123 protein-coding genes are annotated in these 108950 nt (G+C 64.2%); 94 read left to right on the top strand and 29 right to left on the bottom strand.

The annotated features are described in order from the left end of the window. The first annotated feature begins 171 nt into the window (after window positions 1–171). From rplC to IC614_RS06875, 23 genes are all read left to right on the top strand, one after another. Window positions 172–927, top strand: a complete 756-nt coding sequence (rplC, locus tag IC614_RS06985) for a 50S ribosomal protein L3 (protein ID WP_200970645.1) — start codon at window positions 172–174, stop codon at window positions 925–927. Window positions 928–930: 3 nt separating this feature from the next. Further along, window positions 931–1557, top strand: coding sequence for a 50S ribosomal protein L4 (gene rplD / locus IC614_RS06980; RefSeq protein ID WP_200970644.1), 627 nt, complete (start codon window positions 931–933; stop codon window positions 1555–1557). Further along, window positions 1550–1864 (top strand): 50S ribosomal protein L23, encoded by a 315-nt coding sequence (locus tag IC614_RS06975; RefSeq protein WP_200970643.1) that lies wholly within the window; start codon window positions 1550–1552, stop codon window positions 1862–1864. The genes rplD and IC614_RS06975 overlap by 8 nt, the downstream gene beginning before the upstream one ends. 10 nt (window positions 1865–1874) lie before the next feature. After that, entirely contained in the window at window positions 1875–2711 is an 837-nt protein-coding gene (gene rplB / locus IC614_RS06970) for a 50S ribosomal protein L2 (RefSeq protein WP_200970642.1), read from the top strand. A 2-nt stretch (window positions 2712–2713) separates the two neighbouring features. Further along, window positions 2714–2989 (top strand): 30S ribosomal protein S19, encoded by a 276-nt coding sequence (gene rpsS, locus IC614_RS06965; RefSeq protein WP_106638741.1) that lies wholly within the window; start codon window positions 2714–2716, stop codon window positions 2987–2989. A 3-nt stretch (window positions 2990–2992) separates the two neighbouring features. Further along, window positions 2993–3373 carry a 50S ribosomal protein L22 gene (gene rplV, locus IC614_RS06960; RefSeq protein WP_200970641.1) on the top strand — a complete coding sequence of 127 codons (381 nt, stop codon included), beginning with the start codon at window positions 2993–2995 and terminating at the stop codon, window positions 3371–3373. Between the two features lies 1 nt (window position 3374). Further along, window positions 3375–4082: a 30S ribosomal protein S3 gene (gene rpsC / locus IC614_RS06955; RefSeq protein ID WP_200970640.1), complete on the top strand. Its 708-nt coding sequence runs from the start codon at window positions 3375–3377 to the stop codon at window positions 4080–4082. Window positions 4083–4094: 12 nt separating this feature from the next. Then, window positions 4095–4526, top strand: a complete 432-nt coding sequence (gene rplP / locus IC614_RS06950) for a 50S ribosomal protein L16 (RefSeq protein WP_200970639.1) — start codon at window positions 4095–4097, stop codon at window positions 4524–4526. Window positions 4527–4529: 3 nt separating this feature from the next. Continuing rightward, a complete protein-coding gene (gene rpmC, locus IC614_RS06945) occupies window positions 4530–4736 on the top strand; it encodes a 50S ribosomal protein L29 (RefSeq protein ID WP_200970638.1) in 207 nt (68 codons plus the stop codon). Between the two features lie 9 nt (window positions 4737–4745). Then, window positions 4746–5012, top strand: a complete 267-nt coding sequence (gene rpsQ, locus IC614_RS06940) for a 30S ribosomal protein S17 (protein WP_106638746.1) — start codon at window positions 4746–4748, stop codon at window positions 5010–5012. 61 nt (window positions 5013–5073) lie between these two features. After that, window positions 5074–5442: a 50S ribosomal protein L14 gene (gene rplN, locus IC614_RS06935; protein WP_106638747.1), complete on the top strand. Its 369-nt coding sequence runs from the start codon at window positions 5074–5076 to the stop codon at window positions 5440–5442. Between the two features lie 4 nt (window positions 5443–5446). After that, the gene (rplX, locus tag IC614_RS06930; protein ID WP_200970637.1) at window positions 5447–5767 is read left to right on the top strand and encodes a 50S ribosomal protein L24; all 321 of its coding nucleotides are present in this window, start codon (window positions 5447–5449) and stop codon (window positions 5765–5767) included. After that, window positions 5760–6341, top strand: a complete 582-nt coding sequence (rplE, locus tag IC614_RS06925; RefSeq protein ID WP_200970636.1) for a 50S ribosomal protein L5 — start codon at window positions 5760–5762, stop codon at window positions 6339–6341. Before rplX ends, rplE begins: the two co-directional genes overlap by 8 nt. 35 nt (window positions 6342–6376) lie before the next feature. Then, on the top strand, window positions 6377–6682 hold the full coding sequence (rpsN, locus tag IC614_RS06920; protein ID WP_200970635.1) for a 30S ribosomal protein S14: 306 nt from the start codon (window positions 6377–6379) through the stop codon (window positions 6680–6682). A gap of 10 nt (window positions 6683–6692) precedes the next feature. Next, the gene (gene rpsH / locus IC614_RS06915; protein WP_200970634.1) at window positions 6693–7088 is read left to right on the top strand and encodes a 30S ribosomal protein S8; all 396 of its coding nucleotides are present in this window, start codon (window positions 6693–6695) and stop codon (window positions 7086–7088) included. Next, entirely contained in the window at window positions 7088–7621 is a 534-nt protein-coding gene (gene rplF, locus IC614_RS06910) for a 50S ribosomal protein L6 (protein WP_200970633.1), read from the top strand. The genes rpsH and rplF overlap by 1 nt, the downstream gene beginning before the upstream one ends. 3 nt (window positions 7622–7624) lie before the next feature. Next, window positions 7625–7978 carry a 50S ribosomal protein L18 gene (gene rplR / locus IC614_RS06905; RefSeq protein WP_200970632.1) on the top strand — a complete coding sequence of 118 codons (354 nt, stop codon included), beginning with the start codon at window positions 7625–7627 and terminating at the stop codon, window positions 7976–7978. 3 nt (window positions 7979–7981) lie between these two features. After that, window positions 7982–8710, top strand: coding sequence for a 30S ribosomal protein S5 (rpsE, locus tag IC614_RS06900; RefSeq protein WP_226372594.1), 729 nt, complete (start codon window positions 7982–7984; stop codon window positions 8708–8710). Between the two features lie 5 nt (window positions 8711–8715). Further along, on the top strand, window positions 8716–8892 hold the full coding sequence (gene rpmD / locus IC614_RS06895; protein ID WP_200970631.1) for a 50S ribosomal protein L30: 177 nt from the start codon (window positions 8716–8718) through the stop codon (window positions 8890–8892). A 111-nt stretch (window positions 8893–9003) separates the two neighbouring features. Continuing rightward, window positions 9004–9534 carry a 50S ribosomal protein L15 gene (gene rplO, locus IC614_RS06890; protein ID WP_200970630.1) on the top strand — a complete coding sequence of 177 codons (531 nt, stop codon included), beginning with the start codon at window positions 9004–9006 and terminating at the stop codon, window positions 9532–9534. Window positions 9535–9647: 113 nt separating this feature from the next. After that, on the top strand, window positions 9648–11015 hold the full coding sequence (gene secY / locus IC614_RS06885) for a preprotein translocase subunit SecY (RefSeq protein WP_200970629.1): 1368 nt from the start codon (window positions 9648–9650) through the stop codon (window positions 11013–11015). 32 nt (window positions 11016–11047) lie between these two features. Continuing rightward, window positions 11048–11701: an adenylate kinase gene (locus IC614_RS06880; RefSeq protein ID WP_200970628.1), complete on the top strand. Its 654-nt coding sequence runs from the start codon at window positions 11048–11050 to the stop codon at window positions 11699–11701. A 244-nt stretch (window positions 11702–11945) separates the two neighbouring features. Beyond that, window positions 11946–12215, top strand: a complete 270-nt coding sequence (locus IC614_RS06875; protein WP_200970627.1) for a hypothetical protein — start codon at window positions 11946–11948, stop codon at window positions 12213–12215. Window positions 12216–12231: 16 nt separating this feature from the next. Here IC614_RS06875 and IC614_RS06870 read toward each other — a convergent pair whose 3' ends face one another. Beyond that, window positions 12232–12735 carry a DUF6438 domain-containing protein gene (locus tag IC614_RS06870; protein ID WP_200970626.1) on the bottom strand — a complete coding sequence of 168 codons (504 nt, stop codon included), beginning with the start codon at window positions 12733–12735 and terminating at the stop codon, window positions 12232–12234. A gap of 40 nt (window positions 12736–12775) precedes the next feature. Beyond that, on the bottom strand, window positions 12776–13630 hold the full coding sequence (locus IC614_RS06865; protein WP_200970625.1) for a TraB/GumN family protein: 855 nt from the start codon (window positions 13628–13630) through the stop codon (window positions 12776–12778). Between the two features lie 259 nt (window positions 13631–13889). On the opposite strand from IC614_RS06865, the gene rpsM reads away from it, so the two are divergent. From rpsM to rplQ, 4 genes are all read left to right on the top strand, one after another. Continuing rightward, window positions 13890–14258 (top strand): 30S ribosomal protein S13, encoded by a 369-nt coding sequence (gene rpsM / locus IC614_RS06860; protein ID WP_200970624.1) that lies wholly within the window; start codon window positions 13890–13892, stop codon window positions 14256–14258. 81 nt (window positions 14259–14339) lie between these two features. Further along, on the top strand, window positions 14340–14729 hold the full coding sequence (gene rpsK / locus IC614_RS06855; RefSeq protein WP_019831586.1) for a 30S ribosomal protein S11: 390 nt from the start codon (window positions 14340–14342) through the stop codon (window positions 14727–14729). Between the two features lie 121 nt (window positions 14730–14850). Continuing rightward, a complete protein-coding gene (locus IC614_RS06850; protein WP_200970623.1) occupies window positions 14851–15909 on the top strand; it encodes a DNA-directed RNA polymerase subunit alpha in 1059 nt (352 codons plus the stop codon). Between the two features lie 156 nt (window positions 15910–16065). Next, window positions 16066–16491 carry a 50S ribosomal protein L17 gene (rplQ, locus tag IC614_RS06845; RefSeq protein WP_200970622.1) on the top strand — a complete coding sequence of 142 codons (426 nt, stop codon included), beginning with the start codon at window positions 16066–16068 and terminating at the stop codon, window positions 16489–16491. 61 nt (window positions 16492–16552) lie between these two features. Here rplQ and IC614_RS06840 read toward each other — a convergent pair whose 3' ends face one another. After that, window positions 16553–16999, bottom strand: coding sequence for a glycine zipper 2TM domain-containing protein (locus tag IC614_RS06840; RefSeq protein ID WP_200970621.1), 447 nt, complete (start codon window positions 16997–16999; stop codon window positions 16553–16555). A 221-nt stretch (window positions 17000–17220) separates the two neighbouring features. Here IC614_RS06840 and IC614_RS06835 point away from each other — a divergent pair, with 221 nt between their 5' ends. The 12 genes from IC614_RS06835 to IC614_RS06780 all read left to right on the top strand — a co-directional run bounded on the left by IC614_RS06835 (window position 17221) and on the right by IC614_RS06780 (window position 30100). Further along, a complete protein-coding gene (locus IC614_RS06835; RefSeq protein ID WP_200970620.1) occupies window positions 17221–19377 on the top strand; it encodes a prolyl oligopeptidase family serine peptidase in 2157 nt (718 codons plus the stop codon). Window positions 19378–19467: 90 nt separating this feature from the next. Continuing rightward, complete coding sequence (locus IC614_RS06830; protein WP_200970619.1) at window positions 19468–21612, top strand: prolyl oligopeptidase family serine peptidase; 2145 nt, start codon at window positions 19468–19470, stop codon at window positions 21610–21612. Between the two features lie 125 nt (window positions 21613–21737). Next, entirely contained in the window at window positions 21738–22199 is a 462-nt protein-coding gene (locus tag IC614_RS06825; protein ID WP_207791097.1) for a hypothetical protein, read from the top strand. Between the two features lie 77 nt (window positions 22200–22276). Next, a complete protein-coding gene (gene guaA, locus IC614_RS06820) occupies window positions 22277–23848 on the top strand; it encodes a glutamine-hydrolyzing GMP synthase (RefSeq protein ID WP_200970617.1) in 1572 nt (523 codons plus the stop codon). Between the two features lie 9 nt (window positions 23849–23857). Continuing rightward, on the top strand, window positions 23858–24283 hold the full coding sequence (locus IC614_RS06815) for a GNAT family N-acetyltransferase (protein WP_200970616.1): 426 nt from the start codon (window positions 23858–23860) through the stop codon (window positions 24281–24283). Between the two features lies 1 nt (window position 24284). Continuing rightward, window positions 24285–24632 (top strand): ArsC family reductase, encoded by a 348-nt coding sequence (locus IC614_RS06810; protein ID WP_200970615.1) that lies wholly within the window; start codon window positions 24285–24287, stop codon window positions 24630–24632. Between the two features lie 282 nt (window positions 24633–24914). Further along, entirely contained in the window at window positions 24915–25772 is an 858-nt protein-coding gene (gene panB / locus IC614_RS06805) for a 3-methyl-2-oxobutanoate hydroxymethyltransferase (protein ID WP_200970613.1), read from the top strand. A 133-nt stretch (window positions 25773–25905) separates the two neighbouring features. Then, entirely contained in the window at window positions 25906–26628 is a 723-nt protein-coding gene (locus IC614_RS06800; protein ID WP_200970612.1) for a tetratricopeptide repeat protein, read from the top strand. Beyond that, complete coding sequence (locus IC614_RS06795) at window positions 26625–27974, top strand: outer membrane protein assembly factor BamB family protein (protein ID WP_200970611.1); 1350 nt, start codon at window positions 26625–26627, stop codon at window positions 27972–27974. Before IC614_RS06800 ends, IC614_RS06795 begins: the two co-directional genes overlap by 4 nt. A 54-nt stretch (window positions 27975–28028) precedes the next feature. Continuing rightward, entirely contained in the window at window positions 28029–29396 is a 1368-nt protein-coding gene (gene der, locus IC614_RS06790) for a ribosome biogenesis GTPase Der (protein ID WP_200970610.1), read from the top strand. Next, window positions 29393–29617 carry a sulfurtransferase TusA family protein gene (locus tag IC614_RS06785; protein ID WP_264175493.1) on the top strand — a complete coding sequence of 75 codons (225 nt, stop codon included), beginning with the start codon at window positions 29393–29395 and terminating at the stop codon, window positions 29615–29617. Before der ends, IC614_RS06785 begins: the two co-directional genes overlap by 4 nt. 54 nt (window positions 29618–29671) lie before the next feature. Then, a complete protein-coding gene (locus IC614_RS06780; protein ID WP_226372592.1) occupies window positions 29672–30100 on the top strand; it encodes an Hpt domain-containing protein in 429 nt (142 codons plus the stop codon). Here IC614_RS06780 and IC614_RS06775 read toward each other — a convergent pair. The 4 genes from IC614_RS06775 to IC614_RS06760 all read right to left on the bottom strand — a co-directional run bounded on the left by IC614_RS06775 (window position 30097) and on the right by IC614_RS06760 (window position 33586). Then, the gene (locus IC614_RS06775) at window positions 30097–31347 is read right to left on the bottom strand and encodes a DUF418 domain-containing protein (RefSeq protein ID WP_200970609.1); all 1251 of its coding nucleotides are present in this window, start codon (window positions 31345–31347) and stop codon (window positions 30097–30099) included. The two genes, IC614_RS06780 and IC614_RS06775, sit on opposite strands and share 4 nt — an antisense overlap. Window positions 31348–31408: 61 nt before the next feature. Next, on the bottom strand, window positions 31409–32659 hold the full coding sequence (locus IC614_RS06770) for a DUF418 domain-containing protein (RefSeq protein ID WP_200970608.1): 1251 nt from the start codon (window positions 32657–32659) through the stop codon (window positions 31409–31411). A gap of 70 nt (window positions 32660–32729) precedes the next feature. Further along, on the bottom strand, window positions 32730–33209 hold the full coding sequence (gene bfr / locus IC614_RS06765; protein ID WP_200970607.1) for a bacterioferritin: 480 nt from the start codon (window positions 33207–33209) through the stop codon (window positions 32730–32732). A gap of 206 nt (window positions 33210–33415) precedes the next feature. Next, window positions 33416–33586 (bottom strand): (2Fe-2S)-binding protein, encoded by a 171-nt coding sequence (locus IC614_RS06760; RefSeq protein WP_200970606.1) that lies wholly within the window; start codon window positions 33584–33586, stop codon window positions 33416–33418. A gap of 111 nt (window positions 33587–33697) precedes the next feature. Between IC614_RS06760 and IC614_RS06755 the strand changes: the two genes are divergently transcribed. Next, the gene (locus tag IC614_RS06755) at window positions 33698–33901 is read left to right on the top strand and encodes a DUF1059 domain-containing protein (RefSeq protein ID WP_200970605.1); all 204 of its coding nucleotides are present in this window, start codon (window positions 33698–33700) and stop codon (window positions 33899–33901) included. On the opposite strand, the gene IC614_RS06750 is transcribed toward IC614_RS06755, so the two are convergent. Beyond that, entirely contained in the window at window positions 33898–34302 is a 405-nt protein-coding gene (locus IC614_RS06750; protein WP_200970604.1) for a hypothetical protein, read from the bottom strand. The two genes, IC614_RS06755 and IC614_RS06750, sit on opposite strands and share 4 nt — an antisense overlap. Continuing rightward, entirely contained in the window at window positions 34299–36485 is a 2187-nt protein-coding gene (gene purL, locus IC614_RS06745; RefSeq protein WP_200970603.1) for a phosphoribosylformylglycinamidine synthase subunit PurL, read from the bottom strand. Before purL ends, IC614_RS06750 begins: the two co-directional genes overlap by 4 nt. 227 nt (window positions 36486–36712) lie before the next feature. Here purL and IC614_RS06740 point away from each other — a divergent pair, with 227 nt between their 5' ends. Further along, window positions 36713–37183, top strand: coding sequence for a VOC family protein (locus IC614_RS06740; RefSeq protein WP_200970602.1), 471 nt, complete (start codon window positions 36713–36715; stop codon window positions 37181–37183). Window positions 37184–37215: 32 nt separating this feature from the next. Next, window positions 37216–37617 (top strand): DUF1761 domain-containing protein, encoded by a 402-nt coding sequence (locus IC614_RS06735; protein WP_200970601.1) that lies wholly within the window; start codon window positions 37216–37218, stop codon window positions 37615–37617. A gap of 60 nt (window positions 37618–37677) precedes the next feature. On the opposite strand, the gene IC614_RS06730 is transcribed toward IC614_RS06735, so the two are convergent. Continuing rightward, window positions 37678–38061 carry a hypothetical protein gene (locus IC614_RS06730; protein ID WP_200970600.1) on the bottom strand — a complete coding sequence of 128 codons (384 nt, stop codon included), beginning with the start codon at window positions 38059–38061 and terminating at the stop codon, window positions 37678–37680. A gap of 116 nt (window positions 38062–38177) precedes the next feature. On the opposite strand from IC614_RS06730, the gene IC614_RS06725 reads away from it, so the two are divergent. The 20 genes from IC614_RS06725 to IC614_RS06630 all read left to right on the top strand — a co-directional run bounded on the left by IC614_RS06725 (window position 38178) and on the right by IC614_RS06630 (window position 61290). Next, a complete protein-coding gene (locus IC614_RS06725; RefSeq protein ID WP_200970598.1) occupies window positions 38178–38459 on the top strand; it encodes a hypothetical protein in 282 nt (93 codons plus the stop codon). Window positions 38460–38471: 12 nt separating this feature from the next. Then, complete coding sequence (locus tag IC614_RS06720; protein WP_200970597.1) at window positions 38472–39746, top strand: Gldg family protein; 1275 nt, start codon at window positions 38472–38474, stop codon at window positions 39744–39746. 281 nt (window positions 39747–40027) lie between these two features. Continuing rightward, window positions 40028–40510, top strand: coding sequence for a division/cell wall cluster transcriptional repressor MraZ (locus IC614_RS06715; protein WP_200970596.1), 483 nt, complete (start codon window positions 40028–40030; stop codon window positions 40508–40510). After that, complete coding sequence (rsmH, locus tag IC614_RS06710; protein ID WP_200970595.1) at window positions 40507–41460, top strand: 16S rRNA (cytosine(1402)-N(4))-methyltransferase RsmH; 954 nt, start codon at window positions 40507–40509, stop codon at window positions 41458–41460. The genes IC614_RS06715 and rsmH overlap by 4 nt, the downstream gene beginning before the upstream one ends. Further along, window positions 41457–42149, top strand: a complete 693-nt coding sequence (locus IC614_RS06705) for a hypothetical protein (protein WP_200970594.1) — start codon at window positions 41457–41459, stop codon at window positions 42147–42149. The genes rsmH and IC614_RS06705 overlap by 4 nt, the downstream gene beginning before the upstream one ends. Continuing rightward, window positions 42146–43837, top strand: a complete 1692-nt coding sequence (locus IC614_RS06700) for a peptidoglycan D,D-transpeptidase FtsI family protein (protein WP_226372591.1) — start codon at window positions 42146–42148, stop codon at window positions 43835–43837. Before IC614_RS06705 ends, IC614_RS06700 begins: the two co-directional genes overlap by 4 nt. A 3-nt stretch (window positions 43838–43840) precedes the next feature. Then, a complete protein-coding gene (locus IC614_RS06695) occupies window positions 43841–45256 on the top strand; it encodes a UDP-N-acetylmuramoyl-L-alanyl-D-glutamate--2,6-diaminopimelate ligase (protein WP_200970593.1) in 1416 nt (471 codons plus the stop codon). Between the two features lie 46 nt (window positions 45257–45302). Further along, complete coding sequence (locus tag IC614_RS06690; protein ID WP_200970592.1) at window positions 45303–46676, top strand: UDP-N-acetylmuramoyl-tripeptide--D-alanyl-D-alanine ligase; 1374 nt, start codon at window positions 45303–45305, stop codon at window positions 46674–46676. Next, entirely contained in the window at window positions 46676–47746 is a 1071-nt protein-coding gene (mraY, locus tag IC614_RS06685; protein WP_200970591.1) for a phospho-N-acetylmuramoyl-pentapeptide-transferase, read from the top strand. Before IC614_RS06690 ends, mraY begins: the two co-directional genes overlap by 1 nt. Continuing rightward, window positions 47743–49122, top strand: a complete 1380-nt coding sequence (murD, locus tag IC614_RS06680; RefSeq protein ID WP_200970590.1) for a UDP-N-acetylmuramoyl-L-alanine--D-glutamate ligase — start codon at window positions 47743–47745, stop codon at window positions 49120–49122. The genes mraY and murD overlap by 4 nt, the downstream gene beginning before the upstream one ends. Beyond that, window positions 49122–50309, top strand: coding sequence for a peptidoglycan glycosyltransferase FtsW (locus tag IC614_RS06675; RefSeq protein ID WP_200970589.1), 1188 nt, complete (start codon window positions 49122–49124; stop codon window positions 50307–50309). The genes murD and IC614_RS06675 overlap by 1 nt, the downstream gene beginning before the upstream one ends. Beyond that, entirely contained in the window at window positions 50306–51463 is a 1158-nt protein-coding gene (murG, locus tag IC614_RS06670; RefSeq protein ID WP_200970588.1) for an undecaprenyldiphospho-muramoylpentapeptide beta-N-acetylglucosaminyltransferase, read from the top strand. Before IC614_RS06675 ends, murG begins: the two co-directional genes overlap by 4 nt. After that, on the top strand, window positions 51460–52872 hold the full coding sequence (gene murC, locus IC614_RS06665) for a UDP-N-acetylmuramate--L-alanine ligase (protein WP_200970587.1): 1413 nt from the start codon (window positions 51460–51462) through the stop codon (window positions 52870–52872). The genes murG and murC overlap by 4 nt, the downstream gene beginning before the upstream one ends. Continuing rightward, window positions 52869–53762: a UDP-N-acetylmuramate dehydrogenase gene (murB, locus tag IC614_RS06660; RefSeq protein ID WP_200970586.1), complete on the top strand. Its 894-nt coding sequence runs from the start codon at window positions 52869–52871 to the stop codon at window positions 53760–53762. The genes murC and murB overlap by 4 nt, the downstream gene beginning before the upstream one ends. A gap of 1 nt (window position 53763) precedes the next feature. Then, on the top strand, window positions 53764–54681 hold the full coding sequence (locus IC614_RS06655) for a D-alanine--D-alanine ligase (RefSeq protein WP_200970585.1): 918 nt from the start codon (window positions 53764–53766) through the stop codon (window positions 54679–54681). Beyond that, entirely contained in the window at window positions 54678–55616 is a 939-nt protein-coding gene (locus IC614_RS06650) for a cell division protein FtsQ/DivIB (RefSeq protein WP_200970584.1), read from the top strand. The genes IC614_RS06655 and IC614_RS06650 overlap by 4 nt, the downstream gene beginning before the upstream one ends. A gap of 12 nt (window positions 55617–55628) precedes the next feature. After that, the gene (ftsA, locus tag IC614_RS06645) at window positions 55629–56888 is read left to right on the top strand and encodes a cell division protein FtsA (protein WP_226372590.1); all 1260 of its coding nucleotides are present in this window, start codon (window positions 55629–55631) and stop codon (window positions 56886–56888) included. Between the two features lie 152 nt (window positions 56889–57040). Further along, the gene (gene ftsZ, locus IC614_RS06640) at window positions 57041–58459 is read left to right on the top strand and encodes a cell division protein FtsZ (RefSeq protein WP_200970582.1); all 1419 of its coding nucleotides are present in this window, start codon (window positions 57041–57043) and stop codon (window positions 58457–58459) included. Window positions 58460–58648: 189 nt separating this feature from the next. Beyond that, entirely contained in the window at window positions 58649–60130 is a 1482-nt protein-coding gene (locus IC614_RS06635; protein WP_200970581.1) for a tetratricopeptide repeat protein, read from the top strand. Next, entirely contained in the window at window positions 60127–61290 is a 1164-nt protein-coding gene (locus IC614_RS06630; RefSeq protein WP_200973137.1) for a deoxyguanosinetriphosphate triphosphohydrolase, read from the top strand. The genes IC614_RS06635 and IC614_RS06630 overlap by 4 nt, the downstream gene beginning before the upstream one ends. On the opposite strand, the gene IC614_RS06625 is transcribed toward IC614_RS06630, so the two are convergent. Together IC614_RS06625 and IC614_RS06620 are read right to left on the bottom strand one after the other, a co-directional pair. Next, window positions 61287–62585, bottom strand: a complete 1299-nt coding sequence (locus IC614_RS06625; RefSeq protein WP_200970580.1) for a type II toxin-antitoxin system HipA family toxin — start codon at window positions 62583–62585, stop codon at window positions 61287–61289. The two genes, IC614_RS06630 and IC614_RS06625, sit on opposite strands and share 4 nt — an antisense overlap. Then, entirely contained in the window at window positions 62585–62944 is a 360-nt protein-coding gene (locus IC614_RS06620) for a helix-turn-helix domain-containing protein (protein ID WP_226372763.1), read from the bottom strand. The genes IC614_RS06625 and IC614_RS06620 overlap by 1 nt, the downstream gene beginning before the upstream one ends. A gap of 90 nt (window positions 62945–63034) precedes the next feature. Here IC614_RS06620 and argS point away from each other — a divergent pair, with 90 nt between their 5' ends. The 9 genes from argS to IC614_RS12395 all read left to right on the top strand — a co-directional run bounded on the left by argS (window position 63035) and on the right by IC614_RS12395 (window position 71010). Continuing rightward, on the top strand, window positions 63035–64765 hold the full coding sequence (gene argS / locus IC614_RS06615) for an arginine--tRNA ligase (RefSeq protein WP_200973136.1): 1731 nt from the start codon (window positions 63035–63037) through the stop codon (window positions 64763–64765). Continuing rightward, the gene (locus IC614_RS06610; RefSeq protein ID WP_200970578.1) at window positions 64765–65394 is read left to right on the top strand and encodes an SPOR domain-containing protein; all 630 of its coding nucleotides are present in this window, start codon (window positions 64765–64767) and stop codon (window positions 65392–65394) included. Before argS ends, IC614_RS06610 begins: the two co-directional genes overlap by 1 nt. Window positions 65395–65396: 2 nt before the next feature. Beyond that, complete coding sequence (nagZ, locus tag IC614_RS06605) at window positions 65397–66404, top strand: beta-N-acetylhexosaminidase (protein ID WP_200970577.1); 1008 nt, start codon at window positions 65397–65399, stop codon at window positions 66402–66404. Between the two features lie 149 nt (window positions 66405–66553). Next, on the top strand, window positions 66554–67306 hold the full coding sequence (locus tag IC614_RS06600; RefSeq protein WP_200973135.1) for a segregation and condensation protein A: 753 nt from the start codon (window positions 66554–66556) through the stop codon (window positions 67304–67306). Beyond that, a complete protein-coding gene (gene scpB / locus IC614_RS06595; RefSeq protein WP_200970576.1) occupies window positions 67303–67884 on the top strand; it encodes an SMC-Scp complex subunit ScpB in 582 nt (193 codons plus the stop codon). The genes IC614_RS06600 and scpB overlap by 4 nt, the downstream gene beginning before the upstream one ends. A gap of 48 nt (window positions 67885–67932) precedes the next feature. Further along, window positions 67933–68172 carry a twin-arginine translocase TatA/TatE family subunit gene (locus tag IC614_RS06590; RefSeq protein ID WP_200970575.1) on the top strand — a complete coding sequence of 80 codons (240 nt, stop codon included), beginning with the start codon at window positions 67933–67935 and terminating at the stop codon, window positions 68170–68172. A gap of 23 nt (window positions 68173–68195) precedes the next feature. Beyond that, window positions 68196–68522, top strand: a complete 327-nt coding sequence (tatB, locus tag IC614_RS06585) for a Sec-independent protein translocase protein TatB (RefSeq protein WP_200970574.1) — start codon at window positions 68196–68198, stop codon at window positions 68520–68522. After that, entirely contained in the window at window positions 68519–69292 is a 774-nt protein-coding gene (gene tatC / locus IC614_RS06580; protein WP_200970573.1) for a twin-arginine translocase subunit TatC, read from the top strand. Before tatB ends, tatC begins: the two co-directional genes overlap by 4 nt. Further along, window positions 69292–71010 (top strand): hypothetical protein, encoded by a 1719-nt coding sequence (locus IC614_RS12395; protein ID WP_200970572.1) that lies wholly within the window; start codon window positions 69292–69294, stop codon window positions 71008–71010. The genes tatC and IC614_RS12395 overlap by 1 nt, the downstream gene beginning before the upstream one ends. A 55-nt stretch (window positions 71011–71065) precedes the next feature. On the opposite strand, the gene IC614_RS06570 is transcribed toward IC614_RS12395, so the two are convergent. Next, complete coding sequence (locus IC614_RS06570; protein ID WP_200970571.1) at window positions 71066–71194, bottom strand: entericidin A/B family lipoprotein; 129 nt, start codon at window positions 71192–71194, stop codon at window positions 71066–71068. A 337-nt stretch (window positions 71195–71531) separates the two neighbouring features. Between IC614_RS06570 and IC614_RS06565 the strand changes: the two genes are divergently transcribed. Continuing rightward, window positions 71532–71786 (top strand): hypothetical protein, encoded by a 255-nt coding sequence (locus tag IC614_RS06565; RefSeq protein WP_200970570.1) that lies wholly within the window; start codon window positions 71532–71534, stop codon window positions 71784–71786. A 12-nt stretch (window positions 71787–71798) separates the two neighbouring features. On the opposite strand, the gene IC614_RS06560 is transcribed toward IC614_RS06565, so the two are convergent. Both IC614_RS06560 and IC614_RS06555 read right to left on the bottom strand, forming a co-directional pair. After that, window positions 71799–73358 (bottom strand): sensor histidine kinase, encoded by a 1560-nt coding sequence (locus IC614_RS06560; RefSeq protein WP_207791096.1) that lies wholly within the window; start codon window positions 73356–73358, stop codon window positions 71799–71801. A 39-nt stretch (window positions 73359–73397) separates the two neighbouring features. Further along, window positions 73398–73598: a NepR family anti-sigma factor gene (locus IC614_RS06555; protein ID WP_226372589.1), complete on the bottom strand. Its 201-nt coding sequence runs from the start codon at window positions 73596–73598 to the stop codon at window positions 73398–73400. A gap of 288 nt (window positions 73599–73886) precedes the next feature. On the opposite strand from IC614_RS06555, the gene IC614_RS06550 reads away from it, so the two are divergent. The 3 genes from IC614_RS06550 (at window position 73887) to IC614_RS06540 (ending at window position 75623) form a co-directional block, all read left to right on the top strand. Continuing rightward, window positions 73887–74684 carry a response regulator gene (locus IC614_RS06550; protein WP_200970568.1) on the top strand — a complete coding sequence of 266 codons (798 nt, stop codon included), beginning with the start codon at window positions 73887–73889 and terminating at the stop codon, window positions 74682–74684. Window positions 74685–74755: 71 nt separating this feature from the next. Continuing rightward, entirely contained in the window at window positions 74756–74893 is a 138-nt protein-coding gene (locus tag IC614_RS06545) for a hypothetical protein (protein ID WP_200970567.1), read from the top strand. Between the two features lie 82 nt (window positions 74894–74975). Beyond that, window positions 74976–75623, top strand: a complete 648-nt coding sequence (locus IC614_RS06540) for a sigma-70 family RNA polymerase sigma factor (RefSeq protein ID WP_404829115.1) — start codon at window positions 74976–74978, stop codon at window positions 75621–75623. A gap of 105 nt (window positions 75624–75728) precedes the next feature. Here the strand turns inward: IC614_RS06540 and IC614_RS06535 are convergent, their stop codons facing one another. Continuing rightward, complete coding sequence (locus IC614_RS06535) at window positions 75729–75908, bottom strand: hypothetical protein (RefSeq protein WP_200970566.1); 180 nt, start codon at window positions 75906–75908, stop codon at window positions 75729–75731. A gap of 74 nt (window positions 75909–75982) precedes the next feature. Here IC614_RS06535 and IC614_RS06530 point away from each other — a divergent pair, with 74 nt between their 5' ends. Together IC614_RS06530 and bcp are read left to right on the top strand one after the other, a co-directional pair. After that, the gene (locus tag IC614_RS06530; protein WP_200970565.1) at window positions 75983–78697 is read left to right on the top strand and encodes a bifunctional [glutamine synthetase] adenylyltransferase/[glutamine synthetase]-adenylyl-L-tyrosine phosphorylase; all 2715 of its coding nucleotides are present in this window, start codon (window positions 75983–75985) and stop codon (window positions 78695–78697) included. Continuing rightward, window positions 78697–79161, top strand: coding sequence for a thioredoxin-dependent thiol peroxidase (gene bcp / locus IC614_RS06525; RefSeq protein ID WP_200970564.1), 465 nt, complete (start codon window positions 78697–78699; stop codon window positions 79159–79161). Before IC614_RS06530 ends, bcp begins: the two co-directional genes overlap by 1 nt. Before the next feature lie 25 nt (window positions 79162–79186). Here the strand turns inward: bcp and IC614_RS06520 are convergent, their stop codons facing one another. Next, complete coding sequence (locus IC614_RS06520; protein WP_200970563.1) at window positions 79187–79936, bottom strand: enoyl-CoA hydratase-related protein; 750 nt, start codon at window positions 79934–79936, stop codon at window positions 79187–79189. 93 nt (window positions 79937–80029) lie between these two features. Here IC614_RS06520 and IC614_RS06515 point away from each other — a divergent pair, with 93 nt between their 5' ends. From IC614_RS06515 to modA, 4 genes are all read left to right on the top strand, one after another. Then, a complete protein-coding gene (locus tag IC614_RS06515) occupies window positions 80030–81010 on the top strand; it encodes an MBL fold metallo-hydrolase (RefSeq protein ID WP_200970562.1) in 981 nt (326 codons plus the stop codon). After that, window positions 81007–81849 (top strand): ferritin-like domain-containing protein, encoded by an 843-nt coding sequence (locus IC614_RS06510; protein ID WP_200970561.1) that lies wholly within the window; start codon window positions 81007–81009, stop codon window positions 81847–81849. The genes IC614_RS06515 and IC614_RS06510 overlap by 4 nt, the downstream gene beginning before the upstream one ends. A gap of 100 nt (window positions 81850–81949) precedes the next feature. Then, entirely contained in the window at window positions 81950–82858 is a 909-nt protein-coding gene (locus tag IC614_RS06505; protein WP_200970560.1) for a M23 family metallopeptidase, read from the top strand. Window positions 82859–82986: 128 nt separating this feature from the next. Then, on the top strand, window positions 82987–83766 hold the full coding sequence (gene modA / locus IC614_RS06500) for a molybdate ABC transporter substrate-binding protein (RefSeq protein WP_207791095.1): 780 nt from the start codon (window positions 82987–82989) through the stop codon (window positions 83764–83766). A gap of 27 nt (window positions 83767–83793) precedes the next feature. Here modA and purC read toward each other — a convergent pair whose 3' ends face one another. Then, on the bottom strand, window positions 83794–84570 hold the full coding sequence (purC, locus tag IC614_RS06495; RefSeq protein WP_200970558.1) for a phosphoribosylaminoimidazolesuccinocarboxamide synthase: 777 nt from the start codon (window positions 84568–84570) through the stop codon (window positions 83794–83796). 233 nt (window positions 84571–84803) lie between these two features. Between purC and parC the strand changes: the two genes are divergently transcribed. Continuing rightward, entirely contained in the window at window positions 84804–87050 is a 2247-nt protein-coding gene (parC, locus tag IC614_RS06490; RefSeq protein ID WP_200970557.1) for a DNA topoisomerase IV subunit A, read from the top strand. Between the two features lie 57 nt (window positions 87051–87107). Next, entirely contained in the window at window positions 87108–88889 is a 1782-nt protein-coding gene (locus tag IC614_RS06485; RefSeq protein ID WP_200970556.1) for a putative bifunctional diguanylate cyclase/phosphodiesterase, read from the top strand. On the opposite strand, the gene IC614_RS06480 is transcribed toward IC614_RS06485, so the two are convergent. Genes IC614_RS06480 through IC614_RS06470 form a run of 3 tightly spaced genes read right to left on the bottom strand, consistent with a single transcriptional unit; the run spans window position 88856 to window position 91235 of the window. Next, window positions 88856–90070 (bottom strand): CCA tRNA nucleotidyltransferase, encoded by a 1215-nt coding sequence (locus IC614_RS06480; protein ID WP_200970555.1) that lies wholly within the window; start codon window positions 90068–90070, stop codon window positions 88856–88858. The two genes, IC614_RS06485 and IC614_RS06480, sit on opposite strands and share 34 nt — an antisense overlap. Further along, window positions 90067–90672, bottom strand: a complete 606-nt coding sequence (locus IC614_RS06475; RefSeq protein ID WP_200970554.1) for a CoA pyrophosphatase — start codon at window positions 90670–90672, stop codon at window positions 90067–90069. The genes IC614_RS06480 and IC614_RS06475 overlap by 4 nt, the downstream gene beginning before the upstream one ends. Beyond that, a complete protein-coding gene (locus IC614_RS06470) occupies window positions 90669–91235 on the bottom strand; it encodes a DUF1285 domain-containing protein (protein WP_200970553.1) in 567 nt (188 codons plus the stop codon). Before IC614_RS06470 ends, IC614_RS06475 begins: the two co-directional genes overlap by 4 nt. Before the next feature lie 92 nt (window positions 91236–91327). Here IC614_RS06470 and IC614_RS06465 point away from each other — a divergent pair, with 92 nt between their 5' ends. Together IC614_RS06465 and IC614_RS06460 are read left to right on the top strand one after the other, a co-directional pair. Beyond that, window positions 91328–92089: an SDR family NAD(P)-dependent oxidoreductase gene (locus IC614_RS06465; protein ID WP_200970552.1), complete on the top strand. Its 762-nt coding sequence runs from the start codon at window positions 91328–91330 to the stop codon at window positions 92087–92089. Continuing rightward, window positions 92086–92484, top strand: coding sequence for a dihydroneopterin aldolase (locus tag IC614_RS06460; RefSeq protein ID WP_200970551.1), 399 nt, complete (start codon window positions 92086–92088; stop codon window positions 92482–92484). Before IC614_RS06465 ends, IC614_RS06460 begins: the two co-directional genes overlap by 4 nt. Here the strand turns inward: IC614_RS06460 and IC614_RS06455 are convergent. After that, complete coding sequence (locus IC614_RS06455) at window positions 92481–93320, bottom strand: hypothetical protein (RefSeq protein ID WP_226372587.1); 840 nt, start codon at window positions 93318–93320, stop codon at window positions 92481–92483. The genes IC614_RS06460 and IC614_RS06455 overlap by 4 nt on opposite strands. A 246-nt stretch (window positions 93321–93566) precedes the next feature. Between IC614_RS06455 and IC614_RS06450 the strand changes: the two genes are divergently transcribed. The 6 genes from IC614_RS06450 (at window position 93567) to IC614_RS06425 (ending at window position 97090) form a co-directional block, all read left to right on the top strand. Beyond that, on the top strand, window positions 93567–94244 hold the full coding sequence (locus tag IC614_RS06450) for an energy transducer TonB (RefSeq protein ID WP_200970550.1): 678 nt from the start codon (window positions 93567–93569) through the stop codon (window positions 94242–94244). Between the two features lie 39 nt (window positions 94245–94283). Further along, window positions 94284–95039 carry a MotA/TolQ/ExbB proton channel family protein gene (locus IC614_RS06445; protein ID WP_200970549.1) on the top strand — a complete coding sequence of 252 codons (756 nt, stop codon included), beginning with the start codon at window positions 94284–94286 and terminating at the stop codon, window positions 95037–95039. Window positions 95040–95144: 105 nt separating this feature from the next. Further along, window positions 95145–95621: an ExbD/TolR family protein gene (locus tag IC614_RS06440; protein ID WP_200970548.1), complete on the top strand. Its 477-nt coding sequence runs from the start codon at window positions 95145–95147 to the stop codon at window positions 95619–95621. A 22-nt stretch (window positions 95622–95643) separates the two neighbouring features. Further along, complete coding sequence (locus IC614_RS06435) at window positions 95644–96069, top strand: ExbD/TolR family protein (RefSeq protein WP_200970547.1); 426 nt, start codon at window positions 95644–95646, stop codon at window positions 96067–96069. A gap of 182 nt (window positions 96070–96251) precedes the next feature. Further along, window positions 96252–96593 (top strand): hypothetical protein, encoded by a 342-nt coding sequence (locus IC614_RS06430; protein ID WP_200970546.1) that lies wholly within the window; start codon window positions 96252–96254, stop codon window positions 96591–96593. Window positions 96594–96601: 8 nt separating this feature from the next. Next, window positions 96602–97090: a hypothetical protein gene (locus IC614_RS06425; RefSeq protein WP_200970545.1), complete on the top strand. Its 489-nt coding sequence runs from the start codon at window positions 96602–96604 to the stop codon at window positions 97088–97090. 46 nt (window positions 97091–97136) lie between these two features. On the opposite strand, the gene IC614_RS06420 is transcribed toward IC614_RS06425, so the two are convergent. Beyond that, window positions 97137–98906 carry an ABC transporter transmembrane domain-containing protein gene (locus tag IC614_RS06420; RefSeq protein ID WP_200970544.1) on the bottom strand — a complete coding sequence of 590 codons (1770 nt, stop codon included), beginning with the start codon at window positions 98904–98906 and terminating at the stop codon, window positions 97137–97139. Window positions 98907–99163: 257 nt separating this feature from the next. Between IC614_RS06420 and IC614_RS06415 the strand changes: the two genes are divergently transcribed. Together IC614_RS06415 and IC614_RS06410 are read left to right on the top strand one after the other, a co-directional pair. After that, window positions 99164–100384 carry a polyhydroxyalkanoate depolymerase gene (locus IC614_RS06415; protein WP_200970543.1) on the top strand — a complete coding sequence of 407 codons (1221 nt, stop codon included), beginning with the start codon at window positions 99164–99166 and terminating at the stop codon, window positions 100382–100384. A 72-nt stretch (window positions 100385–100456) separates the two neighbouring features. Continuing rightward, window positions 100457–100870 carry a hypothetical protein gene (locus IC614_RS06410; RefSeq protein ID WP_200970542.1) on the top strand — a complete coding sequence of 138 codons (414 nt, stop codon included), beginning with the start codon at window positions 100457–100459 and terminating at the stop codon, window positions 100868–100870. Window positions 100871–100955: 85 nt separating this feature from the next. Here the strand turns inward: IC614_RS06410 and IC614_RS06405 are convergent, their stop codons facing one another. The 3 genes from IC614_RS06405 to IC614_RS06395 all read right to left on the bottom strand — a co-directional run bounded on the left by IC614_RS06405 (window position 100956) and on the right by IC614_RS06395 (window position 103283). Then, window positions 100956–101330: a YkvA family protein gene (locus IC614_RS06405; RefSeq protein WP_200970541.1), complete on the bottom strand. Its 375-nt coding sequence runs from the start codon at window positions 101328–101330 to the stop codon at window positions 100956–100958. Between the two features lie 207 nt (window positions 101331–101537). Further along, entirely contained in the window at window positions 101538–102716 is a 1179-nt protein-coding gene (locus tag IC614_RS06400; RefSeq protein WP_200970540.1) for an acetyl-CoA C-acyltransferase, read from the bottom strand. 111 nt (window positions 102717–102827) lie between these two features. Then, window positions 102828–103283 (bottom strand): MaoC family dehydratase, encoded by a 456-nt coding sequence (locus IC614_RS06395; RefSeq protein WP_200970539.1) that lies wholly within the window; start codon window positions 103281–103283, stop codon window positions 102828–102830. Window positions 103284–103365: 82 nt separating this feature from the next. Between IC614_RS06395 and putA the strand changes: the two genes are divergently transcribed. Next, complete coding sequence (gene putA / locus IC614_RS06390) at window positions 103366–106398, top strand: bifunctional proline dehydrogenase/L-glutamate gamma-semialdehyde dehydrogenase PutA (RefSeq protein WP_200970538.1); 3033 nt, start codon at window positions 103366–103368, stop codon at window positions 106396–106398. Here putA and IC614_RS06385 read toward each other — a convergent pair. The 3 genes from IC614_RS06385 to IC614_RS06375 are packed head-to-tail and all read right to left on the bottom strand — an operon-like array spanning window position 106372 to window position 108931. Beyond that, the gene (locus IC614_RS06385) at window positions 106372–107553 is read right to left on the bottom strand and encodes a mechanosensitive ion channel family protein (RefSeq protein ID WP_200970537.1); all 1182 of its coding nucleotides are present in this window, start codon (window positions 107551–107553) and stop codon (window positions 106372–106374) included. The genes putA and IC614_RS06385 overlap by 27 nt on opposite strands. Beyond that, window positions 107553–108560, bottom strand: a complete 1008-nt coding sequence (locus IC614_RS06380) for a DNA topoisomerase IB (RefSeq protein WP_200973131.1) — start codon at window positions 108558–108560, stop codon at window positions 107553–107555. Before IC614_RS06380 ends, IC614_RS06385 begins: the two co-directional genes overlap by 1 nt. 44 nt (window positions 108561–108604) lie before the next feature. Continuing rightward, entirely contained in the window at window positions 108605–108931 is a 327-nt protein-coding gene (locus IC614_RS06375) for a hypothetical protein (protein ID WP_200970536.1), read from the bottom strand. Between the last annotated feature and the right edge of the window lie 19 nt (window positions 108932–108950).

Genomic DNA, 108950 nt, shown 5'->3' with positions numbered 1-108950 from the left:
ACTGGCTTTAGGCAGGAAAATGGTTCGGGATACCGCACGGCATCGCCGTGGTCTGCGTCCCCCGCTTTTCTCGCTTGTCGAGGAAATAGCCCAAGGCGGGGCATGCATCATTTGTTGGGCTGGCACGCCCCTGAAGATCGCTTCGGGGGCCTCTGTATAAGGAGTATGGTCATGCGTACCGGCGTGATCGCGAAGAAAATGGGGATGACCCGCTTGTTCCAGGAAGACGGCCGCCACGTGCCCGTCACTGTCCTGGCGCTTGAAAATGTTCAGGTCGTCGCCCGCCGCGAGGCGGATCGTGACGGCTATGTCGCCGTTCAGCTCGGCGCGGGTTCGGCCAAGGCCAAGAACCTGACGAAGCCGGAGCGTGGCCATTTCGGCAAGGCCGAAGTGGAGCCGAAGGCGCAGCTCGCCGAATTCCGCGTCGCCGAGGATGCTCTCCTCGACGTCGGCGCCGAAATCGCGGCGGACCATTATGCCGTCGGCCAGCTGGTCGACATTCAGGGCGTGACCCAGGGTAAGGGTTTCGCCGGCGCCATGAAGCGTTGGGGCTTCGGCGGTTTGCGCGCCACCCACGGCGTGTCCGTCTCCCACCGTTCGCACGGTTCGACCGGTAACCGCCAGGATCCGGGCCGCGTCTTCAAGAACAAGAAGATGGCTGGTCACATGGGCGCCCGCAACCGCACCCAGCAGAACCTCGAAGTCGTCCGCACGGACGTCGAGCGCGGCCTCATCTTCGTCAAGGGCTCGGTGCCCGGCTCGAAGGGCGGCTGGCTCCTCGTCAAGGACGCCGTGAAGGTCGCACGCCACGCGGATGCGCCGTATCCGGCCGGCATTCGCCAGGCTGCCAACAGCAACAACGCTCCCGCGAACACCCCGGCCGAGGCCGAGGCTCCCGTGGAAGCCACCGAAGGCCAGGAAGGCTAAACGATGAAGGTCAAGGTTCAGACCCTCGACGCCCAGGGCAAAGGCGACATCGAGCTCAACGACGCGATTTTCGGCGTTGAGCCCCGTGCCGACATCCTGCACCGCGTCGTCACCTGGCAGCTCGAAAAGCGCCGCGGCACCGCCCGCGCCGCCCGCGAGCGCTCGGATGTCGCTCGTACCGGCAAGAAGTTCGGCCGTCAGAAGGGCGGCGGTACGGCACGTCACGGCGATCGCCGTGCCCCGATCTTCATCGGCGGCGGCAAGGCCCATGGCCCCCGCGTCCGCGACTTCAATCCGTCGCTCAATAAGAAGATCCGTGCGCTCGGCCTGAAGATGGCCCTGTCGTCCAAGGCCCGCGACGGCAAGCTGGTCGTCATGGAAAACCTGGACGTCAAGGAATCCAAGACCAAGGCGCTCAAGGATCAGCTCGGCAAATTGGGCTTCGGCAAGACCGCCCTCGTCATCGACGGCGACGCGCTGAACGTCGGTTTCGCCCTCGCTTCGTCCAACCTCCGCGAGATCAACCTTCTCCCGGCGGTCGGCGCGAACGTCTACGACATTCTCAAGGCCGAAACGCTGGTGCTGACCCGCGCCGCGGTTGAAAAGCTGGAGGCGCGCTTCAATGGCTAAGCAGCAGAAGACGGGTGTCGACATCAAGCATTATGATGTCGTTCTCGCTCCCCACATCACCGAAAAGACGACTCTGCTTTCGGAGCAGAACGCAGTCGTCTTCAAGGTTGCGAACGATGCCACCAAGCCGCAGATCAAGGCGGCGGTCGAGGCTCTGTTCAGCGTCAAGGTGCTGGGCGTGAACACCATCACCCAAAAGGGCAAGACGAAGAAGTGGAAGGGCCGTCCCTACACCAAGTCTGACATGAAGAAGGCGATCGTGACGCTGGCCGACGGCCAGTCCATCGACGTCACCACCGGAATCTGAGGCGCGGACGATGGCACTCAAGCATTATAATCCGACCACCTCGTCACAGCGCGGCCTGATCCTCGTCGACAAGTCGTCGCTGTGGAAGGGCAAGCCTGTGAAGGCGCTGACCGAAGGCAAGCGCAAGACGGGCGGACGCAACAACAAGGGTCATGTGACCTCGCGCGGCATTGCGGGCGGTCACAAGCAGAAGTACCGCTATATCGACTTCAAGCGTCGCAAGTGGGACCAGCCGGCCACCGTCGAGCGCCTGGAATATGACCCCAACCGCACCGCGTTCATCGCTCTGGTGAAGTATGAAGACGGCGAACTCGCCTACATCATCGCGCCGCAGCGTCTTGCCCCGGGCGACACCATCGTCGCGGGCAAGAAGACCGACGTGAAGCCGGGCAACGCCATGGAACTCGGCCAGATGCCGGTCGGCACCATCGTTCACAATGTGGAGATGAAGCCGGGCAAGGGCGGCCAGATCGCCCGATCGGCCGGCACCTATGTGCAGGTCGTCGGCCGCGACAAGGGCATGGTCATCGTTCGCCTGAATTCGGGCGAGCAGCGCTACCTGCGCGCGGACTGCATGGGCACGGTTGGCGCGGTGTCGAACCCCGACAACCAGAACCAGAACTTTGCCAAGGCCGGCCGCACGCGCTGGATGGGCAAGCGCCCGCTGACCCGCGGCGTTGCGAAGAACCCGGTCGACCACCCGCACGGCGGTGGTGAAGGCCGGACTTCGGGCGGCCGTCACCCGGTCACGCCGTGGGGCAAGCCGACCAAGGGTGCCCGCACCCGTTCGAACAAGGCGACGGACAAGATGATCATCCGTTCGCGTCACGCGAAGAAGAAGAGGTAATAATGGCCCGCTCCGTCTGGAAAGGTCCGTTCGTCGAGCTGTCGCTGCTGAAGAAGGCAGAAACAGCGCAGGAATCCGGTGGCCGCGCGCCGATCAAGACCTGGTCGCGCCGCTCCACCATTCTCCCGCAGTTCGTCGGGCTGACGTTCAACGTCTATAATGGCCGCAAGTTCGTGCCGGTTTCGGTTTCGGAAGAAATGGTCGGCATGAAGCTCGGCGAATTCGCTCCGACCCGCTACTTCCCCGGCCACGCCGCCGACAAGAAGGGCAAGAGGTAAGCCATGGGTAAGGAAAAAGCCCCCCGCCGCGTCGCGGCCAACGAGGCCCTGGCCGTCGGCACCACGATCCGCGGTTCCGCGCAGAAGCTGAACCTTGTCGCCGCCCTCATCCGCGGCCGCAAGGTCGAAGATGCGCTGAATGTCCTCACCTTCTCCAAGAAGGCGATGGCAGTGGATGTCCGCAAGGTGCTCGCCTCGGCGATCGCCAATGCGGAAAACAACCACAATCTCGACGTCGACAGCCTCGTCGTCGCGGAAGCCAGCGTCGGCAAGAGCATCTCGATGAAGCGCTTCGCGACCCGTGCGCGCGGCCGTTCGAGCCGCATCGTGAAACCGTTCAGCCGCGTGCGCATCGTCGTCCGCGAAGCGAGCCAGGAAGCTTAAGATGGGCCAAAAATCCTCTCCGATCGGTCTGCGCCTGCAGATCAACCGCACCTGGGACAGCCGCTGGTATGCGGAAGGCGCCGATTACGGCCGCCTGCTGCTCGAGGATCTCAAGATCCGCGAATATGTCCTGAAGACCCTGCCGCAGGCCGCGATCTCCAAGGTCGTGATCGAGCGTCCGGCCAAGCTCTGCCGCGTCAACATCTATGCCGCGCGTCCGGGCGTCATCATCGGCAAGAAGGGCGCCGACATCGAAAAGCTTCGCAAGAAGCTCGGCGAAATGACCTCGTCCGACGTGTCGTTGAACATCGTCGAGATCCGCAAGCCGGAGATCGACGCCAAGCTCGTCGCCCAGGGCGTCGCCGATCAGCTCGAGCGCCGCATCGCGTTCCGCCGCGCCATGAAGCGCGCGGTGCAGTCGGCTCTCCGCCTCGGCGCGGAAGGCATTCGTATCACCTGCGGCGGCCGCCTCGGCGGCGCTGAAATCGCCCGCACGGAATGGTATCGCGAAGGCCGCGTGCCGCTCCACACGCTGCGTGGCAACGTCGATTATGCCGAAGCCCAGGCCCACACCGCTTACGGCGTGTGCGGCGTCAAGGTTTGGATCTTCAAGGGCGAAATCCTTGGTCACGATCCGATGGCCCAGGACCGCCTCATGATGGAAGCGCAGACGTCGGGCGTTCGCCCGGCGCGCGACGACCGTCGCTAAGGAATTAGAGACATGCTGCAACCAAAGCGCACCAAATTCCGCAAGGCCTTCAAGGGCCGCATTTCGGGCAACGCCAAGGGCGGCACCGATCTGACCTTCGGCGCCTTCGGCCTCAAGGCCCTGGAGCCGGATCGGATCACCGCCCGCCAGATCGAAGCGGCCCGTCGCGCGATCACGCGCCACATCCGCCGTCAGGGCCGTTTGTGGATCCGCGTCTTCCCGGACGTGCCGGTGTCGTCGAAGCCCGCTGAAGTCCGCATGGGCTCGGGCAAGGGTTCGCCGGAATATTGGGCGGCCCGCGTGAAGCCCGGCCGCATCCTGTTCGAACTGGACGGCGTTCCCGGCCCGCTCGCTCGCGTCGCTTTCGAGCGCGCGATGGAAAAGCTGCCGATCAAGACCAAGGTGGTGGCCCGCCTCGGTGAATCGCTGATTGAGGAAGATTGATAAATGGCCAAGATCGACGATCTCAAAGCCAAGAGCGACGACCAGCTCAACGAGCAGCTGGGCGAGCTGAAGCGCGAGCAGTTCAACCTGCGCTTCCAGGCCGCGACGAACCAGCTCGAGAAGCCGGCGCGCGTTCGTGAAGTTCGCCGCTCCATCGCCCAGATCAAGACGCTGCAGGGTGAGCGCACGCGCGCCGCTCAGAAGGCCTAAGGAGTTATCATGCCGAAGCGCATTCTGACCGGGACCGTGGTGTCCGACAAGACCGACAAGACCGTGGTGGTGAAGGTCGAGCGGCGGGTGAAGCACCCGCTCTACGGCAAGATCATCAAGCTGTCGAAGAAGTATCATGCCCATGACGAGGGCAATGAGTTCAAGGCCGGCGAGACCGTCCGCATCGAAGAGACGCGGCCGATTTCCAAGCTGAAGACCTGGAAGGTGCTGGATCGCGTAGACACGCATGCCACGCCCGCCAAGTCGGATATTTAAGCCGCTTATTTGTAGCTGATCGCCGGGATGTCCCGGTTGAAGTGAGAGAAGGAATGGATCGATGATCCAGATGCAGTCCAACCTTGATGTGGCTGACAATTCGGGCGCCAAGCGCGTCCAGTGCATCAAGGTGCTCGGCGGCTCAAAGCGCCGCTTTGCCAGTGTCGGCGACATCATCGTGGTGTCGGTGAAGGAAGCGTCCCCCAAGGGCCGCGTGAAGAAGGGCGACGTCCACAAGGCCGTCATCGTCCGGACCGCCAAGGACATTCATCGTCCCGACGGTTCGACGATCCGCTTCGATTCCAACGCCGCGGTGCTCGTCAACAACAACCAGGAGCCGATCGGCACCCGTATCTTCGGCCCGGTCGTCCGCGAATTGCGCGCGAAGAAGCACATGAAGATCATCTCGCTCGCGCCGGAGGTTTTGTAAGATCATGGCTGCTGCGAAGATCAAGAAAGGTGACCAGGTCGTCATCCTGTCCGGCAAGGACAAGGGCAAGACCGGCGAAGTCACCAAGAGCATGCCCAAGGACGGCAAGGTCGTCGTGTCGGGCGTGAACATTATCACCCGTCACCGGAAGGCCACCCAGGCCAATCCGCAGGGCGGCCTGGAACGCGCTGAAGCGCCGCTTCACGTGTCCAAGGTGGCGCTCAAGGATCCCAAGACGGGCAAGCCGACGCGCGTCCGTTTCGAAACCAAGGACGGCAAGAAGGTCCGCGTGGCCGTGAAGTCCGGGGAGACCATCAATGGCTGATAAGAAATATACGCCCCGCCTCCGCAAGGATTATGACGAGCGCATCGTCAAGGCGATGACCGAGAAGTTCGGCTACAAGAACCGCATGGAGGTTCCCAAGCTCGAAAAGATCGTCATCAACATGGGCGTCGGCGAAGCCACGCAGGACAAGAAGAAGGTCGAGGTCGCGGCTTCCGAAATGGAGCTGATCGCCGGCCAGAAGCCTGTCGTCACCAAGGCGAAGAAGTCGATCGCGCAGTTCAAGCTGCGTGAAGGCATGCCGATCGGCTGCAAGGTCACCCTGCGCCGCGAGCGTATGTATGAGTTTCTGGACCGCCTGGTCACGGTCGCGCTGCCGCGCGTCCGCGACTTCCGCGGCCTGAACCCGAAGTCGTTCGACGGCCGCGGCAATTATGCGATGGGCCTCAAGGAACAGATCATTTTCCCTGAGATCAGCTATGACCGCATCGACAAGGTGCGCGGCATGGACATCATCGTCACCACCACCGCGAAGACGGATGAGGAAGCGCGCGAATTGCTGCGCCTCTTCAACTTCCCCTTCCCGGTCGAACAGGATCAGCAGCAGGCCGCGTAAGCGGTCTGCTTGAGAGAAGGAAGAGAACTTAAGTCATGGCGAAACTGAGTTCCATCAACAAGAATGAGCGTCGCAAGAAGCTGGTGAAGAAATATGCCGGCCAATATGCGAAGCTGAAGGCGATCGCGGACGATGAGTCCAAGGACGACACCGAACGTCTGATCGCGCGTCTGAAGATGGCGGAAATCCCGCGCAACGCGAACCCGACCCGGGTCCGCAACCGTTGCCAGATGACTGGCCGTCCGCGCGCGAATTATCGCAAATTCGGGCTTTCGAGGGTCATGCTGCGCGAATTGGGCAATAAGGGCCTGATCCCCGGTCTGACGAAATCGAGCTGGTAAGGTATAAGATATGCCATTGACCGATCCTTTGGGTGATATGCTCACCCGCATCCGCAACGGCCAGCAGGCGCGCAAGGACAGTGTGGTTTCCCCCGCGTCCAAGCTGCGCGCCCGCGTTCTCGACGTGCTTCAGCGCGAAGGCTATATCCGCGGTTATTCCGAAGAAGCGCTGGGCGCCCACAAGGGCCTGCGCATCGAACTGAAATATTTCGAGGGCCAGCCGGCGATCCGCCACGTGTCCCGTATTTCGAAGCCCGGCCGCCGCGTCTATTCGGGTTCGCAGGAATTGCCCCGGGTCCGCAACGGCCTCGGCATCACCATCGTCTCGACGCCTCGCGGCGTTCTGTCCGACGCGGAAGCGCGCGATCAGAATGTCGGCGGCGAAGTGCTGGCGGAGGTGTTCTGATGAGCCGCATCGGTAAAGTTCCTGTCGCGTTGCCGGGCAACGTGACCGCCTCGATCGAAGGCTCCGTCCTGTCCGTGAAGGGCCCTAAGGGCACCCTCACCATGCAGATGATGGACGACATCAGCTACGGCATCGAAGACGGCCGTATCCTGGTTCGCCCCGCCAACGACACGAAGCGCGCCCGCTCCTTCTGGGGCATGCATCGCACCCTGGTCCAGAATTTGGTTACCGGCGTTTCGGAAGGCTTCACGAAGGTGCTCGAAATCACCGGCGTCGGCTATCGTGCCAATGCTCAGGGCAAGAACCTGAAGCTGCAGCTCGGTTACAGCCACGACGTCAACATTCCGGTGCCGGACGGCCTGGAAGTGAAGACCCCGGACACGACCACGGTCGAGATTTCGGGTATCGACCGGCAGAAGGTCGGCCAGCTGGCCGCCGAGATCCGCCGCTGGCGCAAGCCGGAGCCTTATAAGGGCAAGGGCATCAAATATCGCGGTGAGTATATCTTCCGCAAAGAAGGCAAGAAGAAGTAAGCCATGGCGAAACTCTCTCTCTTCGATCGGCGCCGTCAGCGCGTCCGCACTTCGCTCCGCAAGGTCGGCGGCGGCAAGCCGCGCTTGTCGGTGCACCGTTCCGGCCGCCATATCTACGCGCAGGTCATTAACGATCTCGAAGGCCGCACCGTGGCCGCCGCGTCGAGCCTCGACAAGGATGTCGCGGCCAAGACGGGTGCGACTGTCGAGTCCGCGCAGGATGTGGGCCGCCGTCTCGCCGAGCGCGCCAAGGCCGCCGGCATCACCAAGGTTATTTTCGATCGTGGCGGTTTTCTGTTCCACGGCCGCGTGAAGGCTCTCGCCGATGCCGCGCGCGAAGGCGGACTGGAGTTCTAAGTGATGGCTGAAGAAAACAACCAGGCGACCGAAGGTCAGGAAGTGGTTCCCGCGGCCGAGGCTCCGGCAGCGGTTGAAGAGCGCGGAGGCGGCGAACGCCGCGGCCGCGGCGGCCGTGGCGGACAGGGCGGCCGTGACAATCGTGGCGGCGGCCGTGGCCGTCGTGACGATCGCCGTGGCGGCAACCGCGACGAAGATGGTGGCGAGGAGCTGATCGAAAAGCTCGTCCACATCAACCGCGTGTCCAAGACCGTGAAGGGCGGTAAGCGCTTCGGTTTCGCAGCACTCGTCGTCGTCGGCGACGGCAAGGGCCGCGCGGGCTTCGGCAAGGGCAAGGCCCGCGAAGTGCCGGAAGCGATCACCAAGGCGACCGCCGCCGCCAAGAAGGCGATGGTTCGCGTGCCGCTGAAGGAAGGCCGCACGCTGCATCATGACGCGCGCGGCCATTTCGGCGCCGGCAAGGTGACGGTCCGCACCGCGCCTCCGGGCACCGGCATCATCGCCGGCGGTCCGATGCGCGCCGTGTTCGAAAGCCTTGGCGTCGCCGACGTGGTGACCAAGTCGGTCGGCACGTCCAACCCCTACAACATGATCCGGGCGACTTTCGAAGCGCTCACCGATCAGACCAGCCCCAAGTCGGTTGCGCAGCGCCGCGGCAAGAAGATTGCCGACCTGCTCGGCCGTGGCGGCTCGCAGACGGCCGAGGCTGATGCCGCGGCTGTGACGGAGTAAGAGACATGACCACCATCAAGGTCACCCAGATCGGTTCGCCGATCCGCCGCACGCCCGACCAGCGCAAGACGCTGATCGGTCTCGGCCTCAACAAGATGCACCGGACCGCCGAGCTTCAGGATACCCCTGAAGTGCGTGGCATGATCCGCAAGGTGCAGCACATGGTGAAGGTCGAGGGATAATGACTGTTCCCCGGCGAAGGCCGGGGTCCAGGCGTCCCCGTAGCTGGGTTCCGGCCTTTGCCGGAACACACTGAACTATCAGCGCGAACATAGCGAAAGCGAGTGCAAGACATGAAACTGAACGACATCCGCGACAATGAAGGTGCCCGTAAGTCCCGCGTCCGCGTGGGCCGTGGCATCGGTTCGGGCCTCGGCAAGACCGGCGGCCGTGGTCAGAAGGGCCAGAAGAGCCGCTCCGGCGTCTCGATCTGGGGCTTCGAAGGCGGTCAGATGCCGCTTCACATGCGGATCCCGAAGCGCGGCTTCAACAATCCGTTTGCCAAGGACTATGCCGAAGTGAATCTGGGCGCGATCCAGAAGCTCTTTGACGCGGGCAAGCTCGACGCCAAAGGCACGATCGATCACGCGGCGCTTAAAGCCGCTGGTGTCGCGCGCGGCGGCAAGGACGGCGTTCGCCTGCTCGGCAAGGGCAGCCTGACGGCCAAGCTCAATTTCCTCGTCGCCGGCGTCTCCGCCGGCGCCCGCGAAGCCATTGAAAAGGCTGGCGGCAAGGTCGAGGTGATCGAGGTTGTTCCGGCTTCCGAAAAGGCCGCTGCCAAGAAGGGCACGACCCGCGCCGCGGCGAAGAAGGCCAAGGCCTGATCCCGTCGCTTGGCGGTTGGAGGCTGACAAGCCGGAACCGATGACTATATGAGGCGGCGGGGGGAGTTTCTTTGCTCTCTCCGCCGTATTCTTTTCTGAGGGCATGATAGCCGATGGCATCCGTAGCCGAACAAATGGCCAGCAATTTCAGCATGGCGAATTTCGCCAAGGCCACCGATCTTAAAAAGCGCCTGTGGTTCACGCTGGGCGCGCTGATCCTCTTCCGGTTGCTGAGCTTCGTGCCGTTGCCCGGCATCGATCCCCGCGCTTTGTCGAGCCTGTTCGACACGACGCGCGGCACCGTGCTCGATTTCTTCAACACTTTCTCGGGCGGCAGTCTGGAGCGGATGAGCCTCATCGCGCTTGGCGTCATGCCCTACATCACCGCGTCCATCGTCGTGCAGCTCGCGACCACCATGTCGCCAACGCTCGCCGCGCTTAAGAAAGAGGGCGAGACGGGCCGCAAGAAGATCAACCAATATACACGCTATGGCACCGTCTTCCTCGCCGCGATCCAGGGCTATTTCATCGCCGTCGGCCTTGAAGGCTGGGGCGCCGGTCAGGCGGGCTCGGCCGTGATCGATCCCGGCGTGCTGTTCCGCGTCACCACCGTCGTCAGCCTCGTCGGCGGCACGATGTTCCTGATGTGGCTGGGCGAACAGATCACCAGCCGCGGCATCGGCAACGGCGTCTCGCTCATCATCATGGCGGGCATCGTCGCCCAGCTGCCGACCGCATTGGCGCAGGTGTTCGAAGGCGGCCGCACCGGCACGCTGTCGCCGCTCCTGATCATGGGCGTCCTTGCCCTCATCATCGGCCTCATCGCCTTCATCTGCTTCATGGAGCGCGCCCAGCGCCGCATCCTCATTCAATATCCGAAGCGCCAGACGCAGCGCGGCCTGATGCAGGCGGAGCGTTCGCACCTGCCGCTGAAATTGAACACCTCGGGCGTCATCCCGCCGATCTTCGCTTCGTCGCTGCTCCTGATGCCGCTGACGATCGCGCAGTTCGCTGGCAATCGCGTCGCGGGCGAAAGCACCTGGGGCGACATCCTCATCACGGTGACGACCGCGCTTCAGCACGGCGCGCCGCTCTACATGGCGCTCTATGCCGCTGGCATCATCTTCTTCTGCTTTTTCTACACCGCGGTCGTGTTCAACCCGGAGGAGACGGCGGATAACCTCAAGCGCTATGGCGGCTTCATTCCCGGCATCCGCCCGGGCAAGCGGACCGAGGAATATCTCGACTATGTCCTCACCCGCATCACCGTGATCGGGGCCGCCTACCTCACCTTCATCTGCCTCGTGCCGGAATTCCTGGTCGCGCGGGCGGGCATTCCCTTCTATCTTGGCGGCACCAGCCTGCTCATCGTCGTCAACGTGACGATGGACACGGTGACCCAGATCCAAAGCCACTTGATCGCGCACCAATATGGCGATCTGATCAAGAAGGCGAAGCTGAAGGGCGGCCGCGCGCGCTAACAGGCGCCAGCAACAGGGGAGTTCGAAGGCCCGTGAACATCATTCTCCTTGGCCCGCCGGGCGCCGGCAAGGGCACCCAGGCGAGCCGCCTCGAGAAGGAGCGCGGCATGGTCCAGCTCTCCACCGGCGACATGCTGCGCGCCGCCGTCGCGGCGGGCACCGAGGTAGGCAGGAAGGCCAAGGCGGTAATGGACGCGGGCGAGCTCGTTTCGGACGAGATCGTTACTGGCATCCTCTCTGAACGCCTCGACCAGCCGGACGTGGCCCAAGGCTTCATCCTCGACGGCTATCCTCGCACCGATGCGCAGGCCCGGTCGCTGGAGGATTTGCTCGCCAGCAAGGACATGAAGCTCGATTATGTGATCGAGCTGGTCGTGGACGAGGATGCGCTGGTCGACCGCATCACTGGCCGTTTCTCCTGCGCCAAATGCGGCGAAGGCTATCACGATCGCTACAAGCTGCCAAAAATCCCCACCATCTGCGACCGCTGCGGCGCCGAGGACCAGTTCAAGCGGCGCCCCGACGATGTCGAGGAAACGGTCCGCAACCGCCTGTGCGAATATCGCGCCAAGACCGCACCGATCCTGCCCTTCTACGAAGCCAAGGGCATCGTCCGCCGCGTCGACGGCATGGCCCCGATCGCGCAGGTCAATGCGGATATCGAGGCAATCCTCGACGGACGCTGATTGCCCGTTCATTGTGCTCCTGCGAAAGCAGGAGTCCAGCTTCACTGCGTAAGCCGCTGGGCTCCGGCCTTCGCCGGAGCACTCAATTGCTTAATCTCGTTCGTCCCGAGCGAGGTCGAGAGGCGTTGGAACAATGTTCTGAAGTGCGCCCCTCGACCTCGCTCGGGACGAGCGGCTAGAGTGCGGCTTCCTCATGGAGGCCGCCATGATCCGCTCTGCTCTTCCGTTCTTTGCTGTTCTGCTTATGGCAGGCCCCGCCGCCGCCGAGGTCAAGTCCGCCTCTGCGACCCATTTCGAAGCGGAAAGCAAGTCCGTGGTCCCGGCCGATCCGGCGACGAGCTATGCGATGCTGATCCGGATCGGCGAATGGTGGAACCCGGCGCACAGCTATTCCGGAGAAGCGGCGCGCCTCTCCGTCCGCGCCGAGCCCGGCGGCTGCTTCTGTGAATCCCTCCCCTCTGGCGGCTTCGTCGAACATGGCCGCGTCATTTTGACGGCGCGGCTGGCGCGCTAACCCGCCAGGAGGCCAATCAGCGATTCTCGGGCTTGGTCACGAGATCGTCGATATTCATCGCGTCGATCGCGTCGCGGATGCGCTTGTGGTCGGCTTCCGATCGGCTGTTCTGGCAACCAGGATAGAAACGCACGACCCGCTCTCCTTCCGGGCTCCGCCAGCGGATATGATAATCGGCCAGATCGGTGACGACATTGTCGCATTGCTGGCTGATATCGTAGGATCCGACGGCCGCCGGGCGCAGCGCCGCCATCAAGGTCGCGACGCGCGCATAACTTCCCGCCGGACCCTGCCGCTCGACCGGCGTTTCGACTCGAGTATTGCGGTTGGGGTGGAAACTTATCCTATCATTCGTGGCGACCGACGCGCGATAGGTCGGGCAAAAGCCGAAGCACGGCCCTTGCTCAATCTCGATGCTGGTATCGGTCCACGCGCTCGCCGTTTCGGGCGAAACGGATGCGCAGGCGACAAGGGTGACGGTCAGCAGGGCGATGGCGGCTTTGTGCCGGGTGCGTATCATTCTCATACGCACCCGAACAGGTGAAATGGAAGCCGGTTCCTTATTGAACGCGCTTGATAGTGATGCCGCTCCCCGCCAACATATTCTGAATGCTGTCGGCGCCGACGAGATGGGCCGCACCGATCGCGACGAAGTGGGTCTCCGCGCCGTTTAGCAATGCCTTGATGCTATCGGCGTAGCGGCGGTTCCGCTGGACGATTAGGCGATCATAAAGCAGTTTCGACTTACTCTTAACTTCTTTATTCAAAAGGGTGTCAATTGTTTCAACGTCGCCTTTTTCCCAGGCGTCTGCGACAACCATCACTGCCTTATTGTCGGCGGCCCGATCAAGGGCACTTTCCAGAAAAGCGATTTGATCGGTCTCTGGTAAATCCGCCAGGTACCGAACCTGTTGTTCGACACTGTCGAACCCGTCGATCTTGTCGCCCTCTGCTTCTGCCTTGTCCTTGATGATGAGGTCTGCGCCAGCCTTGAAGTCTAGGCCTGCCTTTGCGCCTGCCACGCGGCCGACGGTTGCTGCGGCGAGCCAAGGCTTCATCATCTCGATCTGGGCGGCGGGCAGGCCGTTCTGGGTGACGAAAGCCTTCAACTTCTCATTCGTATCCGGAGAAAGCTTGCTGGACAGCGGCTTGGCCGTGTCGAGGCCAAGCGACTGCACGAGCGGCGCTGCGGCGCTGGGATTTAATTCCTTGATCTCAAGCCAAAGTGTATTGGACGCGGCGATAGCGGCTACAAGAGCTGGCGTTTGCCATTGCGCATCGGGACGTACACCGTGAGAGGTGCCGAACATGTAAATGGTGGAGTCGCTATCGCTTACCGACCACAAAGCAGGTGCCGACAAAGCGGGTGTGGTGATGGCTGTCAGAATGGCCGCTACGGACATTTTAATTTTCATGATTATTCCCCGAGTTAATTAGTGAATCAGCGAATTAGGATTATTCCGAAATATGTCGGTAAGGAAAGTCTTTTTTGGAGAAATCCAAATTTGGACGCTGTTGACAGAATCGGTTCGCGCTCCTATCTCGCCGTCATCCCGTTAACCGGCCCTCCGGCGGCGCATGCTTTGCGCGCGTCGGCTATGCCTGTTTTAGGGATTTTGAAAGCGCTGAGATGGGGCGGTGGCCAGCCGTCCTGTGGAGCAGGAGAATTATCGAATGGCACGTATTGCGGGTGTGAACATCCCGACCAACAAGCGCGTCGAAATCGCGCTGACCTATATCCATGGCATTGGCCCGACCAAAGCCAAGGAGATCACCACCAAGCTCGGTATCACTGCGGAGCGCCGCGTCCAGGATCTTTCTGACCAGGAAGTCCTGCAGATCCGCGAAACGATCGACGCCGATCATACGGTCGAGGGCGATCTTCGCCGCCAGACCGCGATGAACATCAAGCGTTTGATGGATCTCGCCTGCTATCGCGGCCTGCGTCACCGCAAGGGCCTTCCGGTCCGCGGCCAGCGCACGCACACCAATGCGCGCACCCGCAAGGGCAAGGCCAAGCCGATCGCCGGCAAGAAGAAGTAAGCGAGCAATCGTCCGGGGGACGATTGTGAGACACTTCTCCTCCGCCGATTTGATCTCAGGATTTAGGTAGGAATAAAGATTATGGCACGCGAACCTCAGCGCCTTCGCCGGCGCGAGCGCAAGAACATCACCGCCGGTGTTGCCCACGTCAACGCCAGCTTCAACAACACGATGATCACGATCACCGATGCGCAGGGCAATGCGATTGCCTGGTCTTCGGCGGGCATGATGGGCTTCAAGGGCAGCCGCAAGTCGACGCCTTATGCCGCCCAGGTCGCCGCCGAAGATGCGGGCAAGAAGGCCGCCGAACATGGCGTCCGCACGCTCGAGGTCGAAGTGAAGGGTCCGGGCTCGGGCCGCGAAAGCGCCCTTCGCGCGCTTCAGGCGGTCGGCTTCCAGATCACGTCCATCCGCGACGTGACGCCGATCCCGCACAACGGCGTCCGCCCGTCCAAGCGTCGCCGCGTATAAAAATCGTCTTTCCGCCTTTGCGGAAAGCCGGTTTCAGATTGCCGAAACCGCAAAACGGTTTCGAATTTTTCAAAAACCGGAAGCGATCCTCGATCGCTTCCGAGGAAGCCAAGGGAAGATCATGGCCGTCAACGCAAAGAACTGGCAGGAAATGAAGAAGCCCAACGCTCTGGAGAAGAAGGCGGGTGGCGACGCCCGGCGCAAGGCGACCTTCGTCGCCGAGCCGCTTGAGCGCGGCTTCGGCCTGACGCTCGGCAACTCGCTGCGCCGCGTCCTTCTTTCTTCGCTTCAGGGCGCTGCCGTCACGTCGATCAAGATCGAAGGCGTGCTGCACGAATTTTCGAGCCTCGCGGGCGTCCGCGAAGACGTGACCGACATGGTCCTCAACGTGAAGCAGGTTGCGCTGAAGATGGAAGGCGAAGGCTCGAAGCGCCTGTCGCTGTCGGCCACCGGCCCCGGCGAAGTCACCGCCGGCCAGATCGCGGCCACGGGCGATATCGAGGTGATGAACCCCGATCTCGTCATCTGCCATCTGGACGAAGGCGCGACGCTCAACATGGAACTGACGGTTCAGGCCGGCAAGGGCTATGTCCCCGCCGCCAACAACCGTCCGGCCGACGCGCCGATCGGCCTCATCCCGGTCGATGCGCTCTACTCGCCGGTGCGCCAGGTCAGCTACAAGGTTGAAAACACCCGCGTCGGCCAGGAACTCGACTATGACAAGCTGACGCTCACCGTCGAAACCGACGGCACGATCAGCCCGGACGATGCGATCGCCTATGCGGCCCGCATCCTTCAGGACCAGCTCCAGCTGTTCGTCCACTTCGACGAAGGCCTGGCCGCCGCCGCGCCGAGCGCCGGTGTTTCCATGACCGCCATGGAAACCGAAAGCGACGCGAACCAGCTCAACCGCTATCTCTTGAAGAAGGTGGACGAGCTGGAACTGTCGGTCCGCAGCGCCAATTGCCTGAAGAACGACAACATCATTTACATCGGCGACCTCGTCCAAAAGACCGAGGCCGAGATGCTCCGCACGCCGAATTTCGGGCGCAAGAGCCTCAACGAGATCAAGGAAGTGCTGTCCGGCATGGGCCTCCGCCTCGGCATGGACATTCCGGGCTGGCCGCCTGAAAATATCGAGGAAATGGCCAAGAAGCTCGAACAGGAATTGATGGGCTAATGAGGTTGTGCTCCGGCGAAGGCCGGAGCCCAGCTCTCCTGTTTGCTTGACCCTGGCTTTCGCCGGGGAACTGATAAGGGGTATGGGCGGTGCCCGTTTTCACCGCCTGGTTTGGGATACCTCACACGGTCCCTTAACGAACGAAGGAAAAGAACAATGCGTCATCGCGTCGGCGGCCGTAAGCTGCAACGGACCTCCAGCCATCGTGCGGCCCTGTTCCGCAACATGGCGGCCGCGCTCATCAAGCATGAGCAGATCATGACCACCGTCGCCAAGGCGAAGGAACTGCGTCCCTACGTCGAAAAGCTGGTCACGCTCGCGAAGAAGGGCGGCCTTTCGAACCGCCGCCTCGCGCATGCCCGTCTGCTCGACGACGCGCAGCTGGTGAAGCTGTTCGACGTCCTTGCTGCCCGCTATGCGGACCGCAACGGCGGCTACACCCGCGTCATCAAGGCCGGTATCCGCGCGTCGGACGCCGCAGCCATGGCGATCATCGAATTCGTCGACCGCGACGTGTCCGCCAAGGGCCAGGATTCCGGTCCGGTGATGAACGACGAAGGGTTCGAGGCAGAGGCCGCCTGAGCCTCACGCTTTGCATCGACTGATATGAAAAGGGCCTCCGTCTGGAGGCCCTTTTTGTTTGTCAGCAATTCTTGCCGATTTCGTTGCCGATCAGCGCACCGATCGCGCCGCCCAGGATCGCGCCGGTTGTGCCGTCGCCGCCCCGATGGCGGTAGGAATAACGGCTCCGGCCGCCATCCCGCGCGATCTCGCGGCCGAGCAGGGCGCCCGCCGCGCCCCCGACGATGGCGCCGGCCGTTCCATCGCTGCAACGGCGGTAGCGACTATCTGCATAATAGCGGTCGCCTTCATAATAGCGGCCGCCTTCATAGTAATGGTCGCCGCGCCGGTAGCGGCGATAGTCGCCGTAGCGCCGGTCATAATCGCGATAGCCGCGGTCATAGCCATAGCCGTCATAGTGGCGGGCATAACCATAATCGCGGTAGCGCGATTGCGCTTGAGCGGCAGTGGGAAGGGCGGTCGCGCTCGTGGCAAGAACGGCCGCGCCAAGGATGAATTTCTTGAGCATATACTGGCTCCTAACTCAGGGTGGCATGGCTTGCAGCCGCAAGCGCCGCCGAAGGTGAGACTATCCGCCCCATTGCCTGAGCAAGCGATGAACAAGTGTTTGACCCGGCGTTCTTTTGTCGGGCGTTGGGGCCGTTATCCGGCTCTTTGAGCTTGCCTTTGACAAGCGCAATGAGGCCGCTACCCTCCCACTATTCTTTTCCTTCGCGAAGGCAGCCTTATATGCGCGTCTCTACTCGACTGATCTTCACCGCCCTCCTCGCCACCACCGGAAGCACCTTTACCGCCATGACAGCCAATGCCGCCGCGACGCAGGCAGCGCCCATCGCCTATCCCAAGACGCTGCGTCAGGACGTGGTGGACACGCAATTCGGGGTGAAGGTCGCCGATCCGTATCGCTGGCTTGAAAATGACGTGCGCGAGGACAAGGCCGTTGCCGATTGGGTAGCCGAACAGAATAAGGTGACGAATGCCTATCTCGACACGCTGCCGGGCCGGGACATCTTCGCGTTTCGGATCAAGGCGCTATACGATTACGAACGGTACGGCCTGCCTTATAAGAAAGGTGGCCGTTACTTCTACACGCGTAACAATGGCCTGCAGAATCAGTCGGCTCTTTATGTCCGGGACAGCCTGAACGGTGAGGGGCGGATGCTCCTCGACCCCAACACCTGGTCGAAGGACGGTGCGACGGCGTTGGCGAGCTGGGTACCGTCGGAGGACGGCCGTTATGTGGCTTATGCGATCCAGGATGGCGGCAGCGATTGGCGGACGGTAAAAGTGCTCGACCTCGCGACCGGCAAGGAAACCGCTGACCAGTTGGAGTGGATCAAGAATAGCGGCGTCGAATGGGCGAAGGATGGTTCCGGTTTCTATTATAGCCGTTTCCCCGAGCCCGCGCCCGGCCAGAAATTCCAGGCCACGAACGAGCATCACAAAATCTATTTCCACAAGCTCGGCACGCCGCAAGGCGAAGACAAGCTGATCTTCGAAACCCCCGATCTGCCCAAGCGCGGCCATTACGGACAGGTGAGCGAAGACGGGAAGTGGCTGATCGTCACCTCATCCGAAGGGACGGACGACCGCTACGAAATCACGCTGATCGACCTTGCCCGGCCGGAAGCAAAACCGCGCACATTGATCGCTGGGCTTGAAAATAACTGGTCCTATATCGGCAATCAGGACACGAAATTCCTGTGGGCGACCAACAAGGATGCCCCGCGTTTGCGCGTCGTGTCGCTCGATGTGGCGGAGGACGATCCGAAGCCGGTCGAAGTGGTGCCGGAAGATCAGGCGACGCTGGACGGCGCGTCGCTGCTCGGCGGCACTCTGATGCTTTCCTACCTCGTCGATGCAAAGACGGAGGTCAGGCGCTACAGCCTCGATGGCAAGAAGCTCGGCACCGTGGCCTTGCCCGGCATCGGCACGGCGGGCGGTTTCGGCGGAGAATCGGACGATCCCGAAACCTTCTTCTCCTTCACCAGCTTCGCGACGCCGACGGCCATCTATCGCTACGACGCGGCGACGGGGCAGGCGACCCCCTGGGCGGAGCCCAAGGTGCTGTTCGATCCCGCCGCTTATGAAGTCAGCCAGCGTTTCTACACGTCGAAGGACGGCACCCGCGTGCCGATGTTCGTCGTGCACAAAAAGGGCCTGGACTTGTCGAAGGGCGCGCCGACCTTGCTCTACGGTTATGGCGGCTTCAACATTTCGATGACGCCAAGCTATTCGCCGACGCGGCTCGCCTGGATGGAGCAAGGCGGTGTCCTCGCGGTCGCGAACCTGCGCGGCGGCGGCGAATATGGCAAGGCCTGGCACGATGCCGGGCGTCTGCAGAACAAGCAGAACGTGTTCGACGATTTCATCGCGGCGGGCGAATATCTGATCGCGCAAGGGATCACGACGAAGGACAAGCTTGCCATTCAGGGCGGCTCGAACGGCGGCCTCCTGGTCGGCGCCGTCGTCAACCAGCGGCCGGATCTGTTCGCTGCCGCCTTGCCCGCCGTCGGCGTGATGGACATGCTGCGCTTCGACCGCTGGACTGCGGGGCGCTATTGGGTGGACGATTACGGCTATCCTAACAAAGAGGCGGACTTCCGGAAGCTCCACGCTTATTCGCCTTATCACAATGTGAAGACGGGCGTGTCCTATCCAGCCATCCTGGTGACGACCGCCGATACGGATGATCGCGTGGTGCCGGGCCATAGCTTCAAATATGCCGCCGCGATCCAGGCCGCCGATATCGGCGACAAGCCGCACCTCATCCGCATCGAGACGCGGGCCGGGCACGGCTCCGGCAAGCCCACCGACAAGATCATCGAGGAATATGCCGACCTTTGGGCCTTCACTGCCAAACATACCGGCATGACGGTGAAGTAGCTCGCGTTGGCTCGGGTGAAAGCGTGAGCCAGCCATAACGTTCAATCAGAGCCCGGCCTCAGTCGGAGCATTGCACAACGGGAAATCATCATGCGTTACGCTGCTGCTCTTCTGCTTCTATCTACCGCCTTGTCGCCAGCCATGGCAGATGCCCCGGTTGCGATCGCCGCCTTCACCCCCTTTGCTTATCCCCAGACGGCGCGGGGTGATGTGGTGGAGACGCAATTCGGAGTAGCCGTGGTCGATCCCTATCGCTGGCTTGAAAACGATGTGCGCGAAGACCCTAAGGTGCGGGAATGGGTAACGGCGCAGAATGCGGTGACTAACGCCTATCTCGCCGCGATTCCGGGCCGCGATGCACTGAAGGCCCGGCTGACCGCGCTCTACGATTACGAGCGCTACGGTGTGCCGGAGAAGGCCGGCAATCGCTATTTCTACACGCGCAATGACGGCCTGCAGAACCAGTCGGTGCTGTATGTCCGCGATGGTCTCAACGGCACGCCGCGCCAACTGATCGATCCGAACACCTGGTCGAAGGATGGAGCGACCGCGCTCGCCGAATGGGACGCGTCGAAGGATGGTAAGCACGTCCTCTATTCCATTCAGGAAGGCGGCACCGATTGGCGCGTGGTGAAGGTACTGAACGCCGATACCGGCGAGGTGCTGCCGGACGAGGTGAAGTGGGTCAAATTCTCCAACCTAGATTGGGCGAAGGATGGATCGGGCTTCTATTATTCCCGTTTCGCCGAGCCGAAGCCTGGCGCGCAGTTCCAGTCGCTGAACGAGGGGCAGGCGGTCTACTTCCACAAGCTCGGCACGACACAGGCGGACGACAAGCTGATCTACGCGCAGCCCGACCGTCCGAAGCTCAGCAACACGGCGGAAGTGTCGGATGACGGGCGCTGGCTGATCGTCACCAGCTCGGAAGGCACCGACGAGCGCTACGAAATCACGCTGATCGACCTTCAGACGGCGGGAGCCAAGCCGCGCCGCCTGGTGACGGGCCTGGAGAATGATTGGTCCTATCTCGGCAACATGGGCACCACTTTCTACTGGCGCACGGACAAGGATGCGCAGCGCGGGCGGATCGTTTCGACGGACGTCTCGAAACCGGCGTTGACGGTGACGGAATTGGTGCCGGAGGATCAGGCGACTCTCGGCAGCGCCTCGATCGTCGGAGACAAGATCATCGGCTCCTACCTGGTCGATGCGAAAACGGAAGTGCGCACCTTCGACATGGCCGGTAAGCGCGTCGGCACGGTGACCCTCCCCGGTATCGGCACGACGGCCGGCTTCTCCGGCGACGCGAGCGACAGCGAGACCTTCTTCTCTTTCGCGAGTTTCAACTCGCCAGGCGCCATCTATCGCTACGACAGCAAGGCCAACGCGGCTTCGGTGTTCGCCGAGCCCAAGCTGTCCTTCGACCCGGCGCAATATGAGGTTGCGCAGCGTTTCTACACTTCGAAGGACGGCACCAAGGTGCCGATCTTCCTCATTCACAAGAAAGGCATGGCGCTCAAGAACGTGCCGGCCCTGCTCTACGGCTATGGCGGGTTCAACGCGCCGGAGCTGCCCCGCTTCCAGCCCAAATGGATGGCCTGGGTCGCCGAGGGCGGCGTGCTGGCGGTGGCGAACCTGCGTGGCGGCGGCGAATATGGCAAGGCGTGGCACGATGCCGGGCGCCTTCACAACAAGCAGAATGTGTTCGACGATTTCATCGCGGCGGGCGAGTATCTGATCGCGCAGGGGATCACGTCGAAGGACAAGCTCGCGATCGAAGGCCGGTCCAATGGCGGCCTTCTCGTCGGCGCGGCGCTCAATCAGCGGCCCGACCTATTCGCGGCGGCGTTGCCGACCGTGGGTGTGATGGACATGCTGCGGTTCGACCGGTTCACCGCCGGGCGTTATTGGGTGGACGATTATGGCTATCCAAGCAAGGAAGCGGATTTCCGGACGCTCTATTCCTATTCGCCTTATCACAACATCAAATCGGGCGTGAATTACCCGCCGATGCTGGTGACGACGGCGGACACGGACGACCGCGTCGTTCCGGGTCACAGCTTCAAATATATCTCCGCGATGCAGGCGGCCGATACTGGTCCGGCGCCGCACCTCATCCGCATCGAAACGCGCGCCGGGCACGGTTCGGGGAAGCCGACCGCCAAGCAGATCGAGGAATATACCGACATGTACGCCTTCATCGCGCATCATACCGGGCTGACGATCGGCGATTGATCGGAGCCTCGAAACTGAACGGCATCCTTCAGGATCGTTCAGCCATCAGTCAGGGCTGGGGCGCCAATTTCGTTCCAGGGCCGAAAAGGCTGTTGGAGGATATTATGGGCACGTTGAAAAAAGGGATGAGCGCGATTGTTGCAGCAGCCTTGCTGGCCGGTGCCGCGGCACCGGCGGAAGCGCGCCGGGGCGGCGGATGGCATCATGGCTACCATCGGAACGACAAGCTGACTGCCGGGGATGTCGTCGGCGGCGTTCTGCTGATCGGCGCGATCGCGGCCATCGCGTCTGCGGCCAAGAAGGACGACGATTACGGCTTTGGCGGCGATCGCTATGGTTATAGCGGCGGCAGCCGGGGCGAGCGCGGGGCCGTCTATACCTGCGTCAACGAAGCCGAGCATGGCGGTCAGTATTCCGACGCCCGCGTCCGCGACATCACCGATGTCGACCGCCGCGACGGCGTCTATCGGGTGCGCGGCGTCGTCGATGTCGGCGGCTTTCCGGGCGATGGCGGCATCCGGTCGTTCACCTGCTTCGCCAAGGACGGCGAAATCTATAATTTCGAGCTGAACGCCTACCGTTTCTGACGACAGGCTTGCTGGACAGGAAGATGCGCGGGTCTTAAGGCCCGCGCATCTCTTTATGCTCGAAAAGGCCCGGCCGCATGACGATCCAGCCCAGCGACAATATCCTCATCGTCGACTTCGGGAGCCAGGTGACCCAGCTGATCGCGCGGCGGGTGCGCGAGGCGGGCGTCTATAGCGAGATCGCGCCCTTCACCCAGGCCGCGGAAGCCTTTGAACGGCTGAAGCCCAAAGGCATCATCCTGTCCGGATCGCCGGCGGGCGTGCCGGAGGAAGGCAGCCCCCGGGCACCGGAAATCCTGTTCGAAAGCGGCCTCCCCATCCTCGGCATCTGCTACGGCCAGCAGGTGATGACGCATCAGCTCGGCGGCGAGGTGCGGCCAGGGCATGAAACCGGGGAGGGGGGCGAATTCGGCCGTGCCTTCCTTACGGTCACCGAGGATTGCAAGCTGTTCGACGGGCTGTGGAAGGTCGGCGAGCGCCATCAGGTCTGGATGAGCCATGGCGACAAGGTAACCCGCTTCGCGCCCGGCTTTCGCGTCGTCGCGACATCGGACGGCGCGCCCTTCGCGCTCATCGCCAACGAAGAGAAAAACTATTACGGCACGCAATTCCACCCGGAAGTCGTGCATACGCCCGACGGCGCCAAGCTCATCGCCAATTTCGTCCGCCACGTCTGTGGCCTCGCGGGCGATTGGACCATGGCCGAATTCCGCCAGACCAAGATCGCGGAAATCCGCGCCCAGGTCGGCAAGGGACGGGTGATTTGCGGCCTCTCCGGCGGCGTCGACAGCGCAGTGGCGGCGGTGCTGATCCACGAAGCCATCGGCGATCAATTGACTTGCGTCTTTGTCGATCACGGCCTGTTGCGCGCCAATGAAGCCGAGCAGGTGGTGAGCCTGTTCCGCAATCATTACAACATTCCGCTCGTCCACGTGGATGCGGAGGAATTGTTCCTTTCCGGCCTCGCCGGCGTCACCGATCCCGAAGCCAAGCGCAAATTCATCGGCAAGACCTTCATCGATGTGTTCGAGGAGGAGGCGAGGAAGATCGGCGGCGCCGATTTCCTGGCCCAAGGCACGCTTTACCCCGACGTGATCGAAAGCGTCAGCTTCACGGGTGGCCCCTCGGTCACGATCAAGAGCCACCACAATGTCGGCGGCCTTCCCGAGCGCATGAACATGCAGCTCGTCGAACCGTTGCGTGAACTCTTCAAGGACGAGGTGCGGGCGCTTGGGCGGGAGCTCGGCCTGCCGGAGGTCTTCGTCGGCCGCCATCCTTTCCCCGGCCCGGGCCTCGCAATCCGCATTCCGGGCGAAGTGACGAAGGAACGTTGCGACATCCTCCGCAAGGCCGACGCCGTCTATCTTGAGGAAATCCGCACCGCCGGGCTTTACGACGCCATCTGGCAGGCTTTTGCCGTGCTGCTGCCGGTCCGGACCGTTGGCGTGATGGGCGATTACCGCACCTACGACAGCGTCTGCGCCCTCCGCGCCGTCACGTCCACCGATGGCATGACCGCCGACATCTACCCCTTCGACGCCGCTTTCCTCAGCCGCGTCGCCACCCGCATCATCAACGAAGTGAAGGGCATCAACCGCGTCGTCTACGATTACACCTCGAAGCCGCCCGGCACGATCGAGTGGGAGTGAGGGGCATGAATGTTCGTTGTTCGTGAGGCGCGGCCGGAAGACGCTGAAGCGCTAACGGGTCTTATCGAGGAACTGGGTTATGCGGTGACCGCCTTCGATGTCGCTGAGCGGCTGGACCGGCTGGCGAAGCTCGGCCAACCTGCCCTGGTGGCGGACGAGGGCAAGCCGATCGGGTGTCTGACCTGGAATATCATGCCTGTTCTCCACCGCGATACCCGGGTTGGGCGGATTTCGATGCTGGTGGTCACGGCGCGTAAGCGATCGGCCGGCATAGGGGCGCAGCTCGTTATCGCGGCGGAAGCGCGCATGAAAGCATTGGGTTGCGCCCTGATCGAGGTGACAAGCAACCAAAAACGGGTGGATGCCCACCGCTTCTACGAACGGCTCGGCTACGAACGGACCAGCCTGCGTTTCGGCAAGACGATCGAGGGGTAATATGCTGACGCTTTACGGCATCAAGAATTGCGACACGGTGAAGAAGGCGCGGGCGTGGCTGGACGCGCAGGGTATCGGCTACACCTTCCATGACTATAAGGTCGCAGGCGTCGACGAAGCCCAGCTTCGCGCCTGGGTGGACGAATTCGGCTGGGAAAAGGTTCTGAACCGCGCGGGCACGACGTTCCGCAAGCTGCCCGATACGGATAAGGAAGGATTGGATGTCGACAGGGCCGTGAGCCTGATGTTGGCGCAGCCTTCGATGATCAAGCGGCCGATCCTCGGCACTGGGGAATGCTGGCTTCTTGGCTTCGGACCGGCCGCATATGAGGCCGCATTGATCGCCTGATGCCCGCAGTGAGGCCGGGTCGCTTATCCATATTGGGGGAACGGATTTTCCTACATTGCCAGAATCTGCCATGAAGGCGGGATGATGAATCCCGCGCCCTCCTTGCCATTTCGGCCATCAAGCCCCGCCGGTCGGGAAGGGCAGCCTGAAAAACTTGCCGGAGCATCAATTTCATCAACTTTCCCTCGAAGAGGGGATGCATCTGCGGCGGTTCGTCTGGGCACGCCGTCGGCCGTGCGGCCGGCCTTCCGCAACGGCCCGCGCGGCGATAGAAGGTAATCCATGTCCACGACCTACACGCTCGACACCTCCACCAGCCGCGCCAATCCGACGCCAGCGCCAATGAAGCGGCTGACCGTTCCCAAGATACAGGGCATGAAGGGCGGCGAGCCGATCGTCATGCTCACAGCCTATACGGCGCGCATGGCGCAATTGCTCGACCCGCATTGCGACATATTGCTGGTCGGCGACAGTCTGGCCCAGGTGATTTACGGCCTGCCCTCAACGGTGCCGGTGACGCTCGACATGATGTGCGCGCATGGCGCCGCCGTGGTGCGGGGGTCGTGGCACAGCGTCGTGGTGATCGACATGCCGTTCGGTTCCTATGAAGCAAGCCCGGCACAAGCCTTCGAAAGCGCCGCCCGCATCCTGAAGGAAACCGGTGCGGCGGCGGTGAAACTGGAAGGCGGCGAGGCGATGGCGGAGACGATCGCTTTCCTCACCGCGCGCGGCATTCCGGTGATGGCCCATGTCGGTCTCACCCCGCAGGCGGTGAACGCATTGGGCGGCTATGCCGCGCGCGGCAAGAGCGAAGCGGAGGCGGCGAAGATCCTCGCCGACGCCCGCGCCGTCGCCGATGCCGGCGCTTTCGCCGTCGTGCTGGAAGGCGTGATGGAGGAAATCGCGGTCGAAGCGACTAAATCTGTTGCCTGCCCCACGATCGGTATCGGCGCGTCGGCGCAGTGCGATGGCCAGGTGCTCGTGATCGACGACATGCTCGGCATGTTCGAGCGGACGCCGCGTTTCGTGAAGAAGTTCGACGATCTGGCGGGTCGCATTACTTCGGCGGCGGAAGCCTACGCGGCCGATGTCAGGGCGCGAACCTTTCCCACCGAGGCGCAGATCTACCGGCGCAAGTGAATGCTCTTCCGTTTGCGCCTCGGCGCGGATAGAGGTGCAGGGCAGAGGCGGAAACACCCGGCGCCTTCGCCCTTCGTTCAGGGGGGAGATAGGTTGGCCCGGGCAGACCGCGTGACATCCATGGAGACGATTCTTGGCGATCAAGCCCGCTGACAATGAAGCTTTCTACCGCGAGGTGGACGACGAGCTTCGCCGCGCCCAGCTGACCACATTCTGGCAGCGTTACGGCAAGGCCTTGATCGCGGGCTTTGCCCTGCTGCTCGCCGCGATCGGCGGCTATCTTTATTGGCAGCATCGGCAGGAGCAGGAAGAGGCTGCCCATGCCGAAATGCTGACCCAGGCTTTTTCCGATCTTCAGGCGAACAAGCTGAAGGAAGCGGGTCCGCGCCTCGATCAACTCGCCAAGGAGGGTTCGGACGGGTATCGCGCCGCCGCCTTGCTCACCAAGGCCGATATCGCGCTGAGCGAAGGCAAGGATGCAGAGGCCGCCGCTCAGTTCAAGGCCGTCGCCGACAATGCCGATTTCGCCGCGCCCTATCGCGAGCTCGCGCTCCTTCGCCAGACGGCGGCGGAATTCGATAAATTGCCCCCGGCTCAAGTGATCGAGCGGTTGAAGGGCCTCGCCGTCGCCGGCAATCCCTGGTTCGGCAGCGCGGGGGAAATGGTCGCGATCGCGCATATGAAGGCGGGCAAGCCGGAGCTTGCCGGCCCGATCTTCGCCGCCATGGCCAAGGACGATCAACTCCCCGACACGATCCGGTCGCGCGCCGTCCAGATGGCGTCGTCCCTCGGCATCGACGCGGTTCCGGACAGTGACCAAAGCGGCGGCGCCGCGACGGAGAAAGCGAAACAATGAAGCGACTGGTAACAATCCTGGCCGCCGCCGGCATTCTGGGCGGCTGCGGCATCGTCGGCGGCAAGAAGGATCCGGTGACGCCGACTGTGGGACAACGCATTCCCGTCCTGTCGTCCGAAACTGGCATTCAGGTCGATCCGGAGCTCGCGGCCGTGCCGGTGACGATCCCGGGCGCGGTCAGCAATGCCGATTGGGCGCAGCCCGGCGGCAGCGCGGCCAAGTCGATCGGCCACCTCGCCTTGCCCGCCGCGATCGGCCGGGCTTGGGCGGTTGAAATCGCGGGCAGCACATCGCGGACCCGGCTCGCCGCGGCGCCGGTGGTTGCCAACGGGACCATCTATGTCATCGACACCAATGCGACGGTCCGCGCGCTCGACGCCGCCAACGGCGGCGAACGCTGGCGGGCGAGCGTCGGCGACGTGACCGGACGCCGTAGTTTTTGGACCGGCGAAAATACCGGCAATAGCGGCGCCGTGTTCGGCGGCGGCGTCAGCTTCGACAATGGCCGAGTCTATGCGACCAACGGCATTGGCGATGTCGCGGCGTTCGATGCCGCGACCGGCAAGCAGATCTGGAAGACGCGCCCCGGCGGGCCGCTGCGCGGCGCCCCGACCATCGCCTATGACAGCGCCTATGTGCTGAGCCAGGACAACCAGCTTTACGCGCTGAATGTCGCGGACGGTTCGCTCCGCTGGCAAGGCGCGGGATCGATCGAGCTTGCGGGCGTGTTCGGCGTTGCCGCTCCTGCCGTCGCGCAGGGCACCGTGGTCGCGGGTTTCTCCTCCGGCGAGCTTACGGCCTTCCGCTATGAAAACGGCCAGCCGGTGTGGGGCGATGCGCTGACCCGCACGTCCATTTCGACCGCCGTCACCAATTTGTCCGACGTCGATGCCGATCCGGTGATCGACAATGGCCGCGTCTACGCCATCGGCCAGGGCGGACGCATGGTTGCGATCGACCTCGCCACCGGCCAGCGGCTTTGGGAAATCAACGTCGCGGGCATCTCGACGCCGTGGGTGGCGGGCGACTGGATTTACGTCGTCACCGACGATGCCGAGCTTCTGGCCGTCGCGCGTGACACTGGCAAGGTCCGCTGGATGACGCAGCTTCCGCGTTACCGGGACGAAGAGGATAAGAAGGGCCCGATCAGCTGGGTCGGCCCCGTGCTTGCGGGGGATCGGCTGATCCTCGCCAGTTCCGAGGGGCAGATCACCAATGTCAATCCGGCGGACGGCGCCATCCAGACGACGGTGAACACCAAGAAGCCGGTGTCGCTGCCGCTGGTCGTCGCGAACGGCGCGCTCTACGTCCTTCACGACGACGGTACGCTCGCCGCCTGGCGGTAAGCCACTGAAGAGCCGGGGCTTGAATGTCCCGGCTGCCTCGGGCAGGGGCCTTTCATGGCCAAATTGCCCACCGTCGCGATCGTCGGACGTCCGAATGTCGGAAAGTCCACCTTGTTCAACCGCCTGGTGGGCAAGAAGCTGGCGCTCGTCGACGACCGGCCCGGCGTGACGCGCGACCGGCGGGAGGGCGATGCCGTTCTGCTCGGCACTGAATTCCGGATCATCGATACGGCGGGCTTCGAGGATGAGGATCCCGAAACCCTGCCCGGCCGCATGCGCGCGCAGACCACGGCAGCGGTGCGGGAGGCGGATGCCGCGCTTTTCATCGTCGATGCGCGTGCCGGCATCACGCCTTTGGACGAGGAAATCGCCCGCTGGCTCCGCAGCGAAAAAACGCCGGTCGTGCTTGCCGCCAACAAGGCGGAAGGACGCGCGGGCGAGGGGGGATTGTTGGAGGCCTATGCCCTTGGCCTTGGCGAACCGATCGCGATCAGCGCGGAACATGGCGAGGGTGTCGCCGATCTTTACGAGCAGCTCGCCCCCTTCATCGAGCGCGAGGAGGATCCCTTCGCCGAGGAGGAAGAGGCCGACGAGGCGAACCGCCCGCTGAAGCTCGCCATCGTCGGCCGCCCCAATGCGGGCAAGTCGACCCTCATCAACCGCATCCTGGAACAGGAACGCCTCATCACCGGGCCGGAAGCGGGCATTACCCGCGATTCCATCGCCATCGATTGGGAATGGAAGGACGCGGGGGGCAATATCCGTCCGGTACGGCTGATCGACACGGCAGGCATGCGCAAGAAGGCACGGGTGCAGGACAAGCTGGAAAAACTGTCCGTCGCCGACGCGCGGCGCGCGGTGGATTTCGCGGAAGTCGTGGTTTTGCTGCTCGACGCGACACTGGGACTGGAGGCGCAGGATCTGCGGATCGCGGACAATGCGCTTCAGGAGGGCCGCGCGCTCGTCATCGCCATCAACAAATGGGACGTGGCGGAGAATGCGAGTTCGCTGTTCCAGGGCATCAGGGCCGCGTTGGAAGAAGGCTTGTCGCAGGTGCGCGGCGTGCCGCTGATCGCCGTATCGGCGCGTACCGGCAAGGGGATCGACCAATTGCTCTCCGCCGCCTTCGAGGTGCGCGACATCTGGTCGCGGCGCGTGTCGACGGGCGAGCTCAACCGCTGGTTCGAACGGGCGGTGGAGAATAATCCGCCACCCGCGCCGGGCGGCAAAAGGATCAAACTGCGCTACATCACCCAGGTGAATACGCGCCCGCCGAGCTTCGTGCTGTTCGGGACGCGGGTGGATGAGCTTCCGGAAAGCTACAAACGCTATCTCGTGAACGGCATCCGCAAGGAATTGGGCTTTGGCGCGGTGCCGGTGCGGCTCCACGCGCGGGCGCCGAAGAATCCGTTCGGGTCGTGAAGGGCGGGCCGCGACTCGTCGATGCGCGGGGCATGCTGTGCCCGTGGCCGGTCATGCGGCTTGCCCGGGCGGTGCGGGAAATGGGCGGGGCGGGGACGATCCGGATCCTTGCCGACGATCCCATCGCGCCGCGGGAGATCGCCGCGCTTTGCGCCGAACGCGGCTGGACTTGCAGCACGGAAGAGGAAGGTGCATTTCGCGTCGAAATCCTGTCCGTGTAACTCCCTATTTACCGCTGCCGGTTAGACGGGGCGCATTGAAAAGAGGATGCACCATTGAACAATAACGGCGAAGCCATTGTGGATTGGGCGCTTTTTTCGCGCACCCGCACTGAGCTTGGCGCGAGCTTCGTGCGAATCCTCGGCTATTTCCAGGAAGATGGTGAAAAGGCCGTGGCCCGGATCGAGGACGGCATGCACCGCCGGGACGCGACAGCGCTTATCCTCCCCGCCCACACGCTGAAGACCGAGGCGCGGCAGTTCGGCGCGGAGCCGATCGGCGCGCTCGCCGAAAAGATCGAGTTTGCGGGACGCCGCGCGGTGGAAAATCGGCTGTTTCCCGACGAAATCCTGCCTGCGGTCGTGCAGCTCCGCCGCCTGTTCGACGAAACGATGGCGCTCTTCGCGGCGGAAATGAATCCGCTTGCCCAGCGCCGCCCGGCCTTCGGCCGCGCCGGAACCAATCAGGAATTCGGGCGGATTTAAATCGCCGCCGCCTCCCTCCGCATCGGCTGCACTTTGCCGCGCGCGAGGCTGCGCCACAGCCATTCGAACGGGCCGAACCGGTAGCGGTCGAGCCAAAGCTTCGACCAAAGCAGCATCAGCGCCCACATGGCGAACACGACCAAATAGCTCTCCGCCCGGCTGAGATCCCCGTAGAGGCCGCCGCCATAACCGTAGAAGAGCGTCGAGACGATGATGCTCGTGCCCAGATAGTTGGTGAACGCCATCCGGCCCGCCGCCGCGATCCGCTCGACCAAAGCGCCGCCATTGCGGGTGAGCAAGATGATGAGCGCGGCGTGGCCGACGATCATCACCGGCCGGATCGGCACCGTCGCGCCCAGGTTGGCGGCGACGACAGTCGTGACGGAGAAGCCGGAACCGGCAAGCCAGGCGGCGATCAACATATAGAGCGGAATGCTGATCGCATAAGCGACGATCATCCAGCGAAGATAGCGGCGATTGTCCCAGGCGCCGGTCAAGAAACCGCTTTTCAGCGCCGCCATGCCGATCAGCATATAGGCCAGCGTCTCCATGCCGACGAAGATAAGGCCGGTGATCATAAAGCCCGCCTGCCCGGCACGATGAACGACGATGCTGCCATAGCCGCCATCATAGACGGCAATATCCTTCGCGAGCTCCGCGGCGGACGGCATGAAACCCTGCTTCATCTGGCTCCACTGGGCGAGGACATCGGCACTGACGCCGGGCGCGGCAGCCTGTTCAGCCACTGTGAAAAATTGGAAGGAAATCAGCGCCATGAGCAACCACTGAACGAGCAGAAAGCCGATGGCCCACCGGATCAGCGCTTTGATTGGCTTATTCCGGAACAGGAAAGCGATCATGCCGATCAAGGCATATTGGTAGAGGATGTCTCCCCACCAGACGAAAAAGAAATGGAGGAGACCAAAGATCAGGAGCCAGCCCATGCGGCGATAGTGGACGGATGCAGGATTTTCGCCCTTCGCGGCGGCGCCCTCTATGACGAGCAGCATGCTGGCGCCGAACAGAAGCGAGAAAAGACCGCGCATCTTTCCGTCGACGAGCACGAAGTTGAACCACCAGACGGCGAGGTCCAGCCCCTCTGACCCGCCATAGGCCTTAGGATTCTGGTAGGCCGCTTGGGGCATGGCGAAGGCGACGATGTTCATCGCCAATATGCCCATCACGGCAATGCCGCGAACGATGTCGAGCGTGACGATGCGAGCCTGCGGTTCCGATGTCGTCGCCATGTCTGCCTCCCCCCTGGTCGTCATGTAGGTTACCCAATCATCGCGGCGCGGTCATAACCGATCATGCGATTTGCGCGGAGAGCCGCATCGGCTGGGCCCGCCCGCGCGCGAGGCTGCGCCACAGCCATTCGAACGGGCCGTAACGGTGCCGCGCCAGCCATGGCTGCGACCAAAGCAGCATCAAGATCCAAGTCGCGAACACGATGGGATAAAGCGCCGCCCGGTCGAGATGCCCGTAGAGGCCGAGACCGTAGCCGTAGAATATCGGCGTAAGAACCAAGGTGGCGCCGAGATAATTGGAGAGCGCCATCCGCCCGGCTGCGGCGATGCGCCCGATCAGCCATCCGCCTTTGCGGGCGAGGAGGATGAACAAGGCGGCATAGCCGAAGATCATCAGAAGGCGCGGCACCTGCGTCCCGCTGAATTGCACCGCGGCGACCGTGGCGGTGTTGAAACCGGACGCCACGTCCAGAGCCGCAAGCGCCATGAAGCCGCCCCCGCCTAGCGCCAGGCCCCAAAAAGCGACGCGGCGATAGGCCTCCGCCGTCCAGGCCCCGATCAGGAATCCGCTGCGCAAGCCCAGCATGCCGATCAGCATGTAAGCGACCGTCTCGGCGCCGATGAAGAGGAAGCCGGTAAAGGGCTCCCATGTCCGGTTCGCCACGCGGTCGTGAACGAGCGTGCCGTAACCCGAACGGTGGAGCGCGAGATCGGCCGCGATCCGGTCCGCGGGCGGACGGAAGCTGCCATCCATGCGCTGCCAGCGGGCGACGGCGTCGGCGGAGGCGCCCGGCGCTTCCGCCCGGCTTTCCGCGGCGAGGAAGCGAGCCGAGGTCATGCCCATCTTCACGCCTTGCCAGCCAAGCAGCAGGACAATGGCGGCGATCATCCACTTGGCCGGCAAGCGGTGGAGCAGGAAGGCGGCGGTGCCCGCCAGGGCGTAGAGCGAGAGAATGTCGCCCCACCAAAAGAGATAGAAATGGGCGAGACCGATGACGAGGAGCCAGGCCATGCGGCGCAGGTGGACGGCCGCGCCATTTTCCCCTCGCGCCTCCGCCCGATCGATCACGAGCAGCATGCTCGCGCCGAAAAGCAAGCCGAAAAAGCCGCGCATCTTGCCGTCGAAAAGAATGAAGCTCGCGATCCAGGCGAACAGGTCGAGGCCTTCGGAGCCGCCATAAGCGGCGGGGCTGGTATAAGCCGCCTCCGGCATCGCGAAGGCCGGAATGTTCATCGCGAGAATGCCCATGACGGCGATGCCACGCAAGATGTCGAGGGTCGGGATGCGTTCCAGTGGCAGCCGCGCTTCCATGCTCTTCCCCCTCAAAAACTCAAACAAGAACGTGGAGCGGCTTCACTCTCCGCATGGGCTGACCAGACGGTCAGTCCTCAGCCGGTTTGGACTGAAGCTGGATATAATTTTGGAGCCCCATCCGCTCGATCATGTCGAACTGCTTTTCGAGGATATCGACATGCTCTTCCTCATTGGCGAGGATTTCGGCGAAGAGATCGCGGCTCACATAATCGCGGACGCTTTCGCAATGGGCGATGGCCTCGCGAAGCTGCTGAAGCGCCTCCTTTTCAAGGTCGAGGTCGGCCTTCAGCGCCTCCTCCACCGTCTCACCGATGCGGAGGCGGCCGAGGAGCTGGAAATTGGGAAGTCCGTCGAGGAACAGGATGCGTTCCGACAGGCGGTCGGCATGCTTCATCTCGTCGATCGATTCATGCCGTTCGAACTCGGCGAGGCGCTGGATGCCCCAATGGTCGAACAGGCGGTAATGCAGCCAATATTGGTTGACGGCGGTCAGCTCATTCTTGAGCGCTTCATTCAAAAGCTCGATGACGCGTTCGTCGCCCTTCATGGCCGTCACTCCCTCCGATCGCTTTCAACCCTAACTGGATGGAAAGCCTTAGCCGATTTTCTTCGAGGGAAAGTTGATGAAATTGATGCTCTGGCAAGAAAATCAATTCCTCAGCTTTTCGCCGAAGCGCATCCGCATCAACGGATACGCCCTGTTAGCATGACCGATGCGGCGGAAGTAGGAAAATGGTTTTTGGGAGAATCCTGTCAGGCGCCGGCCCGGGCGGACGCGATCACCTCGCGCGCGAACGGGAAGCACTGGCCGCATTTGGCGCGGCGGCCCAGGCAGGCATAGGCGCTGGACGGGCAGGAGGCGCCGCTGCGCGTGGCTTCGCGTACTTCCCGTTCCCGAATCGCATTACAAACGCAGACGATCATGGGATTTAGATAACGATAATGAGAACGTGTCGCAATAGCTTTCCGCGCGTGGAGCTTAGACTCGAAGAGGCGTATAAGAAGACGAGCGCGGGGGACTCGAGGAGAGTGGCCATGAACCGCAAATATATCGATTGCCGCGAGATACCGAGCGACACGCATTGCTCCATTGCCATTTCCGCCAACACCGAAGAGGAGTTGATGGAAGCCGCAGCGCAGCATGCCGTGCAAGTGCATGGCCATCGCGATACGCCGGAACTGCGCAGCCGGCTGCATCAGGCGATGCATATAGGAGAACCGACGATGGCGGCCGGTTAGCGGCGGTCCTTGCGGATCATCAGCTTGAGGCCGGACCAGATAGCGTCCACCGCGCAGACCTTCACATCGACGAGGCCGGTAGGAAGGACGATGTCGCGGATGCGGTCTTCGGTGATGTCGGTCGGCACCTTGGACGCCTTTTTCGGCCAGGAAATCCAGAGGAAGCCGGTAGGCGCAAGGACAGGGAGGAGGCGGTGCACGGCTTCCTCCAGCTTTGCCGTTTCAGTGACGAAGATGTGAGCGGCGTCGACCGGCGCTTCGGGCGCCGGCAGATGGATAAGGGTCAGACCGCCCGTCTCGAGCTCGGTGCGGACGGTGTCCGGCATCCCTTCCCGCCAGACGCGCTGGCCATCTTTCAGGGACAGTTTCTTCCAGAGCGGAGTGCCGGAATAGCCCGTCATGCGAGAGCGGCGTTGGTGCCCATCAATCTGGGGAAGAAGCCTTCGTGGGCGGCGCGGAGATCCTCAAGGGGTACACCCGCCACCTCATTGCCGCCGGTCGTGCCGATGCGCGTGACGGACACGCCCGCCGTGTAGGCGAGATGGAGGTCTTTGCCGGTGACGACATAGCGGCCTTGATCCTCACCAAAGGCGGAGGCGGCGTCAGTGATAGCGCCGAGTTCGGCGCCGATGCCGCCCGCCAGCGCCATTTCCGCAACGGCGACGAGCAAGCCGCCATCTGACACGTCGTGCACGGCGGTCGCCTTGCCATCGAGGATCAACTGGCGAACGAATTCGCCAGCCGCCTTTTCGCGGTCGAGATTGACCGGCGGCGGCGGGCCATCCTCGCGACCGTGGAGTTCGCGCAGCCAGAGCGATTGACCAAGATGGCCGGCCCGTTCCGCGACCGTGCCGCCGATCAGGTAGATGCCTTCGCCTTCGCTCTTGAAGGCAAGAGTGGCGCTTTTCGACCAATCGGCGAGGAGGCCGATGGCGCCGATGGCGGGAGTGGGCAGAATGGCGGAGCCGCCGCCGGTCGCCTTCGATTCATTGTAAAGTGAGACGTTGCCGGACACGATCGGCATGTCGAGCGCGCGGCATGCCTCGCTCATGCCCTCGAGGCAGCCGACGATCTGGCCCATGATTTCGGGCCGCTGCGGATTGGCGAAATTGAGGCAGTTGGTGACGGCGAGCGGCTTCGCGCCGACCGCGTTCAGGTTGCGCCAAGCCTCGGCGATGGCCTGTTTTCCGCCCTCGACCTGATCGGCGAAGCAGTAGCGCGGTGTGCAGTCGGTGGTGATGGCGAGGCCTTTGTCCGTGCCGTGGACGCGGACGACCGCGGCGTCGCCGCCGGGGCGCTGGACGGTGTCGGCGCCGACCATATGGTCATATTGTTCCCAAATCCAGCGGCGGCTGGCGAGATCGGGCGAACCCATCAGCTTCAGGAGATCGGCGCCGATATCGTTGCTGTCCGGGACATTGGTGAGCGGCGCGGGCTTCGGCGTGGGGATGGAGGGTCGGTCGTAGAGCGGCGCTTCGTCGGCAAGTGGGGCGAGGGGGATATCGGCGACCGTTTCGCCCTTCCACTTCAGGATCATGCGGCCGGTGTCGGTGACGCGGCCGATGACGGCGAAGTCCAGCTCCCACTTTTCGAAGATCGCCTTGGCGAAATCCTCGCGGCCGGGCTTCAGCACCATGAGCATGCGCTCCTGGCTTTCCGACAGCATCATTTCATAGGGCGTCATGCCCTCTTCGCGCTGCGGCACGTCGTCCATGATCAGCTCGATGCCGACGCCGCCCTTGGAGGCCATTTCGACGCTGGAGGAGGTGAGGCCCGCCGCGCCCATGTCCTGGATGGCGACGATGGCGTCCGACGCCATCAGTTCGAGGCAGGCTTCGATCAGCAGCTTTTCGGTGAAGGGGTCGCCGACCTGGACGGTGGGGCGCTTCTCCTCGCTATCCTCGCCGAAATCGGCCGAAGCCATGGTCGCGCCGTGAATGCCGTCGCGGCCCGTCTTCGAGCCGACATAGACGATGGGGTTTCCGACGCCCGAGGCGGCCGAGTAGAAGATCTTGTCGGTGTCGGCGATGCCAACGGTCATCGCGTTGACGAGGATGTTGCCGTCATAGGCCTTGTGGAAATTGACCTCGCCGCCGACGGTAGGGACGCCGACGCAATTGCCGTAGCCGCCGATGCCGTGGACGACGCCCGCGATCAGGTGGCGCATCTTCGGGTGATCGGGGCGCCCGAAGCGGAGCGCGTTCATGTTGGCGATGGGACGGGCGCCCATGGTGAACACGTCGCGCAGGATGCCGCCGACGCCGGTCGCCGCGCCTTGATAAGGCTCGATGTAGCTCGGGTGGTTGTGGCTCTCCATCTTGAAAATGGCGGCCTGGCCATCGCCGATATCGACCACGCCCGCATTCTCGCCGGGACCGCAAATGACTTGCGGACCTGTCGTGGGGAGCTTTTTCAGGTGGATGCGGGAGGATTTGTAGGAGCAATGCTCCGACCACATGACCGAGAAGATGCCGAGTTCGGTGAGGTTCGGCTCCCGCCCCATGGCTTGGAGGACACGCTCATATTCTTCTGGGGAGAGGCCGTGTTCGGCGACGACTTCCGGGGTGATCGGCGATTGGGTCATGGCGGGCCAATAGCGGGAGTTTGGGCGGGTGGAAAGTCTAAGCCCCTCCCCTTGATGGGGAGGGGTTGGGGAGGGGTGATGCTTCCGGAAAAGGTGGCGCTCTACGTCGTAGATCACCCCCACCCAGCCTCCCCCATCGAGGGGGAGGGGTATTATGGGCGTTTCCCCCGATTGCGTGACCCTTTTTAGAAGAAGATAGTATCGCGATAATCACAAGGAGAGTTGCGATGGACGGCAGCGGCATTCCCAAGGGCTATCATAGTGTTACGCCCTATCTCATCATCGATGGCGCTGAGGCGGCGATCGATTTCTACGCCGAGGCCTTCGGCGCGGAGGAGGTGTTCCGCATGCCGATGGGCGACAAGATCGCTCATGCCGAGGTGAAGATCGGCGATTCCCACGTCATGCTGTCGGACGAATGGCCGGACATGAACCTGCTCGGCCCCAAGAACCGGGGCGGCGCGACGGCGAGCCTGATGATCTATCTCCCGGACGTGGACGCCGCGTTCGACCGCGCGATCCGCGCCGGGGCGTCGGTCGAGCGGCCGGTCGAGGATCAATTTTGGGGCGACCGGATGGGCACGGTCGTCGATCCCTTCGGCCATCGCTGGACATTGTCGACGCAGGTGCGCGAAGTGTCGCCGGACGAAATGCAGGCGAAAATGAAGGAGTGGGAAGTCGAAGTGGCAGCCCAGTAAAACACTGGTAACGAGGGGAGGGGGTGATGGACATGAACTGGACGGACCTGAATTGGCCCGCCGTGATCGTGGCGGGGGTGCTCGGCTTTTTCGTCGGCGGCCTGTGGTATTCGAACGCGATGTTCCTGAAGGCGTGGCAGGCCGACAGCGGCATCGAAGGCCATCAGGGAAGCATGCCGCCCGCGATGCGCTTCGGCCTCGGCATATTGTTGTCGCTGGTCGCGGCGGCGGTGTTCGCGGCGCTGGTCGGTCCGGCCCCGGCTCTCACTCATGCCATAGGCTGGGCGCTGGCCGTGGGGGCAGGTTTCATCGTCACGTCTTTCGGCATCCAGCATCTGTTCGAAGGCAAGAGCGCAAGGCTGACTTTGATCAACGGCGGCTATCATGTCGCGCAATTCCTGATCTTCGCGCTGGTGCTTGGCCTTTGGCACTAGGCATGAAAAAGGCCGGCGGAACGGATGTTCGCCGGCCTTATGGAATTGAAAGGGTGGAAATCAGGCCTTGCAGCTCTGGCTGCCCTTGCCGGGCGCGGCATAAGTGATGGTGCCTACATTGTCGCTGACCGAATAGCCTTCGGCCTTGTAGGCGCCGCCGCCTTCGCCGCGGGTCAGGATCGTACCCGGCTCGTTGCGGTCGCCGCGGACCTTCACCGTGTTATTGGTATAGAAGTCGGCATAGACGAGGCTGTTGTCCTTGCAGCGATAGGTGCGGCTGGCCTGAATGGCGGGCGGCAGCTCCACGGGCGCGGCGTTCTGCAGCGCTTCGGCCTGTGGATCCGGCGCATTGGCGGTGACAACCTCCGGCTCGCTATTGCAGGCCGAGAGGGAGAGGAGGGCCGCGACTGACGCCGCGACGGCGAAGGTTTTTGAGTTGTTCATAACAACGGAAGATTTCGCGAGTGCGGCACGGAACGTCAAGTGCAAAGATGCGTGCGGGCGACCGCATTTGATGCACGGTTCGACAAAGCGAAAAGCCTGGTTTAGGCTTATCCGTAATGAAGCGCGTGAAAGACATGGACGGAACGCAGCGCGTCCGCATCGGACTGACGGGCCTGGCCTTCGTTTTCGTGCTGGTCCTGCTGGCCGCGGTTTTTACTCGTGCGAGCGATGAGGCGCCGATCACCGCCAACAGTCTCGATCCGGCCTTGAGCGAAAGTCCTTCGACTACCGATCCGAAATCGGGCGTCATCAAGGAAGAGCCCAACGAACCGCTCGCAGAACTGGGCGTAGCGCCGGGCAATGCCGATTCCAACGATGCCGATTCGCAGCCCAAATAAACCTTGCCCGCGATGACCCTTCCCATTTGGCTTTGGCGCCCCGTGGCGGCCGCATCCCTCTACGCGGCAGTGGAGTTGGGGCTCGGCATTCTCCTGGGGGATTTTTTCCCGGCCGGCCGGGCGGAGGCGGGGATATTCCACCTGCTGCGGCCGGGGCTGCTGCTGATCCTTGCCCCCTTCGTGTCGTTCTGGGACTGGCGGATGCGCGCGGTCTTTTATCCGTCCGCTCTGCTGGCGGCCGCGCTGGCGGAGGGGTTGTTTCTTTCCGGTATTGGCGCCCCGAACCCTTGGCCGGAATTGGCGTGGGGATGGGGGGCGGGACTGCTGTTCGCCCTTCTGTTCGATTCCCTGTGCCTTGTCGGGCGGGACGTGCTGGGGCGGTGGGGCGTCATCGCCGGGGTGGTCGCCGGGGTGGTCTTCATGCTGGCCACGGGGCTGACCATCTATGAGGGCATCGTCGTCGATAAGGGGCCGCCGGCGTCCGCCGCGCGCGATGCGGACAAGCCCGGTCTCGCGGTGATGACAGCGCTGCCGGTCATTTGGGGCGAGAGCGACCGGCTGCTGGATGCGAAGCCGAGCCGGACCTATGCCGTGCTGCGCGGCGAATATGAGGTGAAGCCGCTCGATACGCTGGACGAGAGTGCGCTGAAGGGCGCCCGCCTGTTGCTCCTGGCCCAGCCCCGGCGGCTTGCGTCCGCGGAGCTGGCCGCGCTCGACGCCTGGGTGCGCGGCGGCGGGCGGGCGTTGATCCTGACCGACCCCATGCTCGTCTGGCCGAGCCGCTTGCCGCCCGGCGACGCGCGCCGCGCTCCGCCGGTGGGATTGCTCGGCCCCTTGCTCGATCATTGGGGGCTGCGGCTGGAGGATGGAGAGCGCGGACAGGCGGTCCGCTTTATCGGCGGCCGCAAGCTCGCTGTCGCGGCGCCCGGACGCTTCGAGAGCGCTAACTCCGCCTGCCGCGTCGGGGACGCAGGGCTCGTCGCCCGCTGCGGTGTCGGCAGGGGGGGCGCTTTCGTCGTCGCCGACGCCGATCTGATGCACGACGCGCTCTGGATCGAGCCGGAGCTGGAAGGCGGCGACCGCCGCGACCTGCGCACGGCGGACAATCCGCTGGTCGTCGCGGACTGGATCGACGAGCTGGCCGGCGTGACGCGCCAGCGCGGCGGCGGCGACGTGGCGTGGACCAGCCCCCAGGCGAACCGCGACCGCGCGTTCCTGCTGGCCGCCTTGCCGATCCTGCTCGCGGCGGTTGCCGGACTCGCATTGCGATTCCGCCGCGCATCCTAACGCTTCCTTACTTCTCACAAACTTATCCACAGCCCCGCCGGGCAATTTGGGCGTCGTACATTTGAAGAACAGATCATGAATATATAAGCATTATACCATGGTAAGGCATGAAATCCCCGCATAGGGCATGAAAACCCCTTCCATCCCCAAGTCATCAATGTTATCCACTCCTATTGAATAGAGAGGGGTTTTCTCTGGCCGGTTTAAATCGGCGCACAGACGTGGATGCGCGTTTTTGCGAACGGAGAAGCTCCGCCTGAAACAGGTGGTGGGCAAACAGGGTGGAACTCGAACATCTCTTCAACGGGAGCGCGCTGAACGCGGTGGACGCCAAGGGGCGTCTGTCGGTTCCCTCGTTCATCCGTGGAGTGATCGAGCGCCGTTCCGACGCCAAAGCCCTGATCCTCGGCGCGCATGAGGTCGACCCCTGCCTCACCGCTTACGATCGCGGCTATGCCCGCTATCTTCATGCCGAGAATGAGCGCCGCCGCCTCAATGAAGAGGCGCAGGGCGAGGCGGGCAATCACTTCGCCCGCGCCCGCCGCACCTTCGGCATCACCGAAGACGTTCCTTACGATACGAGCGGCCGTATCATCCTGCCGCCGATGATGCGCAAGAAAGGGCAGATCGAGGATCTCGCCTTGTTCGTCGGCGTCGGCGGCACGTTCGAAATCTGGAATCCGCATCTGGCGCTGAAGAGCGGCGACGCGGATTTGAAGGAACTCGCGGCCTACCGGTTGGAAGAGAAGGGGATCGCGCTGTGAGCCAGCCCGCGCCCCATATTCCGGTCCTGCTCGACGAAGTGATCCTAGGCCTCGCGCCACAAGCGGGCGAGGTCCATGTCGACGGCACTTTCGGCGCCGGCGGCTATACGCGCGCGATTTTGGAGACGGGTGCGAAGGTCATCGCCTTCGACCGCGATCCCGACGCCATTCGTGACGGGCAAGGGCTCGTCGCGGAGAGCGGGGAGCGCCTGACGCTGGTTCCGGAGCGTTTTTCCCGGATGCGTCAGGCGCTTGCCGACCGCAACATCGCTGAAGTGGACGGCGTGACGCTCGATATCGGCGTTTCCTCGATGCAGCTCGATCAGGCCGAGCGCGGCTTTTCTTTCCAATCCGACGGTCCCCTCGACATGCGCATGAGCCAGGACGGCGAGAGCGCGGCGGATTTCGTCAACACTGCTGACGAGGGCGAGATTGCCGACGTCCTCTATCATTATGGCGAGGAGCCTAAGTCGCGCCGTGTCGCGCGCGCCATCGTGGCTGCGCGGCCAATCGAGCGGACGGGGCAATTGGCCGACGTCGTCCGCAAAGCGCTCGGCCACCATCCGGGCATGAAGAAGGATCCCGCGACCCGTACCTTCCAGGCCATCCGCATTCACCTCAATCAGGAAATGCAGGAGCTGGAGGAAGGGCTGGAAGCGGCCGAGCAGGTGCTGAAAGAGGGCGGGCGGCTGGCGGTCGTCACCTTCCACAGCCTCGAGGACCGGATCGTCAAGCGCTTCCTGAAGGAGCGGAGCGGATCGACGCCCGCCGGTTCGCGCCACTTGCCGGTCGCGGCCAAAGGGCCCGCGCCGACCTTCGAAGCCGTCGCCAAGGCCGTGCGGCCTGGCGAGGCCGAGCTCAAACGCAATCCGCGTGCGCGTTCCGCCACGCTTCGTGTCGCCCGGCGCACCGCCGCAATTGCTTGGAAAAGAGAAGGACTGGCGCAATGATGGCGCAGGGTTTCAGGTCCGTCGGCTGGGTCGCGGGCGTCGGCGCCGCGGCATTGGGCTGCTATATGCTTTCGTTGCAGGTCGCGTCGGAGCGGGCCGAGCTGGCGCGGGTCGAACGCAGCATCATCGCGGCCAAGCAGGACATCCGTTCGCTCCAGACCGAGCTCGGCACGCGCGGGCGGCTGTCGCAGCTCGAACAATGGAATGCCGAAGTGCTGGCGCTGTCCGCGCCCGCCACCAACCAGTTCCTGTCCGACCAGGTGATGCTGGCGCGCTTCGAAACGCATGAACGCACGGTCGAGGAGCGCGTGCCGGTGCGCATGGCTTCCCACGAAACGGTGACGGTCCCGGATCAGGATGCGGCAACTGCCCAGCCGCGCCTGATCCAGGCCGCCGCCAACGTTCCAGCCGGTCAGCCATTGCTGCGCAAGGCAAGCCTGGAAACGGCCGGCAAGCCCGCGTCCGTTTTGGTTAAGTCCGCATCCGTAACATCCACAGAAAAGACGGCGCCGAAAAAGGCGGCGGTTGAAAAGGCGGTTTCTCCTGTCAAGAAAGCGGAAGCGCCGAAACCGGCTAAGTCCAAGACGAATCAGGTGAAATCGGCGGGCCTGTTGAGCGACGACGTGCTTGGCGACATCGTCGACCAGTCGAAGAATGAAACGCGCGGAGGGGGCAAAGCGACGCGGTGAACGCAATTGCGATAGAGCGGGGACGGGTCAGCCTTCCGGGCCAGCGCCAGACGACGCTGGCCCTCACCTATCACCGCCTCATGCTGATGATGCTGGTGTTTGCGGGCGTTACGACATTGATCGTCGCCCGCATTCTCTATTTGAGCGTCTTCGCCGCGCCGTCGGGCACCGGCCTGGCGGGCGATCCCCTGCTGCCCGCGCGCGGCGACATACTCGACCGCAACGGCGTGCCGCTCGCCCGCAACATCGACGCCTGGTCGATCGCCGTTCATCCGAAAAAATTGCTCGGCGATCCCGACGAATTGGCGGTGAAGCTGAATGAATTGATGCCGGAAAAGAGCGTCGATCAGTATCGCCGCATCCTCACATCAGACAAGACCTTCGTGTATCTCAGCCGCCGCGCCATGCCGGAGCTGGTGGCGGCGGTGAATGCCCTCGGCGAACCGGGCATCGCCTTCGACCGGGAGCCGGAGCGGCTTTACCCGAACCTGGAGCTCGCCGCCCATGTGATCGGCTATACCGATCTCGATGGCAAAGGCGCGGCGGGCATTGAGCGCGCCTTCGACCAGCGTCTGTCCGATCCGGCGACGCGCGGGGAGCCGATCCAGCTGTCCATCGACGCGCGCGTGCAACAAGCGCTGGAGGCCGAATTGTCGGCGGCGATGCACAAGTTCAGCGCGATCGGCGCGGCGGGCGTGATCATGGACGTGAAAACGGGCGAGATACTCGCCATGTCCTCGCTGCCCGAGCTCAATCCCAACGTGCCCGGCAAGGGGTCGATGGATGCGCGGTTCAACCGCATCACATTGGGCGTCTACGAGCTCGGTTCGACCTTCAAGCCGTTCACGGTGGCGATGGCGATGGACGCGGGGGTCATCAAGAGCCTGGGGCAGATGTACAATTGCCCGAGCGGCCTGAAAGCCGGGGGCTTCACGATCACCGACACCCATCCGTTCAACCGCGCCTGTTCGGTGTCCGAAATCATGCAGGAATCCTCGAACATCGGCACCGCGCAGATCGCGGCGCAGCTTGGCGGGGCGCGGCAGAAGGAGTTCCTGCGCAAGATGGGCTTCCTCGACCGGGTCGAGGTCGAGCTGATGGAGCGCGGCCGGACGCTGACGCCGGGCAATGACTGGGGCGAGGTCGCGACGATGACGGTCGGCTACGGCCACGGCATCGCGGTGACGCCTCTGCATCTCGCCACCGGCTATGCGACCCTGTTCAACGGCGGCGTCTGGCATCCCGCGACGCTGCTCAAGGTCGGCAAAAATCATCCCGTGCCGGAGGGCCGCCGCGTGTTCAGCGAGGATACGTCCTACAAGATGCGCGCGCTGCTCCGCCTTGTCGTGACGCACGGCACCGGCAAGAAAGCCGATGCGCCCGGCTACCGGATCGGCGGCAAGACCGGAACCGCGGAAAAGATCGTCGGCGGACGTTATACGGGCGCTGCGGTGGTCACGACTTTCGCCGGCGTGTTCCCGATGGACGAGCCGCGCTACGTCGTCATCGCGATGCTCGACGACCCCAAGGCGACGGCGGAAACCTATGGCTTCCACACGGCCGGCTGGAACGTCGCGCCGGTCATCTCGAAGGTGGTGAGCCGGGTCGGGCCGATGCTGGGCGTGCATCCGAGCATGGACAAGGATGCGAACCTGGCCGAAGTCCTCCCCTATGTCCGGGGAGACTGAGGGATGCGCCTTGGCGAGCTGATTGGAAGTGATGCGGAAGCGCAAGTGACCGGTTTCGCGATCGATCACCGGAAGGTGGCGCCGGGAACCGTGTTCGGCGCCTTTCCGGGCACGCGGTTCAATGGCGAGAACTTCATCGCCGATGCGGTCCAGGCGGGGGCCGTCGCCATCGTCGCGCGGCCTGAAGCGAAGGTGGAAGGCGCCCCGCATGTGAAAGCGGAAGAACCGCGCCAGGCCTTCGCCGCTTTGGCCGCCCGCTTCTTCGCGCCGTTTCCGGAAACGGTGGTCGCTGTCACCGGCACCAACGGCAAGACGTCCAATGTCGAAATGGTTCGCCAGCTCTGGCGCATGGCGGGGCATGTCTCGGCATCGATTGGAACGCTGGGCGTGACCACCGCCGACGATCAAGTGACGACTGGCCTCACCACGCCGGACATCGTGACCTTTCTTTCCAACATGGCGGGCCTCCGCCGCATGGGCGTCACCCATGCCGCCTTCGAAGCGTCGAGCCACGGATTGTCGCAATATCGCACAGAAGGACTGCCGGTGGCGGCGGGCGCCTTCACCAATTTCAGCCGCGACCATCTCGACTATCACGGCACGATGGAGGCTTATTTCGAAGCTAAGATGCGGCTGTTCACGGAAGTGCTGGAGCCCGGCGCCGGTGCGGTGATCTGGACCGACGATCCCAAGTCCGCCGAGGTCGAGGCGATCGCGCGGGCGCGGGGCCTGAAGGTGCTGACCGTGGGCGCCAAGGGCGAAACGCTGAAATTGGTGTCGCGCACGCCGACGCAACTCGGCCAAGTCCTTGCGATTGCGGCGGACGGCGCGGAGCATAAGGTGACGCTGCCGCTGATCGGCGCCTATCAGGCCGCGAACGTGCTGACGGCGGCGGGCCTCGTCATCGCCACGGGCGGCGACGTGAAGCAGACCTTTTCACATCTGTCCCGGCTTCAGCCGGTGCGCGGGCGTCTGGAGCGGGCCGTCATCACCAAGGCCGGGGCGCCGGTCTATGTCGACTACGCCCATACGCCGGACGCCATCCAGTCGGCGATCGAGGCGCTTCGCCCGCACACCAAGGGTCGGCTCATCACGATTTTCGGTGCGGGCGGCGATAGGGACGTTGGCAAACGGCCCGAGATGGGCGAGGTGGCGGCCCGCATGTCCGACATCGTCATCGTCACCGACGACAACCCCAGAAGCGAGAATCCCGCCGCGATCCGTAGCGCTGTGCTGGCGGGCGCGAAGGGAGCGCGCGAGATCGGCGGGCGGCGCGAGGCGATTGCGGCGGGAATCGCGGAGGCCGGGCCGGATGACATCATCCTGCTCGCGGGCAAGGGCCATGAGCAGGGACAAATCGTGGGAGATAAAGTGTTGCCGTTCGATGACGTGACCGTGGCAAGGGAGTGCGCGGCGTGATTGGGATTGCACCAGCATATCTCCCCTCCCCTTCAGGGGAGGGGAAATGACGGCGCTTTGGACGTCCGAGGAGATTGCCTCCGCCACCGGCGGCATCGCGCATGGCACGTTCGAAGCGAATGGCATCGCCTTCGACTCCCGCGAGATCGGCCCGGGCGATCTGTTCATCGCGATGAAGGGCGAATTCACCGACGGGCACCGCTTTCTGGACAAGGCCTTTTCCTCCGGAGCGGCGGGTGTCGTCGTCAGTGAAGGCGGCGATTTTCCGCATGTGCTGGTTTCTGATACGACCACCGCTCTGAACGATCTTGGCCGTGCCTCGCGCCTGCGGAGCGAGGCGAAGGTGATCGGCGTGACCGGATCGGTCGGCAAGACAGGCACCAAGGAGGCGCTGTTCGCCGCGCTGGACCGGCCCCATCGTGGTCAGGCGCACCGTTCGGTCAAGAGCTACAACAATCATACCGGCGTGCCGCTGTCGCTCGCGCGGATGCCTCGAGGGGCGCGGTTCGGCGTGTTCGAGATGGGCATGAGCGCGGCAGGCGAGTTGGCGGCGCTGACCCGGCTGGTGCGGCCGCACGTCGCCATCGTCACCGCCATCGCGCCCGCGCACCGTGAGTTCTTTTCGAGCGAAGAGGAAATCGCCGACGCCAAGGGCGAGATCTTCCAGGGTCTGGAGCCGGGCGGCGTCGCCATCGTGCCGTTCGACAGCCCCTATCGCGACCGGCTGATCGCTGCGGCGCGGCCTTATGCCGACCGGATCGTAACCTTTGGTCTTGGCAAGGGGGCGGACGTCCGCGCGCTTGACGTGGTACCGGTCGACAGGGGCACGCTGGTTTCGGCGGCATTGCCCCGGGCGGAGCTCACTTTCACCATTGGTCATCCCGGCGACCATTGGGTGCAGAATGCGCTTGCCGTCGTCGCGGCGGTGCAGGCGGTGGGGGGCGATCTCGCCGCCGCCGGTCTCGCGCTTGCCGAGATGGAAGGGCTGAAGGGCCGGGGGCAGCGGCACCGCATATCCGTGAAGGGCGGCGAGGCTTTGCTGATCGACGAAAGCTATAATGCCAATCCCGCTTCCATGGCGGCGACGCTGAAGACGCTGGGCGCGACGGAAGCCGCGCGGCGCATCGCCGTGCTCGGCGCCATGCGGGAGCTTGGACCCGGGTCGAACGATTATCATGCGGCGCTGGCCGAACCCATAGGGGAGGCGCGCGTCGATCTTGCCATCCTGGTTGGCGAAGAAATGACCGCTCTCGCAAATGTCCTTGGAAACAAGGTGGAATTCGCGCATGTGCCCGACGCTGCGGCGGCGACGGCGCTGGTGCGGGACGAGCTGCAGGCAGGCGATGCGGTGCTCGTCAAGGGATCGAACGGCGTGGGGCTGTCGGCGCTGGTCGAGGCGCTGACGAACGGGGGAAGCTGATGTTTCAATGGATCGCCGAACAATTCGGTTATGAAGGCATCTTCAACCTCTTCCGCTACATCACCTTGCGCGCGGGCGCGGCGACGGCGACGGCGCTTTTCCTGGGGCTGCTGATCGGACCCAAATTCATCGGCTGGCTGCGCGTCCGCCAGGGCAAGGGGCAGCCGATCCGCGAGGACGGACCCCAGACCCATCTCGCCAAGCGCGGTACGCCGACCATGGGCGGCCTCATGATCCTCACCTGCGTCACCGTGGCGATGCTGCTGTGGATGGACTTTTCCAACCGCTATCTGTGGGGCTGCCTGCTCATCACGGTCGGCTTCGGCCTGATCGGCTTCCTCGACGATTACGACAAGGTCACCAAGAAGAGCCATAAGGGCGTGTCCGGAAAGGTGCGCCTGCTCGGTGAATTCATTGTCGCGGGCGCGGGCTGCGCGATCATGATCTGGGGCGGCGAGACGGCGCTCTACATCCCGTTTTACAATGGGCCGGTCATCGATCTTGGCCCCTTCTACATCGTCTTCGCGGCCATCGTGGTGGTCGGCGCGGGCAATGCGGTGAATTTGACGGACGGCCTGGACGGGCTGGCGACCATGCCGGTGATCATCGCCAGCCTCGCCTTCCTCCTCATTTCCTACCTAGTCGGCAACGCGATCTTCGCCTCGTATCTCGGCATTCCGCATGTGCTGGGTGTCGGCGATCTCACCGTTCTCTGCTCCGCGATCGTGGGGGCGGGGCTCGCCTTTCTGTGGTTCAACGCGCCTCCCGCCGCCGTCTTCATGGGCGATACGGGCAGCCTCGCGCTGGGCGGGGCGCTGGGCGCGATCGCGGTCGCGACGCGGCATGAGATCGTGCTGGCGATCATCGGCGGCCTGTTCGTGCTGGAAGCCGTGTCGGTGATCGTGCAGGTCTTCTTCTACAAGCGCACCGGCAAGCGCGTGTTCAAGATGGCGCCGATCCATCATCATTTCGAGCAGGTCGGCTGGTCCGAGCCGACGGTCGTCATCCGCTTCTGGATCATCAGCTTCGTCCTCGCGCTCGCGGGCCTGTCGACCCTGAAGCTGAGATGATCGGGAGCGCCGCATTCGCCAACAAGGATTATGCCGTGCTCGGCCTCGCGCGATCGGGGCTGGCGACGGTGAAGGCGCTTGCCGCCAGCGGCGCGCGGGTGATGGCTTGGGATGCGAGTGAAGAGGCGCGGGCCAAACTCTCCCCCTCCCCTTCAGGGGAGGGGGCCGGGGGGTGGGGGAGTGCGGAGCGGACAAGTCCCGAAGCATCCATCAGCACCGGCCCCACCCCAACCCCTCCCCTGAATGGGAGGGGCTTAAGGATCGCCGATCCGCTCGCGACGTCCATCTACGGCTTTGAAGCGGTGATCGTTTCGCCGGGCGTGCCCCTCAACAAGCATCCGATCGCGGAGCGGGCGCGGCAAGCGAAGGTGCCGGTGATCGGCGATATCGAATTGTTCGCCCAGGCCCGGAAAGAGTTGCCGCCGCATAAGGTGGTCGGCATCACGGGCACGAACGGCAAATCGACCACCACGGCGCTCGTCCACCACATCCTGAAGACAGCGGGCGTACCGGCGGCCATGGGGGGCAATATCGGGCTGCCCATCCTGGAGCAGGAGCCGCTGCCGGAAGGCGGCGTCTACGTGCTGGAATTGTCGTCCTACCAGATCGACCTGACGCAGAGCCTCGATTGCGAGGTCGCGGTGCTGCTGAACATCACGCCGGACCATCTCGACCGCTATGACGGAATGGACGATTATGCGGCGTCGAAGGCGCGGCTGTTTGCCCTGCAATCGCAGGATCATGTCGCGATCATCGCGGCGGAGGACGATTATACGCGCGCAATTGCGGGACAGGTTGCGGGGCGCAAGGTGATCGTTTCCTCGACCGACGTGAAGGATCAGTCGCGCTGGCCGTCGTTGCAAGGGCCGCACAATGCGCAGAATGCCGCCGCCGCCGTCGCGGTGGCGCGGGCATTGGGCGTTCCTGACGACAGGATCGCGGAAGGGCTTGCGACCTATCCCGGCCTTCCGCACCGGATGGAGCGGGTGGCTGAGAAAGGCGGCGTGCTGTTCGTCAACGACAGCAAGGCGACCAACCCCGATTCCACCGCGCCCGCGCTTGGCGCCTATCCGCAGATCCATTGGATATTGGGCGGTTTGGCGAAAAGCGACGATCTCGATGCCTGTCTTCCCTATATCGGCCATGTGAAAGCGGCTTACACGATCGGCAAGGCGGGGCCGCTCTTCGCCCGGCTGCTTGCAGGCAAGGTGCCGGTGACGGAGAGCAGGACGCTCGATCAGGCCGTGCGCGATGCGGCGGCGGCGGCTCAGACCGGGGAGGTCGTGCTGCTGTCGCCCGCCTGCGCCTCGTTCGACCAGTTCAGGGATTATGAGGCGCGGGGCGATGCATTCCGCGCGGCGGTGGAGACGCTGTGATGGAGCAGGCCCGCAAAGGCACCGGCGCGCGGCTCGGCCGCTCCGACCGCAGCGCGCTTGGCAAATGGTTCTGGGAAATCGACCGGATGCTGCTCGTCCTGGTCGTCGTCCTCATCTCCATCGGCCTGATCGCGGTGGCGGCAGCATCTCCGGCGGCGGCGCAGCGTTATTCGGGGGGCAGCGTGTCCTTCCCGCCGCTTTACTATTTCTACCGGCAGCTCGTCTGGATCATGGTCGCCTTCCCGGTGATGATCGTGGTGTCGATGCTGCCCAAGACGCTGGCGCGGCGGCTGTGCCTGATCGGTGCCGGGCTCTTCACCTTCTTCCTTTTCCTGGTTCCGATCGTCGGGCACGAAGTGAACGGGGCGCGGCGCTGGATCGGCGTCGGCTTCACCCAGTTCCAGCCGTCCGAATTTTTAAAGCCGATGTTCATCGTCAGCATGGCCTGGCTGCTGTCCCTGCGCGATCAGGACAAGACCTTGCCGGTCGTGCCGCTCTCGGCCTTGATGCTCGGCATCGTCGCACTTCTCTTGATGCAGCAGCCTAATTTCGGCGAGACGATCATCTTCGCCGCGGCGTGGGTGATCCTGCTTACCCTGTCGGGCGTGTCGATGCGGTTTCTGTTCGGCCTTGGCGGAGCGGGCGTGGCGGGGATCGTCCTCGCCTATCTCTTCTATCCGGTTGCGACGAAGCGCATCGACGCCTTCCTGTTCGCGGACAGCGGCGTGCACGACACCTATCAGACCGACAGTGCCCTCCGCACGCTGACCGCAGGGGGGCTGTTCGGCACCGGTCCGGGCGGCGGCACGCGCAAGTTTCACCTGCCCGAACCGCAGACCGACTATATCTTTTCCGTGATCGGCGAGGAGTTCGGCCTCATCGCCTGCATCGCCATCGCAGTCATCTACATGACTATCGTGGCGCGCGTGCTGATCAAATTGCTGCATGAGGAGGATACCTTCCTCCTGCTCGCCACGGCGGGCCTCGTCACGCAGTTCGGACTGCAGGCGCTGATCAACATGGCGGTGAACGTCCAGATCGCGCCGTCCAAGGGTATGACCTTGCCGTTCATCTCCTATGGCGGGTCGTCGATGCTGGCCTTGTCGATCGGCTTTGGATTGCTGCTCGCCTTCACGCGGCGAAACCCCTATCTCCACCGCTCCCCTTATGTGGTGAGAGGCAAATGATGGGTAAGCGCCATTTCGTCATGGCTGCCGGCGGGACGGGCGGGCACATGGTTCCGGCCCACGCGCTGGCCGAGGAATTGATGGCGCGCGGGCATCAGGTTTCGCTCATCACCGACGAGCGGGGTGCGAAGATCCCGGCTTTGTTCGGCAATGTGGAGGTGAACATCCTTCCGGCCGGGCGGCTGGCCGGCGGAGTGCTCGGCTGGTTGAAGGCCGGGCGGAACATCCTTGCCGGGCGCGCCCAGGCGCGGCGCTTTTACCGCGAGGTGCGGCCCGCCGCCGTGGTCGGCTTTGGCGGCTATCCTGCGCTTCCCGCTTTGCTGGCGGCGCAGGGCGCGGGCATCGCCACGATCATTCATGAGCAGAATGCGGTGCTGGGCCGCGTGAACCGGCTGCTGGCGCGCAAGGTGAATGCGATCGCCACCGCCTATCCGCAGGTGGACCGGCTGCCAAAGGCATCCGCCAAGAAGGTCGAGCTGGTCGGCAATCCGGTGCGGGACGAAGTCCTGTCGCTGAGGGACCGGCCATTTCCGAAACCGGAGGCCGAATTCAACGTGCTGGTGACCGGCGGAAGCCAGGGAGCGACGGTGTTGTCCAGCGTGGTGCCCGACGGGCTGGCCTTGCTGCCCGAGCCCTATCGCAACCGCCTCAATATCGTGCAGCAATGCCGGGCGGAAGATATCGACCGGGTGCGGGCGCGCTATGCCGAATTGGGGCTGAAGGCGGAGCTTGCCACCTATCTCGCCGACATGCCGGAGCGGTTGGCGAGCGCGCATCTCGTCATCGCGCGGGCCGGAGCCTCCACCATCGCCGAGCTGACCGCGGCGGGACGGCCCGCGATCCTGGTGCCGCTGCCTATCGCCACCGACGATCACCAGACCGCCAATGCGCGCGAAATGGCGAAGGAAGGCGGCGCGCGCATGGTGCCGCAGAGCGAATTCACGCCGGAGCGGCTGGCCCAGGAGATTGCGACGCTGGGGCTAGAGCCGGATGCGCTCGCTGAAGCGGCGGCGCATGCGCGGGCGTGCGGCCGCCCCGATGCGACACGGGCGCTCGCCGATCTGGTCGAGCGCATTTCACGGACGCCGGGCATGGATCCGTTGCCGGCCAAGGAGCAGCCGGTGGCCGCGCCGGTTCAGGGAGCTTTGGCATGAGGGGCGTCGGGACCGACATCGGCACCATCCACTTCGTCGGCATTGGCGGCATCGGCATGTCCGGCATCGCCGAGGTGATGCACATCTTGGGCTATAAGGTCCAAGGATCGGATGTCGCCGAGAGCTATGTGATCGAGGGGCTGCGCAAGGCGGGCATCCCGGTGATGATCGGCCAGAAGGCGGACAATCTCGGCGATGCGGCGGTGGTCGTCACCTCGACCGCGATCAAGAAGGACAATCCGGAGGTTCAGTGCGCCTATGAACGGCGTATCCCGGTGGTGCGCCGTGCCGAGATGCTGGCCGAACTGATGCGCCTCAAGGCCACCGTCGCGGTAGCGGGGACGCACGGCAAGACGACGACGACTTCGATGGTCGCGGCGTTGCTCGACGCGGGCGGGATCGATCCGACGGTCATCAACGGCGGCATCATCAACGCTTATGGCTCGAATGCCCGGCTCGGCACGTCCGACTGGATGGTGGTGGAGGCCGACGAGAGCGACGGCAGCTTCCTGCGCTTGGACGGCACGCTCGCCATCGTCACCAACATCGATCCCGAGCATCTCGATCATTATGGCGGCTTCGACAGGGTGAAGGACGCCTTTGTCGAGTTCGTCGAGAATGTGCCCTTCTATGGCGCGGCCTTCCTTTGCGTCGACCATCCCGAAGTGCAGTCGATCATCCCGCGCCTGCGCGACCGGCGGGTCGTGACCTACGGCTTTGCGGCCCAGGCCGACATTCGCGGCGACAATGTGACGCCGTTTCCGGGCGGCAACCGCTTCGACGTCTCCGTCCGCGACCGGCATGGCGATGTGCGGGTGATCGAGGGCGTCGAGCTGCCGATGCCCGGCCGCCACAACGTCCAGAATGCGCTCGCCGCCATCGGCGTGGCGATCGAGATGGGCATTCCCGACACGGTGATCGCGCGCGGCTTTGCCCAATTCGGCGGCGTGAAGCGGCGCTTCACCAAGGTCAGCGAAGTCGAAGGCGTGACGATCATCGACGATTATGGACACCATCCGGTCGAGATCAAAGCCGTGCTCGCCGCCGCCCGCGAAGGCGCGCAAGGGCGGGTGATCGCCGTCGTCCAGCCGCACCGTTATACCCGCCTCCACAATCTGATGGACGAGTTTCAGGGCGCCTTCAACGACGCCGACATCGTCTATGTCGCGCCAGTCTATGCGGCGGGCGAGGCGCCGATCGAGGGCGCGAGCGCGGCCGATCTGGTCGAGGGTCTGAAAGAGCGTGGGCACCGGGCGGTGAGCGCGGTGCAGGATGCGGACGACCTGGCCCGGCAGCTGCGCGACATCGCCGCGCGGGGCGACATGGTGATTTGCCTTGGCGCTGGCGACATTACGAAATGGGCTGCCGGTCTGGGCGAGAAGATCAAGCAGGCAAGGCTGGCGAAATGAGCGTCGCGACCCTTCCAGCCGTGCGGGGCCGGTTGACCGAGAATGCGCCGCTGGCGCCGCTCGTCTGGTTCAAGTCGGGCGGATCGGCGAAATGGCTGTTCGAGCCCGCCGACAGGGACGATTTGAGCGATTTCCTCGTGGCGCTCGATCCGGACGTGCCCGTCATGGGCCTTGGGCTCGGGTCGAACCTGATCGTGCGCGACGGGGGCTTTCCGGGTGTCGTGGTGCGGCTCGGCAAGGCGCTGGCGAAGGTCGAGAAACTGGACGATCTCACCTTGCGCTGCGGCGGCGGGGCTTCAGGCATCCTCGTTTCCTCCACGGCCCGCGATGCGGGGATCGGGGGGTTGGAATTCCTGCGCTCCATTCCGGGCACGGTCGGCGGCTTCGTGCGGATGAACGGCGGCGCTTATGGCCGCGAGGTGAAGGACATTCTCGTCGAATGCGAGGTGGTGCTGCGGTCTGGCGCGCGGCGGACGCTGGCGCTTGAGGCGCTTGGCTACACCTATCGCCATAGCGAATTGCCCGAAGGCGCGATCGTCGTCTCCGCGACCTTTCGAGGCCATGCCGAAGAGCCTTCCGTCATTCAGGCTGAGATGGACCGGATCGCGCAATCGCGCGAGGAGTCTCAGCCGCTGCGCAGCCGCACGGGCGGTTCGACCTTCAAGAACCCGCCCGGCGACAAGGCTTGGCGGCTGGTCGATGAAGCGGGGTGCCGGGGATTGATGGTTGGCGGCGCGCAGGTGTCTGAGAAGCATTGCAATTTCCTCCTCAACCTCGGCGCGGCGACGTCCGCCGATATCGAGGCGCTGGGCGAGGAAGTGCGGCGCCGGGTGAAGGATAAAAGCGGGGTGACCCTGGAATGGGAAATCCAGCGGGTTGGAGTCGCGTAGGATGAAGAAGCTGCATGTCGCCGTGCTGATGGGCGGATGGTCCGCCGAGCGCGAGGTTTCGCTGATGAGCGGCAATGGCGTCGCCGACGCGCTCGAGAGCCTGGGCCACCGGGTAACGCGGATCGACATGGACCGGAACGTCGCGCAGGTCATCGCAGCGGCGCGGCCCGACGTGGTGTTCAACGCCCTCCACGGGACGCCCGGCGAGGACGGTTCGGTGCAGGGCATGCTCGATCTGATGCAGGTGCCCTACACCCATTCGGGCATGGTCACGTCCGTCATCGCCATCGACAAGGAGCTGACCAAGCAGGCGCTCGTGCCCCACGGCATCCGCATGCCGGAAGGACGGATCGTCGAGTGCGAAAGCCTGTATGCCGCCGATCCAATGGCGCGGCCCTATGTGCTGAAACCCGTCAACGAAGGCTCGTCGGTCGGCGTGGCCATCGTCACCAAGGAAGGCAATTATGGCAACCCCATCGCGCGGGAGGCCAAAGGACCGTGGCAGGAATTCGACCGCTTGCTGGCTGAGCCCTTTATTCGCGGGCGCGAGCTGACGGCGGCGGTGATCGGCGACGAGGCATTGGCGGTGACGGAGCTCCGGCCCAAGTCCGGCTTCTACGATTACGACGCCAAATATACGGACGGTCTGACCGAGCATGTTTGCCCCGCCGAGATCCCCGACGAGATCCGCGACGCTGCGCTGGCGATGGCGTTAAAGGCGCATCAGCTATTGGGCTGCAAGGGCGCCTCGCGGTCCGACTTCCGTTGGGACGATGAGCAGGGCGTCAAGGGACTTTATCTTCTCGAAGTCAATACGCAGCCCGGCATGACGCCCTTGAGCCTGGTCCCGGAACAGGCGAAATATCGCGGCATGTCTTATGCTGAGCTCGTTCAGAAGATCGTGGAGCTGGCGCTATGAGCGCGCGGGCGGCGGCGCGCGGCGGATCGGCTGCCCGGTCCCGCCCGCGCGCGAAATCGGTCAAGACGAAGAAGCGGGCGTCGATCGTCGATACGCTGCCGATATCGACGGATTGGATAAAGCGGGCCGGCTATTGGGCGCTCGGCGGCCTGATCCTCGCCATCATCGTCACGCTCGCCCTGGCCTTTCGGGTGCCGCAGACGATCGGTACCGAGGTCGGCGAGGCTGTGGGAGAGGCCGGATTTTCGGTGAAGCGGGTCGAGATCAAGGGCCTCAACCATATGCAGCGCCTGCCCGTCTATGCGGCGGCGCTGGACCAGGATTCCATGGCGTTGCCGCTGGTCGACCTGGGCGCCACGCGGGCGCGGATGCTGCGCTTCGGCTGGGTCAAGGAAGCGCGCGTATCGCGCCGCTGGCCCGACACTTTGGTCGTGGACATCGTCGAGCGGCGACCCGCAGCCATCTGGCAGCATAACCGCCGGCTCGCGCTGATCGACGATGAAGGCGTGGTGCTGGAGCAGGTGCGCCTTGACGCCATGCCCGATCTGCCGCTCGTCATCGGGCCCCAGGCCAATCGTCAGACCGCGACGCTCGGCCGCCTGCTCGGCGCGGCGCCGTCGCTAAAGCCGATGCTGGAAAGCGCGACCTGGATCGGCGGGAGGCGATGGGACATCGGCTTTCAATCGGGCGAGACCTTGGCCTTGCCGGAAGGCGAGGAGGCGGCGAAGAAAGCGCTTGTCCTTTTCGCGCGGATGGACCAGCAGACGCCGCTTCTGGGGCGCGGTCTCGTTCGTTTCGACATGCGCATTCCAGGCAAATTCGTCGTCCGGGTGTCGCGCCAGCCGGGAGGCGCCGTGCCGGATGCGCCGCCTGCCGCGCCGCAGCCGTCCGCACCGGTCCAGTCGCCGCCGGCCGACCTGACGAAGACGATATAGAGGATGAAGAAAATGGCGCCGCCGCCGGTCAGGAAGCTCGTCACCGCCCTCGACATCGGGTCGTCCAAGGTCTGCGCGCTGATCGCCGAACCGGGCGAGGACGGGGCGCTTCGCATCCTAGGCACCGGGCAGCGGGAAAGCCGGGGCGTCAAGCGCGGCTTCATCGCCGACATGGAAAGGACCGAAGGGGCGATCCGCGAAGCGGTGGAGCAAGCCGAGCGTATCGCGGGCACCAATATCGAGGACGTGTTCGCCGGCTATTCGGCGGGCGGTCTTGTGTCCACGGTGGCGTCGGTCGAGGTGGAGACGGGCGGTCACCGGATCGAAAAGGCCGATATCGACGCCTTGCTGCTCGCCGGGCGCAATTCGATCGATCCCGAAGGGCGAATGGTTCTTCACGCGCTTCCCGCGCTCTACACGCTGGACGGCCTGCAGGGCGTGAAGAAGCCGCTCGGTCTTCACGCCGACAAGCTCGCCGTCGACATCCATGTCCTTTCCGCCGAAGTTGCGCCGGTGCGCAATCTCGACCTTTGCGTCCGATCCGCGCATCTTGGCGTTCAAGCCATCGTCGCCTCGCCGGTCGCGGCGGGCAAGGCTGTGCTGAGCGAAGAGGAACGGGAATTGGGCGTCGCCCTCGTCGAGCTTGGAGCGGGCGTCACCAACGTGTCCGTTTTCGCGGGGGGCATGTTGGTCGGCCTCATGTCCATTCCCTTGGGCGGCATCGACATTACCGACGACATCGCCTCCGCGTTCGGCACGCGGCGCGCCGAAGCGGAGCGGATGAAATGCTTCTACGGTTCGGCGACCACCTCTCCGCGCGACAATCACGACATGATCGAGCTGAAGCCGATGGGCGGGACCGAAGAGGGGGCGGAAGCGGCGCGGATCACTCGTGCCCAGCTGATTGCCGTCATCCGCCAGCGGCTCGACCATATGATGGGCGAGATCGAAGCGGCCCTGAAGGCGCTGGGTTTCGCCGGGCCGTTCGGACGCCAGGTTGTGCTGACCGGCGGGGGATCGGAGCTGAAGGGGATCGCCGACTATGCGCAAGGCGTGCTCGGCCGTGCCGTGCGGGTCGGGCGGCCGCAGTTGCCCGGTCTTCCCGAGGCGCATGGCGGGCCCGCTTTCGCGACGCTAGCGGGGCTTGCGCTGTTCGCCGCGTCGGACGAGCTCGACCTGCGCCAGATCGCCCAGCCGGGCGAAACCATGCAAAAAGCACAAGGCGGCGGTTTCATGCAGCGCCTGATCTCCGCCTTCCGGAGCGGTTATTAACCACAACAGGCGCCGCATCTGCCTTTAAACGCCCAAATTGTCACTAAAAACGCGGGCGAAATTAACTTTTCTCTTCCGTCCGCGAATCGGGTCGTGCAATAACGTCTTCGAAGCGCTTCGGGGCGCGTCGGCGTAGCAACGGGGAGACCATCATGAGCATCGATTTCATCCGTCCGGAAGTGGATGAACTTCGGCCGCGGATCAGCGTCATCGGTGTCGGCGGCGCGGGCGGCAACGCCATCGCCAACATGATCGCCAGCGACGTGCAGGGTGTCGACTTCATGGTCGCCAATACCGACGCGCAGGCCTTGAATGCTTCCCCGGCGGATCAGCGCATCCAGCTCGGTCTCAAGATCACGCAAGGGCTCGGCGCCGGCTCCCGCCCCGAAATCGGCAAGGCGGCGGCCGAAGAGACGATCGCCGAGATCGAGCGCGCGCTCGACGGCGCCCACATGTGCTTCATCGCCGCCGGCATGGGCGGCGGCACCGGTACCGGCGCGGCGCCGGTCGTTGCCAAGGTCGCGCGTGAAAAGGGCATCCTGACCGTCGGCGTCGTGACGAAGCCGTTCAGCTTCGAAGGTACGCGCCGCATGCGTTCGGCCGATGCTGGCATTGAAGAGCTGCAGCAGCATGTCGACACGCTGATCGTCATTCCGAACCAGAACCTCTTCCGCATCGCCAATCCGAACACGACCTTCAAGGAAGCGTTCGAAATGGCGGACGAAGTGCTGCAGCAGGGCGTGCGCGGCATCACCGACCTTATGGTCATGCCTGGCCTCATCAACCTCGATTTCGCCGACGTCCGTTCCGTCATGGGCGAAATGGGCAAGGCGATGATGGGGACCGGAGAATCGTCCGGCGACAACCGCGCGATCGAAGCGGCGGAAAAAGCGATCGCCAATCCGCTTCTCGACGGCGTCAGCATGAAGGGCGCGAAGGGCGTCATCATCTCCATCACCGGCGGCGAGGACATGCGCCTGATGGAAGTCGACGAAGCCGCCAACCATATTCGCGAGCTGGTCGACGAAGATGCGAACATCATCTGGGGTTCGGCCTTCAATCCGGAGCTGGAAGGCAAGATCCGCGTGTCGGTCGTCGCGACCGGCATCGATGCGGAAGCCGTGCCGCAGCCCGCGCCGGTCAAGTCCTTCTTTTCCTTCAACGGCGGCGGCAGCCCGGCGCCGAAGCCGATCGAGATCGAAGAGCCGGTCACCGAGGCGGCTGTCGAAGCCGAAGGCGATGAAGCGCCCGGCGAGCTGGATCTTGGCGGTTCGGAAGCGGGCGACGAGCTTGAGCTGAGCGATGTCGCGGATACCGAAACGCCGGATGAGCTGGTGCTTGGCGCGCCGGTCGAAGAGCCGCGCCCGATCGCAGGGGATCCGGCGCCCGGCACCCGCGCCTGGCTCGCCGCGCAGGAGCCGCAGCAGGCCCCACGTCCGGCGCGGGAAGGCGGCACCTTGTTCGAGCGCATGTCGAACATCGCGCGCGGCGCGGCGAAGGTCGGCAACGAGGAGCAGGAGCGCGATCCGCTCGATATTCCGCGCTTCCTCAATCGCGGCGGCGGCCAGTAAGCCGATCCATGAAGCTGGTATGCTCCTGCACAAGCAGGGGCGACGCTGGCGCTGAAACTAGGCTCCTGCCTGCGCAGGAGCAGGTATCGGCAAAGCGCAATGGCAACTCGTCGTTTCCAGCCGTCGTCCCGGCGCACAAGGCTGGGCTCTTTCATTGGCGGGCAAGGTTTGGCGTGGCTTAACGGCGCCATGATTTCATCGCAGACGATGCGCCGCGGCCTCATCCCGCTGGCCGCCCTGCTTGCTCCTGGCCTGCTCCAGGCGCAAACGCAGACGGGGATCGGCACTTATACCTATCAGCTGGGATCGACGAACCGCGAAGATCCCTCCACGGCCTTGTCCCGCTATGTGCGCGAGCTGTCGTCCAGTCCGCAGAGCCTCACAGCATTGAAAGGTGCGGGTGCCGCGGCCTTGCGTCTGGGCGATGCGGAGGCGGCGGGCGGCTTCTTCGCCCGGGCCGAAGCGGTGGCGCCGAACGACGGCGGCGTGAAGGCGGGGATCGCGTCCGTTCTTGCTCTGATGGGCCAACCCGACGAGGCGCTGCGCCTGTTCGCGGACGCCCGGGCGATGGGCATTCCCGAGCGCGACGTGGCGGCCTATCGCGGCCTTGCCTATGACTTGAAGGGCGATCAGGCGGCGGCCCAGAAGGATTATGCGCTTGCCATCCTCACGCAAGAGGACGCTCCGGAAGTCGAGCGCCGGCTTGCCTTGTCGCAGGCGATCAGCGGCAACAAGTCGCAGGCCCTGGGCACGATCGAAGTGCAGCTGCGCCATCAGGACAAAGCGGCATGGCGCACGCGGGCCTTCATCCTTGCGCTGACCGGCGACCTTGCGGGCGCGAACCAGGCGGTGAAGACCGCCATTCCCGCCCAGGCTGCCGCCTTCGCGCCGTTCCTTGCCCGCCTCGCGACCCTCAATCCGGCTGAAAAGGCCGCTGCGGTGCATCTGGGTCAGATGCCCGTCACCTTCCAGAATCTGCGCGGCGCGGAAGCGGCGCCTGCAGTGCCGGCAGCAATTGCCGAAAAGCCTGTCGCGCCGCCGGTGGATATTGCCCGTCAAGAGCCGCTTCCCGTTTCCGTCCAGCCATCCGCGCCCCTATCGTCCAAACCGGTTGCCGTCGCGCAGGCAGAGCCTCAGGCCGTCTCTCCCGCGCCGGTGGCGACGTTGTTCCCACCGGCCGCGAGCGCATCGAGGCCGCTCCAATTTGCCGATGTCGTGACCCTGGTTCAGGATTTGCCCGCGCCGCTTGCTTCTCCCATCGCGACCGACGTGCCCGCCAAGGCCGCGCCAGCCGCCGAAGTGAAGGCTTCGAAGCCCGCTGCCGTGAAGAAGGAGCCGGTCAAGAAAACCGAAGCCGCCAAGGCCGCGCCCAAGAAGAAGGATCCGCTGAAGGAGCATCCGGCGCGCAGCTGGGTCCAGTTGGCAAGTGGTGCCAATATTGCCGCACTGCCGGGCGAATATAGGAAGTTGAAGGCCAAGGCCGAAAAGAAGCTGGCTTCCAAACTCGCTTATACCGTGAAAGCGGGCGCCACCAATCGCCTGCTTGTCGGCCCGTTCAAGACCGCTAAAGAGGCGCAGGCATTCGTCAACGATCTCGCCAAGGACAAGGTGAACGGCTTCGCATGGACCAGCATGGCGGGACAGGAAATCGAGAAATTGCCGGCCAAATAAGGCCCCTTGCTCCTTATGCGTCCGATCCTGCCCGGTCGCGCGGGCGGCTGCACCCCGAAGCGGGCGGCGAGACGCGGGGGCCGCGCGACGCCTTCCAGCGCGACCGCGACCGGATCATCCATTCCATTCCCTTCCGGCGCCTCCGTCACAAGACGCAGGTGTTCGTGGCCCCGGATGGCGACCATTTCCGCGTCCGCCTGACTCACAGCCTGGAAGTCGCGCAGATCGGGCGGACGCTCGCCCGTGCCCTTGGCCTCAACGAGGATCTGACCGAGGCTTTGTGCCTTGCTCATGACATTGGCCACCCGCCTTTCGGCCATTCGGGCGAGGATGCCTTGCAGGAGGCGATGGCCGAAGCCGGCGGGTTCGATCACAATGCGAACACGATCCGCCAGCTCACCAAGATGGAATCGCCCTATCCGCGGTTCGACGGGCTGAACCTCACCTGGGAGACGCTGGAAGGACTCGCCAAGCATAACGGCCCGGTGACTAGGCCGACCTGGGCGATGCGGGAAGCGAATGCGGCCTTTCCGCTCGATCTTGAGACTTGGCCGAGCCTTGAAGCGCAGATCGCCGCCATTGCGGACGACATCGCCTATGACAATCACGATATCGACGACGGCATCCGCGCCGGGTTGATCGCGCTCGACGATGTGCTGGAGGTGCCGTTCGTAGCCGACAGCTGGGACACAGTGCGGCGGCGTTATCCGGATGTGCCCGCCGAACGCCTCCGGCCCGAACTAATCCGGGAACAGATCGGGCGGATGGTGAACGACGTCCTCGTCGAGACGCGGCGGCGCGTGGCGGAAGCCGGTGTATCTTCGGCAGACGGGGTGCGGCAGGCCGGCCGTCAGCTCGGCGGTTTTTCGGAAGCGATGGCCGAGCGCGAGCGAGCGCTGAAGACTTTCCTCTACGCCCGTATCTACCGCTCGCCGCCGATCCTCGCCGTGCAAGACACGGCCAAAGGCGTGCTTGCCCGCCTCTTCGCCGTCTATCGCGACAATCCCTCCTTGCTGCCGCCCGAATGGGCTGCCGACACAAGCGACCGGACCCGCTGCATCCGCCGCATCGGCGATTTCATCGCGGGTATGACCGACCGTTATGCCATTTCGCGGCACGAAGAATTGATCGGGCCGGTGGAATTGCCGGAAGGATTCTAAACTTCGACCATCGCCAGCCGGACGTGCCTTGCGATGCCGCTGAGCATGTTATCGATAATCGGGTGATCCAGGCCCTCGGCGCGCATGCGGGCAGCCTGGTCGGAGAAGCAGTCCGGCAAGCGCTGCCCCAAGGACTTGGCGCGGGCGACGAGCGCGTCCTCATCGACGCGCAGGTCGGCCGCCATCGCCCGCCAACGGCGCAGGCCAATTTCGGACAGCCTGTACCGTCCTCCCACATGCATCGCCAGCTTGGCGTCGCGGATATCGATTTCCGGATAAGCGAAGATGCTGGCGAGATCGTAAAGCGGCGCTAGACGGACCAGCCCCTCGCTGGCGATCAGGAGAGAATAATTCTTGGCGTGCGCATCGGTGCCGCCGATCAGCCAGTTGAATAGAAGGGCGTCGATAAACCGCCACAAGTCCTCATTGGCGGTGTCTCCGACGGTCTCTCCGGCGAAAAGCGGTTGGTACACGAAGGTCCGGATGGCGTCGGCAATCTTGGAAGCGCCCGGACCTCCTTCATTCTGATATTTGGATGCCGGATGGACGCGAAGAGCCTGGCACATGTCCTCCTGGTGGATGCGGACAGGCAATCCATCATCGCCCATGTCGCGATCATAACGTTCCACCGCGATAGCGGTGACATCGCCAAATCGAATGACTTCGGAACGCGCTGAAACCAAGCCAAGAGCCTCTGCCACGGCAAGGCAGAGATGCTCGTTTTCCGCATGGCCGGCAAATGCCTGTGTCGTAGGCTTCAGGATATGCGTGGTGGGGATGCGCCCCGACGGAATGCCCCAGCGTTCTCCGTCGCGCAAAAGGGCTGTCTTGGGTTGGGCACCGGCAAGGCTGAACTGTCCGTGATCGCGGGCGCGCCGTCCTGCGGCTGCGTCTTCGCGCAGGATTTGCAGACGCTCGCGCAATTCATCCTGCGACAGCCAGATTATACCGCCATCCCGCCGCAATTCTTCGACCTTTTCCGGCCGGACGAATTGAACGGCGCCCGCACAATCCTCCCCGACGTGCGAAATCAGTGCGAAAGCGTTTCGAGCGGACACCTGGAATTGCCGGGCCCATCTCTCCAGGACGAGCTCATTGTCGGGGAGAAGCCCCCAGAGGAAGGGCTCCACGGCTTGCGGCGGGTGCCGGCGGGCGGCCAGCGGCATGGAAAGCGACAGGGGGTAGGCATGGGTTGCCTCCTGCCATGTCTTTTCATAGGCAAGCGCGGTTCTGCCGTTCGTGAAGGTGAGGGTCGCGATCGGCTCGCCGTCGATGAGGGCGATAAGCTCGCTCATTATCGCTTCCTCGGCGATGGCGGAGGAGGCGGAGGAGGCGTAGTTCGCGAGAGGCGCCGCAAGGCCTGGCTTGCGCGCGCGGTCCGCTCCTCGCTCATTTTGCGATCATGTACCCGCACCTGCAGATCGAGGGCGGCAAGGGTGCGCAATATGCGGGCGATGCCTGCGCCGGGCTTGCCTTGCTCGACTTCGTTGATCCACAAACGGCTCACGCGCGCGCGCTTCGCCAATGTCGCTTGATCCATCCCGGCTGCTTGGCGGCGTTCGCGGATCAGGGCACCGATATCGGCCGCGGTTCGAAGAGGAATGCTCATGTAAGCGATCGCTTCCTTTGACTGTGTGTAAGCCATAGCATACATCGTCAAATGTAAGCAATTGCATACAAGGCGGCGATTTGCGGAGCCAAGCCACATCGGCTAAGCGGCGCTCTTTCCATAATGGATGATGCCGTGACGCTTTACGCCCGCTTTGCCGATCATATCGACGCCATTCTCTCCGCATTGGAAGCGGAAGGGAGCCTTGCGGCGGGCGTCGAGCGAAAGGGCGTGGCGGTGGAGCCGCCGCGCGACCCGTCCCATGGCGATCTCGCGACCAACGCGGCGATGGTGCTGGCGAAGAAAGCGGGTACCAATCCGCGCGCGCTCGCCGACCTCATCAAGCCGAAGCTGGAAGCGCTGGACGAGGTTGAAAGCGTCGAGGTCGCCGGGCCCGGTTTCATCAATATCCGGCTGAAGGCAGCTGTGTGGGCGGACGAGCTGCGCGCCTTTCTGAAAGGCGGCGCGGATTATGGCCGTTCCACGATGGGGAAGGGCGTTTGCGTCAATGTCGAATATGTGTCGGCCAACCCTACTGGCCCCATGCATATGGGCCATTGCCGGGGCGCGGTGGTGGGCGATGCGCTGGCGAGCCTGCTCCAATATGCCGGCCATGATGTCATCCGCGAATATTATGTGAACGACGCCGGCGGCCAAGTGGACGTGCTCGCCCGCTCCGCGCACCTGCGCTACCGCGAGGCGCTCGGCGAGGAGATCGGCGAAATTCCGGAAGGCCTTTATCCCGGCGACTACCTGAAGCCGGTCGGCGAGCAACTGGCCGCCGAGCATGGCGACGCCTTCGTCGGCAAGCCGGAAAGCGAGTGGCTTGTTCTGTTCCGCAAAACCGCCGTCGCCGCGATGATGGAGATGATCCGCGCTGATCTCGCTTTGCTCGGCATCCATCACGACGTCTTTTCGTCCGAAGCCGAGGTTCAGGCCGCGAAGAAGCCTGAGGCGGCCGAAGCGGCGCTCCGGGCACGGAGCCTCGTTTATGACGGCATGCTCGAAGCGCCGAAGGGAGAGACGCCGGAGGATTGGGAGCCGGTCGAGCTGCCGCTGTTCCGCTCGACCGATTATGGCGACGACCAGGACCGGCCGATCCGGAAGTCCGACGGCAGCTGGACCTATTTCGGCGCGGACATGGCCTATCATTTCCAGAAAGCGCAGAATGCGGATCAGCTGATCGACATTTGGGGCGCCGACCATGCCGGCACGGTGAAGCGGATCAAGGCCGCCGTCGCCGCGCTCACCGAAGGCAAGGTGCCGTTCGACGTGAAGCTCGTCCAGATGGTGCGCCTGCTGCGCGGCGGCGAACCGGTGAAGATGTCGAAGCGCGCGGGCAATTTCGTGACGCTCGCCGACGTGGTGAACGAAGTGGGCAAGGACGTGGTCCGCTTCACCATGCTCACCCGCAAGGCCGACGCGCAGATGGATTTCGATTTCGCGAAGGTGGTCGAAGCCTCGAAGGACAATCCGGTCTTCTACGTCCAATATGCCCATGCCCGCATCTGCTCGCTCCACCGGCGGGCGAAGGAGGCGGGGATCGATGTTTCGGGCACGGCAGACCTGTCGCTGCTCGATGCGGACGAACTGGCGCTGGTGAAATTGGGCGCGCAATTTCCGCGCGTCGTCGAAGGCGCCGCAAGCGCGCACGAGCCGCATCGCATCGCCTTCTACCTCCACGATCTCGCCAGCGCGCTCCACGCCCAATGGAACAAGGGCAATGACGATCCCGCCCGCCGCTTCCTGTTGCCGGACCAGCCCGAATTGACGCGTGCCCGGCTGGAACTCGCGTCCGGGATCGGGCAGATCATCAAGAACGGCCTTGCCATCATGGGTGTTGAGGCCGCCGAGGAGATGCACTGATGAGCGAGGGGCGGCGGCTTGGCGGACTGAACGACGCGGACACCCCGCCCTGGCTCCAGCCGATTCCGGTCGAGGAAGATGAGGCGGAAGGCCCGTCCGCGATGCGCCTGATCCTTGGCGTCATCCTCGGCATCGTGCTGATCGGCGCCGCGGTCGGCGGCTTCTTCTGGTTCATGAACCGGGGCGATGGCGGCGGCGAGGGCGTGCAGCTGATCAAGGCCGAGCCCGGTCCCTATAAGGTCAAGGCGCCCGATCCCGGGGGCATGGAGATCGAGGGCGAAGGCGACACCGCTTTCGCGGCCAGCGAAGGCGCAAAGCCGGTCGGCCGCCTCAATGTCGATGCCGTTCCCGAAGCGCCGCTGACGGAGAGCGGCGGAGGCCTCGCGAGCGCCGCGCCGGGCGCGGTCGCGACGGTCCAGCTCGGTGCCTTTTCGAGCGAGGCGGCGGCGAACAAGGCGTGGACGGCGCTGTCCGGGCGCTTCGCCTATCTCGAACCTTTGAGCCACAGCATCATCGCGGTGACCCAAGGCGACAAGACGCTCTACCGCCTCCGCGCCAACGGCCCCGATGCGGCGAGCCTGTGCAATCGCCTGCGCATCGCGGGCGAGACGTGCGTGACGGTGGACTGACCATGCTCGCATCCATCTTCGGCATGGCGAGAGAGAGCCTGAGCGCGGATGAACGTGCTTTCTTCAAGGATACCGATCCGGCAGGCTATATCCTCTTCGCGCGCAATTGCGCTGGTCCCGATCAGATGCGGGCGCTGACGGACGATCTGCGCGCGATCCACGGCCGCGACGATGTTCCGATCCTGATCGACCAGGAAGGCGGACGCGTGGCGCGGATGAAGCCGCCGGTCTGGCCCGCTTTTCCGCCGGGGGAGGCGTTCGCGAGGCTCTATGCCGCCGCGCCGATCAGCGCGATGGAGGCGTTGCGGGTCAATTGCGCCGCCATCGCCGCCTTGCTGCGCGATGTGGGCGTCAATGTCGATTGCCTGCCGCTGCTCGACGTGCGCCAGCCGGGCGCCCACGACATTATCGGCGACCGGGCCTTGGGATCGGAACCGATGCAGGTCGCATCGCTCGGCCGTGCCACGCTGGACGGTTTGCGCGAGGGCGGGGTTGTGGGGGTCGTCAAGCACATGCCGGGACACGGCCGCTCGATGAGCGACAGCCATGTAGAGCTTCCCGTGGTGAGTGCGAGCGAAGAAGAATTGGAAACCGACATCCGGCCCTTCCGCAGCCTCAGGGAGGCCCCGATGGGGATGACCGCCCATGTCGTCTACACGGCGTGGGACAAGGACAATTGCGGCAGCCAGTCGCCTTATGTGATCGGCGAGATCATCCGGAAGCGGATCGGCTTCGAGGGATGGCTGATGTCCGACGACCTTGGCATGCATGCGCTTCAGGGCGATTTCGGCGTGCGCGCGGCGAAAGTGCTGGCGGCGGGCTGCGACGTCGCGCTCCATTGTTCGGGCGACATGGCCGAAATGCAGGCGATTGCGAGCGCGATCGGGACATTGACGCCGGACAGCGCCGCCCGGCTGGAACGCGCCATGGCGACGGTGAAGGATGCGGCTCCGGTGGCGAGTTATGCGGAATTGGCCGCGAAGCGGGATGCTTTGCTGGCCTACGCCTAAGGCGTCATTCCGGCGAAAGTCGGAATCTTGTGAACGATTATGCGCGTGTCCGACATGAGACCCCAGCTTTCGCTGGGGTGGCGGTAGAATGTTACGTCGATCAGTTTGAGGGCTTCACCTTCGCCCCGCCTTCAGCCTACATTCCTTTCATGGATGGGGACGATCTTTTCCGATCGGCGGCCGATGGGGAACGGCTGACGCTCGATCTCGACGGCTGGGAAGGGCCGCTCGACTTGCTGCTGACGCTGGCGCGGGGCCAGAAGGTCGATCTGACGAAAATCTCCATCCTCGCTCTTGTCGAACAATATCTCGCCTTCATCGCGCAGGCGAAGGAGCTGAAGCTTGAGATCGCCGCCGATTATCTCGTGATGGCGGCCTGGCTCGCTTATTTGAAATCCTGTCTGCTGCTGCCCAAGGATCCGGAGCAGGATCCGAATCCCGAGGAATTGGCGCTGCGGCTCCAGCTTCGCCTCCAGCGGCTCGACGCGATGCGCGAGGCGGGTGCGCGGCTGATGGCGCGGGACCGGCTTGGTCGCGACGTATTTCCGCGCGGCGCGCCGGAAGGATTGCGCATCGTCCGCAAGTCCGCATGGCAGGCCGATCTCTACGACCTCATCGCCGCTTATGGCACGGTGAAGGCGCGGAGCGAGCCTGCTTTCCATGTCGTCTCGCGCCGTCCGGTCATGACGCTGGAGGAAGCCTTGCGCCGGGTTGAGCAGCTGATCGGCGCCAGCGTCGACTGGACGGCGATCGAAGCCTTTCTGCCCGCGACGCAGGATGGGGAGTATCGCAAATCCGCCCTCGCTTCGAGCTTCCTCGCGGCGCTGGAGCTTGCCAAGCAAGGGCGGCTGGAACTGGATCAGGAAGCCGCCTTCGCGCCGCTTTACGTGCGGGCGGCATGACTCCGCTGTCCGACCCTGTCCGTGCCGTCGAAGCCGCCCTGTTCGCCGCCGATGCGCCGATGACCGCCGAGGAGATCGCCGCTTATGTCGGTGAGGGCGTCGACGTGAAGGCCGCTTTGGCCGAACTCGCCCGGCATTATGCCGGGCGCGGGATCGAACTTGTCGAGCGCGGGAAGGCTTGGCACTTCCAGACCGCCGCCGACCTCGCCCACCTCCTCCGCAGGGAACGGGACGAGCCGCGCAAGCTCTCCCGCGCCGCGGTCGAGACGCTGGCGATCATCGCCTATCACGAGCCGGTGAGCCGCGCCGAGATCGAGGCGATACGCGGCGTGCAGATTTCCAAGGGCACGCTGGACGTGCTGATGGAGGCGGGCTGGGTGCGGCCCGCCGGACGGCGGGAGGCGCCGGGGCGTCCGCTCGTCTATGCGACGACGGCGGGCTTCCTCACCCATTTCGGGCTGCAAAGCCGCCGCGACCTGCCCGGTATCGACGATCTAAAGGCTGCCGGGCTTCTCGATCCGGTCGATTTGGCGCTGGAACAGCAACTGGAACTGGAAACGGAACGCGAGGAGGACTAGATGTCCTTCCACAAGCGCCTCGCATTTCAGGCGTGATCGGAGAATTTCATGGGTGGTTTCAGCCTCTGGCATTGGCTCATCGTCGGCATCCTCGTCCTGCTCTTGTTCGGCAAGGGACGCTTTTCCGATATGATGGGCGACGTCGCGAAGGGCATCAAAAGTTTCAAGAAGGGCATGGCGGAAGACGATACGACAGCGGCGCCGCCGCGCCGCATCGTGGACGAGCGCAGCCCCGATCCCGCCGTCGAGCCGGTCCGCACGGCCGATCCGGAGCGGCGCGAGCCCTGAGCCTTTCAACCTGAAGGGCCGTCATGTTCGACGTCGCGCCGACCGAACTTCTCATCATCGCCCTCGTCGCCCTGGTGGTGATCGGGCCGAAGGATTTGCCGCGCGTCATGAGGACCGTCGGCCATTGGGTCGGCCGCGCGCGCGGCATGGCGCGCCATTTCCGGTCTGGCATCGACACGATGATCCGCGAGGCCGAGCTGGAGGAAATGGAGAAAAAATGGCGCGAGGAGAATGAGCGCATCATGCGCGAGCATCCGATGCTACCATCGGCCCCAGGCGAGCCCGAAGCGTTGCCGCCGCCATCCTTGCCTCCCTCCGCCGGGACGGACGCGTCCCGGGAGCTGCCATGAGGGACATTGACGACAGCAAGGCGCCTCTGATGGAGCATCTCATCGAGCTGCGCCGCCGCCTCATCTGGTCGATGCTGGCCCTGCTTGCCGCGTTCGGCGCCTGTTTTTATTTCGCGAACGACATCTTCGCCTTCCTGGCTCAGCCACTGGTTCACGCCTTCGGGCCGGGGCAGGGGAAATTGGTGTATACCAAGCTCTATGAAGCCTTCTTCGTCGAGGTGCGGGTGGCGCTCTTCGCCGCCTTCTTCCTCGCCTTCCCGATCATCGCCAACCAGATCTGGGCGTTCGTCGCGCCGGGCCTTTATGCCAACGAGAAGAAAGCGTTTCTGCCCTTCCTGATCGCGACGCCAGTGCTGTTCACGTTGGGCGGGGCGCTCGCTTATTATGTGGTGATGCCGACGGCGTTCGAATTCTTCCTTCAATATGAAGGCAATATCGGCGGCATCCAGCAGGAGGCGCTGCCGTCGATGGGCGATTATCTTTCGCTCGTCATGCATTTCATCCTGGCGTTCGGCATCGCCTTCCTGCTGCCCATTCTTTTGCTCCTGCTGGAGCGTGCCGGGATCGTCACGCGCAAGCAATTGGCGTCCGGGCGCCGCTATGCGATCCTCATCGCCTTCGTGATCGCGGCGGTCGCGACGCCGCCCGACATCCTGTCCCAGTTCATGCTCGCCATACCCCTGATTCTCCTCTACGAATTGTCGCTGATCGCCATTTGGTTCACGGAGCGGCGGCGGCCCAAGAAGGATGCGGAGGCTATCGAGGCCTGATGCAGGATATCCGCCCGCTTTTCGTCGGCAGCATCGATGGCGAGGCGCATGCGGGCGGCGAGCGGCCCTATCCGGTCCGCCGGAATTGCCGCGTCACGCCGCTGATCGAGGCGGCGGACATGTTCCCGGCGCTCGAAAATCTGGTGCTGGATGCCCGGAAGAGCGTCTGGATGTCTTTCCGCATCTTCGATCCCGATACGAAGACGCGGTCGGACCGGGCGCGGGCGCAGGGCCTGCACGATTGGGCGGCGCTGCTGCGCGACACGGTGAAACGCGGTGTCGAGGTCCGCATCCTCCTCGCCGACTTCGAGCCGGTGCTTGCCGATTATCTCCACGCGGGATCCTGGTGCACCTATCGCCGCATCCGCGCGATCCAGGAGGAATTGGACGAGGCGGAACGCAGCCGCCTGCAGCTTATCGTCATTCAGCATGAGGGGGAGATGGGGTGGGGCATCCGCCAATTCCTCCGTTTCGCCCTGCGTTCGCGTATCCGCAAGGTCGTCGAAGGGTTGATCGCGAAAAAGAAGCATGACGATGGCGGGCTGGAAACCCGGCCGGGGCTATGGCGCTACCTCACCTGGGACGGCGATCGGCCCAAGGCATGGCAAGCGGGCCCGCCGCCCCGCCTGTGGCCCGCCACCTATCACCAGAAAGTCGTCGTTGTGGACGGCGCGAAGGCGATCCTGGGCGGGATGGACCTCGATGAACGGCGCTGGGACGACCGGCGTCACCGCCAGCGCAGCGACCAAACCTGGCACGACATTTCGGCTTTGGTCGAAGGCGAGGCTGCGGGAGACGTGGCGCATCATCTTGCCGCCTTGTGGAATCGCGAATTGCCGCGTTACCGCGCGACAATCGGCGAATGGATCGGGGGATGCGGCCAGTCTCTGATGATCGACCCGCTGACGCCGATCGATATCGATCTGCCAAAAGCGAAGACGGGGGGAGGAGCCGATGTACAAATCGTCCGCACCCTGTCCCGCCGGTCCAAGCGCGCTTTCGCCATCGGCCCGCGCCGTCATATCCGCGAATTGAAGGCGGCACATCGCAATGTCATCGCCGCGGCCCGAAAGCGCCTGTATATCGAGGCGCAATTCTTCCGGTCCGGCGAGGCGGCGGACTGGGTCGAAGCGGCGCTCAGGGCCAATCCGGCGCTCGAGGTGATCATCCTCATCGCCAATGTGCCGGAGGAGATCGCTTTCGAGAAGCAGGTCGACAATTTCGCGCACCGGCACGGCGAATATCTTCAGGCCCGCGCGCTCGGCCGCCTGCTGAAGAAGGCGGGACCGGACCGGGTCGGCCTCTTCACGCTCGCCAAGCAGGAAAAGCCGCACGGCAAGGAACATGAATTCGAGGACACGCGCGGTACCGCCTTTGGCGCGGGCGTGATCCACATCCATTCCAAGCTGCTGATCGCGGATGACGACCTCTGCCTCCTGTCGTCGGCGAACATCAACGGTCGTAGCTTCAATTGGGATACCGAATTAGGGTTCGTCTGGAAGGAAGAAGGGGCTGCAATCCCTGCCTTCCGCCGGCGCTTGTGGAGCCAGCTGTTCGAAGGCGAGATCCCGGACGATCTTGCCGGCTGGCGAACGATGGCCGCGCGCAACCGGGACACGCCGCCCGAAGAGCGCACAGGCTTCGTCCTGCCTTATCAATTGGGCCGCGCCCGCCGCTTCGGCAGGCCTTATTGGTTCGTTCCAGACGATCTCGTCTGATACGAAAAAGGCGCCCCGAACGGAGCGCCTTTCCCACATGATTTACAGCGGATGCTTAGTCCGCGGCGTCTTCGACCGCTTCACCGGCCGATTGGACGTCTTCGCCCACGCCTTCGATGGTGTTGCACGCACCAAGGGCAAAGCTCGTGGTGAGGGCGAAAAGCGCGATAATCTTACGAACCATATCCATCACTCCTGAAACCGTCCTGGCGCGCCAATCGCGTTCGGCGTGCGGGGAGACCCACCTTCAATGCCCGCCGCGCCTGCTGGTTCCACGCACGTCATGAAAGGATAAGCGAAACGCCCTTGCAAGACGCCGTCGCTTCACTCCGTAAGCGGAGCGCACCAATGAAAAGGAAGGGCTTTAAAAAGTTTTGAGCCCGGAGGCGCTACCGGGGGGGGGGGGAGGTTAGCGCGTCCGGGCTCATGTCTTGGATAGCGAGAGCGGGGGGGCAAAAGGTCACTATCCAAACTGCACAACGATGTTGGCAGCGGGTGGTTCCATACAAAATTCCAAAAAAATGCGCAAAGTAAAAATAATTTTTCCAGGCGCCGAAGGGATTGGAAACCCTAAGGGAAAAAGGCGGTTGATTTGGGGAAGGAGTCCGAAAACCGTGTCGAAGCCCGTAAAAACGCCGCCGCATTCCGATATCGACGGAGTGCATCAGGATAGAGTTCATGTGATCGATGCCGCCAATGCCGCCGGCCAAGGGGCGAAAGAATTGCAGAAGGCGAAAAAACGGACGGTCGCGCGTCCGAAAGGGGGTCAATCCTAGGATTGGGCAGCGTCAGACGATTGTGATCGCGAGCGAATAGCAGCCGGTTTCGACATCCTTGTGCATCGTGCTGCGCAATTGGCGCGACAATCCGGTGATAATCCGCTCAAAACGCTCTGTAAGGGTGTCCGCGCATGCCGCTTCCGGCTTCAAGCTGTCCGACATGATGGACAAAAGCGCCGTGCCGTCGCCGCTGTTGGACAGGGAAATCATCACGCTCCGCGCCCCGCAGAACATGCCATATTCGACAATTTCGGTGATGAGGAAGGCGACCGAGACCGCGACATCCTGAGTCACGTGAACCGGGGCGACGTTGAGGGCGATCGCCATATTGGCGGCGCTGGAAGGCGCTGTGCCGCGCAGGTTGGAGCTCAATTCGGAAATGAGCGGCTTCAACGCCACGCCGCGATTTTCCTCCAACTCCGCATAGTGATTGCGATGGACGACGGCGAGCGCGTCGACGCGCCGCTGGATCGAGGCGTAAGCCGCCGCGACGCCCTCGTCAGGCGAGCCGCGCGAATGGATGTTGAGCAGAGAGGCGACGACCTGGAGGTTGTTCTTCACACGGTGATGCACCTCCCGCACCAGCTTCCTCTGGCGCTCCACGGCGTCCTCCAGATCCGCTTCGTGGCGGGCGACGGTGCGGGTCAATTGTTCGAAGGCGTCGCCGAGATCCCGTATTTCCTGCGCCGGGGTGCGGATCAGCGGCAGATAGAATTGCCGGTCGCCGGGCTGGTAGGCCGACACCACTTTCTGCATGCGCACGAGCGGACGCAGAAGAAGGCGGCTGACGATGACCCAGCCGATGGCCGCCGCGCCGACCCACATCAAGACGGGGAGCAGGATCATCACGAATTCATTGGCGCTGATCGGCACGGCGCCCGCGACGAGACGAAGCTCCAAACCGTCCGGCGTCAACGGTTTCGACAGGCTCACCGTCTCGATCAGCGGGCCGCCGCGAAATCCGTCGGTCAACGATATGGATCGTCCGCCCTGCACCATGTCGAGCGTGAAATCTTTCGGGGAATCCGGTGGAAGGGCGAGCCGCCTCAAGGCAGCGATCGGCAGTTCGCCCACGCCTTCGACACGCCCGCCCGCCCCGAACAGGGTGAAGCGCAGCGCTTCGCCCGTGGAAAGCAATTCGGTCACTGCTCCACTGCGTTCCAGGCTCTGCGGTATGTTGGGCGGCACGAAGCCGGGGGTCGCGCAACGCACTTCGCTATTCTGGCCGTAAAGGGCGTAACGGCCTGCGGTCTGGGTGCCGCTCAACCGGCGGAGCGTGGCTTCGCAGACCTTGGATTCGGGCGGCGAGAATTCCACCGCCGCAGTGGCGGCCCCGATGGTGAGGCCGATCCGAGACAAAGCGGAATCGATGCGCTGGGCCGCCACTTCCAAACGGGCCTCGGCCTCGGCCTGCCGCTTGTTGCGATTTTGCTGCGCGCTCTGGACGGAAGCAAGTATCGCAATGACCAGGAGAGGGAGGAGGCACGATGCCAGAATAACTAGCATCTTGGGGCCTGTCGGCAATCGCCCGAAAGCGGATGCGATCCGGCTGTTGCTGAGAAAATTCACGCGCCTAGTGCCTCGTTCGCCGCCCTTTGGGCGGCACCGTTAGCCGAGCTTTCCGAGCAGATCGAGCATTTCGGGCGGAATATCTTCGTTGATCGTCTGCTGATAGACCGAGCGCAGGGCATGGCCCACTTCCGGCGAAGCAGGCTTCTTCTTGCTCTTCGGAGCGAAGTCGGGGCCGTTGTCTGGCAGATTGTCGCTCTTTCGCCGGCTGTCGCCGTCTTTGTCGTCGTGAAAGTTCAAAGTCTGTACCCCTCGCGGCACGGCCGCGCCCGCAATCCATCATCAATATGCCCGGACGGCGGAAGCGCTTCCGCCCCGGGCAGCACGAAAAATTGCAAGGCGAAATAAATTGCCTGCAGTGGCATGGAAACAAAAAACTGCGCTGTTGGTTCCATGTTTCGTGTGAAGGGCGGGCTGGGCCGGTTTCTTCGTGCAGATAGGTCATCGGGCAGGCGCCGCGCGGCGGGCTTGCAAAGCGCGGGGCGGGTTCTCAACTATCGTCCCGGTCATGAAGGAGTCGTAACGAATATGTCGCTAGGCCAGGAACTCGCGCCTCACCTTCCCTTTTTGCGGCGCTATGCGCGCGCCCTGACGGGCTCGCAGCAGCATGGCGACGCCTTCGTGCGTGCGACGCTGGAGGCGATCGTCGCGGCGCCGGACGATTTTCCACGCGATGTCGACGCGCGCCTTGGTCTTTACCGGACCTTCCATGCCATCTGGTCGACCGCCAATATCGAAGAGGATCCGGGCGCGGGATCCGGCTTCGAGGATGCCGAAGGCATTGCCCAAGCCCGCCTCGCGCGGATCACGCCCTTGTCCCGCCAGGCCTTGTTGCTGACGGCCATGGAAGGCTTCACGCCCGAGGATACCGGCTATCTGATCGGTGCCGAAGCGGACGAGGTCGAGCGGCTTGTCGCCGAAGCGCTGGAAGAAATCGAGCGCCAGACGCGCGCCGAAGTCCTCATCATCGAGGACGAGCCGATCATCGCCATGGATATCGAAACGATCGTCCGCGATCTCGGCCATACGGTGACGGGCGTCGCGGTGACGCGCGACGAAGCGGTCGCGCAGGCGCGGGCGCATCGACCGGGCCTGGTTCTGGCCGATATCCAGCTCGCCGACGACAGCTCCGGCATCGACGCGGTGAAGGATATCCTGGCCGAATTTTCGGTGCCGGTGATCTTCATCACCGCCTTCCCGGAACGTCTGCTGACCGGCGAACGCCCGGAACCGACCTTCCTCATCACCAAGCCGTTCCAGCGTTCGACGGTGAAGGCGGCGATCGCGCAAGCCCTGTTCTTCGACACGGCGACCGTTCCGGCCTAGCAACATTTGGAACCCGCCAGCGCGTGCCGCGTTGGCGGGTTTCACGGATTTCGAAGGGGAGCGTCCCATCCATGGACGAAGGCGAGCAACATATCGGAACGACCGAAGCAAGGGCCGGCGCAACGCCGCGCATGACGCGGGTCATCCTTCCCATATCCCTCTTTCTCGTCATCATTCTCTTCGCGATCATCCTGCTCATCTGGCGTTGATTACCCACGACATATTACGGGGTGCGTCCGCTCCCCAAATCAGCCATGGATGTCAGATGCTTACCGCCTTCACGGGGGATTTATGATGGTTGGCGAAACGCCCACCGCGGTACAAGATAACGGCAATCCGGACGTCCTCGTCCCGTTGCCCGACGACGAATTCAAGGACCAGCTGGCGCAGGTCATCCCGCATCTGCGCGCTTTCGGGCGCTCTTTGTCCGGTAGCCGCGATCTCGCCGACGATCTGGTTCAGGAAACGCTGCTCAAGGCCTGGGCCGCGCGCAAGCGTTTTCAGGCGGGCACCAACATGCGCGCCTGGACCTTCATCATCCTGCGCAACCTGTTCCTGTCCCAGATGCGCCGCGCGCGTTTCAAGGGCGAATGGGACGAGATCACGGCGTCCAAGCTGCTCGCGGCGCCCGCGAGCCAGGATCGCCATGTCGAGCTTGGCGACATGCAGCGCGCGCTGATGCATTTGCCGCAGCCCCAGCGCGAAGCGCTGATTCTCGTCGGCGCGGGCGGCTTCGCTTATGAGGAAGCGGCGGAGATTTGCGGCTGCGCCGTCGGCACCATCAAGAGCCGCGTGGCGCGCGGGCGTGTCGCGCTCGAGCAATTGCTGAGCGAAGGCAATCTTCCGTCCCGTCGCGAGCACCGGACCGACAGCGACAAGACCGCGCTTCAGACGATCATGAACGAAGTCGACGACCTCAGCCGCGATCGCGAATTCTGATCCGCGCGATCGCTTATTCTATTCCGGACTGCCTGCGGGTTGAGCCTGTCGAACGTGCGGCAGGTTTTCGTACCCAATATTATGCAATGCAAATGGCGGGCACGCTTAGTCGAGGCGGGCGAGAAGATCCTCAAAGCCCTTCAGGCAGCGCAAGTCGCCGCCAACCTGGAAAGCCTCTCTTAGGGCATTGCCGAGCCCGGCATGTATGGTCGGCGGGGCGACCTTTACAAAGCGCCGGGACGTGGCATTGACCATGGCTTCGTTTCTCGGGTTAATCCTATCCACGCCGGTAGAACGTATGTTCTTTGCGAGGGTTGCAAATATTGCGCGTGTAGAACGGAACGGGTCCGGGATGTGACATGGCGGCTACAGTGGATGTACCCAATATTAACAACGCTTTGGCCCGGGCGCGGGATCATAGTCCTTATTTGAGACTCCAGCTTGAGACCTTTCCCGACATCCCGGCCGTCTTGATCGAGAAAGGTGCGGATGCCGCTATCCTTGCAGCGGCGGGAAAAGGCGAAGCGGATCTTCCGGCGGCCGCGGCGATCCGCCGTGAACGCAACGCGTTCGCGCTCGCGCTCGGCCTCGGCGATCTCGCCGGGCTCCTGCCGTTGGAACGGGTGGTGGAAGAATTGTCGGATCTCGCGGACCGCTGCCTGGAGCGGGCGGTGCGAATGGCCATCGCCGAACGCACGCCCGGCGCGACGCCGGAAGGGTTCGTCATACTGGCGCTCGGGAAGCATGGCAGCCGCGAGCTCAATTACTCATCCGATGTCGATCTCATCTTCCTGTTCGATCCGGAACGGTTGCCGCTGAAGCCCCGGGAGGAGCCCGGACAGGGCGCGGTGCGGATCGGCCAGCGGATCATCGAGCTGCTGCAGAAGCGGGACGGCGACGGTTATGCGTTTCGCGTCGACCTGCGCCTGCGCCCTTCTCCGGAAGTCACGCCGATCGCGCTCCCGGTCAACGCGGCCATCTCTTATTATGAATCGACGGCCCTGCCCTGGGAGCGGGCCGCCTTCATCCGCGCCCGCGTCGTTGCGGGCGACAAGGCCTTGGGCGCCTATTTCCTCGACGCCATTCATCCCTTCGTGTGGCGCCGTTCGCTCGATTACGGCGCCCTGGGCGAAATCCAGACGATCAGCCGCCGCATCCGCGACCATTATGCGCAGGGGCAGGCATTGGGACCGGGCTTCGACCTGAAGCGGGGCCGGGGGGGTATCCGGGAGATCGAATTCTTCGCCCAGATTCATCAGCTGATCCATGGGGGACGGGAGCCTGCGTTGCGTGCGCCCGCGACGCTCGACGCGTTGGCGGCCTTGCGCGATGCGGGCCGCATTCCCGGCGACGAAGCGGCGCTGCTGAGCGATGCCTATCGCCTGTTCCGGACGATCGAGCATCGCCTGCAAATGGTCGACGACAAGCAGACTCACAGTCTGCCGGTCGCGGCCGATGCGCTGACCAACGTCGCCCGTCTTCACGGCCTTGCGGACGGGAGCGACCTCCTCGCGCTGATGCAAGAGCCGGTGGCCGGAGTGGCGGCCATTTATGGGCGCTTGTCCGGGCAGGAGGAACGCCGCCTGCCGCGCGGCGTCGAGGCGCTGGAGGCGCAGCTTGCGGCATTCGGCTTCCCCGATCCTGCGGAGGCGCGGCAGCGCATCGAAGGATGGCGGTCGGGCAAGGCGCGGTCGCTGCGCACCAATGCCGCGATGGAGGCGTTCGAAGCGATGCTGCCCGCCCTGATCCAGGCCCTTGGCACGGCGCCCAACCCGATGGGCGCCATGAACCGCTTCGACGACGTCGTCGAGCGGCTTCCCACCGGCGTCAATTTCTACCGGCTGATCGAGGCGCGGCCCGCCTTGACCGATGTGCTGGCGACCCTTTTGAGCCATGCGCCGGTGCTGGCCGATCAGCTTGGGCGGCGGCCGCAGCTGCTTGACGGACTGATCGACGACACCGCCTTTCTGCCCGCTCCGCCGGTCGAACGCCTCATCGCCGCCTTCGCGCGCAACGAGCGGCAAGGCGAGGATTATCAGATGCTGCTCGACCGGGTGCGGCGCCGCGTCAACGAACGGCGCTTTGCCTTGGGCGCCCAGCTCATGCTCGCGCGCACCGATCCGCTGGAAGCGGCCGCCGGTTATGCGCGCGTCGCGGAGGCGGCCATCCAGGTGCTGGCCGATGCCGCCGTGGCGGAATTCGAAGCGGTGCATGGCAAGGTGCCGGGATCGGAATTGCTGATCCTCGGCCTTGGCCGCCTCGGCGGGGAGGCGTTGACCCATGCGTCCGACCTCGACCTCGTCTATCTGTTCACCGGCGATTATGGCGCGCGTTCCGATGGCGGGAAGCCGCTCGGCGCCACCGATTATTTCAATCGCCTGGTGCGGCGCATTTCGGCGGCGCTGAGCGTGCCGACCGCCGCCGGCCCGCTTTACGATGTCGACACGCGGCTGCGGCCATCGGGAGAAGACGGCCTTCTCGCCGTGTCGCTGGCGAGCTTTTCAGCCTATCAGCGCGACCATGCCTGGACCTGGGAGCATATGGCGCTGACCCGCGCCCGGCCGGTCTACGGCTCCCCCGCCGGGCGAGCGGCGTTGAAGGCCGCGATCGATGCCGTCCTCTCCGCGCCGCGCGATGTCGAACGGCTGGTCGCCGACGCGGCAAGGATGCGCGCGGACATGGCGCGGCACAAGCCGCCGTCCGGGCCGTTCGATATCAAGCTCGGCCGGGGTGGCTTGGTCGACCTCGAATTCGCGGTTCAGACGCTTGCTCTCGGCTACCAGACCGGCTTGCGGCCGCAGCTTCCCGCCGCGATCACCGATCTGGCGACCGCCGGACTGGTTCCGCCGGACATCATGGCGGCGCACCGGTTGCTCACCGGCATGCTGGTGATGTTCCGGCTGGTGTCGCCCAATTCGGCCGAACCCGCCGAAGCCTCCCGCCCGCTCGTTGCGCGCGCGTGCGGCGAGGAAAGCTGGGACGCGCTTCTTGCCGCGCACGATGCGGCGCGGCAAAGCATAAGCGCGTTATGGGACCGGGTGTCCGGCGCGCGTGCAGACGAGGAGAAACTGTGATGATCGAAGTGGGTGACAAGGTTCCGGACCTGGCATTGCTGGGCATGGATGGAAAAAGGGTCAGCCCGGCCGATTTCAACGGTCAGAAGCTCGTCATCTATTTCTATCCCAAGGACGACACTCCCGGTTGCACGCGGGAGGCGCAGGATTTTTCGGCCCTTGCCGGCGAATTCGAGAAAGCGGGCACCTGGGTCATCGGCATTTCGAAGGACGATCCGGAAAAGCACCGCAAGTTCACCGAAAAATACGGCCTGCGCGTCTCGCTGGTCAGCGACGGCGACGGCAGCGCGTGCGAAGCCTTCGGCACCTGGGTGGAAAAGAGCCTCTATGGCCGCAAATATATGGGCATCGACCGGGCCACCTTCCTCATCGACCGCGACGGCGTGGTGAAGGGCGTCTGGCGCAAGGTGAAGGTGCCTGGCCACGCCCAGACGGTGCTGGATGCGGCGCGGGAATTGACCTGAAGCCCCGCTCTGGCGGGGCGCGCGTTCAGGCCGCGGATTTCTTGGCGAAGAAGGACAGGAAGGCGGCGCGCGCTTCCGCCGATTGCAGCCTCTCGCCAAAGGCGCGGCCTTCCGCTTCGATGCGGTCCATTATTGTGCCGCCGGTATCGCGGATGAACGCCTTGGCGATGCGCACCGCTTCCGCGGGCTTGGCCGCGACCTCGCCGGCAAGCGCGGCGACGCGCGCCTCGAGCGCGGCGGCCGCGGCGATTTCGCTCGCGACGCCGTAGCGCAGCGCTTCCTCCGCATCGAAGGGCGCGCCGAGAATGAGGTGCTTGGCGGCGATGCGGGGGCCGACCATGCGGGGAAAGAGGAGGGAGCTTGCCGCTTCGGGCACCAGTCCCAGGTCGATGAAGGGCATGGTGAAGACCGCATCCTCCGCCGCGACCACGAAATCGCAGTGGAGCAGCATCGTGGTGCCGATGCCCACCGCCCGGCCCTGCACGCCCGCGATCAGAATTTTCGGGAAGGCGGCGATCGCCTGCAGGAAGCGGTAGACCGGCTGGTCGGTACCGACCGGCGGCTGGGCCATGAAATCGTGCAGATCGTTGCCGGCGGTGAACATGTCGCCGCTGCCGAGGATCGCGACGACGCGGATCGCATCGTTCGCCGCCGCCCTCTCCAGCGCCTCTGCGAGCGCCGCATACATGGCGACGGTGATGGCATTTTTCTTGTCCGGCCGGTCGAGCCTTAGGGTCATGACCGGCTCGTCGGTGGCAATCAGAACATCCGCCATGCCTCTCTCCTTCGCTTGCCGGGTGCCGCAGTTCCGCCATCGGGTCAACAACAACGGGTCGACGGCGCGCAAAGCCCCCTTTAGACCATCGGCATGCGGTCGACGCTCCATCCTTCGCTCGTCAACGGCCGGTCCGGCGATCCGGCGCTGTTCGTCGATACCCTGCACCAGCGATCCGCTCTTCTCTTCGACTTTGGCGACCTTTCGGCACTTGGCGCGGGCGACCTCCTGCGGGTCAGCCATGCCTTCGTGACTCACATGCCGATCGATCGTTTCATCGGTTTCGACACGTTGCTGCGCACGCTTGTCGGGCGGGACAAGACGGTGCGGCTGGTCGGGCCCGAAGGCTTTGCCGACCGGCTCTATCACAAGCTCCAATCCTACGAATGGCATCTCGCCAATCTTTGTGCCGCCGACCTTGTCTTCGACGTTCTGGAGGTCGAACGCGAAGGCTGGGCCCGTTCGGCGCGATTCCGCTTCCAAAGAAAATTCAGCCTGGAGGATGAGCGGGAGTTCAGCATCGAGGATGGCCTGATCCTGGTTGAGCCGGAGCGGGAAGTGCGTGCCGCGATCCTCGACCATCATGGCCCCTCGCTCGCCTTTGCGGTCCAGGAGCGCGCCCATGTGCGGATATGGAAGAAAAGACTGGACGCACGCGGGCTTCCCATGGGCACGTGGCTGCAGACGCTCAAAAAAGCGATCATGCTGGGGGCGCAGGACGATTGCCCCGTCCCCACGCCGAAGGGCCTGTTGCCGCTCGCGGAATTGCGCGACCTCGCCACGGTGACGGACGGGCAGACGCTCGTCTACGTGGCCGGTGCCGCCGACACGCAGGCGAACCGGGACGCGATCGTCAGGCTGGCGCGGGGCGCCGACATGGCGTTCATCGCGGCCCCCTTCGCCGCTGGCGACGCCGATCAGGCGCGGCGGAGCGAGCATCTCACCACCCGGGCGGCAGGCGAGATCGCCCGCGCGGCCGGAGTGCGAAGGATCGAGCCTTTCCATTTTTCGCCGCATCATGCGGGGGAGGAGCATATGATGGCGGAAGTGAGAAAGGCGTTCGAGGCAGCATGAAGAGCGTTGCCGATGCGGCGCGGGCGGTGCTGCAGGCCTCCGCGCCGCGCGACAAGGTGAAGATCGCCCGTACGGCGGCGCGGCTCTGGCGGCAGGGCGCGCTGGCGCACAGCTTCGATGCCGCCATGCCCGCCCGGCCGGCGCGCCCGGAAAAGCCGGACCTCCTGCCACCCGCCCAGATGCCGAAGCGCGGCAAGGGCGGATCGGAGCGCGGCCGCATCGCCATGCTCCACGCGCTCGCCCACATCGAATTCGGCGCGATCGATCTGGCGTTCGACATGGCGGGCCGCTTCGGCGGCGCATTCCCGCGCGCGTTCATCGACGATTGGTTCGGCGTTGGCGCCGACGAGGCGCTGCATTTCGCCTTGCTCGACCGGCGCCTGCGCTCGCTTGGCAGCCATTATGGCGCGCTGCCCGCCCATGATGGCTTGTGGGAAGCGGCGGAAAAAACCGCGCACGACGTGCTCGCCCGCCTCGCCGTCGTGCCGATGGTGCTGGAAGCGAGAGGGTTGGACGTGACGCCATCGACGATCGAACGCTTCCGGGCTGCGGGCGACGAAAGATCCGCGACCATTATTCACCGCATTTACCGCGATGAAATTCGCCACGTCGCGGCCGGAACGCGCTGGTTCAAAAACGCTTGCGAATCTCGCGGATTGGACGCGGTTGGTCACTGGAAATGGTTAATCGAAACCTACTTCCGGGGCCTTTTGAAACCTCCATTCAACGATTCAGCGCGCGGTGAAGCCGGTTTGTCCCGCGATTTTTATGCAGGGGTTGCGGCTGGAAAAAAGTCCGAACAGGGTCCGGTCACGTCATGGGGTGGGCAGACTTCCTGACAGAGCAAATGACATAGAGCGACCTGAAAAGGCCTGCTTGTCATTCGATTTGGTCGCCATCGCGTGGCCGTGCGTACCAGATAGGGACCGCCGGATAGTTATGACGAATATTGCTTCAACGACCAACCGGGCTGGAAAGTTTCCTGCGATCTTTAAGCGTCGCGAATTTTTTTACCATGATGGCAAGGGCTTACGCCGTTTCAGCCTGAGCGTCGAAGCGCAGCTTTCCGGTGCCGCCTTGATGCTGGCGCTTCTCCTCTGGTCGGCCCTTGCTGCCGCCAAGCTCATGATCGCCGCGCCGGATGGCCGCGTCGCGCAGATGGAACGTCAGGTTCAGTCCATGCAGGCCGATGTCCAGGCTCTGAAGCGCCACGCCGCGCAACGTTACGGCAGCACCGCGGCGGCGGTCGAGAAGCTCGGCCTCGCGCCAGAGCGGTTCACCGGCACCGGCGGCCCGTTCGAGGCGGTCGAGCCGCTGAAGACCGCCGATCCCAATTTCAAGTCGCTGTTCACCAGCTGGAAGAAGCTCGACCAGCTCGAGCAGGGCACGATCGCCATTCCCTCCACCATGCCGGTGAAGGGCACCGCGCTCACCTCCAAATACGGCGTCCGTTCGGATCCGTTCCAGGGCCGCGCCGCGATGCACGCCGGCGTCGATCTCGCCGGCCCGCTCGGCACGCCCATCTATGCGACCGCCGACGGTTATGTCGAACGTTCCAACTGGGTTGGCGGCTACGGCAACCTCGTCGAGCTCAATCACGGCAAGGGCATCCAGACCCGCTACGGCCACCTTTCCAAGGCGCTCGTCACCCCGGGGCAGCGTGTGAAGCGCGGCGACCTGATCGCGCTCATGGGCTCGACCGGCCGTTCGACCGGCAGCCACCTTCACTATGAAGTCCGCATCGACGGCAAGGCCGTGAACCCGATCCCCTTCATGCAGTCGAACGAATATCTCGCCGCCGTCCAGCGCCGCGCCGCCCTTGCACTTGGCGGTCCCGGCGGCAACTGATCCGCCGCGACATCCGCCGTTCAGGGCCCGTCTTCCACAAGAAGGCGGGCCTTTTTGATTCGGGTCCGATTTTGGCGTCGAAGGAAAGGCTTCTCGGCGTCGCGAGAGATATGAAGGGGGAAATGACGATGCGGCATATCTGGGCTTTTCTGTCCATGCTGGTGCTGGCTGCGGCCCCGGCTTCCGCCCAGAAAGGGGAGGGACCGGTCGTCTACGCCGACTTGATCTTCCAGGACATGCTGAACGCGCATGCCGATCGCTGGGCCGAGAAGGGACATGCCCGGCCGGTGCTTGTTTTTGCCGATACCGCGACCCTGCTCCAGCATCTGGGCAACGGCACCAAAGGCGATCTTTTCATTTCGGTCGACGCGGACTCAATGGATGCGCTTCAAGAAAGCGGCATCGTCGATCCGGCCACGCGGCAGCCCTATCGCCAGAATAGCGTCGTTTTGTTCGGCGGAGCGCAAGCCCGTTATCCGGTTATGCTCGCCAATCCCGCGGCGGTTCAGCGGCAGGTCGAACATGGCGGGCTGCGCGGGCGGATCGCCATGGCCAACCCGGACGAGACGGCGAGCGGCCGCTATGCCAAGAGGGTGCTCGATTATCTCGGGCTTTGGGAGATGGTCGGTGACCGGATCATCCTGACCGAAACGGACCGGGAAGCTGTCGACATAGTGGAGGAAGGGGGCGCCGAATGGGGCATTACCCTGGGATCGACCCTCCGGATTTTCGAGGCGAGCCAGCCGGACAATCAGGTCCGCGAATTCAGCCAGGCCAAGACCAATGGCGCAGTGCCGATCGCCCATTTCGTGGCGCGGTTCAAAGGCGCCAAACATCCGCAGGCGGCGGCATTCCAGGATTTCCTTGCGCGCGATGCGGCTTATCAAGGTGCTTTCGAAGCGGAATGATCGGCGGGGCGGTCGTCCTGCCTCCGGTTATTTCCCGCGCTTCTTCCGGTGCGTTTCGAGGTCGAGAACGCTATTCTCGCCCTCCGGAAGCAGGCCCAGCCGCCGCGCCACGTCCTGATAGGCTTCGGCCTCGCCGCCGAGGTCGCGGCGGAAGCGGTCCTTGTCGAGCTTTTCGTTCGTGGTCATGTCCCACAGACGGCAGCCGTCGGGGCTGATCTCGTCGGCCAGAATGATGCGGCTGAAATCATTCTCCCACAGCCGCCCGAACTCCAGCTTGAAGTCGACGAGGCGGATGCCGATGCCGGCAAAGAGGCCGCTCATGAAATCGTTGATGCGCACCGCCATGTCGGCGATGTCGTTCATCTCGTCCTGGCTCGCCCAGCCGAAACAGGCGATATGCTCCTCCGCGATCATCGGGTCGCCGAGTGCGTCGTCCTTATAGTAATATTCGATGATCGTGCGGGGGAGCTGAGTCCCTTCCTCGATGCCGAGGCGCTTCGACAGCGATCCCGCCGCGACGTTGCGCACCACCACTTCGATCGGCACGATTTCGACCTGGCGGATCAGCTGCTCGCGCATGTTGAGGCGGCGGATGAAATGGGTCGGAATGCCGATATTGGCGAGCAGCGTGAAGAGATGTTCGGAAATCCGGTTGTTGAGCACGCCCTTGCCGGAAATCGTTCCCTTTTTCTGCGCGTTGAAGGCGGTCGCGTCGTCCTTGAAATATTGGATAAGCGTGCCGGGCTCCGGACCTTCGTACAGGATCTTGGCCTTGCCTTCGTAAATCTGGCGGCGGCGGGACATGGCAATTCCCCAAAAACGCGTCAAGAACGCGACTAGAAAGACAAATTGCCCCGGCATTCGCGTGCATGCGCACGAGGCCGGGGCGGTTGCGGCATGCTATAGTGCAACTGCCCGAAACGTGCAATCAGCGTGAGGCGGGCCATTTAGGTCGTGGCGCAGGCACTTTCCTTTCGGGATCAAGAGGGCGAGGATCATGCTCGCACTTCCCGGAAGCCGCTGCTATCCCTGCGCCCATGTCCGATGTCGCCACCGATGAATTCGACCCCATCATCCGCCAGCCTTTCAAGGAGGCGCTGGAGCAGCGTTATCTCGTTTATGCGCTGTCGACGATCACGGCGCGCTCGCTGCCCGATGTCCGCGACGGCCTGAAGCCGGTTCACCGCCGCCTGCTCTGGGCGATGCGGCTGCTGCGGCTCGATCCCAATGCGGGGTACAAGAAATGCGCGCGCGTCGTCGGCGACGTCATCGGCAAATATCACCCGCATGGCGACCAGTCCGTTTATGACGCGATGGTCCGCCTCGCCCAGACCTTCTCGCTCCGCTATCCGCTCGTCGACGGGCAGGGCAATTTCGGGAATATCGACGGGGACAATGCCGCCGCGTATCGCTATACCGAAGCGCGGCTGACCCAGGTCGCGCTCGACCTGATGGCGGGGCTCGATGACGGAACGGTCGATTTCAGGCCGACCTATAATGGCGAGGACGAGGAGCCGGAGGTCATGCCCGGCCTCTTTCCGAACCTCCTCGCCAATGGCGCCAGCGGCATCGCGGTCGGCATGGCGACCAGCATCCCGCCGCACAATGTCGCCGAAATTCTCGATGCCGCCGTCCACCTGATCGACAATCCAAGGGCCGAGCCGCAGGAGCTGATGGCTTATGTGAAGGGCCCGGATTTCCCGACCGGCGGCGTCATCGTCGACCATGAGGATGTGATCGCCGCGGCCTATTTGAACGGCCGGGGCAGTTTCCGCGTGCGGGCGCAGTGGACGACCGAGGACCAGGGACGCGGCACCTGGGTCGCCGTCGTCAGCGAGATTCCTTTCCAGGTCCAGAAATCCAAGCTGATCGAGCAGATCGCCGCGCTCATCTCCGAAAAGAAGCTGCCGATCCTCGCCGACATACGCGATGAATCGGACGAGGACGTGCGGATCGTCATCGAGCCGCGCAGCCGCACGGTGGAGCCGCAGGTGCTGATGGACCGGCTGTTCCGCCTGACCGACCTGGAAGTCCGCATCCCCCTCAACATGAACGTGCTGGACGCCAATCGCACGCCGCGGGTCATGGGCCTCAAGGATGTGCTGACGTCATGGCTTCAGCACCAGTTCGAAGTGCTGCAGCGCCGTTCCCGGCATCGCATCGCCAAGATCGACGACCGGCTGGAGCTCGTCGGCGGCTATATCGTCGCCTTCCTCAATCTCGACCGGGTCATCCAGATCATCCGCGAGGAGGATGAGCCCAAGCCGGTGCTGATGGCGGAGTTCGGCCTGACCGACCGTCAGGCCGAGGCGATTCTCAACATGCGGTTGCGCTCCTTGCGGCGGCTGGAGGAGATGCAGCTGCGCGCGGAGCGAGACGCGCTGGAAAAGGAGAAAGACGAGCTCCAGAAGCTGCTCGACAGCGAGGCGCGTCAGCGCACGCGGCTCAAGAAGGATTTGGCGACCCTGAAGGACCGTTATGGCCTTGAAACGCCCTTGGGCCGGCGCCGGACGGAGATCAAGGAAGCGGCGCCGATCGCCGACATTCCGCTCGAAGCCTTTATCGAGAAGGAGCCGATCACCGTCGTCATGTCCCAGCGCGGCTGGATCCGGGCGCTGCGGGGACATGCCGATCTCTCCCAGCCGGAAATCGCCAAGTTCAAGGAAGGCGATGGCCCGGCTTTCGCCTTTCATGCGCAGACGACCGACAAAATCCTGCTGGCGACCGACACGGGGCGCTTCTTCACCCTGGCCGGCGACAAATTGCCCGGCGGGCGCGGCTTCGGCGAGCCGGTGCGGGCGATGATCGATCTCGACGGAGCGGGCGATGTCGTGGCCCTGCTGCCCGCGGGGGACGTTCAGCTGCTGCTCGCCGCATCGGACGGGCGGGGATTCCTGACGTCGGCGCGGGGGGCCATCGCGGAAACGCGCAAGGGCAAGCAGGTCGTTAACGTCCGCGCCGGCGCGCGCCTGACCGTCGTGAAGCCTGTCCCAAAAGGGCACGATTATGTCGCGGCCATCGGCGAAAACCGGAAAATGGTGGTGTTCCCGCTCAGCGAGCTCCCCGAGATGGGGCGAGGGCAGGGCGTGCAGCTGCAACGCTATCGCGACGGTGGCCTGTCCGATGCCGCTACCTTCTTGTTTTCAGAGGGTTTATCATGGGGAATGGGCGGCGAAAGCGGCCGCGTCCGGACCGAGCCGGACCTCTCTGACTGGCGCACCGCGCGCGGCGCGGCGGGACGCATGCCGCCGACCGGCTTTCCCCGGAACAACCGTTTCGCTTAAGCGCGCCAGGCAAAGGTCACCAACAATTAACCGCTTGGCCGATAGAGTGGCTGGGATATGCCTTCCGCGTCTCCCCAGCGGCTCGACACGCCTCATTCCGCCCTTGCGCTGGGCGCCGCCGCGCCGCGTCATTGGCAGGTTCCGCGCGATACCGCGCTGGAAGCCGCGCGTCAGGACTATCTCGATGCCTTGCCCATTGCCGGTGCGGTCATCTGCGCCAATGGGATTGACGACATCTGGATCGACAAGGCGAACGATCCATTTCGCAGACTGGCGCTGCTCGGCACGGGGCCGATCGACCTGCCGATTGGCGAGGCGGCGTTCCTGTCCGCCAGCCGGATCGGCGAGCGCCTTATCCGCTTTTTCGCCGATGAGGCGGACGACATGCAGTTCGAGGGCGGCGACGGCAAGGATGTCGGCGGCCGTTATTTCAGCATCCGGATCGCCCGGCTGGCCGCCACCAATTATGCGACCGATCGCTGCCTCCTCAGCATCGTCGATCGGACGGCGCAGGTGGATACGGAAAACAGCCTGCGCGCGGAGATGCTGCGCGACAGCCTGACCGGTCTTCCCAACCGCCTGGCCTTCGCCGAGCAGGTGGAGCTGCTGCTTCAAGATACCGGCCTGTCGGACAGCAGCCACGCCGTCCTGGTGGTCGATCTTGCCCGGTTCAGCCGGGTCAACGAATGCGTGGGCGCGATCGCCGGCGACGAATTGCTGATCGCCTTCGCAAGCCGCCTGTTTTCGGCGCTGTCGCCGGGCGATGTTCTCGCCCGCATCGGATCCGACGAATTCGGCATCCTCCTGCGCCTGGAAACCGGCCTGGAAGACGCATTGGCGACCGCGGCGCGGATCAAGGCGGCGCTCGTCGCCCCCTTCCGCCTGTCGGAGCTTGAAATCCAGGTCGATTGCTCGATCGGCTGCGCGCTGGTGAACGGCAAGGTCGATTTCGCCGAAGAAGTGGTGCGCAACGCCCAGTTCGCGGTGAAGCGCGCCAAGAACAACAACGAAATCCACGTCTACGAAGCGAACGAGGCGCAGGCCGCACGCCGCCTGTTCAGCCTGGAAACCGAATTGCGCCGCGCGATCGAGAACGGCCAGCTCACCATGGCCTTCCAGCCGCTCGTCGATCTGCAATCCGGCCATGTGGCGGGGTTCGAAGCGCTGACCCGCTGGGAGCAGGAGGAGGGCGGCGCCGTCGACGCGTCGAAATTCATCGCAGTGGCGGAGGAATCCGGCTTGATCGTTCCGCTCGGTCGCTGGGCGCTTGAAGAAGCGACCCGCATCCTTGCCGAGTGGGACCGGGAATCGGGCGGCGCCTTGCCCCTCTACATGGGCGTCAACGTGTCGCCGGTGCAGATCGCGCGCGACGATGTCGTGGGCCTCCTCTCCAGCGCGCTGGACCGGCATGGCCTTGCGGGCGAACGCCTGACGCTGGAGCTGACCGAAAGCGCCATCGTGCGCGATCCGGAACGCGCGGCAAAGGTGCTGAACGGGGTCAAGGAATTGAACGCCCGCATCGCCATGGATGATTTCGGCACGGGCTATACCTCGCTTGCCTATCTCCAGCGCCTGCCCATCGACATCTTGAAGGTCGACCGCAGCTTCGTGTCGCACATGATGACCGACCGCGACAGTTTCGCGATCATCCGTGCCGTGCTCTCCCTCGCCACCGCGCTTGGCATGTCGACGACGGCGGAGGGGATCGAGACCGAAGACCTCGCCCGGACCCTCGGCTATCTCGGCTGCTCGCACGGCCAGGGCTATTATTATGCCGCCCCGATGTCGGCCGAGGATGCCTTGGCCTATGCTTTGTCGCGCAGCGCTTCGTCGACGTGACGCCGGGCGAGCGCCCGTACCGCTTCACCATCGTCTGAGAAGCCGCCTTCCGACCATTCCCGTTCCACGGCCTGAAGAATCCGCGCGACGGCCGGGCCCGGTTCCAGGCCCATCGCGATGAGATCACCGCCGCTTAAGGCAAGACGCGGCCGTTCCCAGTCGCCAAGCGCGGCGATGGCATCGGCAAGTCCTTCATCCGTGTCGCGCAGCAGCAACCGGTCGAGCGCCTCGTCCCGGCCGATTGCGTAAGCCAGCAGGCGGGGATCGCCGGCGGGCTGCGGCCAGGAGGCGGCCGATACCAACCGCTTCAGCGCCTTGTTCGACAGGCGGAGGCGCGCGGCAACAGCCGCCGCTGCGGCCGGATCGGGCGGCAGCAACGCCGCCAGCCGCCGTAATTTTTCCGGGGGCAGGCCCAGCGCCGTCTCACGCGCCGTCAGGCGGAAGAGGCGCTCAACGCCGCCTTCTTCTATTTCAGGCAGGACGGGACGGAATATGCCGGCTTCCGCCATCAGCTTCACGGTCGGCGCGGGATGCGGGAGCGCGAGCAGTTTCAGCAGCTCGTCTGCGATGCGTTCCCGCGACAGGGCCATCAGGTCGTTCGCACGCGCGGTGCAGGCGTCCATCGCCGGACCGTCCGGGGCGCCGCGGCCGAAGCGGGCGTGAAAGCGAAAGAAGCGCAGAATGCGCAAATGATCCTCGGCGATGCGCTGCAAGGGATCGCCGATGAAGCGGACGCGGCCGTTCCGAAGATCGTCCAATCCGCCGAAATAATCGAAGATTTCGCCGCTGGACGGATCGGCGGACAAGGCATTGATCGTAAAATCGCGCCGCGCCGCATCTTCCCGCCAATCGTCGGAGAAAGCGATCGTCGCGCGCCGTCCGTCGGTCGATACGTCGCGGCGCAATGTCGTGATCTCGATCGGACCGTGGGGCAGGACCGCCGTCACGGTGCCATGATCGATGCCGGTCGGAATGACGCGGATATCGCGGGCCTTCAGCCGCGTCATCACGTCGTCGGGCAGCAGACGCGTGGCGATATCGAGGTCGCTGACGGCGAGATCGAGCAATGTGTCGCGCACCGCGCCGCCCACGAAGCGGGCAGCCCCGGATTCGGCATCGAGCGCTGCGAGCAGGGCGTTCAAGTCCGCCTGCGCGCGCCAGCCACCTTCAGGCAATTTCATCGCGCATGTTCCAGGCGATGGCTCAGATTGACGATCATCGCGGCCGTCGCGCCCCAGATACGGCGGCCTTCCCACAGGATTTCATAATAATGCCTCTCCCGCCCCCCGTAATGTGCCGTGCGGACGATCTGGTGCCTCGGGTCGAGCAAATAAGAAAGGGGGGCTTCGAAAATATCCGCCACTTCGCCCGGATTGGAAATCAGCGGCAGGCCCGGAGAAAGCAGACCGATGATCGGCGTCACCGAAAAATTGGTCACCGTGCGGTAAGGGTCGGCGGGTCCGATAATCTCCACGGCGGCGCGGGGCAGGGCGATCTCCTCCTCCGCCTCGCGCAAGGCGGCCTCGACAGGCCCGGCATCGGCCGGATCGATGCGGCCCCCCGGAAAGCTCACCTGACCGGCATGGCGGCGCATGGTTTCGGGCCGCAGCGTGAACAGCAAGGCGGGCTCGCGGTGCGTGACGACCGGCACCAGCACCGCGGCGGGAAAGGGTGTCACCTCCTCGCCCGGCGGCGCCGGATCGACGGGATCGCCGGGCAGCAGCAGCGGATGCGCGGCGAGCGGATTTCCGAACACCTGCCGTATCCGGTCGATCAGGCTCATGCGCTCTCCAGCGGAAAGAAGCGGCCATCGCTCCAGAGACCCGGCGGATCGGACTCCTCGTCAAGCGCCATCCGGACCAGTTCGTAATAAACCGGCCGGGCGATCAGCGCGTCGATGCCCGGACGAACGGTAAGATAGGGATGGGGGCCGTCGTCTCTGTCTTCCACCCGCAGCGGATGATCGGATCCGGCGACCACCATGTCGCCGGTGTTGAGCCGGAAGGCGAGGCGGCGATCCTGTTCCCGCCCTTCGCTTTTCATCTCGACCGCGACGAAGGGTGCGTCCTCGACATCGATATCGAGTTTCTCGACGGGCGTGACGAGCATGAAGCGGCCATCGGGTTCGCGGCGCAGGATGGTGGAGAAGAGCCGGACCATCGCCATGCGCCCGATCGGGCTTCCTTCGTGAAACCAGGTGCCGTCGCGCGCGATCCGTATCGCGCTGTGCCCGCAATGGCCGGGGTTCCAGCGCTCGACCGGCGGCAATTTCTTTTCGGCGGCCAGCCGCGCGATAGCGGCAAGGCTGAGGGTGCTGAGATCAGCGGGCGGTTCCGGCGCGGGCATGGCAGGGATGTAGGCGTTCGGCCCCGGATCGTCACCCCGCTTGCCGCCGATTGGGCTGGCAGCGGCCGCGCCGACACCTTATGCGATCCCTCATGACGCAGGAATTCGAAGGGCCACGGACGGCCATCGTGACGGGCGGCGCGAAACGGATCGGCGCCGCGCTGGTGCGGGCGCTGGCGGCCGATGGCTGGCATGTCCTGATCCATTGCAACCGGTCGCGGGCGGAAGCCGAAGCGTTGGCGGGGGAGATAGGCAACGCGACCGTCGTTTCCGCGGATCTCGCCGATCCGGCCGCGGCGGAGCGCATCATGGCCGCCGCCGATGGCCTTCCCCCGCTTCGCCTTCTCGTCAACAACGCCTCGCGTTTCACCTATGACGCTCCGCTCGGCTTCACGGTCGAGGATTGGGACGCGCACCACGCGATCAACCTGCGGGCACCCGCCTTGCTGTCGAAGGCCTTCGTTGAAAAAGCGGGGGAAGGCGGCGTGATCGTCAATCTCCTGGACGCCAAGCTTTCCCAGCCGAACCCCGACTTCTTTACCTATACGATTTCGAAGATGGGCCTCGCGGGGCTGACCGAATTGACGGCGCGTTCATTCGCGGCCCGGCGTATCCGGGTGTGCGGCATCGCGCCGTCCGTCACCCTCGTATCGGGGCCGCAGAGCCGCGAGAATTTCAAAGCGGTGCACGCCATGAACGGCCTGAAACGCGGCGTCGAGGTGGCGGAAATCGTCGCCGCCCTGCGTTTCATTCTCGCGACCCCCACTCTGACGGGGCAGACGATCACCATCGACGGCGGCCAGCGTTTTCTCGGCCTGCCGCGCGACGTCCAATATATGGAGCAACAAGGATGAGCGAAGCGGCGTTGCAAGGCCTGGTGCCCGAAAGCCTGAAACCGCGCACGCGCAAGATCGTGCTGGAGGATTATTGCGTCAGCGCCGACATCGGCTTCCACGATTTTGAAATTGGTGCGCCGCAGCGCCTGGGCGTTACCGTCGAGGTATGGGTCGACGAGGCCTCGTTCGCGGCGGAAGACCACGAAGACTCTGCTTGGAATTACGATTTCCTGCGCACGGAAATCGGACGGCTGGTCGCCAGCCGCCGGTTCAACCTGCAGGAGACGCTCGTCCGCGCCATTTACGACCTCGTCGCTGCGCGCAAAGGCGTGACGGCGCTGCGCGTTTCCACGCGCAAGCCCGACATCTATCCCGATTGCGCGGGCGTCGGGGTGGAATTGTCGTCCTTCTAGCGGGCGGGCCGGCTCCGGGTACAAGGGCCGAGCGACATCTTGATCAGCTGATAATCGGCCTGGATGGCGGGCGCGGTCGCGGGATCGGCTTCGGCAAGGCTCTGCGGCGGCAGGCTCTGCGGCAAGCTGCAGGCGAGCCGGTACCAGAGCAATGTGTCCGGGCGGGGCGCGGTCGCGGATTCGTCGACGATCTCGCTCAGCGACACCGCCCAGCGCGGCGTTTCCCCGGGGCGGCGCAGGACGTTGAGCGAGACCGGGCGGCCATCGGCGGCCATCAGGAAGATCTGGGTTTCGCTTTCGCCCGGCAGGCTGCCCGGGACATGGAAGGCGCGGCCGATGCCGGCAATGCGCGGCGCCGCGTCGCGCGCGGTGGCCTCGCGCAGAATGGCGCGGACGCGATCGGCTCCCGCGGCCGTGTAAGGCACCTGAGCGTCCGTCGCGACAAGGCGCACCTCGCTGCCGGTCGTGCCCTGACGGTCGGCGAAGATCAGAAACTCGTCCTTCTTCCGCAGCTTCACGGCGCGTCCGGCGGCATCGTTGGCCATGTCGGCAAGATAGCTGATCCTCGCCGGAAGGCCCTGGGCCCCGCGGATCAGAGACACGACATCGGCTTCGACATAATAACGCGTGCGGCCGGGCCCGACGCCAATGGCCTCGGCGGGCTTCAAACGGCTGGCGCGCGCGATGCGGACATGGGCGACCACGGGCGCCTGAAGGGACAGATCGGCAGCATCGGCGAAGGTCAGCGGAAGGGCCTGCGCTGCAAGTGATTCGCAGGGAATGGCGGCGAATGTGCCGCCCAAGGACATGAACGCGGCAGCCAGCCAAATGCGCATATTGATCCCTCTATGATACAAATTGGTCGGAATTGCGTTAGTTTTGACGACATTAACCTCACCTTTCAGCCTTCCGCAAAGGGAGAGCGCAAGGCACTTTGCAGGATTGCGTCGCCTAAAGTGTCACGATACAGAAATAGACCTTGTCCATGAGATGGTAACACATGAATGGACCCGTATTGGACCCGGGAGCGTTTTGCGACGCATCCGGATCGTTTTTTGTTAGATAGGGAGTGTGGCTGATTAATGGCATATGTTGACCAGAAGATGAGCTCCAGCAGGATTACGGCGATCGTCATCGTCGCCCTGCTTCACGCTCTTCTTGGCTACGCGTTCATCTCGGGTCTCGCGCTGAGGGTTGCCAAGCAAGCCGTGCAGGATCTGAAGACGTTCGACGTTATCGAAGAGCCGCCTCCCCCGGAGGAGGAGCCCCCGCCCCCGGTGGAATCGCCCGTTCCGGTGCAGCCGCCGCCCGTGGTGTCGCCGCCGCCGATCGTGCGGACGAACACGCCGCCGCCCTTGGTGTCGACCGTCAATGTCGCGCCGCCCGCGCCGATCACCTATACGGCCCCGCCGGCACCGCCGTCAGCGCCCGTCGCTCCGCCGGCACCGCCGCCCCCGCCGCGCAAGGTGGAAACTGCCAAGGCAAAGGCGAATCTCGCATCCTACGTTTCCAACGATGACTATCCCCCGTCTGCAGTGCGCAACGAGGAGGAGGGCACGACTGGATTTCGTCTGGAGGTGGGTGCCAATGGGCGTGTGACTTCTTGCACTGTGACGTCGCCTAGCGGATCGCGTGCTCTGGATGACGCTACGTGTCGAATTATGAGAAGTCGCGCCCGATTTACTCCAGCTAGAGACAGTGCCGGCAATCCGACAACCGATACTGTGTCAAATCGCATAACATGGCGCTTGGAACGTTAAGCGACATACGAACCCATTATTTTAAAAAGGACTGAATTTATGGCTACTCCAGCACCCGCAGGTGGCGAAAACCCGTATGGCCTGATGGCCGCGCTTGAACAGGGCGGCACGATCGCCTGGGCGACTTTCATCATTCTCGTCGTGATGTCGGCCGCGTCCTGGTACATCATGTTCACCAAGCTGTTCGAACAGCAGAAGATCCTCAATCAGGGCCGCCGCGCGCGGAGCAGCTTCTGGCAATCGCCGAACCTGCGTGAAGCGGCGAACAAGCTCGATAAGAACAGCGCCTATCGCCAGATCGTCGACGATGGCCTGGTCGCCCAGGAACAGCATACGAAGCTCACCGATCCGATCGACCAGCATGACTGGATGCTCGGCTCGCTCGCCCGCAGCCAGGGCGCCATCGCCTCCAAGCTGTCGAACGGCCTCGCTTTGCTCGCCACCGTCGGTTCGACCGCGCCGTTCGTCGGCCTGTTCGGCACCGTGATCGGCATCTACCGCGCGCTCATCAAGATCGGCGCCGCCGGTCAGGCGTCGATCGACGCGGTCGCAGGTCCGGTCGGTGAAGCGCTCATCATGACCGCGCTCGGCCTCGCCGTGGCCGTTCCGGCCGTGCTCGGCTACAACTGGCTGATGCGCCGCAACAAGGCGGTTCTGGAAGAGCTCGCGCACTTCTCGAACGACCTTCACGGCTACATGATGTCGAACGGTGCGGTGAAGCCGGTGTCGGCCACCCGCGCTCCGGCCGCTGCCGCCGCTGCGAAGCCGGCCGCCGCGACGGCGACCAAGGCCTAAAGGGATAAGCGGCCGGGCCGGATTTCGGTCCGGCCGCATCCTTCCGGTTTGAACGAACGTGCGGCTTGCCGCTCCAGTGAACGATCAGAATAGGAATATGATCTTATGGCCATGAGTGTCGGCCCAGCGGAGGGTGGCGAAGAATCCCCGATGTCGGACATCAACACGACGCCGCTCGTCGACGTCATGCTGGTGCTTCTCATCATCTTCCTCATCACCGTTCCTGTCGTGGTGCAGGCCGTCGATGTCGAACTGCCCAAAGTGGAATTCGAACCGACTACCACGAAGCCCGAAAACGTTTCGCTGTCCGTCCGCGGTGTGGGCGGCACGTGCGAGGTTTATTGGGGTCTCGAGCGGGTGAATTCGCAGCAGCTGCTCGACAAGGCGGTGAAGAAGCTGGAGGATGAAGTGGCCCGTCAGGGCGGTCCGGAAAACGTGACCGAGCTTCCCGAGGCCCATATCCGCGGCGACATCAACACGCCGTACCGCTGCATCGGCGGTGCCATCTTCACGATGCAGCGCGCGGGTTTCTCGCGCGTCGGCTTCATCTCCGAGCCCGCCCCGAAGGGCGGCGCGCGATAATCAGTTCTAGGAGTTAATTGCCATGGCGATGTCAGCGGGAACGGCCGAAGGCGAACCGATGATGGACATCAACACGACGCCGCTCATCGACGTCATGCTGGTGCTCCTCATCATGTTCATCATCACCATTCCGATCCAGACCCACGCGGTGAAGCTCGACCTGCCGGTCGACAGCCAGAACAACACGCCGCCGCCGATCGATCCGGTCAAGAACAAGATCGTGGTGGAGCCCAACGGCAACATCATGTGGAACGGCGAATTGGTCGACGAAACGCGTCTGCGCCAGTATCTCGATATCACGACGACGATGACGCCGGTTCCGGAACTGCACCTACAGCCGCATCCGGACGCGCGTTACGAAGTGGTCGATCGGGTGCTCGCCATCACGAAGCGCGCCAATGTCGAAAAGATGGGCTTCGTCGGAAACGAGCAATACGGTAATTTCTAACGCCGGTCTCCTTGACGGACAGAAACGAGGGCGGCTCTTCGGGGCCGCCCTTTTCTTTTCTCGCGGCTCATATTCATTCCGGCCGATCCAATTGGGCAAGGATATGGATCAGCCTGTCTCTTGCCATAATGTCCGGGACGCATAAGCTCGCCGGAACGACTCAAAAAGGGGGAGGAAGAATCATGCGCTTCCAATATAGTCTTGGCGTGGCCGGTTGCGTGATTTTGGCCGCCGCTGCCCATGCCGAAGGGCCGAGCATCTACAATCACACCGTCGCGCGCTCCCATAGCCAATCCGTCTGCATGCAAAGGGCGATGGGGATCGCGAACGCGAAGAATATGCGTGTGGAGGGCAATTCCACCTCGCTGTGGATGACGAGCGAGGCGGGAAGGTTCAGCCACATCGTTCGCTGCGACATTCCGAACACGACCCTGTTCATCACCGCGGGACCGGGCGATGGCCTTCGCGCCAGCAATGCCGAGATACGAGAGCTTTACGCCACCATCAACCTCACGCAGAATTGACGGGCGGCATGCGTCACATCGCATCCATCGCAGCGGCGGCTTGCCTCGCCGCCGCTTCGACGCCGGCATCCGCGCAGGTCGAGCATCGCTGGGCGGTGGCCATTGGCGGCATCAACATGCATTGCAACGCCTGGGACGGGGCGGCCGTGCTGATCGAGATCGACCCGTCGATAAACGATGTGGGGCTCGCTTCACGCCTCTTCAACGGCCAGCCGCTCATCGAGCTCAACCCGAACGTGCTCGCACAATTTTCCCCGCGCGTGCAGCAATGGTGGTTCGCGCACGAATGCGCCCACCATGCGCTTCATCCGAGCCAGAACAGCGAAACCGCGGCCGATTGCTTCGGCATCCGGCGAATGGCGGCCTTCGGCATCCTGCGGCATCCTTCCGAGCTGCAGGCGTTCGCATGGGACTTGCGGAATCTTCCGGGCACCCCGACGGGGCATCTTCCCGGACCGGTCAGGGCGCAGAATATCGCCCTATGCGCTCTGATGTAGGCTTGCGGAGCATCGGGATGCACCTCGCAAGGCTTCCTATCCTCTTTTAAGCTCCTACACCCTCGAACTGCAGCCTCGCCAGCCGTGCATAAAGGCCCTGCTCGGCGTTCAGGCTATCATGCGTGCCCTCTTCGACGATGCGGCCATGGTCCATCACGATGATGCGGTCGGCGCTGCGCACGGTGGCGAGGCGATGGGCGATGACGACCGTGGTGCGGTTCGTCATCAGCCGCTCGAGCGCCGCCTGCACCAGCCGCTCGGATTCCGCGTCCAGGGCGGACGTGGCTTCGTCGAGCAGGAGAAGGGGGGCGTTGCGTAGCAGGGCGCGGGCGATGGCGATGCGTTGGCGCTGGCCGCCCGACAGGCGCGCGCCGCCCTCGCCGAGATAGGTGTCCAAGCCATCGGGCAGAGCGCGCAGGAAATCGGCGGCATTGGCTGCGGCGGCCGCATTCCAGAGGTCGGCGTCGCTTGCTTCCCAGCGCCCATAGCGCAGGTTGTCGCGCGCGGAAGCGGCGAAGATGATCGTTTCCTGCGGCACCACAGCGATGCGGGCGCGAACGGCCGCCGGATCGGCGTCGCGAAGGTCGACGCCATCCAGCAAGACGCGGCCTTCCGCGGGATCGTAAAAACGCTGGGCAAGCTGGAAAAGCGTGGTCTTGCCCGCGCCCGACGGACCGACCACCGCTAGGGTTTCGCCGGGCCGGACATCCAGCGAAAAATCCTGGAGCGCGCTAACTTCCGGGCGCGTGGGGTAGCGGAAGACGACCCGATCGAAGGCGAGGCCTCCCGCCGCTGGCACGGGCAGGGCGGCGGGACAAGTCGGCGCGCGAATTTCGGGCACTTCACTGAGGAGCTCGTTGAGGCGCCCGGCAGCGCCGCTGCCGCGCAGCAGCTCGCCATAGACTTCGGTGAGCGCGCCGAACGCGCCCGCCACCAGGCCGCCGGTGAGGACGAAGGCGGCGATCGTGCCGCCGCTCAACCGCCCCGCCTGCACGTCGAGCGCGCCCTGCCACATGATGAGGGTGATCGCGCCGAAGATGATCGCGATCACGATGGCGGTCATGACGGCCCGCAACGCGATGCGGCGGCGGGCGGTGGCGAACACGGTTTCCGCGGCGGTGCGGAAGCGCCCGGCCTCACGCCTTTCCTGCCCGAAACCCTGCACGATCTTCATCGCGCCCAGCACTTCGTCGACCATCGCGCCGACATCGGCGATCCGGTCCTGGCTCGCGCGCGATAATGCGCGCACCTTCCGGCCGAGGAGGATGATCGGCAGGACGACGAGCGGGATACCCGCGATCAGCATCGCCGCGAGCTTGGGCGCCAGCGCGAAGAGGTAGATGACGCCGCCAAGGCCCATCACCGCATTGCGCAAGGCGACCGAGATGGTGGAACCGACCACGCCCTCGATGATCGTCGTGTCGGCGGTGAGGCGCGACGCGATTTCCGAAGGGCGATTTTCCTCGAAGAAACGCGGTGCGAGGCGCAGGAGGTTTTCCTGCACCGCGATGCGAAGGTCGGCAACCACCCGCTCCCCGAGCCAGGACACGAAATAGAAGCGAAAGGCAGTCGCGATCGCCATGACGATCACGACCAGCAGCAGATATTGGAACCAGCGCCCGATATCGCCGCCCGCCGATCCGAAGCCCCGATCGATGATGAGGCGGAAGGCATTCGGGATGGCCAGCGTCGCGCCCGCCGAGACGAGAAGGGCAAAAGCCGCACCTGCCATCTGCGCCTTGTAGCGCGCGGTGAAGCGCCAGATCATGGCGAGATTGCCGAACTTGCGGTCGGCGGGGACAGGGGTTTCGGCCATGGCGCAGCGCCTAGCAGCGCGGGGCGCGGGGCTCAATGGGGCGTTCGGTGCCGCTCTGTTCCGGGGAAGGCGGGGGGCTTCGCCGTGCCGTTCGTGTCACCCGGCGAAAAGCATACGTTTCCGTCATGAGATTCCAGCTTTCGCTGGAATGACGTCGTCAGGAAGGAGGGAACCAGTGCCTATCGGTTCCTGTTTGAAACCTATGGTCTTTTCATGCGCCCATGCGCTATTGCGGTGCAGCACGGGCGGGAGGTTGAATGCTTTACGACGCTTACGAATTCCAAAGGTCGCTTCTCGCAGGGGCGAGCACGCTGGCCAATATCGGCGCCGGCTGGATGCAGAATCCGGCCAATCCCTTCTCTTACAGCGCGATGGGACCGATCGTGTCGTCGGCATTGGACGTGTTCGCCCATGCGGCGGCGCCGCGCGGCAAGCCGGAATTCGGGCTCGACAAGACCATCGTCGATGGCCGGGAAGTCGCGGTGCATGAGGAAATCGTGCTCCGCAAGCCCTTCGGCCAGCTGAAGCGCTTCCGCCGCGAGGGCATCGAAGGATCGCCCCGGCTGCTGATCGTCGCGCCGATGTCCGGCCATTATGCGACCCTGTTGCGCGGCACGGTGGAACGGATGCTGCCGGGACACGACGTCTACATCACCGACTGGCGCGACGCGAAGCTGGTGCCGCTCGACGAAGGCCGCTTCGATCTCGACGATTATATCGATTATGTCATCGCCTTCCTGGAGCATATCGGGCCGGGCGCCCACATGCTGGCGGTCTGCCAACCGTCCGTGCCCTGTTATGCCGCCGTCGCGGTGATGAACGAAGACAAGCACCCCGCGCGGCCCCGGACGCTCACCATGATGGGCGGCCCCATCGACACGCGCCGCGCGCCGACGGCGGTGAATTTGCTCGCCACCCAGCGTCCGCACGCCTGGTTCGAGCAGAATGCCATCGCGACCGTGCCCTACAGCTATCCGGGCGCGGGCCGTAAGGTCTATCCCGGCTTCCTGCAGCTCGCCGGTTTCATGACGATGAATCTCGGCAATCACCTGATGAGCCATTGGGAGATGTTCAAGCATCTCGTCGAGGGGGACGGCGAAAGCGCCGACGCGACCAAGGCTTTTTACGAGGAATATCGCTCGGTCTGCGACATGACGGAGGAATTCTATCTCCAGACCGTCGACGCCGTTTTCCAACGGCATTTGCTGCCCAAAGGCGAGATGGAACATCGCGGCCGCCGTGTGAAACCGGAAGCGATCACGGATACCGCGATCCTCGCCATCGAGGGCGAGCGGGACGATATTTCCGGCATCGGCCAGACCAAGGCCGCGCTGGATATCGCGACGCGATTGCCCAAGGCCATGAAGAAATACCACATGGCCAAGGGCGTCGGCCATTACGGCATCTTCCACGGCAGTAAGTGGCGCGACAAGATCGCGCCCGTTCTGGAAGGGTGGATCGCCGCTCATAACGGTTGACCACCTTCGGGATTATACTGACGTTCAGCTTCGCCAGGATAATCAGACGCGTTTCATATCCGGGGGCTTGCCATGCTTCAGTTCATTCTCCTTTCCGCTTTGTCGCTCGCCGCGCCGGCCGCGGGGAAGGTGGAACCCTATCCCGTCAATCTCGGCCCGGGCACCGGTTTGAGATCGCTGCAATTCAGCCCGGCCATCATTGCCGAGCGCCAGAATTTCAACAATGTCGCGGCCGGTTCCTTCCGGCCGACCGACGATCATCTTCGCGGGCCGGCGCTCGCCAAGGCTGTCGGGGCGCTGAAGAGCGGCGCGAAGATCGAATTCAACGCCAATACCAATCGCGGCACGATCGAGCTGCTGGCAAACGACCGGGTCGGCGCGTGGACCTGCAAGCAGGTGCTGTGGACCATCGTGCGCAAGAAGGCATCGGCACAGCGGCACGGCCTTTTTTGCATGGACGGCGGCAACTGGACCGAGATTTGGTGAGCATGCGCCGAAAGGTTTCAACGCATTAGAGGCGGTGGGGCAGCGAGCCGGAAGCGGGATGTTCCTGCTTCGCGAGCGCGCGACTTCAATCGAAGTTGAAGGCGAGCAGCCGCCACAACACTAACGCCGCGAGCACCCACAACGCCGCCACGATTGCCGCGCCCCAGAAGGAGCCCGGCCGCTCGGATGCGATCTCCGCTTCCGCCCGATGTTCGGCGAACACGCCGTCGGGCAGCATTTTCACGAAAAGCCAGAGGCCGAACGGTACGAGGATGATGTCGTCAAGCAGCCCAAGGATCGGAATGAAATCGGGAATAAGGTCGATCGGCGACAAGGCATAAGCCGTCACCATTAATCCAAACAGCCGCGCCCCCCACGACGTGCGCGGATCGCGCGCGGAGAGCCATGCGGCGTGAACGTCGATGCGCAGCTTGTGGGCGAGGGAGGTGTTTTTAGGCATGATCTGCTTTTATCCATCCAGCCCGATCATTAAAGCCCTCCCCTTGATGGGAGTGCCGGGTGAACAGCGCCCGCGCTGTTCAGGCCACGCTGGGAGCATGGCCGACCCGGCGCTGGGTGAGGGCGGTGTTTCCGGAAGAAGCGGCGCTCTACGACCTAGATCACCCCCACCCGGCCTCCCCATCAAGGGGGAGGGTATTGAATTTGTTTAAAGAACCTCGAACAGTCCAGCCGCGCCCATGCCGCCGCCGACGCACATGGTCACGACGACATATTTCGCGCCGCGCCTTTTGCCTTCGATCAGGATGTGACCGGTCATGCGCGCACCGGACATGCCGTAGGGGTGGCCGATGGAGATGGCGCCGCCGTTGACGTTCAATTTTTCGTCCGGAATGCCCAGGCGGTCCTGGCAATAGAGAACCTGGACGGCGAAGGCTTCGTTCAATTCCCACAGGTCGATGTCGTCGATGGTGAGGCCGAAACGCTGCAGCAGTTTCGGCACCGCGAAGACCGGGCCGATGCCCATTTCGTCGGGCTCGGTGCCCGCCACCGCCATGCCGAGATAGCGGCCGAGCGGCTGGAGGCCGCGCGCCTGCGCGACGCCGGCTTCCATCACCACGCAGGCCGAAGCGCCGTCGGACAGCTGGCTGGCATTGCCCGCCGTGATCATCGCCTCCGGGCCCATGACCGGCTGGAGCGAGCGCAAGCCCTCTATCGTCGTGTCGGGACGATTGCCTTCGTCCTTCGCCAGCGTCACTTCCTGCATGGAAATTTCGCCGGTTTCCTTGTTCTTCACCGCCATTTTCGCGGTGACGGAGATGATCTCCTCGTCGAACTTGCCTTCGGCCTGTGCTCTGGCGGTCCGCTGCTGCGAACGGAGCGCATAATCGTCCTGCCGTTCGCGGCTGACGGAGTAGCGTTTGCCGACCACCTCGGCGGTGTTGATCATCGGCATGTAGACGCCGTTGTGCATGGACAGCAGCTCCGGATCGGGGCTGACGCGCATCTCCGGCGTCTGGACGAGGCTGATGCTCTCGACGCCGCCCGCGACCACCACGTCCATGCGGTCGACGATCACCTGCTTGGCCGCCGTCGCAATCGACATGAGGCCGGACGCACATTGCCGGTCGATCGACATGCCGGACACGGTGACGGGCAGGCCCGAGCGGAGCGCGGCGGTGCGGCCGATGGTCGTCTGCACGCCCTGCTGGAGCGCGGCGCCCATGATCACGTCTTCGATCTCCGCCGGGTCGACGCCCGACCGCTCGACGGCGGCGCGGATGGCGTGGGCGGCCAGCGTCGGCGACGGGGTGGCGTTGAAGGCGCCGCGATAGGCCTTGCCGATCGGCGTACGGGCGGTGGAAACGATGACTGCGTCGCGGGTCATTTACGGATTCCTCTTCTGCTTTTCATTTGGCTTTCCGTGCTCCTGCGAAAGCAAGAGCCCAGCGGCGCCATTGTCTGGGTTCCTGCTTTCGCAGGAACACAAGGTGCAATTTCACACATATATAAGGCCGATCCAGTCGGCGGTAAGCGCGGGCTTGTCCTCACCCTCGATTTCAACGGTGACATTGTGCAGCGCCTGCCACTGGCCGGGGCGCTTTTCCTCGAACGCGGCGAGGGTGAAGTGGCCCCGCACGCGCTTGCCGGAGCGGACCGGCGCGATGAAGCGGACGCGATCGAAGCCGTAATTGACGACCATCTTCGTGGTATCCGGCACCATCATCACGCCCGCGCCCATCTGGCTCAGCAGCGACAAGGTGAGGAAGCCATGCGCGATCGTCCCGCCGAACGGAGTCTGCTTCGCCATGTCCGGATCGACATGGATGAACTGCCGGTCTCCGGTCACGTCGGCGAACGTGTCGATATGCGCCTGGGTCACCTCGATCCATGGCGACGCGCCAAGATCGGCGCCCACTTTCGCCTTGATATCGTTGAGACTGGCAACAGGCATATTCCCACGCGCCTCCGGCTTCGCTAGGGCGCCGGTCTAGAACCCGATTTGCGGCGGACTCAAGCCCCTTAGGAGAGGCAAGATGGCAATTGGCCCAAGCGACGCTACGGCAACCGCGCGTGCCGAAATTTCGCGGCTTTTCCGGATGCCGGAACCGGATGTGCTTTCCGGTCTGCTGAAGGATGCCCGGCTCGATTCGGGCGAACGCGCACGGGTCGAGAATCGCGCTCTCGGCATGCTGGCTGAGCTGCGCAGCGCCCAATCCTCGGGCTGGGTGAACCAGTTCCTGCAGGAATATCGCCTCAATACCTCGGAGGGGGTTGCGCTCCTGTCGCTCGCCGAAGCCTTCCTGCGCGTTCCCGATCCGGAAACCGCCGATCTCCTCATCGCCGACAAGCTCGGCAATGCCGATTGGCGCGCCCATGCCGGAAAGTCGCATTCGAAGCTGGTGAACAGCGCGACCTGGGGCCTTGTCATCGGCCGCGCGCTGGTGAGCGACAGCAGCCAGGCCAGCATCCTGAAAAAGCTCATCGCCCGCGCGGGAGAGCCGTTCGTCCGCCAGGCGGTCGGCGCCGCGATGCGGATGATGGGCGAGATCTTCGTCATGGGCCGTACGATCGAAGAAGCAATCGGCCGGATGAAGAAGCCGGAGAATAAGGGCTTCACCGCCAGCTTCGACATGCTCGGGGAAGCGGCGCGCACCTTCCCGGACGCCGAGCGCTATTTTCGCGCCTATGAGGATGCGATCCACGCCGTCGGCAAGGTGCCGGAGGCGGGCCACTCCATCTCGGTCAAACTTTCCGCCCTCCATCCGCGCTATGAAGTCGCGCAATATGACCGCTGCGTTTCCTCGCTGATCGAGCAAGTCGAAGCGCTGGCGACCCTCGCGGCCAATTACGGCATCGCCTTCACCATCGATGCCGAGGAAACCGAGCGGCTCGAAATGAGCCTCGACATCATCGGCACCGTCGCCGCGCTTCCGGCCCTCAAGGGCTGGGACGGCCTCGGCATGGCAATCCAGGCCTATGGCAAGCGCGCGCGTCCGACCATCGCCTGGGCCGACGCCGTGGGCCGCGCCACCGGCCGCCGCATCGCCGCACGCCTGGTCAAGGGCGCCTATTGGGACAGCGAGATCAAGCGCGCCCAGGAACAGGGCCTGCACGAATATCCGCTCTTCACCCGCAAGGCCGCGACGGACGTCTCCTACCTCGCCTGCGCGAAGGACATGCTGGCCGCGCCCAACATCTATCCGGCTTTCGCCACCCACAACGCGCTCACCGTCGCCACCATCCTCAAATGGGCGGGCGATAGCCGCGACTTCGAATTCCAGCGCCTCCACGGCATGGGCGAGGGGCTATACGAGAAGCTGGTGCGCGAAGAGGGGTATCACACCCGCATTTATGCGCCGGTCGGCGGCCACCGCGACCTCCTCGCCTACCTCGTCCGCCGCCTGCTGGAAAATGGCGCGAATTCGAGCTTTGTCCACCAGCTCGCCGACGAGCAGATGACCGACGCCGAAATCCTCGCCGATCCGGTCGAAAAGATCGCGGCGGTGGGCGGCACGCGCCACCCCGGCATCCCGCTTCCCAAGGATTTGTTCGGCCCCGAGCGCAAGAATAGCGAAGGCATCGACCTCAACGATCGTGCTATTCTTGCCAAAGTCGCCCACCAAGTTTCGTTCGTCCCGAGCGAAGTCGAGGGGCGCTCGCGCGGTCGCATCTCGACTTCGCTCGATACGAACGATGAGGGCGGGGTTGCACAGGGATTCGTTGCCCGCGCCCTATCCGCCTACCCCGCATGGGAAGCCGCAGGCGTAGACCACCGCGCCGCCTGCCTCGACCGGCTCGCTGACCTCCTCGAACAGGAACGCGACGCGCTGATGCGGATCGCCGTCCAGGAAGCGAAGAAGACCATCCCCGACGCCCTCGGCGAAGTGCGCGAGGCCGTCGATTTCTGCCGCTATTATGCCCAGCAGGCGCGCGATCACCTCCAGCCCCTGGAACTCCCGGGCCCGACCGGCGAACGCAACCTGCTCCGCATGGAAGGCCGCGGCGCCTGGGTCTGCATCGCGCCGTGGAATTTCCCGCTTGCTATCTTTCTGGGCCAGGTCGCCGCAGCGCTCGTCACCGGCAACACGGTGGTCGCCAAGCCCGCCCCTCAGACGCCGGAAATCGCGGCTTATGCCGTCGGCCTCGCCCATAGTGCGGGCATTCCAGAGGACGCGCTTGTCCTCGCCATCGGCGGCCCCGAAATGGGCGCGGCGCTCACCGCCGATCCGCGCATCGCGGGCGTCGCCTTCACCGGCTCCACGGCCACCGCCAAGCGCATCGCGCGCACCCTGCTTGAGGATGAAGACCGCCCGATCGTCCCGCTCATCGCCGAAACCGGCGGCATCAACGCGATGATCGTCGATTCCACTGCGCTTCCCGAACAGGTGGTGCAGGATGTCGTCACCTCCGCCTTCCGTTCGGCGGGCCAGCGCTGTTCAGCACTTCGGCTGCTCGTACTTCAGGAGGAAATCGCCGACCGGACGTTGGAAATGCTGGCAGGCGCGATGGACACGCTGGTCGTCGGCGATCCCGCCGATCCGCGCACCGATGTCGGTCCGGTCATCGATCAAGGCGCCTACGATCGCCTAATGACCTATCGCGAGACCCAGGGGGATCGCTGGATCAAGACGGTCGATGCGCCGAGAGACGGCCTGTTCGTTCCGCCCACCGCTATCCGCCTCGACGCCATCGAGGATTTGAAACGCGAATGGTTCGGCCCGATCCTCCACGTCACGACCTGGAAGGCGGGGCAGCTGGAAGACACGATCCGCCGCGTCAATCGCAGCGGCTTCGGCCTCACCATGGGCCTCCACAGCCGCATCGCGCGCTCTGCCGACGATGTCGAACAGCTCGCCCGCGTCGGCAATCTGTACGTCAACCGCTCGATGATCGGCGCCATCGTCGGCTCCCAGCCCTTCGGCGGCGAAGGCCTATCCGGCACCGGTCCGAAGGCGGGCGGCCCGCACTATCTCCCGCGCTTCTGCGCGGAGCGGGTGACGAGCACCGATACCACCTCATCGGGCGGCAATGCGACCTTGCTATCGCTGAACGATGTGGGGCTTTGACGGACCTTCCGGACCGATCCGCGGCTCCGCATAGGGCATGACGAGGCGCCCGTCCGGCGCGGCGGTGAAGGTCGTCTGCGTCGGATAGGCGAATTCCGCACCCAGCTCCCGGAACCGGCGCATGATCGCGATCATGATGTCCTGCCGCGCCTGCATGGCGGCATCGATGTCCGCGGTTTCGACATGAAAGACGAACTCATAATCGATGGACGACGCGCCGAACTGATAGGCGTGGCAGCGATCGAACGTGGCACCATCGCGCTGTTCGACGATCTCCTTCACCTCCGCGCCGATCCGCGCCAGCATCGCGGGCGGGGTTTGGTAGACGAGGCCGAAATTCATCACGATCCGCCGCCGTTCGAAAAGCGCGTAATTGTGGACGCGTTCATCCAGCAGCTTGGTGTTGGATATCACGACCTGCTCGCCTTGCAGGGATCGGACGCGCGTCGTCTTGAGGCCGATCCGTTCGACCGTGCCGGTGATCGTGCCGAAATGGATGGTGTCGCCGCGGCGGAAGGGCTTGTCGAAGATGATGGCGAGCGCCGCGAACAGATCGGAGAAGATGCCCTGCGCCGCGAGGCCGATGGCGATGCCGCCGATGCCGAGACCCGCGACGAGGCCGGTGACGTTGACGCCCAGATTGTCGAGGATGACGACGATGGCGATGGCGAACAGGCCGATGGTGACGAGCAGGCGGATAATGCCGATCGCCGATCCCAGCGTGCTTTGTTCGTCCGATCCTCCCGCCCGATGCTCGATGGCGCCGAGGATCAGCTCGCGCGCCCAAATCGCGACCTGGAACGTCGCCGAGATCACGAACAGGATGTTGATGAGGCGCAGGAGATCGCGGGGCGTCGCGGCATGCTCGGCGACCAGTTCCGCCGCGCACATGACGATGAAGAAGAGGCTGGTTCTGGCGATGGTCCGCGCGAAGACGGAGCGCCAATGAACGTCGCCGGTATTGCGCGCCACCCATCGCGCGCCGAACGAACGGATGCCGATCAGGGCGAGCGCGATCACCGTTCCGGCAAGGGCAGCGGTCAGCACGCCGAGGCTGTTGTCGGCGATCCAGGCGGATGCTTGGCGCATGAGGCTGGCCGCCTGCGCGGATAGATCTTCCGCGGCGCCTGCCGGTCCAGTGCTTCGATCGGTCATCAGGCCGCTTGTATCCCCGCTTCCGTTTCGGCGGCCAGAGTGTCGAGAAAGTCGATCAGGCCGCGCTCGGCGCTCGACAGATACTTGGTGGGACGGGGGCATTGCAACCCGTCGAGGGGCTCCCCCTCATGAGCCTTGACGAGATCGATCAGCGCGGGGTGAACATAGGATTTGCGGCTGATCGCGGGCGTATTCCCCAGCGCCTTGGCGACGGGCGCGAGCAGCCGCTTCAGGGTCAGCCCTTTTTCTCCCGCCGCGCAAATCTGTTCGAACGCGATCACGCTCGCGCCCCAGGTGCGGAAATGCTTGGCGGTGAAGTCTTGGCCCATCGCATCGCGAATGTAAGCGTTGACGTCGCTGGAGCTGACGGGCTGCGGCTCGCCCTGATCGTCCACATATTGGAACAGATGCTGGCCGGGCAGATCCTGGCATTTCTTCACCATCCGGGTCAGATTGCGGTCGGTGATCGACAATTCCTGGAGCTGCCCGGATTTGCCCTTGAAGCGCATCTTCACCGTCTTGCCGGTGACCGACACATGCCGCGTCCGCAGCGTGGTCGCGCCGAAACTCTTGTTCGCCTGCGCATAGGCCTCGTTGCCGACCCGGACGAAGCCGAGGTCCATCAACCGAACGACCGCGGCGACGACCGCATCGCGGCCCAGTTTCCTTCCGGCGATATCCTCGGCGACGCGGGCGCGGAGCAGGGGGAGGGAGCGGCCGAAACTCGCGCAGCGGTCATATTTCTCGGCCTCCCGCTGCGCGCGAAAATCGAGGTGATAGCGATATTGTTTCCGGCCTTTGTCGTCATAGCCGATGGCCTGGATATGGCCATGAGGCGACGGGCAGAACCAGGCGTCGGTATAGGCTGGCGGAAGGCCCACCCGGTTCAGCCGGTCGATTTCCGCGCGGTCGACAATCCGGTCGCCCTTCGCGTCATAATAAGCCCATCCCCGGCCGGCGCGGCGGCGCGTGATGCCGGGAAGGGCGTCGTCGACGAAGCATAGCATAGGCAATGGTAATCGCCGCCCGGCGGATTTCGTTCCGCTGGAGGCTAAGCGTCCTCGACCGTCAGGGCCTCCAGGCGGATGCGGACCGCGCCCCGGTCGGTCAAATCCCGGCCAAGCACGATGATGTCGGCGACGATATGCCCGCGCAGCGTGAATTCGGCGGCTTCGATGCCGGTGAGGAGCGCGTCCGCCATGTCGTCGGCATGGTCGCCCTCGATCCGAAAGGCGATGTGATGCCGTGCGCCTGAGAATGTCGCGCTGGCCCAAGGGCGGCTGCTCAGATTTTCAATCGCGAGCGTGGCCCGGTCCCCCGCGCGCCTGCGGATCGCGCGCAGCAACTCGCTCGACGCGTCGCGTTGCAACGCCATCATCGCCGCGCCTCCAAGCCAT

It is taken from the genome of Sphingosinicella flava, from assembly GCF_016025255.1.
Classification (GTDB): Bacteria; Pseudomonadota; Alphaproteobacteria; order Sphingomonadales; family Sphingomonadaceae; genus Allosphingosinicella; species Allosphingosinicella flava.
This window is presented reverse-complemented; position numbering and strand designations above follow the sequence as displayed.

What these genes read in the sequence shown, in the direction of transcription:
- IC614_RS06750 (WP_200970604.1), bottom strand. Translation starts at nt 34,302, where the DNA reads ATGACGGGCTATTCCGGCACTCCGCTCTGGAAGAAACTGTCCCTGAAA.
- rpsQ (WP_106638746.1), top strand. Translation starts at nt 4,746, where the DNA reads ATGCCGAAGCGCATTCTGACCGGGACCGTGGTGTCCGACAAGACCGAC.
- IC614_RS06485 (WP_200970556.1), top strand. Translation starts at nt 87,108, where the DNA reads ATGCCTTCCGCGTCTCCCCAGCGGCTCGACACGCCTCATTCCGCCCTT.
- rplO (WP_200970630.1), top strand. Translation starts at nt 9,004, where the DNA reads ATGAAACTGAACGACATCCGCGACAATGAAGGTGCCCGTAAGTCCCGC.
- IC614_RS06460 (WP_200970551.1), top strand. Translation starts at nt 92,086, where the DNA reads ATGAGCGAAGCGGCGTTGCAAGGCCTGGTGCCCGAAAGCCTGAAACCG.
- rpmC (WP_200970638.1), top strand. Translation starts at nt 4,530, where the DNA reads ATGGCCAAGATCGACGATCTCAAAGCCAAGAGCGACGACCAGCTCAAC.
- IC614_RS06570 (WP_200970571.1), bottom strand. Translation starts at nt 71,194, where the DNA reads ATGGTTCGTAAGATTATCGCGCTTTTCGCCCTCACCACGAGCTTTGCC.
- IC614_RS06515 (WP_200970562.1), top strand. Translation starts at nt 80,030, where the DNA reads ATGCGGTCGACGCTCCATCCTTCGCTCGTCAACGGCCGGTCCGGCGAT.
- parC (WP_200970557.1), top strand. Translation starts at nt 84,804, where the DNA reads ATGTCCGATGTCGCCACCGATGAATTCGACCCCATCATCCGCCAGCCT.
- IC614_RS06795 (WP_200970611.1), top strand. Translation starts at nt 26,625, where the DNA reads ATGAAGCGACTGGTAACAATCCTGGCCGCCGCCGGCATTCTGGGCGGC.
- secY (WP_200970629.1), top strand. Translation starts at nt 9,648, where the DNA reads ATGGCATCCGTAGCCGAACAAATGGCCAGCAATTTCAGCATGGCGAAT.
- IC614_RS06425 (WP_200970545.1), top strand. Translation starts at nt 96,602, where the DNA reads ATGCGTCACATCGCATCCATCGCAGCGGCGGCTTGCCTCGCCGCCGCT.
- tatC (WP_200970573.1), top strand. Translation starts at nt 68,519, where the DNA reads ATGAGGGACATTGACGACAGCAAGGCGCCTCTGATGGAGCATCTCATC.
- purL (WP_200970603.1), bottom strand. Translation starts at nt 36,485, where the DNA reads ATGACCCAATCGCCGATCACCCCGGAAGTCGTCGCCGAACACGGCCTC.
- IC614_RS06395 (WP_200970539.1), bottom strand. Translation starts at nt 103,283, where the DNA reads ATGCCTGTTGCCAGTCTCAACGATATCAAGGCGAAAGTGGGCGCCGAT.
- IC614_RS06650 (WP_200970584.1), top strand. Translation starts at nt 54,678, where the DNA reads ATGAGCGCGCGGGCGGCGGCGCGCGGCGGATCGGCTGCCCGGTCCCGC.
- IC614_RS06815 (WP_200970616.1), top strand. Translation starts at nt 23,858, where the DNA reads ATGTTCGTTGTTCGTGAGGCGCGGCCGGAAGACGCTGAAGCGCTAACG.
- rplD (WP_200970644.1), top strand. Translation starts at nt 931, where the DNA reads ATGAAGGTCAAGGTTCAGACCCTCGACGCCCAGGGCAAAGGCGACATC.
- rplV (WP_200970641.1), top strand. Translation starts at nt 2,993, where the DNA reads ATGGGTAAGGAAAAAGCCCCCCGCCGCGTCGCGGCCAACGAGGCCCTG.
- mraY (WP_200970591.1), top strand. Translation starts at nt 46,676, where the DNA reads ATGTTTCAATGGATCGCCGAACAATTCGGTTATGAAGGCATCTTCAAC.
- modA (WP_207791095.1), top strand. Translation starts at nt 82,987, where the DNA reads ATGCGGCATATCTGGGCTTTTCTGTCCATGCTGGTGCTGGCTGCGGCC.
- rplN (WP_106638747.1), top strand. Translation starts at nt 5,074, where the DNA reads ATGATCCAGATGCAGTCCAACCTTGATGTGGCTGACAATTCGGGCGCC.
- IC614_RS06755 (WP_200970605.1), top strand. Translation starts at nt 33,698, where the DNA reads ATGAACCGCAAATATATCGATTGCCGCGAGATACCGAGCGACACGCAT.
- guaA (WP_200970617.1), top strand. Translation starts at nt 22,277, where the DNA reads ATGACGATCCAGCCCAGCGACAATATCCTCATCGTCGACTTCGGGAGC.
- murC (WP_200970587.1), top strand. Translation starts at nt 51,460, where the DNA reads ATGAGGGGCGTCGGGACCGACATCGGCACCATCCACTTCGTCGGCATT.
- IC614_RS06835 (WP_200970620.1), top strand. Translation starts at nt 17,221, where the DNA reads ATGCGCGTCTCTACTCGACTGATCTTCACCGCCCTCCTCGCCACCACC.
- IC614_RS06530 (WP_200970565.1), top strand. Translation starts at nt 75,983, where the DNA reads ATGGCGGCTACAGTGGATGTACCCAATATTAACAACGCTTTGGCCCGG.
- putA (WP_200970538.1), top strand. Translation starts at nt 103,366, where the DNA reads ATGGCAATTGGCCCAAGCGACGCTACGGCAACCGCGCGTGCCGAAATT.
- murB (WP_200970586.1), top strand. Translation starts at nt 52,869, where the DNA reads ATGAGCGTCGCGACCCTTCCAGCCGTGCGGGGCCGGTTGACCGAGAAT.
- rplX (WP_200970637.1), top strand. Translation starts at nt 5,447, where the DNA reads ATGGCTGCTGCGAAGATCAAGAAAGGTGACCAGGTCGTCATCCTGTCC.
- IC614_RS06445 (WP_200970549.1), top strand. Translation starts at nt 94,284, where the DNA reads ATGGCTACTCCAGCACCCGCAGGTGGCGAAAACCCGTATGGCCTGATG.
- rpsN (WP_200970635.1), top strand. Translation starts at nt 6,377, where the DNA reads ATGGCGAAACTGAGTTCCATCAACAAGAATGAGCGTCGCAAGAAGCTG.
- bfr (WP_200970607.1), bottom strand. Translation starts at nt 33,209, where the DNA reads ATGAAGGGCGACGAACGCGTCATCGAGCTTTTGAATGAAGCGCTCAAG.
- rpsK (WP_019831586.1), top strand. Translation starts at nt 14,340, where the DNA reads ATGGCACGCGAACCTCAGCGCCTTCGCCGGCGCGAGCGCAAGAACATC.
- rplB (WP_200970642.1), top strand. Translation starts at nt 1,875, where the DNA reads ATGGCACTCAAGCATTATAATCCGACCACCTCGTCACAGCGCGGCCTG.
- IC614_RS06415 (WP_200970543.1), top strand. Translation starts at nt 99,164, where the DNA reads ATGCTTTACGACGCTTACGAATTCCAAAGGTCGCTTCTCGCAGGGGCG.
- IC614_RS06435 (WP_200970547.1), top strand. Translation starts at nt 95,644, where the DNA reads ATGGCGATGTCAGCGGGAACGGCCGAAGGCGAACCGATGATGGACATC.
- rpsM (WP_200970624.1), top strand. Translation starts at nt 13,890, where the DNA reads ATGGCACGTATTGCGGGTGTGAACATCCCGACCAACAAGCGCGTCGAA.
- IC614_RS06865 (WP_200970625.1), bottom strand. Translation starts at nt 13,630, where the DNA reads ATGAAAATTAAAATGTCCGTAGCGGCCATTCTGACAGCCATCACCACA.
- ftsA (WP_226372590.1), top strand. Translation starts at nt 55,629, where the DNA reads ATGGCGCCGCCGCCGGTCAGGAAGCTCGTCACCGCCCTCGACATCGGG.
- IC614_RS06655 (WP_200970585.1), top strand. Translation starts at nt 53,764, where the DNA reads ATGAAGAAGCTGCATGTCGCCGTGCTGATGGGCGGATGGTCCGCCGAG.
- IC614_RS06520 (WP_200970563.1), bottom strand. Translation starts at nt 79,936, where the DNA reads ATGGCGGATGTTCTGATTGCCACCGACGAGCCGGTCATGACCCTAAGG.
- bcp (WP_200970564.1), top strand. Translation starts at nt 78,697, where the DNA reads ATGATCGAAGTGGGTGACAAGGTTCCGGACCTGGCATTGCTGGGCATG.
- rplR (WP_200970632.1), top strand. Translation starts at nt 7,625, where the DNA reads ATGGCGAAACTCTCTCTCTTCGATCGGCGCCGTCAGCGCGTCCGCACT.
- IC614_RS06545 (WP_200970567.1), top strand. Translation starts at nt 74,756, where the DNA reads ATGGACGAAGGCGAGCAACATATCGGAACGACCGAAGCAAGGGCCGGC.
- IC614_RS06850 (WP_200970623.1), top strand. Translation starts at nt 14,851, where the DNA reads ATGGCCGTCAACGCAAAGAACTGGCAGGAAATGAAGAAGCCCAACGCT.
- IC614_RS06830 (WP_200970619.1), top strand. Translation starts at nt 19,468, where the DNA reads ATGCGTTACGCTGCTGCTCTTCTGCTTCTATCTACCGCCTTGTCGCCA.
- purC (WP_200970558.1), bottom strand. Translation starts at nt 84,570, where the DNA reads ATGTCCCGCCGCCGCCAGATTTACGAAGGCAAGGCCAAGATCCTGTAC.
- IC614_RS06735 (WP_200970601.1), top strand. Translation starts at nt 37,216, where the DNA reads ATGAACTGGACGGACCTGAATTGGCCCGCCGTGATCGTGGCGGGGGTG.
- rpsS (WP_106638741.1), top strand. Translation starts at nt 2,714, where the DNA reads ATGGCCCGCTCCGTCTGGAAAGGTCCGTTCGTCGAGCTGTCGCTGCTG.
- IC614_RS06600 (WP_200973135.1), top strand. Translation starts at nt 66,554, where the DNA reads ATGGATGGGGACGATCTTTTCCGATCGGCGGCCGATGGGGAACGGCTG.
- IC614_RS06740 (WP_200970602.1), top strand. Translation starts at nt 36,713, where the DNA reads ATGGACGGCAGCGGCATTCCCAAGGGCTATCATAGTGTTACGCCCTAT.
- IC614_RS06550 (WP_200970568.1), top strand. Translation starts at nt 73,887, where the DNA reads ATGTCGCTAGGCCAGGAACTCGCGCCTCACCTTCCCTTTTTGCGGCGC.
- IC614_RS06730 (WP_200970600.1), bottom strand. Translation starts at nt 38,061, where the DNA reads ATGAACAACTCAAAAACCTTCGCCGTCGCGGCGTCAGTCGCGGCCCTC.
- IC614_RS06565 (WP_200970570.1), top strand. Translation starts at nt 71,532, where the DNA reads ATGCGCAAAGTAAAAATAATTTTTCCAGGCGCCGAAGGGATTGGAAAC.
- IC614_RS06455 (WP_226372587.1), bottom strand. Translation starts at nt 93,320, where the DNA reads ATGCGCATTTGGCTGGCTGCCGCGTTCATGTCCTTGGGCGGCACATTC.
- IC614_RS06480 (WP_200970555.1), bottom strand. Translation starts at nt 90,070, where the DNA reads ATGAAATTGCCTGAAGGTGGCTGGCGCGCGCAGGCGGACTTGAACGCC.
- ftsZ (WP_200970582.1), top strand. Translation starts at nt 57,041, where the DNA reads ATGAGCATCGATTTCATCCGTCCGGAAGTGGATGAACTTCGGCCGCGG.
- IC614_RS06380 (WP_200973131.1), bottom strand. Translation starts at nt 108,560, where the DNA reads ATGCTATGCTTCGTCGACGACGCCCTTCCCGGCATCACGCGCCGCCGC.
- IC614_RS06705 (WP_200970594.1), top strand. Translation starts at nt 41,457, where the DNA reads ATGATGGCGCAGGGTTTCAGGTCCGTCGGCTGGGTCGCGGGCGTCGGC.
- IC614_RS06410 (WP_200970542.1), top strand. Translation starts at nt 100,457, where the DNA reads ATGCTTCAGTTCATTCTCCTTTCCGCTTTGTCGCTCGCCGCGCCGGCC.
- IC614_RS06635 (WP_200970581.1), top strand. Translation starts at nt 58,649, where the DNA reads ATGATTTCATCGCAGACGATGCGCCGCGGCCTCATCCCGCTGGCCGCC.
- IC614_RS06840 (WP_200970621.1), bottom strand. Translation starts at nt 16,999, where the DNA reads ATGCTCAAGAAATTCATCCTTGGCGCGGCCGTTCTTGCCACGAGCGCG.
- scpB (WP_200970576.1), top strand. Translation starts at nt 67,303, where the DNA reads ATGACTCCGCTGTCCGACCCTGTCCGTGCCGTCGAAGCCGCCCTGTTC.
- panB (WP_200970613.1), top strand. Translation starts at nt 24,915, where the DNA reads ATGTCCACGACCTACACGCTCGACACCTCCACCAGCCGCGCCAATCCG.
- rpsC (WP_200970640.1), top strand. Translation starts at nt 3,375, where the DNA reads ATGGGCCAAAAATCCTCTCCGATCGGTCTGCGCCTGCAGATCAACCGC.
- murG (WP_200970588.1), top strand. Translation starts at nt 50,306, where the DNA reads ATGATGGGTAAGCGCCATTTCGTCATGGCTGCCGGCGGGACGGGCGGG.
- IC614_RS06610 (WP_200970578.1), top strand. Translation starts at nt 64,765, where the DNA reads ATGAGCGAGGGGCGGCGGCTTGGCGGACTGAACGACGCGGACACCCCG.
- IC614_RS06420 (WP_200970544.1), bottom strand. Translation starts at nt 98,906, where the DNA reads ATGGCCGAAACCCCTGTCCCCGCCGACCGCAAGTTCGGCAATCTCGCC.
- IC614_RS06475 (WP_200970554.1), bottom strand. Translation starts at nt 90,672, where the DNA reads ATGAGCCTGATCGACCGGATACGGCAGGTGTTCGGAAATCCGCTCGCC.
- tatB (WP_200970574.1), top strand. Translation starts at nt 68,196, where the DNA reads ATGTTCGACGTCGCGCCGACCGAACTTCTCATCATCGCCCTCGTCGCC.
- IC614_RS06405 (WP_200970541.1), bottom strand. Translation starts at nt 101,330, where the DNA reads ATGCCTAAAAACACCTCCCTCGCCCACAAGCTGCGCATCGACGTTCAC.
- IC614_RS12395 (WP_200970572.1), top strand. Translation starts at nt 69,292, where the DNA reads ATGCAGGATATCCGCCCGCTTTTCGTCGGCAGCATCGATGGCGAGGCG.
- IC614_RS06510 (WP_200970561.1), top strand. Translation starts at nt 81,007, where the DNA reads ATGAAGAGCGTTGCCGATGCGGCGCGGGCGGTGCTGCAGGCCTCCGCG.
- IC614_RS06465 (WP_200970552.1), top strand. Translation starts at nt 91,328, where the DNA reads ATGACGCAGGAATTCGAAGGGCCACGGACGGCCATCGTGACGGGCGGC.
- IC614_RS06725 (WP_200970598.1), top strand. Translation starts at nt 38,178, where the DNA reads ATGAAGCGCGTGAAAGACATGGACGGAACGCAGCGCGTCCGCATCGGA.
- rpmD (WP_200970631.1), top strand. Translation starts at nt 8,716, where the DNA reads ATGACCACCATCAAGGTCACCCAGATCGGTTCGCCGATCCGCCGCACG.
- IC614_RS06695 (WP_200970593.1), top strand. Translation starts at nt 43,841, where the DNA reads ATGCGCCTTGGCGAGCTGATTGGAAGTGATGCGGAAGCGCAAGTGACC.
- IC614_RS06430 (WP_200970546.1), top strand. Translation starts at nt 96,252, where the DNA reads ATGCGCTTCCAATATAGTCTTGGCGTGGCCGGTTGCGTGATTTTGGCC.
- IC614_RS06385 (WP_200970537.1), bottom strand. Translation starts at nt 107,553, where the DNA reads ATGACCGATCGAAGCACTGGACCGGCAGGCGCCGCGGAAGATCTATCC.
- rpsH (WP_200970634.1), top strand. Translation starts at nt 6,693, where the DNA reads ATGCCATTGACCGATCCTTTGGGTGATATGCTCACCCGCATCCGCAAC.
- IC614_RS06625 (WP_200970580.1), bottom strand. Translation starts at nt 62,585, where the DNA reads ATGAGCGAGCTTATCGCCCTCATCGACGGCGAGCCGATCGCGACCCTC.
- rpsE (WP_226372594.1), top strand. Translation starts at nt 7,982, where the DNA reads ATGGCTGAAGAAAACAACCAGGCGACCGAAGGTCAGGAAGTGGTTCCC.
- IC614_RS06590 (WP_200970575.1), top strand. Translation starts at nt 67,933, where the DNA reads ATGGGTGGTTTCAGCCTCTGGCATTGGCTCATCGTCGGCATCCTCGTC.
- rplC (WP_200970645.1), top strand. Translation starts at nt 172, where the DNA reads ATGCGTACCGGCGTGATCGCGAAGAAAATGGGGATGACCCGCTTGTTC.
- IC614_RS06825 (WP_207791097.1), top strand. Translation starts at nt 21,738, where the DNA reads ATGAGCGCGATTGTTGCAGCAGCCTTGCTGGCCGGTGCCGCGGCACCG.
- IC614_RS06870 (WP_200970626.1), bottom strand. Translation starts at nt 12,735, where the DNA reads ATGATACGCACCCGGCACAAAGCCGCCATCGCCCTGCTGACCGTCACC.
- IC614_RS06875 (WP_200970627.1), top strand. Translation starts at nt 11,946, where the DNA reads ATGGCAGGCCCCGCCGCCGCCGAGGTCAAGTCCGCCTCTGCGACCCAT.
- IC614_RS06775 (WP_200970609.1), bottom strand. Translation starts at nt 31,347, where the DNA reads ATGGCGACGACATCGGAACCGCAGGCTCGCATCGTCACGCTCGACATC.
- IC614_RS06770 (WP_200970608.1), bottom strand. Translation starts at nt 32,659, where the DNA reads ATGGAAGCGCGGCTGCCACTGGAACGCATCCCGACCCTCGACATCTTG.
- IC614_RS06375 (WP_200970536.1), bottom strand. Translation starts at nt 108,931, where the DNA reads ATGATGGCGTTGCAACGCGACGCGTCGAGCGAGTTGCTGCGCGCGATC.
- der (WP_200970610.1), top strand. Translation starts at nt 28,029, where the DNA reads ATGGCCAAATTGCCCACCGTCGCGATCGTCGGACGTCCGAATGTCGGA.
- rplF (WP_200970633.1), top strand. Translation starts at nt 7,088, where the DNA reads ATGAGCCGCATCGGTAAAGTTCCTGTCGCGTTGCCGGGCAACGTGACC.
- IC614_RS06450 (WP_200970550.1), top strand. Translation starts at nt 93,567, where the DNA reads ATGGCATATGTTGACCAGAAGATGAGCTCCAGCAGGATTACGGCGATC.
- IC614_RS06620 (WP_226372763.1), bottom strand. Translation starts at nt 62,944, where the DNA reads ATGTATGCTATGGCTTACACACAGTCAAAGGAAGCGATCGCTTACATG.
- IC614_RS06400 (WP_200970540.1), bottom strand. Translation starts at nt 102,716, where the DNA reads ATGACCCGCGACGCAGTCATCGTTTCCACCGCCCGTACGCCGATCGGC.
- rplP (WP_200970639.1), top strand. Translation starts at nt 4,095, where the DNA reads ATGCTGCAACCAAAGCGCACCAAATTCCGCAAGGCCTTCAAGGGCCGC.
- IC614_RS06440 (WP_200970548.1), top strand. Translation starts at nt 95,145, where the DNA reads ATGGCCATGAGTGTCGGCCCAGCGGAGGGTGGCGAAGAATCCCCGATG.
- IC614_RS06690 (WP_200970592.1), top strand. Translation starts at nt 45,303, where the DNA reads ATGACGGCGCTTTGGACGTCCGAGGAGATTGCCTCCGCCACCGGCGGC.
- nagZ (WP_200970577.1), top strand. Translation starts at nt 65,397, where the DNA reads ATGCTCGCATCCATCTTCGGCATGGCGAGAGAGAGCCTGAGCGCGGAT.
- IC614_RS06720 (WP_200970597.1), top strand. Translation starts at nt 38,472, where the DNA reads ATGACCCTTCCCATTTGGCTTTGGCGCCCCGTGGCGGCCGCATCCCTC.
- IC614_RS06540 (WP_404829115.1), top strand. Translation starts at nt 74,976, where the DNA reads ATGATGGTTGGCGAAACGCCCACCGCGGTACAAGATAACGGCAATCCG.
- IC614_RS06975 (WP_200970643.1), top strand. Translation starts at nt 1,550, where the DNA reads ATGGCTAAGCAGCAGAAGACGGGTGTCGACATCAAGCATTATGATGTC.
- IC614_RS06675 (WP_200970589.1), top strand. Translation starts at nt 49,122, where the DNA reads ATGGAGCAGGCCCGCAAAGGCACCGGCGCGCGGCTCGGCCGCTCCGAC.
- IC614_RS06505 (WP_200970560.1), top strand. Translation starts at nt 81,950, where the DNA reads ATGACGAATATTGCTTCAACGACCAACCGGGCTGGAAAGTTTCCTGCG.
- rplQ (WP_200970622.1), top strand. Translation starts at nt 16,066, where the DNA reads ATGCGTCATCGCGTCGGCGGCCGTAAGCTGCAACGGACCTCCAGCCAT.
- rplE (WP_200970636.1), top strand. Translation starts at nt 5,760, where the DNA reads ATGGCTGATAAGAAATATACGCCCCGCCTCCGCAAGGATTATGACGAG.
- murD (WP_200970590.1), top strand. Translation starts at nt 47,743, where the DNA reads ATGATCGGGAGCGCCGCATTCGCCAACAAGGATTATGCCGTGCTCGGC.
- IC614_RS06810 (WP_200970615.1), top strand. Translation starts at nt 24,285, where the DNA reads ATGCTGACGCTTTACGGCATCAAGAATTGCGACACGGTGAAGAAGGCG.
- IC614_RS06760 (WP_200970606.1), bottom strand. Translation starts at nt 33,586, where the DNA reads ATGATCGTCTGCGTTTGTAATGCGATTCGGGAACGGGAAGTACGCGAA.
- IC614_RS06470 (WP_200970553.1), bottom strand. Translation starts at nt 91,235, where the DNA reads ATGCCCGCGCCGGAACCGCCCGCTGATCTCAGCACCCTCAGCCTTGCC.